This window comes from Pseudomonas graminis, assembly GCF_001705435.1.
Lineage (GTDB): Bacteria > Pseudomonadota > Gammaproteobacteria > Pseudomonadales > Pseudomonadaceae > Aquipseudomonas > Aquipseudomonas graminis_B.
The window spans coordinates 115344-227180 of record NZ_MDEN01000068.1 but is presented as its reverse complement, the minus strand read 5'-3'; the positions used below and the strand labels follow the sequence as shown (position 1 = coordinate 227180).

Sequence of the window (111837 nt, the reverse complement as noted above, 5' to 3'; positions counted from 1 at the left end):
CCGCTCGCCCAGTTCACCGCATTGCCCGAGGAATTCATCCAGTGCCGGTGCGCAGCCCTGCAAGCGGTGTTCATGGGAAATGAGCTTGGGGATTTTCACCGAAAAGCGAAAATCCGCCGGCACCGATTCAGCCCAGCGCGCATAGGTCTGCGGACGATGGGGCCGGTAGAACGAGCTGTTGATTTCAGCGGTATTGAAGTGCCGGGCGTAGCGTTGCAAGTGGGTGCCGTCCCCCGGAAACGCCGGCCCATGCTCGCGGCCCAGACTCCAGCCGGCGCAGCCCACGAAGATTCTGCCAGGCTCCTTCGAAAGAGCGCCGTCCAAAACGGCATTGTTCAAAACAGCATCTCCAAGGCTTCGCCCATGAAGATCTCTGCGGTCTTCGGGCCGATGCCGTCGAACGCCAGCAGGCGCTTTTCGAAGTCGTGACGGTCAGCGCTGGCGGCGGCCATTGCACTGACCGCACCGCCATATTCATCCGTCAGCTTGTTCGCCAGTGCCAGCAGGCGCACGGCGGTGGATTCGTCGTAACGCGCGTAACCGCCCTCGCCCAGCATCCTCACCCGTTCCCGGTGGGTGCAGGTTGCCAGCTTTCGTGGGGTGTCGCACCCGTGCCTGTCGACGATGACGCGGTAAGCCTGCACCGCCGCCTGCGCCCGAATCCGCTTGCCCATCAGGAAACTGGCCAGCAACCATTTGAACAGCGCCAGTTCACCGCCCTGCACAAGGTCGATCCCCAGTTCCTGCGCGGTAATGTGCTTGCCCATGGTCGCTCCTCGATTTCCATTGCTGGAGTGACTTCTCAAGGGGCGGATGAGTTCGATCTTTTGGGCGGTGTCTGGATCGACAGCCCTCAGGCGTTGGATAGCTGGTTGATGCCGATGACTTCACCGCTCCAGATCATTTCGTAATGGGCGCTCTGCACGATGGACGTGACGTGCCGCGGAGTCAGGAGTGCCCAGCAATGATTGCCCGGCGAGCGCACCGATTGGTACCGCAGCCCGGCAATCCCGGCCTGCTTCGCAGCCTTGCCCAGCACACGGGATTGCGCGTAGTCGTCGGGTGCGTAAATGGGGTCGGAGAACGGGATGGCGGTGGCGTCGACGCAGCCCGCCTCGGTGAAACTGCAACTCAGGCAGCGGAACACAAAACGCTCGTACTTCAGCGCCGCAACCCGTGACCAGTACAGCTGTTGATGATGACGCACCTCGGCGATGGCCGTGTCGACCGTGTCGGCCAGGTACAGCGCGCCGAACTCGCCGCTGCTGAAGCGCGAGCCCGCAGGATTGACGTGGGTGAACGGCGCGACCGCGTAGGAACAACCGGGAATGCCGAAAGGGATTTCGGCCAGGGGAATCAGCTCGATGCGGCCGACTTCGTTCTGCAGGCGCGGGTTGGTGAGCGCCTGAATCCGGTACAGGGTCTCGAACTCGGCGGCGTCGGCGACGTCGCTGAACAGATCGATCGGCGGGAATTTGGAATTGACCAGGCGATAGCCCTGCTGCGCCTCACCGGCGAGCGCGGGAAGCAAGTCCGGCGTCACCATTGGGCGCCCCGGAGCGTGTCGATGCGTCGGAAAGTTTCGTACAGCGAGATCATGTCGCCCTGGGCCATGACGTCCAGTGGCTTTCTGCCGTTGAAAAACTCGTTGTGGTTTTCCATCGACGGGAAACCGTAGGCGTTGTCGGGGTTATCGAACAGGGTTCGCAGGGCGGCATGGATGTTCAGCACGAAGCTGACGCGCTGCATCTGGTCCTGATCCAGCGCCACCGACCACTGTGCGTCGTCCTGGCGGGCGCGGGTATAGGTGCTTCGGGAAATGCGCAGAATCTGACAGGCCTGCTCGCTGTTGGCCTTCCATTTGTCCAGAACCCGCAACGCTGCCCGCAAACCCACCACGCACTCGGACTTCGACAGTTGCCGCGCTGGAATGGCGATGGTCATGGAATTACCTCTTGGTCACGGCAGATGTCTTTTCTGTAGACGCAACCTTAATCCATCTGCATCCATGGACGCAATGTCAAGTTGCAGCAGCATGGACTTATCGCGCGATATCCGACGCCTTCCCGGCTAAAGCCGGTCCTACATTTGAGGCCATCACCGCCTCCCCGAATGCACGCGTCCCCAGTAGGACCGGCTTTAGCCGGGAAGAGGCCTGCGCGAGCACCCTCACATTTGCGGTATGACACCTGACGTTTCCCGGCTAAAGCCAGTCCCGCATTTGAGGCCATCTTCATCTCGCTGAATGAACACGATCCCCAGTAGGACCGGCTTTAGCCGGGAAGAGGCCTGCGCGAGCACCCTCACCTCTGCGGTATGACACCTGAGGTATTCAACAGCCACCCTACGGTCGAGGTGATATCCAGCCCACTGAAACACACGCCCCCAAAACGCTCGTCCCAGAGCCTTCAATCGCGTGAAAAAAATGTGAAAATGACATTAGTCACATCTGGTAATGATTCGCATCTTGATTCAGAATCGCGCTCCTCACCGCCCTCTCAGGAACGCCCATTGTGATCCCTCGCCTCCCCGCCTCCTTTCTTCTGGCCGGTGTCGTCACCGCCATGTCTGCCGCTAACGCAGCAGACGACCTCACTTTGCCGGCGATGCAAATCCAGGACACCGTTCCCCAGGACGACGGGCAAAGCGTGGGCTATCAGGGCAAGCCGTCTTCGAGCACCACCAAGCTGGGGCTGACCAACAAGCAGACGCCACAGGCGATCACCACCATCACCCGCGCGCAGATGAACGATTTCAAAATGAACGGCGTGAAGGATGCCCTGCGCTCGGCACCGTCGGTGACGGTCGAGCAAAGCGAAAGCGATCGCACCGAATTCACCTCCCGCGGGTTCGACATCGGCAGTTTCGAGTACGACGGCATGGGCATGCCCTTCGCCCAGACGATCATGATCGGTGATCTGGACATGGCCGAGTTCGAGCAGATCGACGTGCTCCACGGCGCCAACGGGTTGATGAGCGGCACCGGCAATCCGTCGGCCACGGTCAACTTCATCCGCAAACGACCCACCCGGGATTTCCAGGCGCAGATCGACACCAGCGTGGGCTCGTGGGACAACCGACGCATCGACATCGACGTGTCGGGGCCGTTGACCGACAGCGGCAATGTGCGCGGCCGCTTCATCTATGCCCACGACAAGGGCAACTCGTGGATGGACCGCTACAGCCACGAGAAAAACGTCGCCGCCGGCCTGCTGGCATTCGACCTGTCCGACGCCGACACCCTGACCGTAGGTTTCACCCAGCACAACAGCGATTCCAACGGCAGCACCTGGGGCAACCTGCCGCTGGTTGACATCAACAATAAGCCGATCCACTACAGCAGCCGCTCGTCCAATGTGGGCCAACCGTGGACCTACTGGAACATGCACACCCAGCGCGCTTTTGCCGAATGGAAGCATGACTTCGGCAACGGCTGGAATGCCACGGTCACCGGCACCGGTATTACGGAATACCAGGACACCAACATGCTGTACGTGTCGAGCGTCACCGATGACGACGCCTCGGTGTTCGCCGCTGATACCTCCAGCAAGGCGCACCAGTTGCTGGGGGAAGCCAAAGTCTCCGGGCCCTTCAGCCTGTTCGGCCGCGACCATGAGTTGACCTTCGGCGCCGCCTATGGCCGCACGCACCAGAAAGCCCGTGAATACGATGCTGGCGGGGGCACCTACTTCGACACCTCGTTCGCCGGCATTCTCGCCGGCAATACCCCTTCGCCGCAGTTTGACTACACCAGTGACGTCACCAACACGCAGAACTTCGAGGACCGCCAGAAGAGCCTGTTCGCCGGTGCGCGCTTCAGCCTGGCGGATGACCTGCACTGGATCGCCGGTGCGCGCATGCTCAGCGTCGACGGCACGGGGGAGAGCTATGGCACCGATCACTCCCAGCGCGAGCACGGCAAGGTCACGCCCTACACCGGCCTGGTCTACGACCTGACCCCGCAGTGGAGCGTCTACACCAGCTGGACTCAAATCTTCAATCCGCAGTACGGCACGGTCGGCGTTGACGGGAAAGTGCTGGCGCCGCTGGAAGGCAAGAGCCTGGAAGCCGGCGTCAAAGGCAGCGTGATGGACGATCGCCTGAACCTGACGGCTGCGGTGTTCAAGACCAAACAGAGCAACGTCCAGTCGGCGGACTTCATCGAGGTGGGCTCGCAGTTCCGCTATTTCACCGACGATTACAAGAGCCACGGCATCGAGCTGGAAGCGTCGGGTGAAGCGCTGCCGGGCCTCGACCTGCTGGCGGGTTACACCTACGTGCACATCGAAAACGATGACGGCGACAAGGCCCGCCGTTATGTGCCGACCCATGCTTTTCGCGGCATGGCCAGCTACCGGTTGCCAAGCCTGCCCCAAGCCAGGATCGGAACTCGGGTGAGCTGGCAGAGCGGGATTCAGAACGATCACTACAGCGTCATCCGCCAGAACGCCTATGCGCTGGTCGACCTGATGACCAGCTACGACATCGACAGCAACTGGAGCACGGCGCTGAACTTCAACAACGTCACCGACCGCAAATACCTGACCTCGCTGTACAGCGGCACGGCCAGCAACTACGGCGCGCCGCGCAACCTGACGGCATCGCTGACGTGGCGGTACTGACCAACGCGAAATTTTTTATCACGCTCGCTTGACTTCCCTTTTCCAATCAGTAAGATAGCGCGCATTCCGCGATAGCTCAGTTGGTAGAGCAAGTGACTGTTAATCACTGGGTCCCTGGTTCGAGTCCAGGTCGTGGAGCCAGACAGAAGTAAACGAAAAGGCCAGCGCTTAGCTGGCCTTTTTCGTTTCCGATCGTTTTCCCCGGGCTTTCCTTGCCTGAAGCGGGACTGTATTAGCCCCGCTCCGCCGTTGGGTCAGGCGTGGGTGTAGCGCAACCAGACCGCGCCGCCGTCTTGGACCTCCGCCGAGGTCAATGTCAAGTGAGCCGGTTGTTTCCACGCCTCGGTCGGCACCTCGAACGACGCCGGATGCTCGCCTCGCCCGTCGATCAGCGGCAGAATCAGCACACTGACTTCATCGACCAGCCCGGCGTTGACGAACGAGCCACTGACATGGGGGCCGCCCTCGACAATCAGGCGCTTGCAGCCCAGCTCGCTCGACAGGATCTGCACCACCTGCTGCAGGTCGATCTCGGTCTTCCCGGCAAAAATGTAAGAGACCTGAATCGACTGCAGGTACGCCAGGTAGTCATCCGACACCCCTTCAGTCAGGACTTCGACGACATGGGAATCCAGCGCCTGATTCTTTTTCCAGCCCACCTTGCCCTGGGGGTCGATGGACACGGCATAGGCCTTGGCGCTGCGATCAGCGAAGTAATGACTGCGCTCGATGGGGCCTTTGGCGAGGCCCTTTGGATAGCCCTCGTCGTGGGCGATTTCCTGCATCGTCACGCGCCCGCAGATCCAGGCGTCAAACTCGAACGTCTGGGCGAGCTTTTCGTATAAATCTCCGGCGTCTTTCTTGAACGTGCGATCCCAGCCATCGGTAAGGGCGTGGCCGTCGAGGGAGGACATCATGTGGCAAATGACATAAGGCTGCATGGCAGACTCCAGGCTGATAAGTGTGTAGAGCCGACCCGGATCCCGCGGCAATAGTTCACCCCGTCACTCGACTTGGCCTTCACAACCTGCTGCCCATCATTGCCGGTGATGTAGACCATGAAGGCTATTGTCTTCAGCTTCGGCAGGGCTCGCGTAACATCGCGTCATCCCAGACACGACACGGACTTGCCACCATGACCCTGCACATCATCAATGCCCTTGCCCTCACTGCCGTGACCGTTTTCCTGGTCAACCGCGCGTTCGCCTTGTACGACCTGATCAATGCAGCGACGGTGTCAGAGCATCACTGAAGGCCTGACAGCCCGACGCACGACGATTCAAGCAAGGCACCGAAATGCCAGGCCGCAATGGCCTGGCGGTCCCGCGATTATCGGCGGCAGACCTGTTCAATGAGTTAGAAATTGGCCTGTAGCGCTTCAAGCCCACCCACGTAAATCCCCTTGAATAATTCCTCGACGTCCGCATCGGTCACACCGTCGGCGGTGAACACGCCTGACCATTCCACCCACGCCCCCTCATCGCCATCCTCTTTGACTTTGAACGTCGCCAGATAGTCCTTGATCGGAAACGGTCCTTTGTCGATGGAGTAGCTGTACGTGCGAGCCGAATTGTCGTAGGTCTGCAGGCGCTCGGTGATTTCAGCACCGTCGTCGGTGGTCAGGTGACGGACGCGTCCGCCCTCCTTTGCTTCGCTGCTCTTGATGAACGGCAGCCACTCGTGCAGCGAGTGGAAGCCACCGGTGAGTGCCCAGACCTTTTCGGCCGACACCGGGATGCGAATGGATGCAGATGCTTGAGCCATGATGTTCTCCAGAAATGCGGGCAGCGGCCGGGCAGCCAGCGCTGGATCGCGTGGCGGGACCGCGCCCTCTCTATATATGCGGTAACCGCGAGCAATCTTGTCACGATTGCTGCTGTTTCGGGAGGGTTGGCGGTGGCTGGACTTGTTGCGCAGGAAGATCAAAAGAATGAATCAACAGCTTCCCGGCTGAAGCCGGTCCTACAAGTGACCGCGATGCCTTAGTGGGACTGGCTTTAGCCGGGAATAGGTCTCACGCAGAGATGAAGGTGTCAGGCAACGAAACCGTCACCTTCCAGCAGCGAGCGCAGCATCCAGGCGGCTTTTTCGTGGACTTGCATGCGCTGAGTCAGCAGGTCGGCAGTGGGTTCGTCGCTGACCTTCTCCAGCAACGGGAACAGGTCGCGGGCGGTGCGTACCACCGCTTCCTGCCCTTCAACCAGTTGCTGGATCATGTCGGTCGCAGCGGGCACGCCCGGCTCCTCCTTGATCGACGACAGCCGTGCGTAGGTGGAATAGGTGCCCGGTGCCGGGAAGCCCAAGGCTCTGATGCGTTCGGCAATGGAGTCCACTGCGGTCGCCAGTTCGGTGTACTGCTCCTCGAACAGCAGGTGCAGCGTGCGGAACATCGGGCCGGTGACGTTCCAGTGGAAGTTGTGGGTTTTCAGGTACAGCACGTAGGTGTCGGAGAGCAGCCGGGACAGTCCTTCAACGATCTCTGCACGGTCTTGCTCGTTGATTCCGATTTCAATAGCCATGAGTTGCTCCCTAAGGTCTGTTGATTGCTGAGGGGTCGATTCTAGAGAGCACGCCCTGTTAACTGAAATCACCGCTGCCAATCGCTGCCATCGACACGGCCTATGAAACGCCGTCGCCCAACGACAATCGGCGTTGAAACAACAGTAGCCATTCGCGAGCAAGCTCACGCCCACAAAATCGTGGATCGCCCCGGGTTTCGGCCGGTTCGTTGGACTGGTGGGAGTGAGCTTGCTCACGAAGAGGCCAAGACTGCCGGCCACTTTCTCTGGGGAATGACAGTCCGACTTCGTGAGTAAGGTGGAGCGCCACCCCGGTCACTGCCACAGGTCTGCGGCATGTTTTGAAACCGCGGTCTGCTCCGCCAAAACCTCTAGTGAGTGGAAATCAGATCCCGCTCAACGCCAGGTCCATCGCGAAGTACGTGAAGATCAAATCCGCGCCTGCGCGTTTGATCGCGCCGAGGGTTTCACGCACGACGCGGTGTTCGTCGATGGCGCCGGCCTGGGCGCCGAACTTGATCATCGCGTACTCGCCGCTGACCTGATAAGCCGCCAAGGGAAGGTTCGAGGCTTCGCGGATGTCGCGGATGATGTCCAGGTACGCGCCAGCCGGCTTGACCATCAGCGCATCGGCGCCTTCGGCCTCGTCCAGCAGCGATTCGCGCAGGGCTTCACGACGGTTCATCGGGTTCATCTGATAGGTTTTGCGGTCGCCCTTGAGCGCCGAGCCGCCGGCTTCGCGGAACGGGCCGTACAGCGCCGAGGCGAACTTGGTCGAGTACGCCATGATCGGCGTCTGGGTAAAACCGGCGGCGTCGAGGGCGGCACGAATCGCTTTCACCTGACCGTCCATGGCCGCCGAGGGGGCAATCACGTCAGCACCGGCACGCGCCGCCATGACGGCCTGCTTGCCGAGGTTTTCAATGGTCGCGTCGTTATCGACATGGCCGCCATGCATCACGCCGCAGTGGCCGTGGTCGGTGTACTCGCAGAAGCAGGTGTCGGACATCACGATCATTTCCGGCACGGCGGCCTTGATGGTCCGCGAGATCCGCGAGACCAGGCCGTTTTCCTGCCAGGTGTCGCTGCCGGTGGCGTCCAAGTGGTGGGACACGCCGAAAGTCATCACCGACTTGATGCCCGCACGGGCGTAGCGCTCGACTTCCTGCGCCAGCTTCGACTCGGGAATGCGCTGCACCCCAGGCATGCTGTTGATCGGCACGAAGTCGTCGATTTCTTCTTCGACGAAGATCGGCAGCACCAGATCGTTCAGGGTGAATTCGTTCTCCTGAAACAGCGAGCGGAAGCTTTCGTTGCTGCGCAGACGGCGTGGACGGGCAGCGGGAAACAGACTGGACATGGCGGTTCCTGAGCTAAAAATATCCGGAAGATTGCCGGGCCCGAAAGGTCCGGCACTTTCAATGGCGCGAAGCTTATGCCTGCGCCGCCCTTGATTCAAACGCCGTGACAAGAAAGTCCGTTACGTCGGCTGCAACAGTGTTCAGAAACAGCGTGCAGAAACGGCGTGGAGAACCAACGCAACGGCGGCAGGTCATTTAGCAATGCCGCAGCCGTTCCGCCTGCGCATCGCCAGAGTGAGGCCGACCTTGAGCAACCCTTCCGATCAGCGCAACAACCGTTCTCTGGACGGTATTAACTTCTTTCTGGCGGATGTGCGCGATGGGCTCGGGCCCTACCTCGCGATCTACCTGCTGGCGGTGCACAAGTGGGATCCGGCAAGTATCGGACTGGTCATGACCCTCGCCGGCATCGCCGCGCTGGTCACACAAACCCCGGCGGGTGCGCTGATTGACCGCACCCGCAGCAAGCGGATGGTGGTGATCGTGGCGGCCTTGCTGGTGACCGCCGGGTGTCTGGTGCTGCCGTTCATTCACTCGTTCACTTGGGTGGCGATCACCCAGAGCATCAGCGCCATCGCAGGCTCGGTGTTCGCCCCCGCCATCGCCGCCATCTCCCTGGGCATCACCGGGCCGAAAGCCTTCACCCGCCGGACCGGACGCAACGAAACCTGGAACCACGCCGGCAACGCCTGCGCAGCCCTGCTGGCCGGCATTTTTTCATGGATGTTCGGGCCGATTGCGGTGTTTTACCTGATGGCGTTCATGGCGCTGGCGAGCATCGTCGCCGTCTCATTTGTCGATGCCTCGGCGATTGACCACGACGTCGCCCGCGGCTTCGACCCCAACCATGACCAGGGTAAGGACCAGCCCAGCGGCTGGGCGGTATTGCTGCACAACCGACCGTTGCTGGTGTTCGCCATCTGCTGCGGGCTGTTTCACCTGGCCAATGCGGCCATGCTGCCGCTGGTGAGTCAGAAGCTTTCGCAGATCGACGTCAACCTCGCCACGCCGCTGACCTCCGCCTGCATCGTCGCCGCGCAGTTGGTAATGGTGCCAGTGGCCTGGCTGGTGGGGGCGAAGGCCGACGTCTGGGGGCGCAAACCCTTGTTGCTCGCCGGCTTCATTTTTCTGCCGCTGCGGGGCGTGTTGTATGTGATGTCGGATAACCCGTACTGGCTGGTGGGCGTGCAGTTGCTGGACGGCATCGGCGCCGGGGCGTTTGGCGCGCTGCTGCCGCTGGTGGTCAAGGACCTGACACGCGGCACCGGGCGCTTCAACGTCAGCCTGGGGGCGATCTCGACAGTGTTTGGCCTGGGCGCGGCGCTGAGCAACGGCCTGGCCGGGCTGGTCGTCCGCGAGGCGGGCTACAGCGCGGCGTTTCTGACATTGGCGGCGATTGCGGCCGTGGCGTTCGTGCTGGTGTGGCTGGCGGTGCCGGAAACCGGCGAAGCCGCGGCCCATGATCAACCCGAGGGCGCGCCGGCTACCTGATCCACGGAGTTGAGGTCGGGGGAACGACGTTCGACAGCATGGCGCCGTCGTTCGCCGGGAAATGGGTTTAGAATGCCGCCCCTTTCCCACTGCCGACCTGCCGCCCACCGATGAATGCCGACGCCCTCGACCTGCTCGACTCCCACCTCCAGACCGCCCTCGCCGCCCCGCCCGCCGAGACTCGCCGCCTGTTTCACGGCCGTGGCCGACGCTGGCCGGGGCTCGAGCAACTGACCGTCGACTGGATGCAGGGCGTGGTGCTGGTGTCGCTGTTCAAGGCGCCAGGCGCCGATGAGCTGGAAGCCCTGAAGCAGCGGCTGTCCAGGCTGATCGAGTCACCGGCGTGGCAGCAATCCAGCGCCCATACGCTGTTGTTGCAGCACCGCTATCTGCCGGACAGCCACACCGAGGCGCTGCTGGGCGAGGTGCTGGAGGAATGGACGCTGACCGAGGGCGGCCTGCGTTATCTCGTGGATTTCGGCAAAAAACAGAACACCGGGCTGTTCCTCGACATGCGCTACGGCCGCGACTGGGTGCGGGCCAATGCAGCGGGCAAGCGGGTGCTGAATCTGTTTGCCTACACCTGCGGGTTTTCGGTGGCAGCGATCGAGGGTGGCGCGGAGTGTGTGGTCAATCTGGACATGTCCCGGGCTGCGCTGAGTCGCGGCCGCGACAACCATCGCTTGAATGGCCATGACCTGAGCAAGGTCACTTTTCTCGGCCACGAGCTGTTCAAGTCCTGGGGCAAGGTAAAAAGCACGGGGCCCTATGATCTGGTGATCATCGACCCGCCGTCGTTTCAGAAAGGCAGCTTTTTGCTGACCAAGGATTATCAGCGGGTGCTGCGCAAACTGCCGGAACTGTTGACCCCGGACGGCACGGTGCTGGCGTGCATGAACGACCCGCTGCTGGGCGCGGACTTTCTCATCGAAGGCGTGACCCGGGAAGCGCCGGGGTTGCGGTTTGTCGAGCGGTTGGAAAACCCGCCTGAATTCGCCGATGCCGAGGAAGGGGGTGGGTTGAAAGCGTTGGTGTTCCGCCAGGGCTAATCGCAACGCGCGCGGCTTGGTAGGACAGGCTTCAGCCGGGAATGGGCCCTTGAGTACATTATCAATTCTGCGCTGTGACTTCCGACCTCTTCCCGGCTTAAGCCGGTCCTACCAAGTGACCGCGCTGTGTCAGTGGGACCGGCTTTAGCCGGGAAGAGGCCCTTGAGTACACCATCAATTCTGCGGTGTGGCTTCCGACGTCTTCCCGGCTAAAGCCGGTCCGACAAGGACGCGGAGCGTCTAGGTCTGCATGCCCACGCGGAGCGTGGGAACGATCATCACTGAGTGATCGCAGTGCGTCAGTGGGACCGGCTTATGAACATCCGAGTTCTAGGCACTCAACCGCGAGATCACGTCATTCAACCCCACCGACAACACATGCAGATCCTGACTCGCGGTTTGCGTGCGCTGGACGTTGTCCTGGTTGGTGGTGGCAATCGCAGTGATTTCCGTCAGGTTGCGGGAGATGTCTTCGGCCACGGACGTCTGCTCTTCCGCAGCCGTCGCAATCTGGCGGTTCATGTCACGGATGGCTTCCACGGCACTGGTAATGCGTTCCAGCGAGGAGCCTGCCAGCGCCACCTGATCGACGCTTTCCTGGCTGCGGGCCTGCCCGCTTTCAATGGCCTGGGCAGCATCGACGGCGCCGGTCTGCACCGAGCTGATGATCTGGTTGATTTCCGCCGTTGAGGCCGCGGTGCGCTGGGCCAGCGTGCGCACTTCGTCGGCAACCACCGCAAAACCACGCCCGGCATCGCCGGCACGGGCTGCTTCGATGGCCGCGTTCAGCGCCAGCAGGTTGGTCTGCTCGGCGATGCCGCGAATCACTTCCAGCACCTTGCCGATGCGCCCGCTGTCGGTTTCCAGACGGCGAATGACGTTGGCGGTGTTGCTGATCTCGGTGCGCATCTGGGTGATCGCTGTGATGGTCGCGCCCATCACCTTGCTGCCTTCCTGGGAACTGCGATCCGCCTCGTCAGCGGCCTGGGCGGCCTGAGCCGCATGGCGGGCGACTTCCTGGGCGGTGGCGGACATTTCGGTCATCGCCGTCGCGACCTGATCGGTGCGCTCGAACTGCTCGTGGGTGCCCTGGGCCATCAGCGCGGCAATGGCTTTCAGCTCGCCGCCGGCACTGTCCAGGTCGGTGGTGCTGCGCTTGAGGCGGGTAAAGGTGTCGGCCAGGAAATCCCGCAGCGTGTTCGCCGCAACGGCCAGACGTCCCAGCTCATCCTGACGGGTGATGCTGACGCGGTCGCTGAACTTGCCCTGACTCAGTTGCGCGACGTATTCGATCAACATGCGGATCGGGCCGACGATGTTGCGGTTAACCACCCACAGCGTCAGCACGCCCACCAGCAACGCCGAGGCGAGCATGACCAGCGTGCCGATAAGGATGGTCCGGTCGGCGGTGCTGCTGAGGATCGTCGACTGCTGGTCACTTTGCTTGCGCAGGCCAACCACCAGGCCGGTCATCTGCTCACTGGCGGCACGGTCAACGCCTTTGACGGCCATGTCACCGGCAACCGGATCGCCACCGGAGGCAATGTAAGCGTCACGGCCTTTGCGGTAGGCCACGCCGAGGGTGCGGTGCTCGTTGCGCAGCGCGTCGACCTGGGTTTTGGTCGCGGGGTCCAGCCCGTCCATTGCACTCAGGCTGCCGAGGGTGTCCTGCACCTGGCGTTCCTGGTCTTCGAACTGCGCCCAGAACTTGTCGCGGTCGGCCGGCTGTTTGCCGCGCAGCAGCACGTTCTTCCATTCCTGCACCTGAACCTTGAACTGCAGGTTGGCCTGATCGACCAGTTGCGAGGCGTGCAACGGCCCCTCAAGCAGACCGCGATAGGCGTGGACGTTGCTGGACAGGAACTGGAAACACGCCAGGGCAATCAGCACGACCAGCACGAGGCTGCCGCTGAGCAGCGCGAGGATCTGCAATCTCAGGGATTTCGACATAGGAGGATCTCAAAAGGGAGGACAACCTGCTCCGAGGATCACCCGGAGTTTTTGCGGCTTGCCACATCCCTGTGCCATCGCGTCGGAGCGGTCCGAAAACGAGGCGCCTGCACAGAGTGCTTCGACCCTGCGCAGGGCTTCTTGAAGGCCGGCCCGGCAGATCCGACGAACGGCTGAGAAGCCCCAAGAGCAAGGCCTGCAGCCCAATCAAACGGTTATCGAAATGTACTGAAAGGCATTCAGATGAGTGTGTCGGCAGCGGCAGTCATTCTCGCTGACCGAACACCTGAGAGGGGCGGCGCAGCACCGGATCGAAGGGATTGATCTTCTGGCTGATCGCCGTTGCCTCGCGCTTGAGCATGTCCACCACCGTGGGCATGCGGTCTGCACTGAGGCGGTCGCTGAGGGTGGCCACGCTCAACGCCGCCACGGCCCGGCCATCGCGGTCGAGAATCGGCACCGCCAGACCCGCCATGCCTTCCAGCACGCCGGTGTTGCGCGCGGCGTAGCCGGTCCGCCGCACTGTGTCGATTTCCGAGCGCAGCATCACTTCGTCGTACAGGTGGAAATCCCGCAGGCGCGGCAAGTTGTAGCGGATGACGGTCTCGCGTTCTTCTTCCGGCAGAAACGCCAGGATCGCCAGACTGCCCTGCCCCACACCCAGCGCCACGCGACCGCCGATGTCGCCGGTGAAGGTGCGGATCGGGTACGGCCCTTCGCTGCGGTCCAGACACACCGCATCGAAACCACTGCGGGCCAGCAGAAACAACGAGTCCCCCAACGAGGCCGACAGGCGCAGCAAGCTCGGCCGCACCACATCACGCAGGTTGCCGGACTGCCCGGCGCGCGCCGCGAGAGCGAAAAATTCCAGGCTCAGGCGGTAACGCTTGCTGCGCAGGTCCTGCTCGACCATGCCCTCGTCCATCAGGCTGCGCAGCAAACGGTGGGTGGTCGGTTGCGACAGACCCACCTGCTGCGCCAGTTGTGTGACCCGTTCACTGCCATCGGGACAATTGCCCAGCGCCCGAATCACGGCAAACACGCGAGAGACCGCACCAACCCCTGTTTCTTTCTCAGCACTCTTCCGCTCAGTGGAATCCATAGCACCCCAATCCTTGTTTCCTTTCGCTGAATGAATGAATTTGCAAAAACTACTCACTCAATGAAATTGCTCGTTGAGCGCATCCTAGTCTTGGGCCTAGGATCGGTCCACAGGGCGATTTGAATAACAGCGGCAGCCGACACCGATCGAGCGCCAGCGTCCACGGCCACACGCAGCACTTCTCTTCGCATCTGCCCATAAAAAACGCACGCCTTCGGTGTGCACGAAAAAAGGTGGAACGCAGCCATGGCTTTTCTTCAACTCCAGGCACTGTGCAAACGCTACGGCCCCATCGATGCGGTCGTGGCCACTGACCTTTCGGTGGAGCAAGGCGAATTCGTCTCCCTGCTCGGCCCCTCCGGCTGCGGCAAAACCACCACCCTGCAAATGATCGCCGGCTTCGTTGACGTCAGCGCCGGCCGCATCCTGCTGGACGGCCGCGACATCACCCACGCCAAACCGGCCAGTCGCGGCCTGGGCGTGGTGTTCCAGTCCTACGCGCTGTTCCCGCACATGAGCGTGCGCGACAACGTCGCCTTCGGCCTGAAAATGCGCAAAGTCTCCGCCGCCGACATCGAGCGCCGCGTCTCCCGGGTGCTGGAACTGGTGCGCCTCACGCCCCATGCCGAGCGTTACCCTCGCGAGCTGTCCGGCGGCCAGCGTCAGCGTGTCGCCCTGGCCCGTGCGCTGGTGATCGAGCCGCCGGTGCTGCTGCTGGATGAACCGCTGTCCAACCTCGACGCCAATCTGCGCGAGGAGATGCAATTCGAGATCCGCCGCATCCAGCGCGAAGTCGGCATCACCACCCTGATGGTCACCCACGACCAGGCCGAAGCGCTGTCCATCAGCGATCGCGTCGTGGTCATGCAGGCCGGGCGCATCACCCAGATCGACGAGCCCTACCACCTCTACGAACACCCCCGTACGCGTTTCATCTCCGGCTTCGTCGGCAAGGCCAATCTGCTGCGCGGCGATCGCGATGCCAGCGGCGCGGCCCAGGTGCGCCATGAGCCTGGCGACGGCGAGCTGGTGCTGAGCCTGCGCCCGGAGAAGATCGACCTGGTGCCTGCGGGGACCGGTCGCCTGCAAGGCCATGTGGTCATGCGCTACTTCCTCGGCAGCCAGTGGCTGTACCGCATCGAAACGCCCATCGGCGAAATCACTGTGGTGCGCCGCAACGATGGCGACGCGCCGATGAGCGAAGGCTTCGCGGTGGGGCTGGACTGGCCGTCGGACCTGCTGCGGGTGTTGAGCGTCGACGAGGTGCCGGCATGAGTGTGCTGCGCGACACCGGACGCGGGTACCTGCTGTCGGCGCCGGCACTGGCGCTGTTCTTCGGCCTGCTGGTGCTGCCGTTGCTGCTGACACTGGTGCTGTCGTTCAACGTGTTCGACTACGAAGTCGGGGTCAAGGGCGGTGAGTGGACGCTGGCCCAGTACACCAATCTGCTCACCGATTCGTACTTCTACGAGATCTTCCTGCGCACTTTCTGGATCAGCGCGCTGGTGACCCTGCTGTGCGTGGTGATCGGCGTGCCCGAGGCCTACATCCTCAGCCGCATGGGCACCCCGTGGCGGTCGATTTTCCTGATCCTGATCCTCACGCCGCTGCTGATTTCGGTGGTGGTGCGGGCGTTCGGCTGGAGCCTGTTGCTGGGCGCCGACGGCTTGATCAATCAAGCGATCCAGGCCCTTGGCGGGCGTCCGATCAAGATGCTCTACACGCCGTTCGCGGTGATTCTGGCGCTGGTCCACGTGATGCTGCCGTTCATGATCATCCCGGTGTGGACCTCGCTGCAGAAACTCGACGCCTCCGCCGAACAGGCCGCGCTGTCCCTCGGCGCCACCCAGGCGCAAGTGATGAGGATGGTGGTGCTGCCGCAGGTCATGCCCGGCGTGCTGTCGGGGACGTTGATCGTCTTCGGCCTGTCCGCCAGCTCGTTTGCCATCCCCGGACTGCTCGGCGGGAGGCGCCTGAAGATGGTCGCCACCGTCGTCTACGACCAATACCTCTCGGAGCTCAACTGGCCCATGGGCGCGGCGATTGCCGTGGCGCTGCTAGTGATCAACCTGCTGGTCATGCTGTCGTGGAACCGGCTGGTCGAAGGCCGCTATAAAAAATCCCTGGGGGAATGAGCCATGTCCAAGAACGGTCCTCTGGCCCTGTCGTTTCATGCCCTGGTGGTGGTGTTCATGCTGGCGCCGCTGGTGGTGGTGTGTCTGGTGGCCTTCACCCCGGAGAACACGCTCAGCCTGCCGTGGCACGGGTTTTCCCTGCGCTGGTTCAGGGCGGTGTTCGAGCGCGCTGATTTCATCCAGTCCTTCTACAACAGCCTGATCCTGGCGGTGGTCGCGGCCACCCTGGCGACGTTGATCGCCGTGCCGGCGGCACTGGCGATCACCCGCTACCGCTTTCCCGGCCGGGATTTTCTCAACGGCCTGTTCCTGTCGCCGATCATCATTCCCCATCTGGTGCTGGGGGTGGCGATGCTGCGCCTGTTCGCGCTGATGGGCGTGAACGGCAGTTTCGTCTGGCTGATGTTCGCCCACGTGGTGGTGATCACACCGTACGTGCTGCGCCTGGTGATTGCCGCTTCCATCGGCATGGACCGCAGCGCCGAGCAGGCGGCTGAATCCCTGGGTGCCAGCCGCTTCACGCTGTTCCGCCTGATCACCCTGCCGATGATCCTGCCCGGCGTGGCCGGTGGCTGGCTGCTCGCGTTCATCAACAGCTTCGACGAAGTGACGCTGTCGATCTTCGTCACCTCGCCGTCGACCCAGACCCTGCCGGTGCGCATGTACGTGTACGCCACCGAATCCATCGATCCGATGATGGCGGCGGTGTCTGCGCTGGTGATCGCCCTGACGGCGGCGACCATGATCATTCTTGACCGGGTGTATGGGCTGGACCGTGTACTGGTAGGGAGGCATTGATGACTGTTCGGTTTACCCACCTTTGCCCGATGGAGCGCACGACATGGCCTTGCTGAAACGACTGGCCGAACGCGACCGCGCCGTGCTGCCCTTCACCCTCGACGGTCAGCCGGCCAGCGGCTTGCAGGGCGATACCTTGCTCACGGCGGTGCTGACGGCAGAAGACTCATTGCGCGGCAGCGACTTCAGCGGCGAACCCCGGGCCGGTTTCTGCCTGATGGGCGCGTGCCAGGACTGCTGGGTGAAACTGGGCGACGGCCGCCGGGTGCGGGCCTGCTCGACGCTGCTCGAAGCCAATGTCTGCGTGACCCGCGAGCCGGGGCGCAGCCTATGAACGAGGCGAAAAACGGAGCCGTCAGCGAGGCCGTCAACGCGCCAGCGACATCGGTTGCGAGCACGGTCATCGTCGGCGCCGGCCCGGCGGGAATTCGCGCGGCGCAGACGCTGCTTGCCCACGGTCTGCGCCCTTGTCTGCTGGATGAAAGCCTGCGCGGCGGCGGTCAAGTCTATCGTCGCCAGCCAGAGCATTTCAAACGGTCGGCGAAGGCGCTGTACGGTTTCGAAGCGGGCAAGGCCGAGTCGGTTCACACCACCATCGATCAGTTGCAGGCTGAGATCGACTACCGTCCCGAGACGTTGGTGTGGAACGCCGAATCGCGCACCCTCGATACCCTGCACAATGGCCGCGCGGCGCAGGTCCCGTTCAAGCATCTGATCGTGGCCACCGGGGCCACCGACCGCATCCTGCCGGTACCGGGCTGGACATTGCCCGGCGTCTACAGCCTCGGCGCGGCGCAGATCGCGCTGAAGTTTCAGGGCTGCGCCATCGGTCAGCGGGTGGTCTTTGCCGGCAGCGGGCCGCTGTTGTATCTGGTGGCGTATCAATACGCCAAGGCCGGTGCGACGGTGGCGGCGGTGCTCGACAGCTCGCCCTTCTCCGCCCAGACCCGCGCCCTGCCCGCGCTGCTCGGGCAACCGTCGACGCTGGCCAAAGGGCTTTATTACCGCGCCTGGCTGACGGCCCACGGTGTCCCGGTGCATCAGGGCGTTCATCTGCATGACATTCAGGGCGAGCGACGGGTCAGCGGGGTCAGCTGGCAACAGGGGAATCAACGGAAAAACCTCGTCTGTGATGCCCTCGCGTTCGCCCATGCCCTGCGCAGCGAAACCCAGCTGGCCGATCTGCTCGGCTGCGACTTCGCCTGGAGCGCGTTGAACCGTGCCTGGCTGCCGACCCGCGACGCCGCCGGACGCAGCAGCGTCGAGGGCGTGTATCTGGCCGGTGATGGCGCGGGCATCATGGGCGCCGACGCCGCCGAAATGGCCGGCGAACTGGCGGCGCTGACCTTGCTCGGCGACCTCGGCTACCGCATCGACCGCGCCCGCAGCATCGAATTACAGCGCCAACTGGCAGCCATCCAGCGGTTTCGCCAGGGGCTGGAAACCGCATTCCCGTTCCCCGAGGACTGGGCGGCCAAGGCGCCGGACAGCCTGATCGTTTGCCGTTGCGAGGAAGTCAGCGCCGGCGAGATCCGCCAGACCGTGGCCGAGGGTCACTGGGAAATCAACCGGGTCAAGGCCATGTGCCGGGTCGGCATGGGCCGCTGTCAGGGGCGCATGTGTGGGCTGGCCGCGACGGAAATCGTCGCTCACGCGTCGGGCCGCGAGGTTGCCTGCGTTGGTCGATTGCGTGGGCAGGCACCGATCAAGCCGCTGCCATTTGGCGTGGAGGCAGAACAATGAGCCAGCCCGTCGAGGTGGATGCGGTGGTGATTGGCGGCGGGATTGTCGGCGCCTCGGCGGCGCTGTTTCTCGCCCTGAGCGGCAAACGCGTGGCGCTGCTGGAAAGGGACTTTTTCGGCTCTCACTCAAGCGGCGTGAACTACGGGGGCGTGCGCCGTCAGGGCCGTCCGCTGTCGCAACTGCCCCTGTCCCGGCGCGCCCATGAAATCTGGGGTGACCTGCGCGCGTTCATCGGCACCGACGGCGAATACGTACGCTCGGGCCATCTCAAGCTGGCCCGCAGTGACAAGGACATGGCCGCGCTGGTCGCCTATGAAGAGGCGTCCCGGGGATTCGGGATGCAGCTGCAGTTGCTCGATCACGCCCAGTTGCGCGCCCGCTTTCCCTGGGCCGGGGACGTGGCGGTGGGCGCCTCGCTGTGTGCCGACGATGGCCATGCCAATCCGCGCCTCGTTTCTCCGGCGTTTGCCTTTGCTGCGCGCCGCGCCGGTGCGCAGACGTTCGAGCAGGCCCACGTCAGCGAGGTCAGCCATGACGGTCAGGCGTTTGTCGTGCGGACCGCCGATGATCAGTGTTTTCGTGGACCTTGGCTGCTCAATTGCGCCGGCGCCTGGGCGGCTCAACTGGCCCAGCAGTTCGGTGAACCGGTGCCGATGCGCGCGGGTCACCCGGCGATGCTGGTGACCGAACCGCTGCCGATGTTCATGGACGTCAGTACCGGCGTCGAGGGCGGCGGCATCTATGCCCGTCAGGTGGCGCGGGGCAATTGCGTGCTGGGCGGCGGTCAGGGTTTCCCGCTGGACCCGGCCACCGCGCGCCCCGGTCAGGCGGCGATTCTGGAGATCCTGCGCAACGCCGTTGAGCTGTACCCGCCGCTGGCCGGTGCCCAGGCCATTCGCACCTGGAGCGGCACCGAAGGTTATCTGCCCGACCGCGAACCGGTCCTGGGTGCCAGTTCCACGCAACCCGGTTTACTGCACGGCTTCGGCTTTGCCGGATCGGGCTTTCAGATTGGCCCGGCGGCGGGCGAGGCGCTGGCGCAGATGGTCTGTGCCGGGGCGTCGAACATCGACCTGACGCCGTTCTCGATCACACGCTTTCAATCGCAACCGCACACTTCATCGCCTGCCATCGTCGTGCCGTCCGGCACCGATAACGTCATTCCATTGCTCAGAGGAAGGTCGAACCCATGACTCATATGAAACGTGTTGCCCTGACTGGCTTGTCTTGCCTGCCGTTTGCCGTGTTTGTTGCTTCGATGCCCGTACAGGCCGAACCGACGCTGTACCTGGGCATGAACGGCGGCACCATGGAGCGCTTGTACGCCGACCATGTGCTGCCGGCGTTCGAGAAGGCCAACAACGTCAAGGTGGTGATCGTGCCGGGCACGTCCTCGGACATCCTCGCCAAGGTTCAGGCCAGCAAGGACAATCCGCAGATGCACGTGATGTTCCTCGACGACGGCATCATGTACCGCGCCATCTCCATGGGTCTGTGCGGCAAGCTGAATCCGAGCGCGAGCCTGGCGGACATCCCGGCCAAGGGCAAGATCAAGGAAGAAGCGGTGGCCGTGAGCCTTGGCGTCACCGGGCTTGCCTATAACACCAAGATGTTCAAGGACAACGGCTGGAGCGCGCCGACGTCCTGGGCCGACATGGCGGACCCTAAGTACAAGGAGAAGCTGGTGTTCCAGTCGCTGGCCTCTTCTACGTTCGGGCTGCACGGTTTTCTGATGTTCAACCGGTTGCAGGGCGGCAACGAAACCAACGTCGAGCCGGGTTTCAAGGCGTGGCCAAAGACGGTGGGGCCGAACGTGCTGGAGTACATCGCCAGTTCCGCGAAGATTTCGGAGATGGTGCAGACCGGCGAGGCGGCGCTGTTCCCGCTGACGCCGACCCAGGTCACCGCGCTCAAGCTCAAGGGCGTGCCGGTGGAATACGCGCCGCCGAAGGAAGGCGGTGTGGTGTTGAACGTGGCCGAATGCACCATCGCCAACAACGACCAGCCGGAACTGGCGCAGAAACTCGCGGCCTTCCTGCTGACCCCGGAAGCCCAGGCGCCGGCCCTGGAAATGGGCGACCAGATCCCGTCCAACCCGAAAACCCCGACCACCGACAAGACCCGTGGCCAGGTCGAAGCCATGAACAAATACCTGGAAACCGCCGTGACCATCGACTGGGATCAGGTCAACCAGGTCCGCCCGGAATGGAACGCCCGCTGGAGCCGCACGATCGAGCGCTAGATGGTTAAAGCAGGACCGTGATCCAATAGTGGGACCGGCTTCAGCCGGGAAAGCGTCGGTAGGCCATACCGCAAAATGGATGGCGCACACACTGGCCTCTTCCCGGCTAAAGCCAGTCTCACTAACCGACCGCGATCCAACAGTAGGACCGGCTTCAGCCGGGAAAGCGTCGGGAGGCCCTACCGCAAAATGGATGGCGCACATACTGGCCTCTTCCCGGCTGAAGCCAGTCCCACTAATCAACCGCGATCCAATAGTGGGACCGGCTTCAGCCGGGAAGGCGTCGGAGGCCACGCCACAAATTGGATGGCGCACACACTGGCCTCTTCCCGGCTAAAGCCAGTCCCACTAACCGACCGCGATCCAACAGTAGGACCGGCTTCAGCCGGGAAGGCGTCGGAGGCCATACCGCAAACTGGATGGCGCACGCGCTGGCCTCTTCCCGGCTAAAGCCAGTCCCACTAACCGACCGCGATCCAACAGTAGGACCGGCTTCAGCCGGGAAAGCGTCGGAGGCCGCGCCGCAAATTGGATGGCGTACGCACTGGCCTCTTCCCGGCTAAAGCCAATCCCACTAACCGACCGCGATCCAACTGTGGGACCGGCTTCAGCCGATCTCAGACCCGGAACGCCGCAAATCGCACCACATGTGCACCTTCGACACATACTGCTCTCCCACCGCCACCGCATACGGCTCCACCCCAAACGGGACAAAGCCCATCCGTTCGTATAAGCCCTGCGCGCCGCGGTTGCCGTCGGTGACGGTCAACTGGACCAGCAACAGCGGTGGCTGGCTACGGGCGTAGGCCAACACGCTGCTGATCAGGTCGTGGCCAATGCCTTTGCCGCGATGGGCGTGGGGAACGTACATCCCGAACAGCGTGGATTTGTGGCGGGCTTTCATTCTGGTTTCCAGGGACAGGCCGGCAACCCCCAGCAAACTGCCTGATTCAACGGCGCCAAACACCACCTCTTTCGCGTCAGGCCCGACCACAAGCCGCTTTTCCCACCAACTGATCGGCAAGGCTTCGCGCTCGCCGACGTCGGAGGTAAACGCATCAGGATGGAGGGCGTACGCTTCAAGCATCAGGGCTCGATACGCCGAGGCATATTCCGGGGTCAGTCGCTGAATGGTCGTGGTCATCGAGGTCGCACCGCAGGGTCGAGCGCTGATTATGTGGCTCAGCCGGTGTGACGACTACCGCCCGGGCCCGGAATAAACAAACGCCCTCTTCCCTCGCGCCCGTTCAGTCACGCATCGGCGTGCAGCATGCGGCGAAACACCGGGTTTTCACGCCGGCTATTGCAAAAACCCTGCTCATCGCTGCAACCTCCACGGTTTGTGCAGCTCAGACTAATCGCGACAGGTAAAATCGCGCACCGTGGGCGCGTCAGTTCGAGGGAGATTTCCATGCGTTTCAGATCATTCATCCAGTGTCTCGCTGTTGTGCCCCTGGCGCTGCTGATGGCAGGGACAGCCGTGGCCGGCGAAGAAACGCAGCTGATCCAGTCAATCAATACCTACCGCAGCCAGGCCCAGCCTTGCGCCAATGTGGCGTCGACCGAGCTGCCGCCACTCAACAGCGACCCGCGCCTGAACCTGCCGGCCAGTGGCACGGTGGACCTGCAGCCGATGCTGGCCCGGGCGTCGTATCCGATGGTCAGCGTCCAGGCGATCACACTTTCGGGCCCGCGCGACGCGCAAGCGGCGATGGCCGCCATTCAGGAAAGTTTTTGTCAGGTGGTGCTCAATCCGCAGTTCGTCGACATCGGCGTCAGCCGCAACGACCGCGACTGGCGCATCGTGCTGGCACGTCCGCTGCTGGCGGGCGGGTTGGGTAATGCGCAGGCCGAGGGCCAGAAACTGCTGGGGCTGATCAATGAAGCGCGCAAGCGGCCGCAGCAATGTGGCGCCCAGTCGTTTCCTGCGGCCGCGCCGCTGGTGTGGAACGACACTCTGATGAGCGCAGCCGAGAGCCACTCGCGTTCCATGGCCAACAACAATTATTTCGATCACAAGGGTCGCAATGGCGGGACGCCGGGGGATCGTGCGGAGCTGGCCGGGTACATCGGCCAGCAGATCGGCGAGAACATTGCCGCCGGCCAGGACAACGCGCGCAAGGTGGTCGAAGGCTGGCTTGCCAGCCCCGGCCATTGCGCCAACCTCATGAACCCGCAGTTTCATGACCTGGGCGCTGCGTACGCCACCGACCCGAAAAGCGACGCCGGTATTTACTGGACGGCGCTGTTCGGGGTGCAGTAACGCTAGCAGCTACTCAAGCGCCGCTCTCTTCAACCCCACAGCGTGCGGCCGAAGAACGTCAGCGTGCGGTCCATGGCCAGCTGCGCCCACACCGGGTCGTATTGCGTGCCCGGAATCCGGCCAGGTCCTACGGCTTCTTCGTTGGCAAAGGCGTGGTGGGCCAGGTAGCGGTGGAATTCCAGGTCCACGCCGCCTTCGCTGAGTTTGGCTTCGAGCTGATCGACGCCGTCCGCCGGGAAGAATTCATCCTGGGTGCCCCAATGCGCCAGTATCGGCACCTTGATCGCCGCAGGGTCGAGGAATTCCAGCGGCGGCATGCCGTAGAACACCACGCCGGCAGACAGTTCGGGGATGAAGTTCAGCGCCAACAGGGTCAGCGCGCCGCCCATGCAAAAGCCGGTGACGCCGACTTTCAGGCTGTGGCCCTTGAGGTATTGCACGGCGCCGCGGATGTCCTGGGTGGCGGCGTCGGCGAAGTCGAGTTTGTCCATCAGGTGATGGGCTTCTTCTTCCTCGACCGTCATTTCGCCACGGTACAGATCAGGCACCAGCGCCAGATAGCCCGAGGCGGCAAGCCGATCGGCCACGCCACGGATCTGGTCGTTCAGGCCCCACCATTCCTGAATCACCACCACGGCCGGTGCGCCGTCGGTCTTGGCCGGGCTGGCCAGGTAGCCACTCAACTCTTTGCCGTCGGGGCGTTTGAAGGTGACGGTCTTGCCCGTTGCCTGTGTCGATGCTTGAGTCATGGGGTTCTCCGGAGAAGGAATTCGCGTTGATTAACAGCGTGAGACGACTGACCGTCAGTGCTACGACAGCAACACGACGCGAAGCAGCGTGACGCACGTGAAACTAATGACCGGTCCGGCGTGGAGTCCGTTCAGCCGTTCTGCAGATCCGTGCCCATGGCCGCGCCGGCGCTGTCTCGACAACACTCGTCACGGGGGGCAGAACGATGATCGCGCAGCTGGCGTTGCAGCGTCGCCGCCGAGGGCGCGTAAAGGAAGCCGAAGGACACACTGTTGCGTCGGCCTTTCACCGCGTGATGCATCAGATGCGCGTGGTAGAGGCGTTTGAGGTAGCGGCTGCGCGGCCGTGGTCGCGCAGGCCAATGACGATGGACCATGCCATCGTGAATAAACACGTAGAGCAGACCGAACGCCGCGACGCCGGCGCCCACCCACTGCAATGGATCATGGCCGCTGTTGCCGGCAACGATCAGCGCTATCGCCACCAGGGCCAGGGCCAGCAGATAGAGGTCGTTGGTTTCGAACGCGCCGAGCTGTTCTTCGTGGTGGGACTTGTGCAGGAACCAGCCCCAGCCGTGCATCACGTACTTGTGGGCGAGGAAGCCGACCCCTTCCATGGCGACAAGGGTCAGGAGAAAAATGATGAAGTTGAAGATCATAGCGTCGGGAGGGCCGATGGGTCTGGGCGTCGAGGAGCAGCATACCGGGGTCACGGGAAATTTCCAGATTCGCGCTCACAACGTTTGCTTTCCTGACCAACCGATGTAAAAAATGGCCCCATGGGTGAGCGTCTCGAACGCTTACTGTATTCGTGCCCTGCCCCCTCGCGGCGGCCGGCACCGCTTTCAAGGAATCAAGAATGGCTCCAAGACACGTCATCAACGCTTCGGTCAGCCCCAAGGGCAGCCTGGAAACACTGTCCCAACGTGAAGTCCAGCAGCTCAGCGCCGCAGGCTCCGGCAGCATTTACACCCTGTTCCGCCAGTGCGCCCTGGCCATCCTCAACACCGGCGCCCATGTCGATAACGCCAAGACCATCCTGGAGGCTTACCAGGACTTCGAAGTGCGCATCCACCAGCAAGACCGTGGCGTGCGCCTCGAACTGCTGAACGCCCCGGCCGACGCCTTCGTCGACGGCGAGATGATTGCCAGCACCCGGGAAATGCTCTTCAGCGCCCTGCGCGACATCGTCTACACCGAGAGCGAGCTCGACAGCCAGCGCATCGACCTGAGCAGCTCCCAGGGCATCACCGATTACGTATTCCACCTGCTGCGCAATGCCCGCACCCTGCGCCCCGGCGTCGAACCGAAGATGGTGGTGTGCTGGGGCGGCCACTCGATCAACACAGAAGAATACAAATACACCAAGAAAGTCGGCCACGAGCTGGGCCTGCGCAAACTGGACATCTGCACCGGTTGCGGCCCTGGCGTGATGAAAGGCCCGATGAAAGGCGCGACCATTGCCCACGCCAAGCAGCGCATCACCGGCGGCCGTTACCTGGGCCTGACCGAACCGGGCATTATCGCGGCCGAAGCGCCGAACCCGATCGTCAATGAGCTGGTGATCCTGCCGGACATCGAGAAGCGCCTGGAAGCCTTCGTGCGGGTCGGCCACGGCATCATCATTTTCCCGGGGGGCGCAGGCACGGCGGAGGAATTCCTCTACCTGCTCGGCATCCTCATGCACCCGGACAACCAGGACCTGCCGTTCCCGGTCATCCTGACCGGCCCGAAAAGCACCGCGCCGTACCTGGAGCAGCTGCACGCGTTCGTCAGCGCCACCCTGGGCGAAGAAGCGCACAAGCATTACCAGATCATCATCGACAACCCGTCGGAAGTGGCACGGCAGATGACCCTTGGCCTGGCTTCCGTGCGCCAGTTCCGCCGCGACCGTGCCGACGCGTTCCACTTCAACTGGCTGCTGAAGATCGAAGAGAGCTTCCAGCGTCCATTCGACCCGACCCACGCCAACATGGCCAGCCTGCAGCTGCGCCGCGACCTGCCGCCCCACGAACTGGCCGCGAACCTGCGCCGGGCGTTCTCCGGGATCGTGGCGGGCAACGTCAAGGACAAGGGCATTCGCCTGATCGAAGAACACGGCCCGTATGAAATCCACGGTGACGCCGAGGTGATGCAGCCGCTGGACAAGCTGTTGCAGGCCTTCGTCGAGCAGCACCGGATGAAGCTGCCGGGCGGCGCGGCGTATGTGCCGTGTTATCGGGTCGTGTCTTAACGGAGCATGGCCTGAGGTCACCCTTCAGGCATGACACTGCATCTCCCTTGTGGGAGCCCAATTGTGGGAGCGAGCTTGCTCGCGAAGGCGGCATCACTGCCGCCAGAGATGAGCAGGCCGAACGGGCCTCTTCGTGAGCAAGGTGGAGCGCCACCCCGGTCACTCCCACAGGTAAGTCATCACGCGCAAAACCTGCCCCTCCCCGAATTCCGGAACCGACCCATGATCCACATCCGCCCCATGACCACCGATGATTTCGAGGTCTTCTGGCCCACCTTTCAGGCCGTGGTCCGGGCCCAGGAAACCTACGCCTACGCCCCCGACCTGACCTGCGAGCAGGCCCGGCACCTGTGGCTGGAATACCCGATGCACACGCTGATCGCCGAGGAAGACGGCGTGCTGCTCGGCAGCTATTACCTCAAGGCCAACGCGGCAGGCCCCGGCAGCCATGTCAGCAACTGCGGCTACATGGTCACCCCGGCGGCGCGGGGTCGTGGCGTCGCGCGCCTGATGTGCGAGCACTCCCAGCAACTGGCGCTGGACAGCGGCTTCTCGGCCATGCAGTTCAACTCCGTGGTGGCCACCAATGAAGTCGCCGTTGCGCTCTGGCAGAAACTCGGGTTTGAGACCGTCGGCCGTCTGCCTCGCGCTTACCGCCATGCCCGGCTCGGGCTGGTGGATTGCCTGGTGATGTACAAATGGCTGGCCGACATGCCGGCCTCGCGCAAAGCCAAGAGCCCGTTGCTGATCGGCCGCAAGAACATCGAATCGGTCATCTCCCGCCCCCGGCGCAAGCCCTCTGACGGGCCTGCCTGATCTTTTCAGAAAATCGGGAACCACCCTCCGCCCTGACGCCACTCACCCCGCCAAGCACTCACTTGCATGGACGGCGTCAGCATGGCTTTACCTCCAGTGTTCCGTGGTCATACCACCAGTGTCGGCACCACCCACCTGAACCCATCTGCAACACCCGGAACCGGAACCGGCCCCACGCAGCGCAAAAACGTGCTGGCGCGCATGGCCACTGCCAGCCGGTCAACGCTGCAGAAAAGCCGCCACTTCGCAGGCGGTCTGTTCAAGGCCCGACCGGGAGATGCCTCGTCAATTCCCCGCAGCGCAGCCGCTGCAAACACCCCGCAGACCGCGCTCGCCCCCCATGCGGCGCCGGCTTCAACAACGGCAGCTGCATCAGCCACGCCACAAGCGAACGCGCCCGTGCCGCCAACCGGCCCGACACCCAGCGCTCCGACGGCAGCCCAGCCACCAGCCAACGCCCTGACACCCCGGCTGAGCATGGCGCTGCACAATCAACGACTGACCTTTGGCGGCACCGACCAGCCCACCCCCACCGAGCGGTTGCTCGAAGGCATTTTGAGCAAACACGATCAGCGTTATCAGGACCTCGCGCCGCTCAATCAGGACGCGCAGAAAGCCGAGTACCTGATGGTCGACAGCCAGAACCGGCTGCTCCACGCCCATGCCAGCGATATCGCCATTTCACTGTTCAAGAGCAGTGAGAACCGCGTCGCATCCGCCAGCGACGGCAAGAAAATGGCGATGCCCACCGATGCCCATCGCGCGCAGATCACCGGCGTGCACAAGGACGCGAACAACACCGCCTGGCGTATTCACGAAAATAAGTTGTACGCGTTGCATGGGGGCCAATGGCAGGAGAACACCCAGGGAGCAACGCTGAAAACCTTGCACAACATTGGCGGCGGCAACCTGTTCGGGCTCAACGACGGAGGCAAGGTGTACGAGCTGAGTGATCTGACCAAGCCGCTGGATTTCACAGAAAAGGTCACGGCCCTCGGACGCTCCACCGCCGGTGCACTGATGGCGCTTAGCGAAAACGCCTCAGGCAACCAGTTACTCCAACTGCGCAACGGGCTTGGCGCCGACCGCCATGATGCGTTCCCGCTCATTACCCCCACCGGCACGGATAACGATGCGGCCATGAAAGCCAAATCCGTGGCGCTCATCGGTGATCGTCTGCTGGCGACGACAGCCTCGGGCGAACTCCTGGAGGCGCATTTGCCGACCGCTGAAGCGCAACAAAACAACCTCCTCGTGAATGAGCTCACACTGCAGAAAGTGCGCCCCTCGCCCGCCCTGCAGACGGCCTTTGGTCACCACACCGTCAGCGGCTTTTTTCATGACGAAAAAAACCTGCTGCACGCCACCGTCAAGGACCAGCAAGGCGTAGAGCACAGCGCATCGTGGGATCAGGCAAAACAGGACTTCGTGCCTGGCTGGGTCATGGCGCCGCTGGTCATGGATCGTCAGCACGGCTTGCCCGTCCTGACCCCTGACGCCGCCACGCAGATTCAGCTGCCGCGCGGCAAAATCGCCCTCTACGAGCAGAAGCGCTCATCGCGGGTCCAGGCACCGCGCGGCGAATACGTCCGTCCTCTCGACAAGCGGTTAGTGCACAACCCGCCCGTTGAAGAATTGAAAGAAACCATCGAAAAGACGCTGTTGGTGCAAGACCCGCGCACCGACGAATGGAAGAAGACCAGCGAAAAGGACATCAAAGCGCTGCAGGCTGGCCAGGACGGCTTCGCTTACCTCATCGACAAGGATGGCAAGCTCAAACAGCTGAAAGTGGCGCCCCAGGCCGCCGCCCATGAAATGGGGCGCGGCGCCGACCTGGCCCTGCAAGGTCGCGGGACTGAAGCCAAGGGCACCGCCCTGCGCGGTGCCGAGGGTGTGGTCGCCGACAAACTGGCCGTGCAGAACGATCAGAACTTCATGACCCTCAGCGGCGGCAAACTGCGCCTCCACGACCAGAACGGTGAACGCGCGGTGCTGCCACAGCCACCCGGCACGGGCGATATCCAGGCGATCAGCACCGGCGGCAAGCACTGGTTCGCCCTGCGCGGCGGCGCAGTGTTCCAGCTGAGCGGCGACGAGGCCAACGCTCGAAGGCTCAATCCTCAGCGGACCTGGCAAGCGGTTCAGGGCCCGACCACCCCACCGGGGACCGTTCTTCAGGACCTGCGCCCCAATCACGATGGACGTTTGCTGGCCACCACCAGCGCCGGAGAATTCGTCAAAACCGCAACCGGGTGGGAAGCCGCCACACCCGCACCGGCGCGCCCGAGCAATGACCACGCGGCCTTCAATCGGCTGGCGGCGGCCGAGCCGGAAACCCTGCGCAGAGGCTCGGCCAAGGTCACCGTCAACGTGATGGGCAGTAACAACATCGAGAGCATGAAGGCCAAGCAGTACGCCCCTGCCTCCCTCCGGCAGAATTACCTTACCTCCCATCTTTCGCTGACCGGCGCGGTAAAAGTGCCTGCCGACAGCCTCCAGCACGCCTGGAAAGGCCGCGAAGGCCTGAAGCCGATCTACACCGAAGAAACCGCGCTGCTGCGCGAGCTGAGCACCCGCGCGGCTGCGGCGACTGGCGCGGCGACCGGCACACCGCCGCGACCCATGGCTGCGCGTATCAATGAGCTGGCGCCTCGCCTGTCACCTGAATCGAGCGAGCTGGCGGAGCTGTTCAACTGGTTCCAGACCAGCGTCACCGAAGACCTGCAGAAGACGCTGCGCGAACTGGCCCAGGACGAAGGCGCGTTGCTGAAAAATGGCGCGATCAATCCGGCCTTCCAGGGCAAGCCGCGCAACAATGACATGCTGCCGCAAGTGGCCAGCGTCCTTCGTGACAGCGGCATCGACAACGCTCACGAACTGGGGAAACTGCTCACCAAGCTGAAGAACGCGCATTTCACGCTGGAGCGGCGCAACACCCAATCGCCGCTGGATGGCTCTCGCACCCAAGGCGATAACCAGGCCCTGCTGCGCGCTCGCCTGGCGCTGGACGTCAAGGTGCTCAACGACATCAGCGCCGCCCTCGACGGGTTCGCCAATGAAGTGAAGAAACCGGGGGCGAAGGATTTCGACACCATCGCCACAGCGCTGGCCACCTTGCACAACGACGCCTACGAAGGCAGCCCGGTGAAGCGCTACACCGATGCCGGCTTCCGTGACCATGCCTCCCTCGAAGCCAGTTACGACGCCACCAAGAACCTGCTCAAGCACTTGCGCAAGGACAACCACCCGCTCAAGCGCAACGTGCTGCAAGGGCTGCAGACCCCTGCCGGCCCGAATAACGCCGCTGTCATGCTCGCCCTGACCGAGGCGCTCCAGAATCTGGAGCCTCGAGAAAGCCTCAAGCTGAACCGCAATTACGGCGGCGGCGTCACCGGCGGCGTCGCGGGGCCGGCCGAGCCCGCGTTCCTGGGTTTTCGCGGCAATATCGATCCAGAGCGGACCTACGGCCTGACCTTCACCCGATTCGACCGCGGCCTGAAGGTGTCGATGAGTCGCGAAGGCGCGATCAGCGGCACAGGAAGCTTCGGTTTTGGTGGCGGCAAAAGTGACACCAAAACCACGCCCGGCGACAGCCACGCCAACCTCCAGACCAACGGCGGCTGGTTCGGCGGCAGCCTGGACGCCAAGTACAAGTATGCCAACAGCACGGCGCTGAGCTTTTTCATTCGCGACGACGAAATCGATGATTTCATGATTGACCTGATGCAGACGCAACTGGCCAGCAGCAAGCGTCCGGCGCAGGGAGGCCTCAAACCCATGGCGTTGATGGATCGCGGCGTCGAGAAGGAAGTGCGCACCACGGGCAAGCACGCGTTCGACCTGGATGCCGGGGTCAACCTTGAATCCCGGACCAACAAGGGCCGCACCGATGCCGAACCCGTTGCCGGCTTCATGCGCTTCGGCGCCGGCCTGCTGGGAACCGTGTCATTGCTCAGCGCCGAACGGGAACGCACTGAGGGCCACGGCAGCGACGGCCTGCACGCCGACGTCTATAGCAGCAACCGCGCGCGCTTCCTCGAAAAAGGCTCGGTGACCGGCTACGCGCGGATGTTCAGCACTGTCTTTACGTCGCGCCCCAGCAACCTGTTCGTGGCCGGCGGCGCACCCTTGGGGGTCAGCGCGACACTGGCGTTCGACAACAAGACCGGCAAGAGCTACGACGTGCGCTTCAAGCACGCCCTGCCGCTGCGAACCGCCGACGTCAAAACCCTGGGTGACACACTGGAGAAGGCCTTCCCCGGCATGAGCAAGAATCCGTCGCCCGCCGGCAAGGCTCCTGAGAAGGTGCTGCAGGACCTCAAGAACAAATACCTGAAGGCCACGTCAGACGAGAACGACGCGCAATACGCCGCGCGCCAGAGCCTGCGCCAGCTCGACCGGCAGAACACCGCTGCCAGCCAGGGCTCCAGCCTGATGTCGCTGATGGACATGGTGGTCAAACACAACAACGTCAACCGGCTGGATCAGGCCGCGCCCTCCAAGCGGCAGATCGACCGCGTCAAACAGATGCTCGGCCGTGACTGCAACCCGGGCAACGCCGAGCGGATTCACGAAATGATGAGCGCCGACCCGCAGCTCAAAGGCCTGCTCGATGCGATGAAGGACAGCAAGGGCACCACTCGCGCCGAAATCAAGCTTGAGGTCCGTGACGACGTCAAAGAACGCATCGAGGATGGCGCATTGAGTGGACGGCTGACCGACGCGATGCTCAAGGACATACTCGGCGACAAGAACAATCTGCGCATCAAGAGCATCGCGGTCTTCAGGACCGCCGCGAAAGAAGACGCGTTCGGCACGCCGTTCCCCTTTGTCAGCTTCAAGAGCGGCAGCGCGCTGAGCATCGAACGCCTCATGGGCGAAGTCACCTTCGACTACGGCCCTGACCAGAGGAACCCGAAAAAGGCCACCGCCGACGGCGCCATCGCCGACCGTGGCGACTCGCAGCCCGCCCACGAGCTGGGCCAGGCCGGCAATGGCGCTTTCCGGCCGCGCTAGGCCGCCGCGCCCGCCCCTCTATTGATCGAATCGAAACCCCGGACAGGACACCGCAAATGATGAACACAACGACACACGCAGACGCCTGCATTCAGGCACTGGGCAAACGACTGGGCACCGCCTTGCAACTCGAAAACGGCGTGTGCGCGCTGTTCGATGAGGGCCGCGAAGTGGTGATCATCGAGGTACCGACGGCGGGCGACGTCGCGATTCTGCATTGCAAACTGTCGCTGCGCCCCGACCCGAGCCTGTATGAGCGGCTGATGCGGCTCAACTTCGACAGCGGCGCCATGAGTGGCTGCTGGCTGGCCCTGGATGAGCAACAGGCGGTTCGCCTGTGCACGCAACTGCCGCTCAAGGCACTGGACGAGATGACCTTCGTGGACTGGGTGCAAGGGTTCGTGCTGCAGACCCGTGACGTTGCCGGTCTGCTGCAGCAGCGCGCGGCATCACCGGCAAAAGCACCGATGCACGCGCAGGGACAGGGCGGCCTGTCGCGGCGGATCGGCTGACCTCGCGCCAGCCCACCGACGCGGCCACGGGAAATCGGGGCGGTGACGCTTTCAGGGCCGGGCATGGCGCTTTCAAACTTGCCGGAATGCCATCTCTCGACGATTCTCTATGCACGGCCGAATTGGCCGTGCTCACAAGAAACGCGCCGGAGAGGCCAGCATGACGACCGTAGCCGAACTACTGAAGTTGAAAGACCCGCACCACGCTGACGTCCACACCGTCGGGCCCGGGGAGATGGTCCTCGAGGCGATCAAGCTGATGTCCGAAAAGAACATCGGTGCTGTCCCGGTGGTGCGCGACGGCAAGGTGGTCGGCATCGTCAGCGAGCGGGATTACGCCCGCAAGATGGAGCTCAAGGGCCGCGCTTCGGCCGGGACCCCGGTCAGCGACATCATGACCCACGACGTACAGACCGTGGGCTCGCAGCACACGGTCGAGCACTGCATGAACATCATGACCGACCGCCGGCTGCGCCATTTGCCGGTGGTGGACGAAGGCCGACTGATCGGTTTGCTGTCCATCGGCGACCTGGTCAAGGCGGCCATTGCCGAACAGGCCAGGCTGATCGAGAAAATGCAGGAATACATTCGCGGCGAAAGTTACTGAGCCCAGACACCTTCTGCGCCCCACAAAAAAGCCGGCGCTTCTTGGGCTCCGGCTTTGCTTTGCGCGAGTGAATGGATCGCCGGTTAGCGAACCTGGAAGCGATCGATCATCGCCACCAGCCGCTCGTTGGACGCCATCAGCGCCTCGACGCTGGTGTCGGTCTGCTGACCACAGCCCACCAGTTCACCGACCATGTGCCGAATGGCGATCATGTTCTGGTTGATCTCCTCGGTCACCGCGCTCTGCTCCTCTGCCGCCGTTGCAATGTGCGCGCTCAGGTCATGGATGCGCAGCACCGAACCGGCCATCCCGTCCAGGCCTTCGTTGACGCGGGACGTACGGTCGGCCGTCGACTGGCAACTGACCTTGGTTTTCTCCATCGCGCCCACCGCAGTGCTCACGCCCTGTTCCAGCCGCGCGAGCATCTCGTTGATCTCCGATGTGCTCTGCTGGGTACGACCGGCCAGCGCCCGCACTTCGTCGGCCACCACCGCAAAGCCTCGGCCCTGCTCACCCGCCCGCGCCGCTTCGATGGCCGCGTTCAGCGCCAGCAGGTTGGTTTGCTGGGCGATGCCGCCGATGACACCGAGCACATCGGTGATGCGTTTGGCATCGACCTGCATTTCCTGAACGTACTTCGTCGCTTCTTCGACCTCGGCCACCAGCGCCCGCACGCTGACCGACGCTTCGTCGACGACGTCCCGGGAGCGCTGCGCGGCATCGTTCGCCGATTGAGTAAAGCTCGCCGTCTGCGTAGCGTTCTCGGCGACGCTGTCGGCGGTGGCGCTCATCTCGTTGATCGCGGTCACCGCCTGGTCGGTTTCCGAGGCGTGGCGGTTGAGGATCTGGTTGATGTTGCGCGACTGATCCTGCAATTGCACCAGCCCGGCAGAGATCTGCTCGGTGCCGCTGCGCACCTCGACAATCATCGCTTGCTGGAAGGCGATGAACTTGTTGACCGAGTGGCCGACAGCGTCCAGTTCATCCTCGCCCTTGATCGGAATGCGACGGGTCAGGTCGGCCTCACCCGAAGACAGCGCGTCGATGTTGGTGCGCAGAACGGTCAGCCGTGCCAGCAAGCGATGGAAGGCAAAGCCCAGCACCACCAGCAACAGAATGACCAGGGGAATCTGCAGCCAGCCCAGGGTCTTCAGCACTTCGGTGCTGCTGGCGGTGAGCATGGCGGTTGGCAACGAGGTGGCGATCATCCAAGGCGTGCCCACCACAGGGCGCAGGAAGAAGGTCAGGTCACCCAGTTGCGGGTCGATGTATTCCCGGGAATACACAGCGTCGCCAGAGACCTTGCCCAGACCGTCCTGAATGGCCTTGGCGAACATCGACTGGCCGCTGAAGCCTGCGACGTTCTTGAGGATGATTTCGCCGGGAATGCGGCTCTGGTTGGTCAGGATCTTGCCGTCGCGCTCGACGATCATCACCTGACCCTGAATGTCTTTTTCCTTGTCCTGGATCAGGCCGTTGAAGAAGCCCAGGGTGACGTCGATGGTCGAAACGCCGTAGAGCGCGCCATCTTTGTAGATGCCCATCGCGCAGTTGGTGCGCGGTTGCGGGCTGGCTTCGTCCTGATAGGCCGCCGCCCAGGCGCATTTGCCCTTGGGTGCGTTCTGCCCGGCGCGGTGCCATGGCTGTTCCCAGTAGTTGGGCGCAGGGTCGGAGTTCCAGAACGTGCTCACCACCAGCTGGCCACTGCCGTCACGGTGGAAAAACGAGCTGTGTTTGTTGCGCCCCGGGGTGCGCTTGTCCGGCATCGGCCAGACGCCGCCGCCGAAGACTTTCTGATCGCCGTACTGATCGACCAGGCCTGGCAGCACAGTGTCGATGCCATCGCTGTCCAGCAGCGGAACCGCCTGGGTGATCGCCCGGGACTGAGCCTCTACGCGCGCCAGGTCCGACAGAATTCGCGTGCCGATCTGGTCCACCTGGCTCAGCACCACTTTTTCCTGGGTCTCTCGCACCTTGGGCGTGACGAAATGTACGATGCCCTGCTCGGTGATCACTGCGATGACCACAATCAAGGTCACAAATATGACCGTATAGCGCGCCTGCACTGTTTTAAACATCGTCGACCCCATGCCATGAATTTTATAGTTGTTTTTTGCAGACTCCTGAGGAGCTATCGACCGCAAGCCGACAAGGATGAGGGATAGCGCAAAGGTTTTTTCCGGCACAGCGGGGCGTCATTGCACCGGAAGGAAATTCAGGAACAGCAGGCTCTGGGCGTAATTCAAACCGATGCGTCTATATCGCTCGTCGAGCATCTGGGTGAGCAGGTCCAGGCGCGCCACAATCTTGCCGAACTCGGTGGCGAAACTGAGGTTGCTGCCCTCCTCCGAAATCTCGTTGGAGAACAACAGCAGCTCGCCATTGGCGTTCTGCCGCTGGCTCAGCAGCCAGGTGGCCTTTTCGATATTGCGCGCAGCATTGTTGACGAACGTCGGGTTGATCTGGTCGGTCATGAAGAATTCGAGGCGCCCGCCGTGGGCCGTGACCAGCATGCTGCCGATGGCATAAATGAATGCGCCGACGCGATCGCCAAGGAATTCAGGGCTCAGGGCGTAGCTCAGCGCTGCCAGGTCACGTCGCGTGCCCAACTGCGGCAACGGCTTCTTCTGCTCGATGGCCTGCCGCACGTTGCTTTCGGCCGCCGCGGCATCGACGAAGCCGGACTTGCGCCACTCCCCAGGGTTGCGCAGGTAGAGTTTGTTCATCAGCAGGTAAAGGCTGTCGAGGTTGTCGGCCATCGCCAGCGTCGCCATACGGTCTACGCTGGTCTGGAAGAACTCCTGGGGCCGCGTCTCGCTGAACTGCGTGGCGACATCCTGGCCGTCCTGGCGCGTACACCCGGCAGAACCGAGCCCAAGCATGCACAGGGCAAACAGCGGGCGCAGGCGTCGGCAAACGGATAAAACAGAAAACACGGCGAGCATCAATCCCAAGCTTTAACCAACGGGACGCCGCGTCTATCGCCGCGTCCTGGCCATGGTCAGAACGGCCCACGGCGAAAAAGTGCAATATCGGCGGCAAATTCGCAGCGCGTCCAGGGCGATTGGGCCGCCATGTGAGCTTTCATGCAAATGATTCCCTCATCCATTTGACGCAGCCCTTCGCTTTCACCAAGCTAGCCGCCTTCGCATGATTTTCAGGAAACACCCCGCGTGATGACCACAAGCCTGCACTGGCGCCGTTTCGTATTCTGCCTCGCCCCACTGATCGCCCTGCTCGCTGCCTGCGACGGCGGCGCGCCGAAGACCAAGCCCTCCGAAGCGACGACCTACGTCAGCGTCGAGTGGGACAAACTGCCGGCGGTGAACGACACCGACCTGATGGCGGGTTACAACAGTTGGTTTTCGGCGTGCAAACGCCTGGCCAAGGACCCGGTCTGGGGCGGCACATGCGCCCTCGCCGCCCAAGTGCCGCAGAATCCTGCGGCGGTGCGCGACTTTCTCAAGAATCAGCTGCAGGTCTACAGCCTGCGCTCCTCCGAGCACGGCGCCAACGGGCTGATCACCGGCTATTACGAGCCGATCTATAAAGGCAGCGAGCAGCGCAATGACGCGCACCCGGTGGCGGTGTATGGCGTGCCCGATGACCTGATCATCGTCAATCTCGACAGTATCTATCCCGAGCTCAAGGGCAAGCGCCTGCGCGGGCGCCTGGATGGCCGAGTGCTGCGTCCCTATGACGACGCCGCCACCATTGGCACCAAAGGCGCCAGTGCCCCCGTGCTGGCCTGGCTGGAAAACCCCATCGACCTGCAGTTCCTGCAGATCCAGGGATCGGGTCGGGTTCAGCTGGAAAGCGGCCGTCAGCTGCGCATCGCCTACGCCGATCAGAATGGCTACCCGTACAAGCCGATTGGCCGCTGGCTGGTGGAGCAAGGCCAATTGACCAAGGACGAAGTGTCCATGGGCCGCATCCGCGACTGGGCGATTGCGCACCCCGAACGCGTCAATGAACTGCTGGGCAGCAACCCGAGCTACGTGTTCTTCACCCTGCGCCCGGACAGCACCGAAGGCCCGCGCGGTTCGCTGAATGTGCCGCTGACCGCCGGCTACAGCGTGGCGATCGATCGCAAGGTGATCCCCCTCGGCAGCCTGTTGTGGCTGTCCTCGACCCGCCCCGACGGCACGCCGCTGGTGCGCCCGGTGGCGGCGCAGGACACCGGCGGCGCCATTGCCGGCGAAGTCCGCGCCGACATGTTCTGGGGTACCGGTGACGCGGCGGGCGAACTGGCCGGCAACATGAAGCAGCAAGGCCAGATCTGGATGCTGTGGCCCAAGGGCGCCGCCCTGCCCGATGCCAAACCCAAGGACTGATCGAACTGAACCGCCGACTGATGCGCCAACCGCGTCAGCCGGCGTCACTTCAGGGTTGAGTCATTCCCGGGTTGAACTGAAATCGGTTTCAAGTATCACAGCATGCTTCTTCCCGGAAACCCTTCTCGATCCCCCATGAATACCTCCCACACCCCGCATGATTTCAACATGGGCTGGCTGCTGTTCGCCCTCGCCATGGGCGCCTTCGCCATCGGCACGACCGAATTCGCCTCAATGACCCTGCTGCCGTTCATTGCCGGTGACTTTCAGGTCACCCAGCCGCTGGCCGGGCATGCAATCAGTGCTTACGCCCTGGGCGTGGTCATCGGCTCGCCAGTGACCATGGTCCTGGGCGTCAGACTGCCCCGCCGGGCCTTGCTGGTGGCCCTCGCCGCTTTCATCGGAATCGCCAACGCGTTGAGCGCCGTCGCCCCTTCGCTGCCATGGCTGGTGTTTTTCCGCTTTCTCAGCGGTTTCCCCCATGGCGCCTACTTTGGCGTGGCGATGCTGCTGGCCGCGTCCCTGGTGCCGAAGAATCGCCGTGCTCAAGCGGTCTCCCGCGTGTTCATGGGGCTGACCATCGCCACCATCATCGGCGTGCCGTTCGCCACCTGGATCGGCCAGACCATCGGCTGGCGCTGGGGCATGGCCATCGTCGCCGGCCTCGCCGCGATCACCGCGGTGCTGATTCGCTGCCTTGCGCCCGCTTCCCCTGCGGATACCGACGCCAGCCCGTTGCGTGAACTTAACGCACTGCGCTCGCGGCAGGTGTGGCTGACACTGGGCATCGCCGGCATCGGCTTCGGCGGGATCTTCTGCGTGTACACCTATCTGGCGGCCACGCTGATCGAGGTCACCCACGCTTCGGCTTTCATGATTCCGGTGGTGATGGCGGTGTTCGGCCTGGGCACCACGGTGGGCAACCTGATCTGTGGCTGGGCCGCCGACCGCGCCACGATGCTCGCCGCTGGCGTCTCGCTGGGCTTCACTGCGCTGGTGCTGGCGTTGTACCCCTCGGCCACCGACAACCTCTGGCTGCTCATTCCGCTGGTGTTTTTCATCGGTTGCGGCGTCGGCCTGGCGGCGATCCTGCAAACACGCCTGATGGACGTTGCGCCCCATGCGCAATCCCTGGCGGGTGCGCTGGTGCAAAGCGCGTTCAACGTCGCCAACGCCATCGGCCCGTTGGTGGGCGGCGTGGTCATTGCGGCGGGCTACGGTCTGCCGGCCACGGGCTATGCCGCAGCGGCATTGACGCTGGGCGGTCTGGGCATGTGGTATTGGGCGCTCATGGATGCGCGGCAGGCGGATCGCCGTTTTGCACGGCAAGCCTCAGGGTCGGTCTGAAACGGGTAGCTGTTTGATACGAGGTTGATCCGAGCTTCGCCCCGGCACTGCACCTGGGCGAGCTCTCGACCTGTCACGCGTTGGGGTCAGCCTCATCGGGCGACGGGAACAACGTATCGACCTTGTGCTTGCTTGAAGTGCGGACCGGCGCCATGGCAGCGGACTCCGCCAGGCGTGTGGCCATTTCCCAATGACGGGACTCCTGCCCTTCAGGCTTGCCTTCGGTCTCCCAGATCAACTGGGCCAACTGACGAACAGTTTCTTCGTCGACATTCATGCGTATCCCCCATTTATGCTTTCGCAAGACATTGGCCGGCGCCAGAGCGGTGCCGAATCCATCGTCAGCTACGGTACCCGCCATGAACAGTACCAGCCGATAACGAGGGTAAATGACGGGCGTGCACGCGCCGGCGAACGCAAGCCGGCCGCTGGTCGGACTTAACGGATCCACCGGAAATCGACGGCGAACCACGATGGCCCCCTCAATCCCTGTTGCGTTTGAGCAACAGGCTGGCCGCCAGGCCCAGGCCCGCTGCAACACCGACGGCCGCCCACGGATGGGTGGTGACGTAGGATTTCGCGTTACCCACCGCACGGGTCAGCGCAGGCTGGGCGTCCATTTCGATTTCCGTGACCGCGCTGGTGCCTCGGGCCAGAAAATCCTTCAGCCGCTCACGGGCCTGAGTAGTGCGGTCCTCATTCAAGGCATCCCCTGCCGCCAGCAAGGCATTGGTCTCGTCGAGAAAAGTGTTCAGCTCGGAACGGGTTTTCTGATAAAGATCGTCACGCAGTTTTTCGGTGATATCGCTTGCCATAATATTTTGCCTCCTGGGTGTGAGAAAGGTTGACTGAAACGCCAATCGATTCGTTCCAGCCAGTTTGAAAAAACCCCTCCATGCGGCGCGGCACGTGATCAAGCACCGCTGGCCGCGCAGACCGGACAGGGACTCAACAGCCGTATGACGCGTTCAAAAGGGAATCCATGAAAGTAGTGCCGATCCTTGAGCTGCCCGTCGAGCAGCAAGCCCGTGTGCGGCAACTGCGCAATCAGCCCGACGTGCGCAAGTTCATGTACACGGACCATGAAATCAGCGAAGCCGAGCACCTGAACTGGCTTGAGGCACTGCGCTCAAGCTCCCGGCAGCAGGTCTTTGTCGTTGTACTTGAAGCCGCACCGGTGGGGGTTGTGTCGCTGAGTGCCATCAACCGCACCCACGGCACGGCAGAGTGGGCCTTCTACCTCGACACCACGCTGCAGGGCAAAGGCCTTGGCAGTCAGGTGGAGTTATGGCTGCTCGATCACGCGTTCGGTGCCGCAGGGCTGGAGAAACTCAACTGCGAAGTGCTCGAGATCAACCCGGCGGTGATCAAGATGCATCAGAAATTCGGCTTCGTGGTTGAGGGAGTAAGGCGGGAGCACATCGTGCGCGATGGCAAGCGGATCGGCGCGGTGCTGCTGGGTATCACCAAACGTGAGTGGCAGGCGCAGCGGCCCAGGGTGCTGGCCGCGGTGGAACGAATTGCGGGGCGTCGTTAGCGCAGCGTGCAGAGGTGCGCGCCCATGCTGAGCCTGATGCGGGCGGTACTGTTCGCAGATCAGGCGATGTTCAACAGCCGAACCGCCGGGCGTTCATCGGCTTTGCAGTACAAATAATCGCGCCATTTTCTAAAGGCGCTCTGCTGCCGGACGAAAGCCTCTTCCCATTGCACGCCGCCGATGTGCTCGACGGGGATAGACATCATCTGCTCGGTCGCCTGATCCAGCTCGCTGATCAGGTCGAGTGCGTTGGGAATGTCGTGGATCTGAGGTCTCATCCGGGGCACCTTATTTTTTGATTAATGAATGGAGTGCCCAACCCCTTGATAGTGCGCGCGTTCCGACGAGTGGCTATTTTGTGTAATAAACAGTTCGAGCTGTAAGAAAAACCCCACACAATGGTGGGGTCTGATGAAACCGGACAGGTTTAGCGGTTGCCCGAAGAGGACGCTTCGTCTTCATCGACCGGAGGATTGTCAGGAATCTCCATGTCATCCAGCCCCTTGTTTCGGGCTTCGGTTGCCGCGTCTTCACCCTGCCGGGCTGACTCGGTATCCGCGTGGGTGTCGGGATAAATCTCTTCTTCGCTGCCCGGCTCGGCAGGACCCTGATACGCGTTATCCGGCCCGTTGTCTTCGATACCCATGATGACCTCCAGTACGAGTCGCAGGAAATCTGCGCTTACAGGACAGAGGTGCATCAGGAAGGATTAGTGCCCGGTGGAAGATGAATGGCGCGTGGACACTGAGCGACGCACTGAATGCTGCGCACAAAAAAACCGCCGAAGCGGTTTCTTTTGTACAGCCGACACCGGTGGTGTCAGACCTTGAAGCGAGCCACCATGTTCTGCAGGGTGTTGCCCAGGCGTGCCAGTTCCAATGTCGAGGCAGCGCTCTGCTCCGTCGCGGTGGCGGACTGGTCGGCGACGTCACGCACACTGATGACGCTGCGATTGATTTCGTCGGTCACCGCGCTCTGCTCCTCAGCCGCGGCCGAGATTTGCTGGCTCATCTGCTCAATCGTGCCAATGGAATGCGTAATCTCTACGAGCGCTTGCTCGGCCTGACGCGCCAGCTCGACGGTGCCCTCTGTCCGCCGCATGCTGGCGTCCATCAAGCTCGACGCCTCCACGGTGCCGTGCTGGAGGGCCTGGATCAGCGCTTCGATTTCAGTGGTCGAGCTCTGTGTGCGCTGGGCCAGTGACCGGACCTCGTCGGCCACCACCGCAAAACCGCGACCCTGTTCGCCGGCACGTGCAGCTTCGATGGCGGCGTTGAGTGCGAGCAGATTGGTCTGCTCGGCAACGGCTTTGATCACGTCGATGACACTGCCGATCTTGTCGCTGTCATGGGTCAGGCGCTGCATCGCCACGCCCAACTGCCCGACTTCTCCAGACAGCTGACTGATTTCCCTCGTTGCATGCTGCACGACGGTGCTGCCATGGACCGCGCGCTCGGTGGCTTGCCGGGCTGCACGCGAAGCGTCCTCGGTGTTTTGCGCAACCTCCTGCACGGTCGAAGCCATTTCATTCATGGCCGTTGCCACCTGATCCACTTCCAGTTTCTGCTGGGTGACGCCAGCGCTGGTCTGTTCGGTCGCGGCCGACAATTCTTCGGCAGCGGTTGCGATCTGGGTAACACCCTTTCCGATACCGCCAATCAGTTCACGCAAGGAAGACGTCATGTGCTGCATGGTGTTTTGCAGCAGGCCCAGTTCGTCCTTCCGGTTTGTGCCAATGTCGTAGGTCAGGTCGCCATCGGCGATGCGACGGGCAGCGATGACGCTGTCATTCAGTGGACGAGTGATCTGGCGAGTGATCAGTGCCGCGGCGAGAACACCCAGTAACAGCACCACTAACGCGACACTGAACAACTGGATGATCGCATTGCTCTTTTCATTGTTTGCTGCAACCACCTGGGAGGCCATCAAGTCATCGACCCTCTTAAGGGTGTCGGTTGTCAGCTTTTGTAACGCGTCGCGTATCTGGTCATTTTGTTGCAGCATCTGCGAGATGGTCGCCATGTTCTCTTTGTACTGGCGAAGCGCAACAAGCGAGGTATCGACTGCTGCATTTGACTGCGCGGGGAGCTGGCTTCGGGCCGCAGCCACCTGGCTAAGCAGCGCGTCGGCTGTCGCGAAAGTGGCCTGGCGATTGTCTGCGGTAGGAATGCTCAAGTAACGACGGAATACCAGGCGGAAGTTGGTCATACCATTGCGCAGGTCGCCTGCAATTTTTACATGGTCGATACCGGCCTGGTCTGGCGAGTTCGAAGCATCGTCCAGCGTCTTCTGCAGCAAGCTCTCGAAGGTCGCGCTCACTTCATCGGAGACCTTGATCAACGGCTTCATCGCCTCATCGATCTTCTGGTTGTTACTGACCAGCTGATCGAAGGTTTTCTTGAGTTCTGCTGCCTGATTATCGATCGCCTTGAGCATCTCCACGTTTTTGGCGACGGTCAGGATCTGCAAGCCTTTATCGATGGTGCCGTTCAATGACGCAAGGGCTGCGCTATAAGCCTCTGCAGCGCTGGCACTGGGGCTGGCGGCATAAGCTTGCGACGCCACTTTAACGTCGAGCATATCGGCTTTCACTTCGGCGACCCTGGCTGCTTTCTCCAGTCGCTTGATCAGCAGGTCCGCGCTGCCATAACCAATCCCGGTCACCACCAGAACGCCCAGCAGAATGGCACCGAAGCCCAAGCCGAGCTTCTTGCCTACTTTCAAATTATCCAACCAGTTGGATTTCATCGCCTTTAACCTTTGATTTTTTCGTAATGCTCTGTTATCGACTCCTTAGTTGAAAAGTTAATCAAAAGGATCATCGTTAAAACTGATGATTGAGTTCGAATTTATCTATCGATCGAGCTCGGTCGGCCTTGGCCCCAGCGATGCGCCAGCGTCCAAGCTCTGAGTTCGCACGATTTGAAGGGCGTGCTCAACCTCATTCGAATGGTTGATTTTGGCCATACCGGCTCGGGCACCCCGGTGAACATTAGGAGAGATCACACGCACCGCTCGTGTTTTACAGCGATGGACACTAATTGCACCTCACGATCCACAGCTGGCCGATTTTCGTCGTGAAGCTCTGACTCATCAGATCCCGCCGCATGGCCCACTCAGGGGCAGATGGCACACTTGCCGCGCGTAACGTTCCCCGCCCCCACTTGGCATTGATCTCGTCCAGCACGTTCATCACCTTCTCGGCTTCCACGGGCTGCGAATGGGCAAACAGGTCGTCGGTAAATTCGCCGGGCTTGCGCAGATCCATCAGAAGGACTTCGGCCTTGCTGTATTTGAAGCCTGCCCGGAATAGCCGGTTGACCGCCTCTGTCGCAGCCTTCGTCATCAGGCGCACGTCATTGGTGGGATACGGCAATTCGACCATGGCCCCGTTGGCGTATTTGGCCTCCTCGGGATTGAACATCCCCGTACGAATGCTGACCCGGATTCTCTTGCACAGCGAGTTCTGTGCCCGGAGCTTTTCCGCAGCGCGCTGGGTGTAGGTGGCGACGGCTTCTCTGATGGGCTCAATCGTTGTCAAACGGCTGCCAAACATTCGGCTGCAGCAGATCTCCTGCTTCGGCGGATCGGCCTCCCCCAACTCCAGGCATGGAGTGCCGGACAACTCGCGCGCAGTCTTCTCGATCACAACGCTGAATTTCTGTCGCAGCGTCCAGGGATCGGCCTTCGCCAGATCCATCGCGGTCTTGATCCCCATGACGTCAAGATGGGCCTTCATACGCTTGCCCACGCCCCACACCTCGCCGACGTCGGTGTTGCGCAACGTCCAGTCACGGTTGAACGGATCGCAGATATCGACTACCCCGCCGGTCTTCGCCAGCAAGCGTTTTGCCGTGTGATTGGCGAGCTTTGCCAGTGTTTTGGTGCGGGCTATGCCCACGCCCACCGGAATGCCGGTACGCTTGTAGATCGTCGCCCGAATCTGCCTGCCGAACGCCGTCAGGTCGCCGGGGATGCCAGACAGGTCAGCGAAGGCCTCGTCGATGCTGTACACCTCCAGCGCGGGAACCATCGATTCGATGATGCTCATGACCCGCTCGCTCATGTCGCCATACAGCGCGTAATTGCTGCTAAACGCGATCACACCGTCTCGGCGCAACTGGTCCTTGATCTGAAAGTAAGGCGCACCCATTTTCACGAAGGGCTTCGCGTCATAGCTTCGGGCAATCACGCAGCCGTCGTTATTCGACAGCACCACGATGGGCGTTTTGGCGAGGTCAGGCCGAAAGACACGCTCGCAACTGGCATAAAAGCTGTTGCAGTCGATCAGCGCAAAGACGGGCTCAGGCTTGGTCATGATCGCGAACGCTGTATTTCGCCACGGTCCAGATCACCCGCTCGGCCGGTACGTGATACGCGTTGAAAACCAGCTTTTCGCCGCAGGCCGAGAGTGGGCCGAGAATAGTGACGCTCATGATGCAAGCCTTGCCGTAAGAAACTGTATGTATATACAGTTAACGTTTTAGCCCGCCGGAGGTCAATGTTCTGCGCAGGAAATTTCGACGGGTGACCGCAGGCGCGGACGCTACTCGATCGACGAGATGATGGATCACTACCCCGAGGAGCTTGCGGCAGAGCAGTTTGTCGTTAATGGACACGAGTTTTGGCTGATCAAGCTTACGACGTTGCGCCGGCGGCTCGTGTTGAGGGTATGACGATGTGCGGCACGCCGGCGGAACAGTTCGCTGGGTTCGAAGTGTGACGGAAGTGGAAAATGTGAGGAATCAGGGGTTGCAAATGCAAGTCAAACTTACACGTATAGGGAGAACACGATGAAATCTGGGATGCTGGCTTTACTGGTCATTGCAGTCGCTACGCTGTCGGGGTGTAACCACTTTAGCCAGGGCGATTATCGGGGCATACACAGAGCCGGAACCATTCCTTGCAATGGCACACCGCCGAATCAGCCAGGATGTTATTGAAGGCATACGTGGTGCCTTCATTCACAGCAAGATGAATGCATTCAACCGGCTCATGCAACTCATGTCGACGAGCTCTTCGAGGTTTTACTGCAATATCGTTTCGACGAGCCTCGGCGCTTTCATCGGGGAGGCTATACCCAGCTCGGCAGAACAAATAGCCTGCCGCTGGGAAAGGATAAGGCAATTTCGTCCACGATGAGTACCGAGCCTGAAGTTCAGCTCATCACAGCAGACTCTCCCCCTGTTCAGGATGATTAGTACAGATTGTCGACTTTTCGCTTTTCCAGGGTGTAGGTTTTCAGATCAATCTCGTTAGCTGAAAGCTTGGCGTCAAGACGATCCATGTCCCGGCGCTTCAAGCTGGCTACATGAGCTTTTGATGCCTGATAGTTGATGGACTCAGCTGCGTCATAGCCACTGACAGGATCCCAGATAATGGACAACGGCCACAGCAACAGGTTGACAACACCGTAGCCGTAGGCGCGCCCGTAGAACGATCCACCGCCAGGCAGGAGGCCCAGCCCTGCGGCCAAGCCTGGACTTTTTTCTTGAACGTCGAGATGGTTGGCACGATAGCCAGCCAGTTCAGCTTCTTGTGTGCGATCCAAACCGGAGGCGCAGCCAGCAGTCAAAACTAACAAAGCGGCGGCTGACAAGTTGCGAAGAGCGTACATCTGAATTCCCTATATAAATAATGCTCAGCCAGAGCTGGAACTGAGCGCCGCGCATTGTACACACTTAAATCGCCCGTAGATGGCCTAATGCTACATTTCTCTTACTGCTCATCTAAGGTGCGATCCCCCCTGCCCGTCCGCGCATCGAAAAGGGGGTGTCCGTTAAGTGCCAACCCTCTGTACGGGGTACATCGCCCTCTGAACCATTGCAAGCAGTCGGGGCAACAGACTGGTCCCAGTTTCCAACTTGCTGGCGGTTCAGGTGCACTGCGCGGGTCATGAAGCAGAAGAGAAGCGGCCTGGCCCTGACTGGCCATGACGATAAAGTTCTTGTGTACCTCGCCGATAGGTACACATTCCCCCGTAAGCCATGGAGCATTGGATGTTTAATCCACGTGAGGCAGAAATAGACCATCTGTACAACCGGGTCGTCCTGCTAACTATCACATGCTGTGTTTTATTGGCATTTGCCGCGATGGCGAGACATGAAGGTTTTACCTATGCAGCCCTTCAGTGGAATGGGGCCCAAGTGACCGGCACGGTGACGCAGCTGGAGGAAATCCCGAGAAACCGACTTGCTAACATCGTCCACTACCGTTACGTGGACCAAGATAACCGACCTCACGAAGGGCAATACCTGGACACTGGATGCGGCGAGAGGGAAAACTGCGGCGTAGACGAAGACATCACCCTGATCTATTCGCGTTGGTTTCCGGAGTACAGCGCCGTCGCAGCCAACGTCCATAGCTTTCGGCCGGGTTTTTACATCATGGGCGGCGGCGTACTGATTTCGCTGCTCTTCTTCGGAATTTCCTTCTGGACGCTCGGTCGCATCAGCGCCATGAAGCGAGATCACGCACAGCACCTCCATACGAAATACTGAGCGTCAGCCTCGAATACTGAGCAATGATACCGGTGGTATGCGGGTACGCTGCGGTGGAACCGACTATTTCGAGCCGTAATTCTTGCACATGTCTTTGGCGACATACGCCCCCATTGGGGAGTGCATCAAGTTGTCAGCCATGCTGCTAACCTTGAATTTATAGGCAGGGTCAGATTTGATTTTTCTCACTTCCGCCTTGGTTGCCTCATCAATGGTGGAATCCGACGCCATGACGTTCTCAACATCGCTCTTCATGCCAGGATTCGCGTTATCGCAGACCTGCTCCATTGCAACCAGCACCACAAGGCCTTGCTGCTTTTCATCTTTCGGACTCGCGAAAGAGTTGCCGGCATAGCCCAACAGAGCCAGACAAAGCGGCAGAGCAGACATTCTGATCGACACCATTCAAAAACTCCCTATTGATAGAAACTTCAGCCCGCACGTTAGCAGCCAAAGCGACTCGCACCTTATCGCGCACCAAAACCCATCACACGTCAAGCTATTCGCCACCGTCGGAAACAATCATCGGCTACCTACTCAGGCTTGGCGTCCGGTATCCACAATGAGCACGCTGATGCAGATTGCGCTATCAACCAGTCATGATCCCGTTTTCCGAATGGCCGCGGCATCCCCGCAGATATCCGAAGCGCGATATTGTAGGAGCCCGACACCTCAGTGGGTGTAGGGGTCGCATCACCCAACTTCGAATTGGATCTAAGTCCTTTTATCGCACCTTGAAGGGCGAGCGCTTGCTTGAACGTATCGGAGGTTTCTTCGATTATCGAAACGACGACGGACGCCGCGTTTGAGCAGCGATCCATTTTTGCCCATTGTTTCATCTGTGCTTCATCAGCCCATGCAGCGGCAGAGGCCGCGAGCAACATACAACCAATCCAGTAGCGCATAGCTCGAATCCTTTCAGTAAGTAGGCCGTTTACTACCTTAATCCAGCCCGTATCGCCACCGGCCCTTCGGAAGCAAATCGTCGAGGCCTCCGGGAAGATGCTGCCTGGTGAGCCTGAAACCTGCGCATCAGAAAATCATGGCCGGGGCTGCAAAAACGCCTCGCCGAGCATCGACTGAATTGCCAGTTCCATGAGCTCAGAGATGGACGTGTCTGCAACAATGAAGTCAGGATGAGCCCCGAAAATATCCAGACATGAAAAAGCCCAACCTGAAAAGATTGGGCTAAGTCATTGGAAAATATGGTCGGGACGGAGTGATTCGAACACTCGACCCCTAGCACCCCATGCTAGTGCGCTACCGGACTGCGCTACGCCCCGACTAGGCGTTACTCACTGCTGCTTCTGTGTTGCGGGTTCTTGCGAAAGCGTCGAGGAATATACCCTAAGCTTTTGAATGATGGAAGTATTTCGGCTCACCGCGCGAAATTGCTAACGCAGCACGACCAAGACATCCTCCAGCTCGACAATCATCTGTTTGATCAGCTGCTTGTACTGCAGTGAATCATCCTTGACCTCATCGCTGGACATGCGCAAACGCGCGCCGCCAATGGTGAAGCCCTGATCGTAAAGCAACGCACGGATCTGACGGATCATCAGCACGTCCTGTCGCTGATAATACCGGCGGTTTCCGCGACGCTTGACCGGGTTGAGTTGAGGAAACTCCTGCTCCCAATAACGCAGAACGTGCGGTTTGACCGCGCAGAGCTCGCTGACTTCACCAATGGTGAAGTAGCGTTTGCCGGGGATAGGCGGTAGCTCGTCGTTATGACTTGGTTCCAGCATAAGCCTCAACTCGGGCCTTCAGTTTCTGCCCTGGGCGAAAGGTGACCACACGGCGAGCGGTAATCGGGATTTCTTCCCCTGTCTTGGGGTTCCGGCCCGGTCGCTGGCGTTTATCGCGCAGATCAAAATTGCCGAATCCGGACAATTTGACCTGCTCGTTATCTTCCAGAGCGTGCCTGATTTCCTCAAAGAACAGCTCGACCAGTTCCTTGGCTTCTCGTTTGTTCAGGCCTAGCTCTTCGTACAGACGTTCGGCCATCTCAGCTTTCGTCAGAGCCCCCATACGCTACATCCTTAACGTGGCGTTTAACCTTGCCTCTAGCGAGGTGAGAATTTGCTGCGTCGAAGCGTTTACCTCATCGTCGGTAAGAGTGCGCGATGGATGTTGCCAGGTCAAGCCGACTGCAAGGCTTTTTCTAAGCGGATCAATGCCTTTACCCTGGTAAACATCAAACAGCCTGAGGTCTGTGAGCCATTCCCCTGCATTTTCACGAATAACGTCCAGCACGGCAGTCGCCGAAACTTCACGATCGGCCAGCAGCGCCAGGTCGCGACGCACTTCCGGGAAGCGTGAAAGCTCGTGGAATTTTGGCAGGCGGCCAACGGCAACCTCAGCCAGCACCAGTTCGAAAACGAATACCGGACGATCAAGCCCCAGGGTCTTCGACAGTTCCGGGTGCAGTGCGCCGATGTAGCCGACTTCACGGCCATCGCGCTCGATACGCGCGGTCTGACCCGGGTGCAACGCGGGATGGCTTCCGGGCACGAAACGGAAATCATCCTGCGCACCGGCGAAGCCCAGTACTGCCTCGACGTCAGCCTTGACGTCGAAGAAGTCGACGACATCGCGGCCCTGCGCCCAGCCTTCCGGAAGACGGCTGCCACAGATCACACCGGCCAGCATGGGCTCTTGCTTCAGGCCGTCCAGTTGACCGACGAATCTCAGGCCGCTCTCGAATAGGCGCACGCGATCCTGCTGGCGATTGAGGTTATGTTGCAGCGACTTCACCAGACCCGGCCACAGGGACGAACGCATCGCCGACATGTCAGCCGAGATCGGATTGGCCAGCAACAGCGGCTCAACACCCGGGCTGAACAGCTCGAACCATTTCTGATCGATGAAGCTGTAGGTGATTGCTTCCTGATAACCGCGCGCCACCAGCAGACGACGCAAGGCCGGCAGATCACTCTGGGCTTCGGCACGCGGTTGCGGGGCCAGACGGGCCTGCGGGTAACGAACCGGCAAACGGTTGTAACCGTGAAGGCGGGCCAGTTCCTCGATCAGATCGACTTCGAGGGTGATATCAAAGCGATGACTTGGCACTTCGACGCGCCATTGCTCGCTGGCGTGAGGCGCGACGGTGAGACCGAGCGCGGTCAGCAAGCGCTCGATTTCCGCGGCGTCCATCTTCATGCCCAGCATCTGCTCGATACGCTCGGCACGCAGTATGATCGGCTCAACCGAAGGCAAGTGCTGATCACTGACGTTCTCGATGACCGGACCGGCTTCACCGCCCGTGATTTCCAGGAGCAGGCCAGTGGCACGCTCCATGGCTTCGCGGGCCAGTTGCCAGTCAACGCCGCGTTCATAGCGATGGGACGCGTCGGTGTGCAGACCATACGAACGCGCCTTGCCGGCAACGGCAATCTGATCGAAAAAGGCGCTTTCAAGGAAGATATCGCGGGTCGTCGCCGACACGCCGCTGTGCTCGCCACCCATGACACCGGCGATGGCCAGGGCACGCTGGTGGTCGGCAATGACCAGGGTATCAGCGCGCAGGCTGACTTCCTGACCATCCAGAAGCACGAGCTTCTCGCCCTCCTCCGCCATGCGCACGCGAATGCCGCCATTGATTTCGGCAAGGTCGAACGCATGCAGTGGCTGGCCCAGCTCAAGCATCACATAGTTGGTGATGTCGACTACTGCGTCGATGCTGCGGACATCCGAGCGACGCAGGCGCTCAACCATCCACAACGGCGTAGGCCGTGACAGGTCGACATTACGAATCACACGGCCCAGGTAACGTGGGCATGCCGCAGACGCGATCACGTCCACCGGACGCACTTCATCGTGCACGGCGGGAACCACTGCAACCTGCGGACGCGTCACGACTGCGTCATAGAGCGCACCCACTTCACGGGCAAGACCCGCGACCGACAGGCAGTCGCCACGGTTGGGCGTCAGATCGACTTCGATGCTCGCGTCGTCCAGCTCCAGATAAACGCGCACATCCTGGCCCACTGGCGCATCGGCCGGCAGCTCCATGAGGCCGTCATTGCCCTCGCCCACTTGCAACTCGGCTTGTGAGCACAACATGCCGTTGGACTCGACGCCCCGCAGCTTGGCTTTCTTGATTTTGAAGTCGCCCGGCAATGCGGCGCCGATCATGGCAAACGGGATCTTCAGACCGGGGCGCACGTTTGGCGCGCCACACACAACCTGAAAAGTCTCGGCACCATTGCTCACCTGGCAAACGCGCAGCTTGTCCGCGTCCGGGTGCTGCTCGGTGCTCAGCACCTCGCCCACCACAACACCGCTGAAAACGCCCGCTGCCGGGGTGACGCTGTCTACTTCAAGGCCGGCCATCGACAGACGAGCAACCAGCTCGTCGCGGGATACTTGCGGGCTAACCCAGCCGCGCAGCCATTGTTCACTGAATTTCATCCTGCTCTCCTAAAGAATTCGTTACGGGCGACCTAGCGAAATTGCGCGAGGAACCGCAAGTCGTTGTCGAAGAACAGGCGCAAGTCGTTGACGCCATAACGCAGCATCGCCAGACGCTCTACGCCCATGCCGAAGGCGAAGCCCTGGAATTCTTCCGGATCGATGCCCGACATGCGCAGCACGTTCGGGTGGACCATGCCGCAGCCCATGACTTCAAGCCAGCCGGTCTGTTTGCAGACGCGGCAGCCTTTGCCGCTGCACATCACGCATTCCATGTCGACCTCAGCCGAAGGCTCAGTGAACGGGAAATACGAGGGACGGAAACGCACTGCCAGCTCTTTTTCAAAGAACACGCGCAGGAATTCCTCGATGGTGCCTTTCAGGTCGGCGAAGTTGATATCGCGGTCGACCAGCAGGCCTTCGACCTGATGGAACATCGGGGAATGGGTGATATCGGAGTCACTGCGATACACACGGCCGGGGCAGACGATGCGGATCGGAGGCTTCTGCGATTCCATGGTGCGGACCTGAACCGGCGAGGTATGGGTGCGCAGCAGCATGTTCGCATTGAAATAGAAGGTGTCGTGCATCGACCGGGCCGGGTGATGGCCTGGGATGTTGAGCGCTTCGAAGTTGTGATAATCGTCTTCGACCTCAGGGCCTTCGGCAATGCCGTAGCCAATGTGGGTGAAGAACTGCTCGATTCGTTCCAGAGTGCGGGTAACCGGATGCAGACCGCCAGTGGTCTGGCCACGGCCAGGCAGGGTCACGTCAATGGATTCGGCCGCGAGCTTGGCCGCAAGATCAGCCTCCTCGAACGACGCCTTGCGCGCATTGAGAACCTCTGTGACACGCTCTTTGGCTTCGTTGATCAGCGCGCCGACTTTTGGACGCTCATCAGCAGGCAGATTCCCCAGGGTCTTCATCACCTGAGTCAATTCGCCCTTCTTGCCAAGGTACAGAACCCGGATTTGCTCCAGGGCATTGATATCTTCAGCGCTTTGCACGGCCTCAAGTGCTTGAGAGACCAGCGCGTCCAGGTTTTCCATGTACAGACTCCAGATACAAAATAGGGGAAGAGCTTACAAGGCTCTTCCCCTATTTATGACGTTTAACACCGAACCCCGAACGGGGCCCGGTGATTGCCGGGGACTTAGGCCAAAGTGGCTTTAGCTTTCTCGACAATCGCAGCAAACGCCGCTTTTTCGTTCACTGCCAGATCAGCCAGAACCTTGCGGTCGATCTCGATCGACGCTTTTTTCAGGCCAGCGATGAAACGGCTGTAGGACAGACCGTTGATACGCGCACCAGCGTTGATACGAGCGATCCACAGAGCGCGGAACTGACGTTTTTTCTGACGACGGTCACGGTAGGCGTATTGGCCAGCCTTGATTACCGCTTGCTTGGCAACACGGAATACGCGTGAACGCGCGCCGTAGTAGCCTTTAGCAAGTTTCAGAATTTTTTTGTGACGCTTACGGGCAATGACGCCACGCTTTACACGAGCCATGAGTTAATTCCTCTGTTCTTGATCAAAATTAGCAAAGGCGCAGCATGCGCTTGACTTTTGCCACGTCGGACGGATGCAGCAAGCTGCTTCCACGCAATTGACGCTTACGCTTTGTCGACATTTTGGTCAGGATGTGGCTCTTGAAAGCGTGCTTGTGCTTGATGCCATTCGCGGTTTTCAAAAACCGTTTAGCTGCACCACTTTTAGTCTTCATCTTTGGCATGTTCGGATACTCCGCATTCAGTTGATAAACATAACCGCAAGGCCTGCCGTGCCCTGGTGGTTATTTCTTCTTTTTCGGGGCGATGACCATGATCAGCTGGCGTCCTTCCATCTTAGGATGCTGTTCGACCGAGCCGTATTCGAGCAGGTCAGCTTCAACCCGCTTCAACAGCTCCATCCCCAGCTCCTGGTGGGCCATCTCACGACCGCGAAATCTCAAGGAAATCTTGGCCCTGTCCCCGTCACTCAGGAAACGTACCAGGTTGCGTAGTTTTACCTGGTAATCCCCTTCCTCCGTCCCTGGACGAAACTTGATTTCTTTAACCTGGATCTGCTTCTGATTCTTCTTGGCGGCAGCAACCTGCTTCTTCTTCTCGAAGATCGATTTGCCGTAGTCCATCAGTTTGCAAACAGGGGGTACTGCATCGGCGGAAATTTCCACCAGATCCAGCTTGGCCTCTTCAGCCTTAAGAAGCGCGTCTTCAATTGACACAATCCCAAGCTGCTCACCCTCAGCCCCAATTAAACGAACCTCACGTGCCGAGATATTCTCGTTGATCGGGGCTTTCGGTGCAGCTCGTTTATCTTGTCTCATTTCACGCTTAATAATAATTACTCCGAATCTTGGCGACCACGCCGGGAAACCGCTTGTGCAAGGAACTCCGAGAACTGGGCGACCGGCATCGAGCCAAGGTCTGCGCCTTCACGTGTACGCACAGCGACAGTTTGTGTTTCAACCTCCCGATCCCCAATCACCAGGAGATACGGAATTTTGAGCAACGTATGCTCGCGGATTTTAAAGCCGATCTTTTCATTTCTCAAGTCGGACTTGGCACGGAATCCGCTTTGCGCCAATGTTTTTTCCACCTCAAGGGCAAAATCAGCCTGTTTATCAGTGATATTCATGATCACTGCTTGAGTTGGAGCAAGCCACGCCGGGAAGGCGCCTTCGTAATGCTCGATCAGAATTCCGATGAAGCGCTCGAAGGAGCCAAGGATTGCGCGGTGCAACATGACCGGGTGCTTGCGACCGTTGTCTTCCGACACGAATTCGGCGCCCAGACGGATCGGCAGGTTGAAATCGAGCTGCAGAGTACCGCATTGCCAGACGCGACCCAAGCAATCCTTGAGAGAAAATTCAATCTTCGGACCGTAGAACGCGCCCTCGCCCGGCTGCAGATCGTACGGCAGACCAGCGCTGTCAAGCGCTGCAGCCAGTGCGGACTCGGCGCGATCCCACAATTCATCGGAGCCGACACGCTTCTCCGGACGGGTCGAGAGCTTCATTTCGATGTCTTTGAAACCGAAATCGGCGTAAACGGCCATGGTCAGCTTGATGAACGAGGCGGATTCAGCCTGCATCTGCTCTTCGGTGCAGAAGATGTGCGCGTCGTCCTGAGTGAACGCCCGCACGCGCATGATGCCGTGCAGCGCACCCGAGGGCTCGTTGCGGTGGCAAGCGCCGAATTCGGCCAGACGCAGCGGCAACTCGCGGTAGCTTTTCAGGCCCTGATTGAATACCTGTACGTGGCACGGGCAGTTCATCGGCTTGATGGCGTAGTCGCGGTTTTCCGACTCGGTGGTGAACATGTTCTCGGCGTAGTTGGCCCAGTGGCCGGACTTCTCCCACAGCGAGCGGTCGACAACCTGAGGCGTCTTGATCTCGAGGTAGCCGTTCTCGCGCTGGGTCTTGCGCATGTACTGCTCGAGAACCTGGTAGAGCGTCCAGCCGTTCGGGTGCCAGAAGACCATGCCCGGCGCTTCTTCCTGGGTATGGAACAGGCCCAGACGCTTGCCGATCTTGCGATGATCGCGTTTTTCGGCTTCTTCGATGCGCTGAATGTAAGCAGCCAGCTGCTTCTTGTCGGCCCACGCCGTGCCATAAACGCGCTGCAACTGCTCGTTCTTGGCATCGCCGCGCCAGTAGGCGCCGGACAATTTGGTCAACTTGAATGACTTCAGAAAACGCGTGTTCGGCACGTGCGGGCCGCGGCACATGTCGACGTATTCTTCGTGGTAATACAGGCCCATCGCCTGCTCGTTCGGCATGTCTTCGACCAGACGCAGCTTGTAGTCTTCGCCGCGGGACGTGAACACCTCGATCACTTCCGCGCGCGGCGTGACCTTCTTGATGACGTCGTAGTCCTTCTCGATGAGCTGCTGCATGCGCTGCTCGATCGCCGCCATGTCGTCCGGGGTAAAAGGACGCTCGTAGGCAATGTCGTAATAGAAGCCATCATCGATGACCGGGCCGATGACCATCCTGGCAGTCGGATAGAGCTGCTTGACGGCATGGCCCACGAGGTGCGCGCAGGAGTGACGAATGATCTCCAGGCCTTCCTGATCTTTGGGGGTGATGATTTGCAGGCTCGCATCGGTATCGATGATGTCGCTGGCATCCACCAGTTGACCATTGACCTTGCCGGCCACGGTGGCTTTGGCCAGGCCTGCGCCAATGGAGGCTGCGACCTCGGCAACGGATACCGGGTGATCGAAAGAACGTTGACTGCCGTCGGGAAGAGTAATAGTTGGCATGGCGCCTCCTCTCCTAGTGGTGACCCCTACCAAAGGTCACGTGGGTGGGATAGAGCCAGTACGCGATTCGGTGGTATGCCTGCCTCACAGTGGCAGGAGCCCGAAGGCCAACCTGAAGACCGAACCAGAGTGACTGGAACTTACGAAATCGACAGACTTGCAGCAGGGCAACGGGGCCCCGCGAGACGCGAGCTAATCTGCAGGCGCGCATGCTATCACAGGGTGACGGCAGGGTCAGCTAAACGGTAGAGGGCGGCTTATGCCTGACGGCAACCGCATCGGGCGTTGCCAGGTCCACGGAACTGGTGCGCATTGAAAGCCTCAGATTATCGGTAGTACACGTTCAAGGCCTGATATCTCAACGGCCCAACGACAAAACCGACATAAAGGAATCCACCATGAAGCTTCTACGCGTTGCCGCCCTCCTCGCCCCGCTGGCCCTGACCCTGCCCCTCAGCGCTCATGCCGCGATGGACGCGAAGACCAAGACCAGCTACATGAATGAATGCACCACCGCAGCCACCCAGAGCAATCCGTCGATGGACGCCAGTGCAGTCAAAGCGCACTGCGAGTGCGGCGCTCAGCAGATCAACCAGAACTTCTCGGACAAAGAGATCGCGTCGCTGAATGACAAAACGACGCCTCCCAGTACCGATATGACCTCTCGCCTGCAGGCTGCAGTGAGTAAAAACTGCCTGAGCGGCAAAAAATAAAAAATTTACATTTCCTTGATGCCCCCGACCGGGGCGTAAAGGAACGCCCATGGGGCGATGACCTGAAGGCCGCGAATTCAGCGGGTTCCAGGGCCAATGGAAGGGTTGACGGCCACACGTGCCAATGGGGCTGAAAAGGCCCGAAGTGCCCATTTGGGGCGTTATATCGAAGATGTTGACGCAAAGTTCTAATTGAAAAAGTCCAGCATTCACACAATTCGACTATGATAGCGCTCGTGTGCCCAGTTGGCCTGAGCAACACAGCACTACTGAAAATTATGTTCCTGGAGATACACCATGTCTAATCGCCAATCCGGCACCGTAAAATGGTTCAACGATGAAAAAGGCTTCGGCTTCATCACCCCACAGGGTGGCGGCGACGACCTTTTTGTACATTTCAAAGCCATTGAATCCGACGGTTTCAAAAGCTTGAAAGAAGGCCAGACTGTTTCCTTCGTGGCTGAGAAAGGCCAAAAGGGCATGCAAGCTGCTCAGGTTCGCGCGGAGTAATCCCAGCGATCTGAAAAAACCCCGTCACTGACGGGGTTTTTTTATGCCTGCGATTTCATCTTGCGGTGACGTTACCCGCAATTGACGCGGTTGACCTTCCCGGAATCATCGGTGTTCAGGTTCAGACGGTCCGAGCGGTATTCCAGTGTCACGATGTCGTTGGGCCCGAGCACTCTGGCTGTCTGCGCGCCAGCCTTGGCCTTCGCCTGATCCAGCAATGCCGCTGAAGCTGGCTTGCCGACGGCGAACTGCACCGCTGCCGCATCACAACGGGCATAGCCACCAGCGGAACTGACCGGGGAACTGGCAGCGCTGTCCTCAGGCTGGCTCGAAGACTCCGACGTGCTGCTGCAACCGGCCAGCAGCGCTGCAGCGAGCACCAGACCTGATGATGCGTATTTCCAGGGCATACAACCTCCTAACATTTATTCAAAGCTGAACCTCTGCGACAGCGGTCGAGCGGCTTCGTTTCGCCGCGTCCGGGCCAGGCCATACAAGCGCGCCCCGTCGCAGGCAGCGCAGGAGTCTGCCCCAGGCAACGTCTGCCGGGCGCAATCAATCGTGACAAAACGTTAAAGCCGTGCCCGCAGGACGCGCTGCACAGGACGCGCGCGACTCAATAGACGTCGACGTAGTCCGTGGTGGGGTTGGCCCAGTTATCGCGAAGGGCGTTGTAGATCTGCGTCACCCAGACTGCATCGCTGGCCGCTACCGGGCCGACGCACCCTGACCCGGCAGCCCAGGTTTCCAGGCGAAACAGCAGTCCGCCGATGTCCACGCCGCCCACCGCGTCGCTGGAGATCCAGGCATGGCCGTCGCGACTGACGCGCAACTGATTGTGCACGCCATCCCGCGCCGCCGCGATCATTTGCCGGACCGCGTCGTGGGTAAAGGAAACGGGGTTATTGAGATCGATAGACACGGTGTGCACTCTCGTTGCTCTGCGCCACGCAGCGGGATGCCACGCGGCGCAGCACGGCTGATTTACTTCAAAAGGCCGAGGCGCTGGGTCAGCAGGTCAAAAAAGCCCTGGGCATCGCCATTTTCCACCCAGAACACATTTTTGTTCTGCGCGAGGGTGTCGTACCAGTCGGCAATGGTCTGGCCGTGGGTGACGCCTTCACGGTTGTCGATCACCAGATTGACTTGCCGGCCGCTGAACAGCTCCGGCTTGATCAGCCAGGCGATCACGCTCGCATCATGTACCGGCCCGCCGGGCAGGCCGTAATGGACCATGTCAGCCTTGACGTACTCGTTGAGAATGTCGCTGACCAGCTTGCCGGCCTTATTGTTCAGGCCATCGATCTGCTTAAGCCGCGCTTCGCTGGTAAGGATCTTGTGGGTGACGTCCAGCGGTACGTAAGTCAGCTTCACACCGCTGGCCAGCACCACTTTCGCCGCATCGGGGTCGGCGTAGATATTGAACTCGGCCACCGGGGTGATGTTGCCGCCGTTGAAATGGGCGCCGCCCATGACCACGGCTTCCTTGATGCCCTGTGTAATCTCCGGCGCCTGAATCAGTGCAAGCGCCAGGTTGGTCTGTGGCCCGAGCATGGCGATGGTGATGCTGTGGGGCGCAGCTTTCTTCAGGGTGTCGACCAGGTATTGCACGGCATTGCCTTCAGCCAGCGGCTGCTTCGGCTCATGCACTTCTACGCCCGGCAGGCCTTCCTTGCCGTGGATGTTCTCGGCGTAGATCGGCGTGCGCACCAGCGGCCGACCTGCACCGGCGTACACCGGCACCTCTTCGCGACCGGCCCATTCCCGTGCCAGCCGGGCATTGCGCGAGGTCTTGTCGATGCGCACGTTGCCCGCCACGGTGGTGATCGCCATGACATTGAGTTCTTGCGGCGACGCCAGCGCGAGCAGCAAGGCGACAACGTCGTCAGCGCCCGGGTCAGTGTCGATGATCACGTCGCGCTTTTCGGCAGCATGCACCGACGTGGCAGATAAAATGGCCAACAGCGCGGCACTCCTGATCAGTCCGGTGAAAAAATGATGATGCGTCTTCATGGGAACTCCTTGTTCCTGACTGCTCAATCGGAAAGATGAGCGTTAAAAAACCACACCCGCTACCAGCGCGATGTTGGTATACGGCTGGCATTCGCCGGTGCGGATGATAGCCCGCGCGCCACGGCTGAGGTGTTTCAGCGCGTCATGACTCATCAAGCGTCGCTCGCCCAGCTCGCCCGAGGCGTGCAACGCAGTGACGGTGGCCAAGGCGGGCGGCTGTTTCGACAGCATCTCTTCGGCAAGGACATGACTCTCGACCTGCATTTCAGTCAGCACCACGTTCAGCACGCTGACGAAGTCAGGCACACCGTGGGTCAGCGCCAGATCAATAAGTTCGACGCCCGCGGGCACAGGCATCCCCGCATCGACGATCATCAGAATGTCGCCGTGCCCGAGAGACGCAATGGCGCGGGACAAGGCGATGTTAAGCAGTGGCGTTTTTTTCATGATGAATGCCCTTGTGCTGCAGAGGCCTGAACCTCGGCAAACGTAGGAATGGAAGGCTGCGCGCCGGACCGGGTCACAGACAGCGCCGCCGCGACCTGACCGAAGCGAATGGCTTCAGATTCAGACTTGCCATCGGCCAGCGCCGCTGCAAAACCGCCGACAAAGGTATCGCCTGCCGCCGTGGTGTCAACGGGCTGGACCTTGGGCGCCGGGAAGTGCTCGGAGCGCGATTTGCCGGCAAACAAGGCGCCCTGCTCGCCCAGCGTGACGATGACTTTGCTGACGCCCGCCGCGAGCAACGCCGAGGCGGCGGCGTCTGCGCTGGCGGTGCTGTCCACGGGCAGACCGGTCAATGCGCTGGCTTCGCTTTCATTGGGGATCAGGTAGTCGATCCAGGCGAACCATTCGGCCGGCAGCGGACCCGTGGCCGGTGCGGGGTTGAGGATGACGGTCTTGCCCAGTTCGTGGCCGCGCTTGAGGACGTGGCCGACGGTGTCCAGCGGCACTTCAAGCTGGCAGATGATGACTTCGGCCTGGGACAGCAAGGCATCGAAGCTGTCCACCACGGAGGCGGTAACGTGGCCATTGCCGCCGGCCACGATGACGATGGCGTTCTGGCTGCTGTCATCGACGACGATCAACGCGACGCCGGTGGACTCCCCGGCGATGCGGGTCACTGCCTGACAGTCGATGCCTTCGGCCAGCAGCGCAGCGCGAAGTTGTTCGCCGTAAGCGTCATCGCCGACGCAGCCGACCATGGCGACACTGGCGCCCAGTCGCGCCGCCGCCACGGCCTGATTGGCACCCTTGCCGCCCGGCACGGTAACGAACGACTGCCCCGCCAGGGTTTCTCCGGCGCGCGGCAAACGCGGCGCGCGCGTCACCAGGTCCATGTTCAGGCTGCCCACTATCACTACTTTTGCTTGCATGACGTTTACTCTTCAGAACGCTTTCAGAACACTGTTTTGGACCGGGCAACGCGCCCGGCTCAACGAAGCTGGGTGAATGCCCGGGGTGGAGGCGCGGTGGATTCGCGCAGCACAATGCTCGGTGCAACGATCAGGTGTTCGACAGGGGTTTCGCCCCGCGCCGAGATCCGCCGCAGCAGCACTTCGGCCGCGCGCTCGCCCAGTTGCAGAATGGATTGGCCCACGGTGGTGAGGGCCGGGTAAACGTATTGGCTCATCTGGATGTCGTCGAAGCCAATGACCGACAGATCCACCGGGACCCGTACGTTACGTTCGGCAGCGGCGCGCAACACACCGATGCCGACCATGTCGTTGGCCGCAAAAATCGCCGTCGGCGGATCCTGCTCCAGCAGTTTGACCGCTGCGCAATAGCCACTGTGGCCGGTGAAATCGCTTTCCACCACCCAGCTTTCCGGGACGTCGACCGCGGCTTCCTGCAATGCACGGTAATACCCCGCCAGCCGCATCTTCGCCACGCTGGTCTGGACCGGGCCGCAAATACAGGCGATGTGCCGGTGGCCGAGGGACAGCAAATGGGACGTCGCCAGATAAGCGCCGAGCTCGTGATCGATGCGCACCAGATCAGCCGTGACGCCGTCCAGATCGCGGTCGACGATGACCAGCGGTGTGCGCACCGCCGACAAACCCTCAAGGACGCTGTCACCGCCGCCCACCGACGACACGATCAGGCCGTCGACACGTTTCTCCAGGAGCACGCGCAGGTAGCTGCGCTGCTTGTCGGGGTTGTCATCGGAATTGCAGAGGATCACGCAGAAGCCGTTACGCTCGCAGTAATCCTCAATGCCCCGAGCCAGCTCGGCGAAATACGGGTTGATGCCGTTGGGAATCAACAGACCGATGGTCGCCGTGGCCTTGGCCTTCAGCGACCGCGCAACGGCGCTGGGCACGTAGTCGAGCTGCACGATGGCGGCCTCGACCTTCTTGCGCACGGCTTCGCTGACCGGTCGGGTGCGGTTAAGGACATGGGACACCGTGGTGTAGGAAATCCCGGCAATCGCCGCTACGTCCTTGATGGTTGCCATGTCAGCCGCGCCGCCGCGCGCGATTGCTGCGGTAGGTGTCGAGGACCACGGCGACGACGATGACCGCGCCGGTGATGATGCGTTTGGTTGGCTCGGTCGCGCCGATCTGCGCCAGCCCTGCCGCCAGTACCGAAATGATCAGCACGCCGAAGAAGGTGCTGATCACCGAGCCGCGCCCACCCATCAGGCTGGTACCGCCGATGACCACCGCCGCAATCACTTGCAGCTCAAGGCCTGAGCCGGCGTTGGGGTCGGCGGCTTCCAGGCGTGAAATCTGGAACAGCGCGGCGACGCCCGCCAGCAGCCCCATCAGCGAGAACACCAGGATCTTGTACGGCTTGGGGTTGATGCCCGCCAGACGCACAGCTTCTTCGTTGGTGCCGATGCCGATCAGGTAGCGGCCGAACACGGTGCGCGTCAGCACGGCCTGGGCCGCGAAGATGACGATCAGGGCGATGACGAACGACGGCGAAATGCCGAAGGCGAACGGGTTCGAGAGCCATGCAAATGAATCACCGATGTACGCAGTGCGTGAATCGGTCAGCTGATACGCGACGCCCCGTGCCATTTCCAGCACGCCGAGGGAAACGATGAAGGAGGGTATGCGCCACGCCACGGTGATCGAGCCGGTCAGCGTACCGGCCGCCGTTGCACAGGCGATGCCCAGCAACGCCGATGGAAACACGCCCCAGCCCCAGCCGAGCATGGCGACACTGACCGCCGACGCCGCCAGCGCCAGCACCGAACCCACCGACAGGTCGATGCCGCCGATGATCAGGATGAACGTCATGCCGACTGCCAGCACCATCAGGTCGGGAATCTGGTTGGCCAGGGTGCTGAAGGTTTCGTACGACAGGAAATGATCGCTGAGCAGCGAGAACAATACGATCATCGCCAGCAAGGCGCCTGCCAGCCCCAGGTAAGTGCCCAGGCCGAAGTAGTTGCCGCTGCGCTTGCCCGGAGACGGCAGCGCGGCAGGAGTAGTAGAAGTTTTCATCAGTCGATCCTGGGCGCGGCTTCAGACAGCAGCGCATCACGTTTTTGATAGCCCGCGAAGGCAGCGGCAAGCAGTTCGTCCTGGGTCCAGGTGTCGCGCTCGAAAGTGTCGATCAGGCGCCCGGCGGACAGCACGCCGATGCGGTCGCAGATCAGCATCAGCTCGCGCAGATCACTGGAAACCACCACCAGCGCCCTGCCCTGACGGGTCAGTTCGCCCAGCAGCGCGTAGATGTCGAACTTGGCACCGACGTCGATGCCGCGGGTGGGCTCGTCGAACAACATCACCTGGCAATCGCGCTCCAGCCAGCGGCCGATCACGACCTTCTGCTGATTGCCCCCCGACAACTCCGACACCAGTTGCGTGGGGCTGGAACTGCGGATGCGCATGGCTCCCACCTGGCGCTGAGCCAGAGCGATCTCCGAATTACCGTTGACCACGCCGGCACTGGAAATGGCGTCCATGTTGCCCAGCGCGATGTTGGCGCTGATCGATTGCGACAGCAGCAGGCCCTCGCCTTTGCGGTCTTCGGTGATCAAGGCAATGCCATGACCCACGGCGTCCACTGGCGATTTGATCTGCACGCTGCGCAGCGGACTGCCCACTTCGATGCTGCCGCTGTCCGCCACGTCGGCGCCATAAATCAGCCGCAGCAACTCGGTACGCCCGGCGCCGATCAGACCGGAGATCCCGAAGATCTCCCCAGCCCGGACATCAAAGGACACGTCGCGGACCTTGTCGGAGCGATTCAAGCCTTTGACCGACAGCGCCACCGCGCCGATTTTTCGCTCGCCCAGGTCAATGTGCTCGCCCAGTTCGCGGCCGACCATCAGCGTGACCAACTGCTCGCTGTTGTAATTGGCCATGGCATCGACGCACACCAGCTTGCCGTCACGCAGCACAGCGATGCGCTGGGCGACGCGGGCCAGTTCTTCAAGGCGATGGGAGATGTAGATGATGGAAACGCCACGGTCCTGCAGGCGGGTGATCTGCTCGAAGAGCATTTCCACCTCGCGGGCCGTGAGCATCGCCGTCGGCTCGTCGAGGATCAGCACGTGGCAGTCGCCGATCAGGTTGCGGGCGATTTCGACCATCTGCTGATGGCCGATCCCCAGTTCGCTGACCAGTGTGTCCGGGTCGATGGCCTCGAGGCCGACCTGGGCCATGGCCTTGATCGCGTCCTCGCGCAGCTTGCGGCGATTGATGAATCCTGCGCGGCTGGGCAGATTGTCGAGAAACAGGTTTTCCGCCACCGACAGCGTCGGCAACAGATTGAGTTCTTGCATGACCATGCGCACGCCAAGCTTTTCGGCCTGGGTGCGACTGGCAGGCTGGTAGGGCTGCCCCTGAAATTGCATCTGGCCGGTGGTCGGGGTGACCAGACCGCCGATGATTTTCGACAGGGTGCTTTTGCCGGCGCCGTTTTCGCCGGTCAAGGCCAGCACTTCCCCGCGCATCAACGTCAGGTCGATGTCGCCGAGTACGGGTTGGGCGTAGGTTTTGCCAATACCACTGACAGATAGAACAGCGGCCTGAGCAGACGCTGACATAACGATCTCCACGCGCCTGCCCTCACGGGCAGGCGGTACATATTTGAAAAACTGCTGAGGTGAACAGTGCCGGGTGAAAACCAGAGCGGCTTATTGCGGCTTGGTGACCAGCTCGACCGGGGTTTCGATCACGCCGTTGGTGATCTCGAGCTTCTCGCCCTTGACCATCTTCAGGGCGGTATCGATACCGAACACGGCCTGACGCGCAGCGAACTGGTCAGCGGTGGCCAGAATGCGGCCGTCCTTCAGCATCGGCTTGATGGCGTTGATGTTGTCGTAGCCGACGACTTGAACCTTGCCCGCCTTGCCCGCCGCACGAACGGCGGAGACAGCGCCCAGCGCCATGCTGTCGTTACCGGCCAGCAGCGCTTTCAGATTCGGGTATTCGTTGAGCATGGCGGACGCGACGGCGTTGCCCTTGTCGATTTCCCAGTTACCGGACTGCGTGGAGACGATCTTCATCTGCGCAGCGTCCATCGCGTCCTTGAAGCCCGCGGTGCGTTGCTGCGCATTGGTGGTGGTCGGCACGCCTTCGATGATGCCGACTTCATCACCCGCTGCCAGCTGCTTGGCCAGGTAGTCACCCACCAGCTTGGCGCCCTTGCGGTTGTTCGGGCCTACGAAAGGCACTTCCATGCCCTTGCTTTTCAGCACATCAGCGTCGAGCTGGTTGTCGATGTTGACGACTTTGATGCCCGCATCCATGGCCTTTTTCAGGACCGACGCCAAAGCCTTGGAATCGGCCGGGGCGATGACCAACGCGTCGACTTTCTTGACGATCATCTGGTTGACGATGTCGATCTGCGCCGCCGTGTCGGACTCGTTCTTGATCCCGTTGGAAATCAGGTCGAAGTCAGCGGAATGCTCTTTCTGATAGACCTTGGCGCCGTCTTCCATGGTCAGGAAGAATTCGTTGGCGAGGGATTTCATCACCAGCGCGACGGTGGGCTTTTTCGCGTCGTCGGCAAAGGCGGAAGAGAGAGGCAGGGTTGCAGCGCAAGCAGTAAGCATGGCAACAGCAAGAAGGCGTGCAGCGAATGGCAGCTTCATGGAATCACTCCGACATTATGATTGTTGTTATCGGCAGCGTTTACGCGTCAAGGGAAGGATCGACGGAATCGCAAACGTTTGCGTGAGCGAAACTATGGGAATCGTTTAGGGTTTTGTCAACTCTGCAAAGCAAGGGAATCTGGGGATGGACCGGCATGGCACCGCTCCTCCGATCACCGTTGCAGTGCTGATGGCCTGCACCCGAATCGGAGGATAGAAAGGAAATTGAATAGCTACGCGCGTTCCTGATAGACGGTTGCGCGGCGGCCGGCCGAATGCAGTTTCAGGTCATCCTTCAACCTGGCAATCAGGTTGGCAATGGCACGGCTGGAGTTGAGCGAACTGACCGGGATACCCGCCGCGAGCAAATCTGCGTGGCCCCTTTCCCGATCAAAGATTTGCACCATTATTTGATCCTGGGCATCGATGGTGCATTTGCATTTGGCAGGCAGAAAGCCTGATTCGACAATATGGCAGAGTTCAAGTGTGGACATCATGGCAAATTTCCTTATTTGGTTATGCACGGTGGATATCGCACAGGGGCAGCAATTCCAAGAGTTTCTCAAGAATGGGACGAACGGGCATGACCCAGATCAAAAGGTCTTCGTCCATGGAGGGTTCGACGAGGTTGACGCTGTGACCCCGATCAGACCGGCACTGCACATACGGCCTGTTGGATGGCGTAAATGGCGCGGGTTTGAGGAGGTGATCGATGCCACAAGCCAGTAAGCTGGGCGCCTTCAAAATGGCCATTCGCCAATCTCCTTCAGCGGCAGTGAACTAATCACGCCCGCGGCGGCCAGAGGGGCTCGCGCTGCAATATGGCAGTCGATGCAGAAGAAAGATTTCTACCGTATTTGGAGCACATGATGGGTCGGGCAAACAACGAGTTTGAGTTCTGGTGGGGCACTTCGGGGCCTTGGGTCGAGCCGCCGAATGTGCGCCGCAACGGCACCAGCGGTGTGCAGCGCGTGGTGCACGATGGCAAGACGCTTTACGTCAAACGCCAGACCGGCCACCTGTTTCGCAGCCTGCGCTACCCCACCGGCCGCCCCACTGCACTGCGTGAAGGCATCGCGCTGACCAAGCTTGAGGAACTGGGCGTTAACGCGCCCCGACCTGTGTTCTACGGCGCACGCAAAGTTGCCGGTGTATGGCAGGGCGTCCTGGTGACCAAGGACCTGGGCGGCTTCATCGACCTCGACACCTGGTATGCCCAGGGCGGCGCGAGCAGCCTGAGCGTCGAGCAACATCAGCGTCTCTTCAAGCGTCTCGCTGAAACGCTGGCGAAGATGCACCTGGGCAAATGGCAGCACGGCTGCATGCGCTCCAAACACATCTTCATCAAGGCGACCGTCACCGACACGCGCTTTGACTTCGAGCTGGCGCTGCTGGATCTGGAAAAATCCCACGGCCGGATCACTGCCCTGGGCGCCGCGCGTCACGACATCCCCCAGCTCAGAAGGCATTCGTTCTGGGACGAGTCCCAGTGGCAGTACTTCCTGTCGTGCTACGAGCAAGCCATCGGCCGAGCCATTTAAGCGCGGCAGCAAAGGCAGGCAGGCCCCTTCACGCGCAGCAGCACCCGGCGTGAGGAGCCTGGCCCGTCAAGGGACGTAACCCGCCTGCTCGCTGATCCATGCCGGGGCTGTGCGCTCGTTGATCACCTGCGCCACTTTCGACGCGATGTCAGCGCGGGTGAACGGCTTGGCCAGCACGTCGAAACCGGCAATCTGCGTTGCCGATTCGCGGGTGTAACCCGTGACCACGAGCACCGGCAGCGCAGGCAAGACCTCGCGCAGGCTCACGGCGAGCTGTGTGCCGCTTTTTTCGGCCATCAGCTGATCAGTGATGAGAACGTCCGGCCGCAAGCCGGCGCTGACCATGTGCTCGGCGGCGGACGGCGACGCCGCTTCGGTCACCTGATAGCCCAGGTCACGCAGTTGCAGCGCAACGGTGTAGCGGACCAGTTCCTCATCGTCCACCACCAGCACGTGAAAAGGGTGGTCCGCGCCAGGCGCTGAGTCGCCCTCGCCTTCTGCCGGTGTCAGCACCTGCGCACTGGAAACCGGCAGCCAGATGTCAACCCGCGTGCCGAGACCCGGCGCGGACTGAACATCAAAACCACCGCCGGATTGCAGGGCCAGCCCCTGCACCATCGACAATCCGAGGCCGGTGCCCTTGCCGACGCCCTTGGTTGAGTAGAAAGGCTCAACGCAGCGTTGCAGGACTTCCTCGCTCATGCCGCTGCCGTTATCCGACACCGTCAGCCTGACGTAGCAACCCTGCGCGGGCGCCGGACCCAGCCCCGGACTGTCGGCCACCACTTCAGGTCGCGCACTGATTTTCAGGTAGCCGCGTTCGGCAATCGCGTCACGGGCGTTGACCGCGAGGTTGAGCACCCCCAGTTCAAGCTGATGGGGGTCAATGAGAATGTTGGGCAGATCTGCAGGAATCTCGACAATCACTTCGATGGTCGGGCCGAGCGAGCGCTGGATAAGGTCACGCATGTCGTTGACCAGACTGTCCAGGGCCACGACTTGGGGTTTGAGCGTCTGCCGGCGGGCAAAGGTCAGCAGACGGCCCACCAGAATCCGCGCGCGATCCGCCGCCTGCAGCGCCGCGTCGATCAGCCGATGGGAGCGATCATTGCTGACCGGCTGGCGCCTCAGCAACTCCAGCGACGTCATGATAGGCGTCAGCAGGTTATTGAAGTCGTGGGCGATGCCGCCGCCCAACTGGCCGACCATCTCGATCTTGCGCGACTCGTGCAGCAGCGCAATGGCCGCTTCGCGCTCGGACACCATGGTAGCGACGCGCTGTTCAAGGCTTTCGTTGAGTTCGATCAGTTGATGTTCCGCGCCGACCCGCGCCGAGATGTCCACGCACACGAACAGCAGCCCGCTGACCTGCTGCTGGGCATCGAGCAGCGGCGTGACGTGGGTCTGCACCCAGACCACAGAGCCGTTCGCCCGCACATGGTGCTGGGTCAGTTCGAAGGGCGCTTCGGCGGTCAGAAAGTTCTCGTAGAACATCGGCTGCGCGCCGGCTGCCAGATCCTTCTGCAATTCAAGGATCGAACGGCCGGCGATCGCCCGGCGCTGCAGCCCCATGATGTCGCAGTAGCGATCATTGACCTGCTGAAACACGCCTCGGTGATCACACAAGGCAATCCCGGCACCCGCCTGCTCGAACATCCCGGCCAGTTGCGCGGAACTGGCGTGCAGCGCCGCTTCAGCCCGCGTGTGGTTGATCCACTGCCAGCCCAGCTTGGCTGTTTCCTCGATGAGGTGGATGTCGTGGGGACTACAGACCCGCTGCCCTTCGAACTCAACGGTAAACACGCCGGCCAATGTGTCATGGCGCATCAACGGGACGTGCACGGCCAGACTCGTTGTGACGGTCGATTGAGAGGCAGGGGCGTCAGGGTTGGCGCGAACGGCGTCGCCCTTCACCAGCGCTTGCACGGTAATGCCTTGGTGCAACGCAGAACAGGTGTCATGACTCACGGAGATCAGCCCTGATCGGGCCGCCACCTCACCCTCACGGTATTCACGGAGAATGACGAAATCGCCCCTCTCCTCGTCCGTTTCCGCAATATGGACGCGGGCGGCGCCCAGCTCTTGACCGATACGCCGGATCACGTCTGCCTTGATCTGCTCGGGGTCGCGAATGGAGGGCAGCGCCTGGCCCAGTTCAAGCAGCAGCGCCTGACGACGCTCGAAATGCACACGCTCGGTGGTTTCGGTGACAACGCAGAGCACACCGCCGACGGATCCGTCGTTCTGGTGCACCGCAGAGTAGGAGACGTCGAAGTAGACGGTCTCGCCGTAGCCATGCCGTTCGATGTAGAACGCACGGTCCTTGGCAGCAAACGTTTGCCCGGTTTCCCGCACACCGCGCAACAGTGGCTCAAGGTCGTCCCACAGTTCGCGCCAGTTCTCGATCGCAGGCCGACCAAGGGCGCGGGGATGCTTCGAACCGATGCTCGGTGCATAGGCATCGTTGTAGAGCGCGACAAATTCGGGCCCCCAGAAAAGCACGATCTGCGCCTGCACGGGAAGGATCGTGCCCATGAGGTTTTTTAGACCGTCAGGCCAGTCGGCGGGCACGCCAAGGGGCGAGCCATTCATCAAGGGGGACTGAAGCAGATCACCGACCGCACCGCCGTTGGCTAGAAAGCGCAGGGGGGCTGCGCTGAACCCGGTGTTGGGTGGGCTATCCATAATTAGGGCCTGACAGGAAATATCATGAGCAGATTGCATCGCTTAGAGCGACGGCGATGCAATGGCGTTCCATTCAGATCGGGATGAGTTTGCACACACATGGCCCGGTAGCCGTAGCAGCCGGGCCATGACGCGACTCAATCCTCTTCTTTGACGGTAGCCACCTCGTCAGCGCGCACGCGGATGGTTTTACCGGAGATGTCTTCGAACTCATAAAAACCGTCTTTGCTCTTGGTTTTCGGCGCGTCCTTGGTCACGTACTGCGTGCCGTTCTGCAGAGTAACGACAGTCGACGTAGAGCAGCCGGTCAACGCTGCACAGCAGGCGAACGCGACGGGCATCAGCAATGATTGGATTTTCATAAAGTCTCCTGAGGGGTGTGGCTCGGGCGTGGTGCGCGCAAGCGATCAATCGTCATCTAGCAGATCAGATCAACGTGATCGAGTTTGGTTCGCCATCTGCACAATCAGCCGAAAAATCAGCAACTTGGGTGAAAGCAGGTTTTTGTCCGATCCGCTGTTGCGAAACGTCTGACACTCAAATACTGTATGCGCATACAGCAAGCAGGAGGGTCGCTTCGTGTCTGACACCGACGTATCAACGGCAGCATCGCCAGGGCACTACGAGCGCATGGCCGTGCGGGTCCAGAAGATCATCAACTCGCAGAGTGCGCAGAAAGCCCGCGCGGCGCTGATTTTCAGGCTCCCGGACGAACTCGAAGACGACTGGAAACAGTTGCTGGAAGAGATCGACGAGAACGACAACGTGACCCTGGCCTGGCGGGACGACGGCGGCGTGCAGATTTTCTGGACGGTGCCCAAGGAAGATTGACCTGCAACCCGAACCCACCTCGATGAACGACCCAGTTGGATAACATGCTCAGATTTTGTGCTGCTCTGCTTTTGGCTTTTACCTTCCTGCAAACCGCTTACGCTGACGTCAATATTGGCACCTGGAACCTGGAGCACTTGAGCGTGCGCCCGAACAAGGACTTCGAGGGCATTGCCAAGGTCGCCCGGAAGGTCGACTTTCTCGCCGTTCAGGAATTGATGAGTGAAGACGCGCTGGACGCGCTGGCCAAGGAGCTGACCCGGCAGACCGGCAAGCACTGGAGTTCGATGGCCTCCCATGCCGTGGGCCGCTCGTCCTACAAGGAAATGTACGGATTCGTGTGGCGGGACGATGCCGTTGCGTACGAAGACGGTGCGGTGAGCTACCTGGACCGCAGCGACACCTTCGAGCGCGAACCCTACTCCGCACAATTCCGCTCGCTCAAGGACGGCAAGACCTTTGTCGTGGCCACCGTGCACATCCTCTACGGCAAGAACCAGGCGGACCGCGCTTCGGAAATCGTCGCGCTGTCCAACTACTGGACCTGGTTGCAGGGAACCTACCCCGGCAACAACCAGATCATGCTGATGGGCGACTTCAACACCCCGCCCAACTCGCCCGCGTGGGACAAACTCGACACCAGCGCCAGGCCGCTGGTACTGGAAGGCGCCAGCACGCTGTCGACCAAGGACGGCAAATTCGCCAACCTCTACGACAACATCTTCATCAGCAAGCAGTCGGCGATCCGGGTGAATAAAGTCGAAGTGTTCGATTACCCGAAATTCCTCGGCCTGACCCACGCCAAGGGCCGTGACAGCGTCTCCGACCACGCGCCGATTTTCCTCAGCGCCAACCTGAGCGGCGGCAACGGCGCAGCCAGCGCGTCTGCCGTCACCGCGCAAGCCCGACCCCCTGCGGGCAATCCGATGAAACCCGCTGCGAGTGCCGGTGGCAGCCCGGCCAACCTGACGCTGGCGATTCGCGGCAACAGGAAGACCATGGTTTACCACCGCCCGGACTGCCCTTCGTACAACGCGATCGCCGAGAAGAACAGGGTGGAGTTCAACAGCCCGGCGGCGGCAGAAGCGCAGCATTATCACTTGGCAGGCAATTGCCATTGATCCACAACGGCGCACGCTGATCCCCACTCAACTCGCCTGCTACAAAGTGGCAGGCGCGACTGGCCAGAACGGGCTGACTTCCCCACTCATTTACGCGCCAGGTCGTGCTGAATGCAGCCCTCGTAGTAGGTCTGCTTCACAGCGGCGGGCTTCAGCTTCGAGGGGCTTTTGTAAGTCTGCTCCGTGATGCCCAACGCCATCTTGCTCATCCACGGTTTGGCGAACTTGCGGCTCTGCAGCTTTTTGCGCGCGCTGTAGAGGGTTGTCCCAGAGAGTTTGGACTGCTGCGCCGCCCCCGCGACCCCCGCTCCCCATTTGCAGACCTGCAGGTCGTTCTTGCTGAGGTCCTTGGCGTGCGCGGTGACGGACACCGCTGCCAGAAAAGCCGCCACCACGGCCAAGCCCACACTGCGCATACACATTTCATCCCGGAATTAATTGATAAAAAAGGATTTTTCCAGAAATGGCAGCCGGGGCGGGCCATCAATATGCCTTTTTCGCACAAAACATTTCCGGCGCTGCCAGCGGTCACTGTATCGGGCTGATTCGATCCCCGGCAGCCCCCTCGAAAACGCCCTTTTCATCCGTTCAATTCGTCTGGATATAGGGGCAATATCCATATCGATATGGCACATGGCCGCCCATCGGCGAGGGATTTTAAACGCTCAGGGAGGTGTGCAATTCTGCGTCGGCTGGTCGCCTCGCAACCCGATTGCGGACGGCCCGTCTCGGGTGGAGATGCATGACGGTCCGAGGCCCATTGAGAGTTGATCAGCCTGTATCGATCTCGAAATGAAATGACAGCAATGCCGATGCAGTCGACGCGCAGGCTGTCCAGTACATCAAGGAAGCCCTTATTCACCCGGCGTCACTGCACGCCCCCTACAGGCCAGGACAATGAATGACTACAAGGATTTTGTAATTCATTACCGCTTTCAAGGTGAGCCGCGGCACTTCAATCATCACGGCAACCCTCTCTGCGAAAGTGAGGCGCTGCATTTTGCGACCTTGCACGCCGGGGTGGGCGCAGTCGAGGGGCACATTTGCGCAGGCCCGGTGAAACTGGCGCTGCTCTGCGCGGAAGGTCTGGGCGTCACGCAGGTGCGATGGAAACGCACCTGATCGAGGAAAACTGCAAACAAACCCTGATTCACGCGGTCGGAATTTACAAGCAGCGCTCATCACACCAGCAAAGCGAGGTAAACATGACCATCGACAACGCATTGAAGCAGGAAGTACTGACCCGATTGCTGCACGCCCACCCGGCAGGCCTGGGCAAAGAAGTACTGGACAACTACAGGGGGGAGAACGCAGTCGCGGACACTCTGGAGCATTTGCAGACGGCGGGCTTGATCCACGACGGCTGCGTCAATCGCGTCAGTGAGGGGGATCGGTCTCTTAAGTACCCCATCAAACTCAGTTCTTCGGGTGTCGAAGCGGCCAAGCAACTGGAGGTGGAGCAGTCCCGGCACTAAGCGCGTGCGCGTGCAATAAAAAAACCGGCCAAGGCCGGTTTTTTCAGGGAATCGATAAAGTGGTGTTCTCCCCTGGTGCTGCCTGCACTGAACATCGTAAGCCTGTCAGGACGCAGCACCACAGGGGAACGAGAAGGAGCCTACAAGCTGAGTCTCGTTTTCGTCACGCCCCGTATTGTGACTTCATGCGTCCAGCCCTCTCCCAGCCTCTGGCTTAACGCCTGCGCTCAGACCGCCGGGTAGTCACCGGTGCCATCTGGCCAAGGGGTCAGCAGCTCGAACCCCGTCTCGGTCACCGCCACCATGTGTTCCCACTGCGCCGACAACGACTGGTCGCGGGTGAGCACGGTCCAGCCATCCTCCAGCACGTAGGTGCCCGGCTTGCCGGCATTGATCATGGGCTCAATGGTGAAGACCATGCCGGTCTTGAGTTTCAGCCCCTTGCCCGCCGCGCCGTAGTGCAACACTTGAGGTTCTTCGTGGTACTTGCGACCGATGCCATGTCCGCAGTATTCGCGCACCACGCTGAAGCCTTCGCGGTAGGCCACAGTCTGGATGGCATTGCCGATGTCGCCCAATGTCGCGCCGGGCTTCACCGCGTGTATCCCCGCCAGTGTCGCTTCGTAGGTGGTTTCGACCAGACGGCGGGCGAGCGGGCTGACCTCGCCGACGTAGTACATACGGCTGGTATCGCCGTGCCAGCCATCTTTGATGACGGCGACGTCGATGTTGACGATGTCGCCGTCTTTGAGCACATCTTCCGCCGAAGGAATACCGTGGCAGACGACCGTGTTGGGCGAGATGCAGGTGGTTTTGGTGAACCCGTGATAGCCGACGTTGGCGGGGATCACTTTCAGCTCGTTGACGATGTACGCGTTACAGATGTCATCCAGCGCTTCAGTGCTGATGCCCGGCTTGACGTGCTCTGCGATCATCGCCAGTACGTCTGCCGCCAGACGCCCCGCCACACGTAGCCCGACCAGGTCGGCTTCGGTCTTGATGCTGATGCTCACTGGGACACCGCCCTGGCCGGTGCCAGATCCGGTACAAGGTCGCTGGCCTGAAGGCTCAACACGGCGCCGCCGGACGTTTCAGCGCGAATCAGCAATTGGCAGATCTCGCTGTAATTCAGACCGGGGTGCAGCTCGGCGAGCATGCCTACCCGCATCCAGTGCTCGGCCTGAGCATTGATCGAGCGACTCAAGGCCGCGCTGGCGCAACGAATGTTGGCGTGCATCTGTTCGGAAATTTTGACCAGTCCCATAGCGACCTCTCGAAGAATATACGGAGCATATACGTTCCATATATTTCATCGCAACCGGCCTTGGTCATCTGCTGCGCAGAACGCGACCCTATGCAGAGCACGACCTTTTACGCAGAGCCGGAAAACTCGGTCGCGCACTCGGAGAGGGACGTGGCCAGCTGCGAAATCGCCTCCCGGTCGTCTTCGCTGAGCGCCCGGTAATGAGTAATGACCGCCCGCTCCGCTTCGTTCAGTGTGTCGGTGGCAATGGGGGTACGCTCGCCCGACAGCACGTACATGACGTCGATGCCTTTTTTGCCCAGGGCCGCGAGGTAATCCGAGCGTGGGATGCGTTCACCGCTCTCGTATTTACCTTGTGCGTTGGCCTCTACGCCTCCGATGGAGCCGAAGTCCTGTTGCGACAGCCCGAGCCGTTTGCGTTCTTCTTTCAGACGTGAGCCGAGATCTTTCATAAACGAGGGTCCTGAAGTTGACTATGTTCAAAGAGCAAGACCCCATTGGTCCGAGGGAGTTGCGCCCTTGGGCTCATTTGGTCAATCTTCCGAATTGACGGCTCAAGGAATCCCCTTCGTGGCCGATAGGTTCTGATGTACCGCTATTCCTTTTGAATGGCCGCCCGATTTCTGTAGTTCGGAGAACCAGACAATGATTTCTTTCTTACTGGGTTGGTTGGCGCTGTCCGCCGTAGGCACATTGATTGCTCTGGCGGTGATTCGCACCGGGAAAATGCGCCAGCCTGACGCAGATGAAACGGTGTCCGGTCAAATACCCGTCCCGGTCCTGGTACGATTCAAACCCTGAATCAGCCCCGGTCGTCTTGCCGGGAGCAACCCCTTACATCACTCCCCTGCGAGCTGAGCCTGTTCAGCCGCGTAGCCGCTGGCATTGCCCGTGGCATATCCCGATGCGAAGCCACTGCTGGCTGGCACAAACGCAAGGTCGGCCTGATTGGCGCTGAACTGGCGAAGTCCGGATGCCAGGGCTAGAAAATCCTCACGCTGCATCTCGTTGCCCCATACGCTGCTGAACGAGGATTCGTTTTTCCGGGCGGTGAAGTCCTGACGGGTATTGGCTTGATTGGTTTGCATGGCTGCTCTCTTCTTCTTGATACTGTTTAAACATACAGTATTTTCAACGCCCCTCGAACGCAAGTCCTGTCGCGACGAATGGTCACTCGGATAACCCCCGGGCAGTGTGGACGTCCGAGCGACTTGCCGCCCTCTCAGGCACTGGATTCGTAACCAGGCGCTTAAACCCGGGCGAGCGCTTCCAGCCGATCAAGATCTTCTGCGGACAACACAATCCCGTCTTTCAACGAACGCTCCCGCTGGCGATAGCGGCGATCACCCGGCATCCGCTGCTGGCCAACGTCGTGCATCTGCCGGACCAGCTCTTCGCTGCGCTCGGCAAATGCCTGACCGCTGCCCTTGTCCGGATCGATAACGATGATCACCTGACCGGTCCAGGGGGTTTGCGCCCCGGGAGACTTCGACATATCGAACTCGAAGGAGAAATGGCCGCCGGTGAGCGCGGCGGACAACAGCTCCACCATCATCGACAGCGCCGATCCCTTGTAACCGCCGAAGGGAAGCAACGCGCCGCCGTCGAGAATGGCTTTCGGGTCTTCGGTCGGCTGACCATTGCGATCGACGCCCATCCCGGGCGGGAGCATGCGTCCCTCTCTGGCGGCAATCTGCACGTCACCATGGGCGATGGCACTGGTCGCCATATCAAAAACGATGGGCTGACCGTCGGCGCGGGGCGCGGCGAAGGCAATAGGATTGGTGCCAAACAAAGGCTTTTGCCCATCGTGGGGCACCACACAGGTCATGCTGTTGACCACGCTCAACGCCACCAGCCCCTCCCGGGCGAACGGCTCGACGTCCGGCCACAGCGCGGCAAAGTGATGAGAGTTGCGAATGGCCAGAATGGCGATCCCTGCGCTTCGTGCCTTGTCCTTGACCAAGGCCTTGGCCGCCTGCATCGCCGGCTGGGCAAAACCGCCCATGGCATCGACGCGCACAAACGCTGCGCCGACGTCCTCGACCTTCGGTTCCGCCCGGCCGTCGACCCAACCCGCAGCCAGCGACGACAGATATCCCTTGATGCGGAAGACGCCATGGCTGTGGGAGCCATCGCGCTCGGCGGCCGCGCAGTTGGCGGCCAGCACGTGCGCCACCTCGGGCGAGGTGCCATGGCGCACGAAGATCTGGCGCAGCAGCTCGGTCAGATCGGCAAAGGAAATCGTCCGGGTGGTCTGGCTGTCGTGGGTTGAAGGCATCTGAAGCTCCGTTGTGATTATTGGACGTGGAAGCGAAACAGAGAAGGCAGGCGCCTGGAGACGCTCGTTCTGCAGAGTACTGCGCGGCCACAAGCGGGTAAACTGCGTGCCTCGCGCAATGGCCGCCCTGACCTCAACCGAACGAGGACCGCTCGATGGATTCGCTGACCGCTGATAGCCAGATCGTGAATTGCCACACCGTCGTTCTCGGCGCCGGCATTGTGTGCTGGCGCCCATGGCGCGCGGGATTCGCCTCACCACCGGCGTCGAGTTCGCCGCGCCGGACGCGCCCATCAACGAGATCCAGCTGCGCCGCTGCGAAGCCATCGCCCGAAGGCTCTATCCGTTAGGCGAGCGGCTGGACGATGAACCCTGGCTGGGGCGCCGGCCGTGTTTGCCGGACATGCGCCCGGTCATCGGGCCGGCGGCGTCGCACAAGGGGCTGTGGTTCAACTTCGGGCATGCCCACCATGGTCTGACCCTCGGCCCGGTCACAGGCCGACTGCTGGCGGAAATGATGACCGGCGCCACGCCGTTTACCGATCCGGCGCCTTACAGCCCCAAGCGGTTCGCGTAAACCGCCGCGCGCTGCACAGCGCTGATTACTCCGCCTGCAAGCGCTTCTGGAAGAACAGCCGCTGGTGCCCGGGCGGATAATCATCCAGCTGGCCAAACTGCTCATAGCCGTGCTTGCGATAGAACTCGGGTGCCTGGAAATCGAAGGTGTCGAGCCACACGCCGACGCAGCCCCGTTCGCGGGCGAGGTCCTCGGCCATCGCCATCAACTGGCTGCCCATGCGCTGGCCCCTCGCCTGTTCAGGCACCACGAGCAGTTCAATGAACAGCCAGCTATAGAGGATTCGGCCATGCAGACCACCGAGCACGGCATCGGTCTGTTCGTCGCGGACAAACAGGGCAAATTTCTCGGATTTGCCGTCGCCCGCCATGGCAGCGTTATAGGCCCTCAGGGGCTCGAGGATCTGCAGGCGTTCTTCTTCGGAGGGATTGGACTTGAATTCGATCCGGACACTCATGCATCGCTTCCTGCTGACGTAAAGGGGGAAGTGCAAGGTTGTCGGATATGCGAGCGGGAGTAAAGCTACGAGGGGTTAAAGCGAAGAAGTGGCAACAGATTCAGTGAGGATGGATGTGGAAGCCCGGGGGCTCCCACACGCGCTCAGGCGCAGAGTCGATCAGTCTTTCTGATCGCGCAGGACATTACCGGAGGTGCCGTCGATGCGGAATTCGTACGTCAGGCTGTCCGCTTTGCGGCCTTCGCCTTCCCAGTAGCCTTTGTCGTCGGCTTCGATGCTGTAGATCTCTGTGTAGCCTGCCGACTTGGCTTTTTCGATCGCTTTTTCGATGGTGATCCAGCCAGCGCCCGGCTTGTCCGCCAGAGCGAACTGTGCGGTGGTCAGGGCAGCGGTGGCGAGAACGGCAGCGGTAAGTTTCTTGATCATGATTGAACTCCATTTCCCTTTGCGGGCTTTTTGAATGCGAATTTTTGGAGTTCCTGACCCGAAAAATAGTTCATCCGGGGTTTTGTAACCGCTTGATGCTGCCGGATAAATGCCGCCATGAAGGCCGCGTCAGCGAGGCACCGATCAGATCCGATCAGCGCTTGACCTTGCGCCGCAGCACGCCGTTGAGCACCACCACGACGACGGCGACAAAGATCGCGATGTATTGAAAGGTCTTTTCGCTGAGCACGCCGGTGTTCTGCAGATGGGAAAGGCCAAGCATGATGGCCAGAACGCTGAGGGCGATGATGATTGAGTAAATCAGACGCTGTTTGTTGGTCATTGCGGGATTCCTAAAACCGGTCGAGATGTGGGGCGCAGTACACATGTGCGGACATGGTACCTGCTCGCATCGATGCTGACACGCCCGCATCAGGACCGCGTCGAGGCTGCGACGAAGCGTCTCGGCCGCTGATGCCCGTCACTTTCACGTGGTTTAATGCGCGCACTTTCAGTCGCTTAAGCGTTTAAGGGCGGTAGGACGGGTCTGCCAACGACGCAGAGTTCTCCCTCCGCACTCATTCAACAAGGAGTTCCCAATGCCCCATGAAGGCAGCCTGTTGCAGGCCGCAGTCGTGTTCCTGCTCGCCGCCGTTCTCACGGTTCCTCTGGCCAAACGCCTGCAACTGGGCGCCGTGATTGGCTACCTGATCGCGGGTGTGATCATCGGCCCGTCTTGCCTCGGCCTGATCGGCGATCCGCAAAGCGTCGCCCACATCTCCGAGCTGGGCGTGGTGCTGCTGTTGTTCATCATCGGCCTGGAGCTGTCGCCGCGACGCCTGTGGACCATGCGCAAATCGGTATTCGGTGTCGGCATGGCACAGGTGCTGCTCACGGGGGTGGTCATTGGCGCGGTCGCCTTGCTGGGCTTCAATCAGCCGCTCAACAGCGCCGTGGTGCTCGGCCTGGGGCTGGCGCTGTCGTCGACCGCCTTTGGCTTGCAGAGCCTGGCCGAACGCAAGGAGCTCAATGCGCCCCACGGTCGCCTGGCCTTCGCCATTCTGCTGTTCCAGGACATCGCGGCCATTCCATTGATCGCGCTGGTGCCGATGCTGGCAGGCGGTTCACACGATGCCGGTTCCGGCGATTCCCTGCGTCACGGCCTGCAAGTGCTCGGCGGTATCGCCATTGTCGTGGTCGGCGGTCGTTACCTGTTGCGTCCGGTGTTCCGCATCGTCGCCAAAACCAAACTGCAGGAAGTCTCCACCGCGACCGCATTGCTGGTGGTGATCGGCACGGCGTGGCTGATGGATCTGGTGGGCGTGTCCATGGCGCTGGGGGCATTTCTTGCTGGCCTGCTGCTGGCTGATTCCGAATACCGCCATGAGCTGGAAGCGCAGATCGAGCCGTTCAAGGGTCTGTTGCTGGGACTGTTCTTCATCAGCGTCGGCATGGGCGCCAACATCGGCCTGCTGATCAATTCGCCGTTCACCGTGCTGGGCCTGACGCTGCTGCTGATCGGCCTGAAATTGCCGCTGCTGTTTTTCGTCGGTCGTTTGGCGGGCGGCCTGGGCAAGCAAAGCGCGCTGCGCCTCGGGCTGGTCCTGGCCGCGGGCGGTGAGTTCGCTTTCGTGGTGTTCAAGATCGGCCGCGATCAGGGCCTGTTCGATGCCGCGCTGTACGACACCCTGGTGCTGACGATCACCTTGTCGATGGCGCTGACGCCGCTGTTGCTGCTGGTCCTGTCGCGCTGGCTCAAGCCCAAGCCGGTGGTCAGGGAAGTGCCGGCAGAATATAAGGAAATCGAATCCGACAACCCGCGCGTGGTCATTGCTGGTGTGGGCCGGATGGGGCAGATCGTTGCGCGTATCCTGCGCGCCCAGAATATCCCGTTCATCGCGCTGGACACGTCGGTGGAAACCATCGAGTTCACCCGCAGTTTCGGTAATGTACCGGTGTTCTACGGCGACCCCCTGCGCCCGGAAATCCTCCGCGCCGCGAAAGTGGATCAGGCCGAATACTTCGTCATCGCCACCGACGACCCGGACACCAACATCAAGACCGCCGAACTGGTGCGCAGGTTGTATCCACACATGAAGATCATTGCCCGGGCCCGTAACCGTCAGCACGTTCACCGCCTGCTGGATCTGGACGCCGAGGCGGTGCGGGAGACGTTCTATTCAAGCCTGGAGATGACCCGCCGCACCCTGATCGGGCTGGGCCTGAGTGAAGCCCAGGCGGCTGCGCGGATTGATCGATTCAAGCGTCACGACGAACAAGTGCTGAATCGCCAGCACCTGATCTACGACGATGCCGCGAAGGTCATGCAAAGCGCGCTGGAAGCCCGGACTGAACTGTCCGAGCTGTTTGAGTCCGACCGGATGGACGAGGAAGCGAGTGATGCGCAGCCTGCGTTGAAGGCTAAAAAACAGTAGCTCCACGGGTGAGCCTTCTGAAGAAGGCTCACCTCTTCAGCCCATGACTTCGCTCAGCGGAATGAAGTTGAGCAAGTCACCCTCCGCCACCGTTGTGCCTTCCACAATCTCGATCAGCCCGTCGGCCCAGGCGGCGCTGCGCAGCACACCCGAACTCTGATTGCGGTAGGCAACCAGCCGGCCCTGTTCGAGGCGTCCGCGCAGGTACTCGCGCCGGTTGCCCGGTTTGGTCCAGGTGAATGCAGCCGGCACCTGAAACTGCAGCGGCTTGACGGCCTGCACGCCGAGGCGTCTGAGCAGGTAAGGACGGGCAAGCAGCGCGAAAGTCACCAGCGTCGAGGCGGGATTGCCCGGAAGGCCGATCACCGGCACCCCACGGAAGTGGCCGAAGGTCAGCGGCTTGCCGGGTTTTATGGCCAGTTTCCACAGGGCGATCTCGCCTTCTTCACGCAGCGCGTGGCCAAGGAAATCGGCTTCGCCGACGGACACGCCGCCCGTGGAGAGGATCAGGTCGACGTTGTTCAGGCTGCCCAGCGCCGCGCGGGTTTTCTCGAGGTTATCGGGAAGGATGCCCGCGTCGACCACCTCGCAGCCCAGCCGCGTCAGCCAGCTGCACAGCAGCACGCGATTGCTGTTGTAGATCTGCCCTGGTCCCAAAGGCTGCCCCGGCTCGATCAACTCATCGCCCGTGGACAGCACAGCGACCCGGGCGCGGCGCATGACCTGCACGTGGCCGAAACCCATGCTCGCCGCCAGACCCAGTTCAATCGGGTTCATGACGGTGCCGGCATCCAGCACCTTGTCGCCGACCGTGGTCTCCTGCCCTTTGGGGCGAATGTTCTGACCGGCGCTCAAGGGTTCGAGAAAGCGCACCGTCTCATCCGCCTGGACTTCGGCGTTCTCCTGCATCTCGACGCAATCAGCCCCTTCAGGAACCGGAGCGCCCGTGAAGATCCGCGCACAGGTCCCGGGTTGCAGTGGCTCGGGCGCGTGCCCGGCGAAGATCCGCTGGCTCACCGGCAACGGCTCGCCGGTCCAGTCCGCGACGCGCATGGCGTAACCGTCCATGGCGCTGTTGGGCCAGGGCGGCAAATCCAGCGTCGAGACCAGATCCTCGGCCAGCACGCGTCCCAGGGCATCGGCCAGCGCCACGCTTTCACGCTCGGTGATCGGCGCGGCGGCGGCGAGGTCCATCAATCGCTGCATGGCCTCTTCGACCGGCATCAGGCGACTCTTTTCAGGTGCGCTCATAAAGGCTCACCCGCGGGTCGCGCAGGGTTCGGCCTTTTTCAGGTGCGGCACGAAATTGCACGGACGGAAGCTGTTGTTCAACTGGTCGGCGAGGATGCCGTCCCAGCCCGTGCGCACAGCATTAGTCGAGCCCGGCAGGCAGCAGACCAGCGTGCCGTTGGCCAGCCCGGCAAGGGCGCGGGACTGGATGGTCGAAGTGCCGATGTCGGGCAGGGAAATCTGGCGGAACAGCTCGCCAAAACCGTCCACTTGCTTGTCCAGTAGGCAAGCCACGGCTTCCGGGGTGCTGTCGCGGCCGGTGAACCCGGTGCCGCCGGTGATCAGCACGACTTGCACTTCATCATCGGCGATCCAGGTCGCCACCTGGGCGCGGATCTTGTACAGGTCATCCTTGAGCAGCACGCGCTCGATCAGGCCGTGACCAGCGGTGGTCAGGCGATCGACGAACATCTGGCCGGAGGTATCGGTTTCAAAAGTACGGGTGTCACTGACCGTCAGAACAGCAATGTTCAGGGGTACGAAAGGCGAGTCTGCCTTGGCTTTCATGGCGAGGTCCGGTTGTAGAGGAAACAGGGCGGTGTTATATCACAGCACCTGTTTTTTTCCGCGCCGACCGAGCTGAACATGACCCCTTCCGATGCCCTCCCGCCCTGCTCTATCCTGCTGCTCGCCGGCGGCCAGGGTCGCCGCATGGGCGGACGAGACAAAGGCCTGATCGCCTGGCGCGACAAGCCTTTTATCGAACATTTGCACGATGTGGTGCGCCCCCTCACGGACGATGTGATCGTATCGTGCAACCGCAACCGCGAGCACTACGCGCGCTACGCCGACCAACTGGTGGAGGACGAGCAACAGGACTTTCCCGGCCCTTATGCGGGCATTCGCGGCGGCCTTGCCGTGGCAAAACATGACTACCTGTTGGTCATCCCCTGTGACATGCCGCTGCTGGATCGCGCGCTTCTCGAGGGCCTGCGCCAGACCGCAGCCGATAACCCCGGCGTGCCGGTGATGGTCCGCCAGGGCGAGCAGTGGGAGCCGCTGTTATGCTGCATCCCCTGCCAACACGCGAACGTGTTCGAGCAGCATTGGCGACAGGGCCAGCGCAGCCCACGCCGGACCCTGGCAGAATTGCACGCCGTCGCCTTGCAGTGCGAAGCCGACGACCCGCGTCTGGCCAACCTCAACACGCCGGATCTATTGACCGAGATCACGCACTGAACGCAGCGGGCAGGTTTCATGGAACTTTGCCGTTACACTCTGCGTCAGACACATCACTAAACAAAATACCCCGGAGACACAGCAATGAAACAACGGACTCTTCCTGCCGCCTTCCTGCTTGCACTGAGCCTCGCCTCCCTGGCCGGTTGCTCTTCGCCAACCGTGATCACGCTGAACGACGGCCGTGAAATCCAGGCAACCGACGAGCCGAAGTACGACGAAGATTCGGGCTTCTATGAGTTCAAGCAGCTGGACGGTAAAGAAACCCGCATCAACAAAGATCAGGTTCGTACCGTTAAAGAACTGTGATCCCGGCTTGATCGCGAGGGGCTAATAGCCCGTCGCTGAAAGCAAAAGACCCGCCAATCGAGCGGGTCTTTTTTTGTCTGGCGTATAGGGGTGGGACGGCGAAAAACCCGTGCCTCACCAGTCCAGGGTGATCCGGCTTTCGAACACCCGCTCCTGCCCGGTCACCGGGTCAACAAAGCGCAAGCCTTGAGCGAGCAGCTTCAGCGGGTGGGCGTAGTCGTCCACGGCATCCTTGAGCACGTCGGGATAGAACGGGTCGTTGCAGATGCCGGCACCCAGGGCCGCCATGTGCACGCGCAGTTGATGTTTTTTGCCGGTCACCGGAGACAGCGCGTACCGCCAGAGCCCGCCATTCTTCTCGCTGACTTCCACGCGCGTCTCGGTGTTGCTCGGCCCGTCGCCCTCCTGCATGCGAAAGAACGGTTCGCCATCGACCAGACGGCTTTTGTGCACGCGAGGAAATGCCATGTCCGGGAGCGCCGGGGCAATCGCTTCGTAGCGTTTTTCAATCTGCCGGGTTGGAAACAGCGCCTGATACGCCGAGCGCGTCTGCCTGTTGGCCGAGAACAGCACCAACCCCGCCGTGTGCCGGTCAATGCGATGCAAAGGCACCAGATCAGGATTGTCAAGGGTACGGATCAGTCGCCGCAGCAGGGTCTGCTCGACGTACTCGCCGGCGGGGGTGACGGGCAGGAAATGTGGCTTGTCGGCGACCACCAGATGCCCGTCGGCGTATAGGATCGACTCGTGTACCGGGATCGGCGTCTCGTTGGGCACCTCGCGAAAGTAATGGATGCGCAGGCCTTCGCGGTACGCAAGGTCCACGGCGATCGGCCGGCCGTCAGCGTCCAGCACCTTGCCCCGCGCGATCCGGTCGAGCCACTGCTCGCGGCTGATGGCACTGAAGCGCTCGCACAGGCAGTCGAGCACCGTCAACCAGGGTCCGGGCGGCAGATACAACGTGCTGGCTTGACGGTGGGCGGCGGTGAACACAGGTGCGGACATAAATGACTCAGGCTGAAATAACGAAGGCGACAGGGTCGGCATTATCAATGCCGGCGACGCTTTACGCGACAGGGCAAATGACGGTTTCGCGAGAGGGCTCTATTCCGAGCCCCACAGCGGCGCGCGACGTTATGTCGCACGGAAAACCGGCGCCAGTTGTCTGACAACCACAGTGCGGTGCTGGATGCGCAAATTGATTTGTCCTAAAATGTTTCGAAATCGGCACGCAGGCGCGAATCCGAGCGGACACGAACACCCACGTGACTGAAATCGAAAACGCCTGCCAGACCTGAACCCATAAAAAGAAAGCCCGTCATCGACGGGCTTTTTTCGTTTTCAGCGTTTGTATCGCGCGTCGGGCGCCACTGCACGACGTGCTGCCACCACAGATTTCTTTTCGCAACTTTTGAGGTTACGCCCATGCTGGTTCAATTCTTCCAATGGATCAAACGTCTCTCCACCGGTACGTCATCGCAGAACGATGACAACTACTCCCAGTCCTTTTCCAACGAAGACCACGACGTGGGTCGCTGGACGTTCATGTCGGTGTTCATCGTGCTCACCCTGAGCCTGTACATCGTCGCCGGCCTTGGCTACTACGCCAAAGTCCACGTCTGGGACGGCATGACCGACGAGCAGAAAGCCGCTGTCGCTCAAGCCATGGTGGTCGACACGCAATACCTCTGATACGCGACATTTCTGAAGCCAGCGATAACGCGCAGTCCTGTGCCCTGATCGCGTGGGCGTCAGTCGCTCAGAAACAGCACGACCTGATCGGTGTCGAACGGCCAGTCCAGTTCGGCACCGGTGTCCGCCCGCCTCAGCACGGGAATTCGCAGGCTGTAGGTTTCGTGGTCCGCCTCGCTGTCGGCAATGTCGACCAGCTCCACCATCAAGCCGTGCTCAACCAGCGGCATCAGTTCCGCTTCGGCCACCTCGCACAGATGACACCCCAACGTTCCAAATAGCTGACATTCCGATGGCATGGCTCGGCCCCTCTGTGGCTGCGATTGCAAGGGTTTTGATGAGTCAGTCTAGAACTCCCCGGAAACACCGTCGAGCCTGCCCATGCGCCCAGACCTCCCTCCACGCGCCTGCCCACACTGGCGCGCAACCCTCGGCGGGCGCACCGGAACGGCGCAGAAAACGCCTTGGCCGAAACGGCAGTGCTGTTCACGCGATTGGAATGAACCTTCAGGAATGCGCCATACTCGAAACCCCATATCGTCATCCCCTAAGGAGAAAACCATGGCTCGACCTACAGCAGAAAAAGCCCAGGACATATTGATGTCTGACTTCCAGACGCTGGTTGCCGATACGGAAAAACTGCTGGCGCACACGGCCTCCCTGGCCGGTGAACAGGCCGATGAACTGCGTGAGCAGATTCGCGAAAGCCTGCTCCGTGCACGCGAAACCCTCAAGCTGACCGAAGAAACCCTGCGCGCACGCGGCAAGGAAGCGGTCATCGTCACTGAGGACTATGTTCAGAACAATCCATGGCAATCGGTAGGCATCGCAGCTGGCGTCGGCTTCCTGCTGGGCCTGCTGGCCACCCGGCGCTAACGGCCATGACGCAGCCGACAGGTCCAACCGGGACCGATCAATCCTCTTCGCCACGACGGCTGGGTGCGGCCTTTCTAGGGCTGCTGCACACCCATGTCGAGCTCTTCGGCATCGAGCTTCAGGAACAGAAAGCCCGTACGGTCAGGCTGTTGCTGTTCGCAGGCCTGGCGCTGGTTTTCGCGTTGCTGCTGCTCATCGGCCTGTCCGCGCTGTTGCTGGTTCTCGTCTGGGACAGCTATCGCCTTTACGGGATCGTCGGCCTGTGCGGGCTATACACCCTGGCAGCATTGTTCTGCGCCATGCGGCTGAAGGCGGCTGTGTTCGATGAGTCTTCACCCTTCCATTCGACCCTGGAAGAACTGGCCAACGACCGCGAGCGACTGATGCCATGAGCGCACCTCAATTGCCCCAGACCCATAACCGTCGCGAGCTGCGCAAGGCGCTGATCCGCCTGCGCATGGAAATGCACCGTCAGGAGATCCGTCAGGAATCCTCGCGATTGATGCACCCTTTGCAACGCATGCGCGGCATGGCCTCCGACCTCCCCGGCTCCCTCGGCATCAAGCATGGGCCGCTGTGGGGCGTCGGTGCCGTCACCCTGCTCGGGTTCCTCACCGGCAAGGGCACGCGCAGCAAAAAGACCGGCAGTGTCACCCGCCTGATCAAGTTCAGCGCAACCGTGTTGCCATTGATCAAGATGGCCCTGCAGAACTCGTCCCGCCGTCGCTAAAAGCCTTCTGGCTGCATTCTTGCTAAGCAACCCCGCCTTGCCCGATACGCGTATCGGGTGAGGTGACGGTGCTTGTCAGACGAGAACACTCAGCCAATCCGTCGCCAACACCACTCCGATCAACCGCCACTAAGGAGGCCCCGTGTTCGATGGGCAACCGCTCGCCTGTTTCCAGCCGTTCATCGACACCGCGACCGGGCGCATCGCCGGCGTAGAAGCCCTGGGCCGTCTGCGCCAGGCAGACGGCAGCCTGCAATCGGTCGGCCCGCTGTTCACGGACCCACGGCGCCCGGCGGTGCAATTGCGTCGGCTGGACCGGCAGGTCCGCGACAATGCCCTGAGCCGATTTCACGACGCGCCGAGCGACTGGTTCCTGAGCCTGAACATCTCCCCGCGCTGGATCAGCCGCCTGCGCGCCGACGAATCGCCGCCCAGCCTGAAGCAGCTGCAGACCTACGGCATTCCCGCGGAACGGATCGTTTTCGAAATCACCGAATTGAGCGGCGATGGCCAGCGCCTGAACGAGGTGGTCGCCCGCTACCGCGACGCCGGCGCGCGCATTGCCATCGATGATTTCGGCGCCGGCTATTCGCAGCTGGACCGGGTACTGGCGTTGCAGCCCGACATCCTCAAGCTCGACATGCGCCTGTTTCAGGCCGCAGCGCGGGGCGGCCCGAGCAGCGATGTGGTCAAGGCCCTCGCGCAGATGGCGGAGAAAACCGGGTGCTGGATCATCGCCGAAGGGGTCGAGACCGAAGCCGAGCTGGACTTCGCCCTCGAATGCGGCTCGCGCTACGTCCAAGGCTATCTGTTCGCCCCGGCGCAGCTGGATTTCTTTAATGCCAATGCATTTGTCGACCGCTTCGCCGCCCTGCGTGATCGTTACGTGATGAAGAAAGTCGGTGAGCGCGAACGGCTGATGACCCTGCGCCGCCAACTCACGCAGTTGATGTCCCGCCTGCAGAGCTGGGCCGAGGGCAACGCGCCGCTGAGTGATTTGCCCCAGGTCACTGACTTCCCGTGGCTGCTGCGCTTTTACCAGTGCGACCGCCATGGCACGCAGCTCACGCCGAATCTGGAATGGCGCAACGGCGCGTGGACCGCCGACGCCCGGTATCTGGGCCATAACTGGTCGTGGCGACCCTATTTCTATCACCTGCTCGCCGAGGGCTGGCACGAGCGGCGCCTGACACTGTCGAGCACCTACCGGGACGCCACCAGCAATCAGTATTGCCTGACGGCCGGACAATTCTTCGACAACGGCGAGCGCCTGTTGCTGATCGATGTCGACGCAGCAGGGTTTTGATGACGCTTCTTGACGCCGCATCGGCGATCTTGTGCTTGCAGCGTGCGGGGCGAACCGGGAAGCTAGCGCGGTAATCACCCGACGGAGTACCGGCCTTGGATTGGCAAACCCTGCTCACCCGCGAGCGCCTTGGCAAAACCCTGCACAGCCCTGAGGAACTGGGCCGCAGTCCGTTCCACAAGGATCACGACCGCATTATTTTCTCCGGTGCCTTTCGCCGTCTAGGCCGCAAGACCCAGGTTCACCCGGTCACCAGCAACGACCACATTCACACGCGCCTGACCCATTCGCTGGAGGTCAGCTGCGTCGGCCGCTCGCTGGGCATGCGCGTCGGCGAAACCCTGCGCAGCGCCCTGCCCGACTGGTGTGACCCCAGCGATCTAGGCATGGTCGTGCAATCGGCCTGTCTGGCGCACGACATCGGTAACCCGCCGTTCGGCCACTCTGGCGAAGACGCCATTCGCAACTGGTTCAAACAGGCCGCCGGCCGCGGCTGGCTCGACGCGATGAGCGAAGTCGAGCGCAATGACTTTCTCAATTTCGAAGGCAATGCCCAGGGTTTTCGCGTCCTGACTCAGCTGGAGTACCACCAGTTCGAGGGCGGCACGCGGCTGACCTACGCGACCCTCGGCACCTACCTGAAATACCCGTGGACGGCGCGTCACGCCGACTCGCTGGGCTACAAGAAACACAAATTCGGCTGCTACCAGAGCGAGCTGCCGATCCTCGAGCAAATCGCCGGCAAGCTCGGTCTGCCGCAGATCGAGGATCAACGCTGGGCCCGGCATCCGCTGGTGTACCTGATGGAGGCCGCCGACGACATCTGCTACGCGCTGATCGATCTCGAAGACGGCCTGGAAATGGAGTTGCTCACCTACGACGAAGTGGAGTCGCTGTTGTTGGGCCTGGTGGGCGATGACCTGCCGGAAACCTACCGCCAGTTGGGCCCCAAGGACTCCCGTCGTCGCAAGCTGGCGATTCTGCGCGGCAAGGCCATCGAGCACCTGACCAACGCCGCCGCCCGCGCGTTCGTCGAACAGCAGGACGCACTGCTGGCCGGCACGCTGCAGGGTGATCTGGTCGAACACATGCACGGGCCGGCCAAGCGCTGCGTGCTCAACGCCAAGGACATGGCGCGCAAGAAGATCTTCCAGGACAAGCGCAAGACGCTGCACGAAATCGGCGCCTACACCACGCTGGAGATCCTGCTGAACGCCTTCTGCGGCGCGGCGCTGGAACAGTTCGGCGGGCATGAGCCGTCGTTCAAGAGCCGGCGCATTCTCGATCTGCTGGGCAATAATGCGCCCGACCCGAGCTGGCCGTTGCACACGTCGTTTCTCAGGGTCATCGACTTCATCGCCGGCATGACCGACAGCTACGCCAGCGAAATGGCCCGTGAGATGACCGGCCACTCCAACCCCGCCTAGGGCTGCCCGCCAGCCGTGGCGCCCTTCCGAGGACGCTTGCCAAAGCCCGAATACGAACCGGTATTCGGGCTTTTCTCGTTGGTGCTTCAGTCAATCCAACAGCAACTTCGGACATTTCCTACGCAACCGTCGGAATGCCCTTATCGCTGGTCATACATCGCTGCCGAATAATCCGCGCCATTCCGAGCCTTGGGACAACCCGACCCATTACCTCCCGAAGACACCGCCCGCCCTGCGAGCGCGCCGCCGGCCCGCCTTCAAACGGCGGCGCTCATTTCCCCTACGTCTGGAACCGCCGATGTTCACGAAAGATTTCCGAATCCTGTTGGTTGAGGATCATCCGTTTCAGTTGATTGCCTTGCAGATTCTGCTGAACAACCACGGCCTGTACCGTGTCACGCCAGCGCTCAATGCCAGCGAAGCACTCGGCGCCATGGAGCGCAGCGCCGAGCCCTATGACCTGCTGCTCTGTGACCAGCGTCTGCCAGGCATGTGTGGCCTGGAGCTGATTCAGACGGCGAACCAGCGCGGGTTGGTCCAGCGCGCCGTGCTGCTCAGCGGCCTGGACGCGGATCCGCTGGCGAACCTTGAGTCCGAGGCCAGGGCGCTGGGCCTGCCACTGCTGGGGTGCCTGAGTAAGCCGCTTAACACCCTCGAGCTGATCAGCCTGCTGTCCGCACCCGCTTAAGGTTGCCTGCATGGCAGCCTTTTTTGGATATATCGGGCAAGAATGCAGACCGCTGCCCAGCGCCTATTGCCAAAGCGCCGTTGATATCGTTGAACCGACATGTTTAAGCAGGTAGGCAAAGTTTCGGGATTATGTAGGGTTATTCCGATTCGCAATAAACGCGCGCACTTAAATGCATATCGATTGATGGTAAATGCTGTTACGTATTAAACATTCATGACCGCTGCGTGTATCCACGTACGCACATACGCTTATTTCTGTAGGAACATTCCTATATAGCGCTTCGGGCATGATCTCTTCGTGTGCGCCTCTGAACATCTGGGATAAGGTGCGCGCTTTCTTGCCACCCGTTATGGATTGATCATGAACTCTATTTTTATTATCGACGACCACCCGGTCATACGAATGGCCATACGTATGCTTCTGGAAAACGAGAATTACGAGGTGGTCGGAGAGACCGACAACGGTGTCGACGCCATGCAGATGGTCCGTGAATGCATGCCCGATCTCATCATCCTGGACATCAGCATCCCCAAGCTGGACGGGCTCGAAGTCCTCGCCCGCTTCAACGCCATGAACCTGCCCTCGAAAATTCTCGTACTCACTGCTCAGGCGCCGAGCCTGTTCGCCATCCGGTGCATGCAGTCGGGCGCTTCGGGATATGTCTGCAAGCAGGAAGACCTCAGCGAACTTGTCAGTTCGGTCAAAGCGGTATTATCCGGCTACAATTACTTTCCCAGTCAGGCCCTTGCCGCATCAATCAAAAAAGAGGGTGACCCCAACGAGCTTGAGCGCTTCAAACTCGTCAATGACCGTGAACTGATGGTGTTGCAACTGTTTGCCCAAGGGCGGACAAACAAGGAAATCGCCAAAGGCATGTTCCTCAGCAACAAAACGGTCAGCACTTACAAAACCCGATTGATGCAAAAACTCAAGGCCAAGACTCTGGTAGAACTTATCGAGATGGCAAAACGTAATTCGCTAGTGTGAGAGACAGGATGCCAAAGGCGTTAAAGGACTATTGGATAGCAGCCGTGATTGTCTGCCTGAGCTTCGATAGCCAGGCAGAACCCCTGGCGCCGGAACGCTACACGCTGCTGAGCCGCTCCAACCCTGCGCACATGGACGTGACGCTGGAGCGCGCCCAGTGGCAATGGGTGCGCAACAAGCGCGAGCTCGTGGTCGGCACCTCCGCGCCGGACTATCCGCCTTTCGACATGACCCTGACCGGGCACGACTACGAAGGCTTTACCGCCGACTACATCGGCATTCTCGGACGCGTGCTCGACCTGCCGGTCAAGGTCCTGCGTTTCGCCAGCCGCGACGAGGCGGTTCAGGCGCTGAGCAAGGGCGAAATCGATCTGCTGGGCAGCGCCAATGGCTACGAAGCGGCGTCGCGCGGGATCGTACTGTCTACGCCCTACGCCGTGGATCAGCCCGTCCTGGTGACCCGCGCCGGCGAGGCCCGGCCCCTGAGCGGCGACCTCAACGGTTTGCGCCTGAGCATGGTTTATCACTACCTGCCGCCCGACGAAATCGCCGCGCTGTATCCCAAGGCGCGCCTGCAGACCTTCCCCTCCTTCCAGAGCGCGATCAACGCCGTGGCCTTCAATCAGGCCGACGTGTTTCTGGGCGACACCATCTCCACCCACTACGTGATCAACAAGGGCTATCTGAACAACGTGCAGATGGCCAATTTCGGCAAGCACGAGGCAAACGGTTTCAGCTTCGCCGTGCAGGCTTCAAACCCGATACTGCTGGACATCGTCAATCGGATCATCAAAGGCATTCCGGTGGAAGAGCGCATCGCCATTTCCAAACGCTGGGGCGCAGGCAGCGATCTGATGCTCACCGACCAGAAGCTGCAGCTCAATCAACGGGAAGAACGCTGGATCGCTCAGCATCCGACCGTTCGCGTGGTGTTCAACGAGGCTTACGCGCCGCTGACGTTTTTTGATGCAGCCGGCAATTTCAGCGGCGTCACCGCCGACTTGCTCGAACTCATCCGCCTGCGCACCGGGCTCACCTTCAAGGTCAGCCATGCCGCCAGCATGAACGACATGACCAACCAGTTGAGCCAGGGCCAGGCCGACCTGATTGGCGCGATGATTCCCAGCGAAGAGCGCCAGAACCGCTTCAATTTCAGCCGGCCGTACATGGATAACGTGTTCGTGCTGGTCACCCGCAAGGAAACCTCGGCGCCCTCCAATCTCGATCAACTGGACGGCAAGCGGGTGGCGCTGGCCCTCAGCAGCCCGATCCTGCCTTTCCTGCGCGACCAGCACCCGGGCATTTATCCGGTGGAGGTCGACAACCCGGCGCAAGCCCTGGACCTGCTGGCCCACGGCCGTACCGAGGGCGCCATCACGTCGCTGTTCAGCGCCAGTTATTTCCTCTCCTCCCGGGCGTTGAACGACACGTTGCAGATGCGCGTGACCGTCGGGCAGGAACCGGCGCGCATTGCCATGGCCACGTCACGCAATGCGACCGAACTGACCTCGATTCTCGACAAGGCGCTGTCGAGCATCGCCCCGGAAGACCTGGCCGCGATCAACAATCGCTGGCGCACGTATACGCCGCCGAGCAGCGGCGCGTGGCACGACTATGAGCTGTTGATCTATCAGATCATCGGCGGCGCCAGCCTGTTGCTGCTCGGCTCGCTGGCCTGGAATGCCTGGATGCGCCGGCAGATAAAACAGCGCGAACGCGCCGAGCGGGCGCTCAACGATCAGTTCGAATTCATGAGCGCGCTGCTCAACGGCACGCCTCATCCCATCTATGTCCGCGACCGCGACGGCCTGCTGAAAATGTGCAACGAAAGCTACCTCGCCGCCTTTGCCGAGCGGCGCGAGGACGTGATCGGCAAAAGCATCCTGGACGGTGTACTGAGCAACACCGAAGAGGCCCAGGGTTACGTCGAGGATTACAAGCGCGTCATGGCCGACAACGAGCCCTTGATTCTCGACCGCTCGCTGCACATCGGCGGCCGCGAGCTGACGATCTACCACTGGATCCTGCCGTTCCGCGATTCCCTCGGCAAAGTGCAAGGCATCATCGGCGGCTGGATCGACATCAGCGAACGGCGGCAACTGATCGAGCAACTGCAGACGGCCAAGGACCTGGCGGACGATGCCAACCGCGCCAAAAGCACCTTCCTGGCAACCATGAGCCATGAGATCCGCACGCCCATGAACGCCGTCATCGGCATGCTCGAGCTGGCCCTGAAGCGTGCCGACCACGGCCATCTCGACCGACCGGCCATCGAAGTGGCCTACAGCTCGGCGAAGGATTTGCTCGAACTGATCGGCGATATCCTCGACATCGCGCGCATCGAGTCGGGGCGACTGAGCCTGAGCCCCGAGCGCGCCAACCTGCGCCAGCTGGTCGAATCCGTGGTGCGGGTGTTCGACGGTCTGGCCCGGCAGAAAAGCCTCACCCTGGCCCTGGATCTGGACGCGCGGACCAACACCGATGTGCTGATCGACCCGCTGCGCTTCAAGCAGATCCTCTCCAATCTCATCAGCAACGCCATCAAGTTCACCGAAATGGGTCAGGTCAAGATCACCCTGCAGACCGAAGCCGGCCGCAGCCCCCAGCAAATGCGCGTGCAAGTGGTGATTCACGACAGCGGCATCGGCATCACCGAGCAGGACCAGCAGCGGCTGTTTGCGCCCTTCTCTCAGGTCGATCAATCCGGGCAACTGGCGCGCACCGGCGCCGGCCTGGGTCTGGTGATCTGTCGCAGCCTGTGCGAAATGATGGGCGGGAAGCTGACGCTGAGCAGCCGCCCCGGGGATGGCACGCGCATCGAAATGACCTTCGAGTTCACCACCCTGGAGCCGCTGGAGGCGAAAAGCATCGCCCGTGAAGCGGTCACCCATGCCTCGGGACAGCTGCATGTTCTGATCGTCGACGACCACCCGGCGAACCGTCTGTTGCTGTTCGAGCAACTGTGCTTCCTCGGGCACCGCTGCGACATGGCGCTTCAGGGTGCCGAAGCGCTGGAACGCTGGCGTGCAGAACGTTTTGATCTGGTGATCGCCGACTGCAACATGCCGGTCATGAACGGCTACGACCTCACCCGGGCCATCCGTCAGCTGGAGCAAACCGAGGCGCGTCCGCGCTGCACCGTGCTGGGCTACACCGCCAATGCGCAGCCTGAGGAAAAGCAACGCTGCCGTGATGCCGGGATGGATGACTGCCTGTTCAAACCCATCAGCCTGACCGCGCTGAACGACCGCCTGCGCAAGGTCATGCCGCTGCGGCCTTCGTCTGCGCCGGGCACGCTCCCGGCCCTGCCCGCTCAGCCGCCCCAAGCTGTGTTCGACCCGCACACCATCGAAGCGTTGACCGGTGGCAGGGTCGACATGAATGAGCGACTACTGGATCAGCTCATCGCCAGCATGCGTCAGGACCGCGCCGAGCTGAACGCGACCACGCTGCCGAACCAGCTGAAAGACATCGGCCACAAGGTGCGCGGCGCCGCGAACATCATTTCGGCAACCGCGGTCATTCAAGGCTGCGAAGCGCTGGAAGCGGCCTGCGAGGCCGACGCGCCGGAGGCCATTGTCGGCGAGCGGCAGTCTGCACTCAATGCGGCGATGGGCGCGCTGGAGCAGGCGCTGGTGGCTTATCGCGGGAAAGCGCCCGCGTCACAGGCAGGGCCGCAGGTATGAAGCTGATCGCGATGAACGCGGCTGATTTTCAGGGGTTTGCTGCCCGTTCGGTCGCCGGGTACGCCCGGGACATTGCGCGGACCTACGGGCTGCGTGATGCGCTGGCCTGCACAAGCGCAAACGCTGACTTCAATGAACTGTTGGAGGACGGTCTGGACACCGAGGGGCATTACTTCTACCGCGTGTGCAACGCCGATGGCACTGAGGTAGGCAGCCTCTGGATAGGGATTGTGGAGAACCCGCCGTTGCCCACCCGACTGTTCGTCTACGACCTGGAAATTGATCAGGCCTTCAGAGGTCAGGGTCTGGGCAGGCAGGCACTGATCGCCGTCGAAGCCTGGGCCCTCGAGCGCGGCATTCGGCGTCTGGAGTTGAACGTGTTTTCGGACAACGTTGCCGCGCGGACGCTCTACGAGACCTCGGGGATGGCGGTCTGCGAGATGACCATGGGCAAGGATTTATAGCCCGCCACTGTGTGCGCCCGGATCAGGCCGGCCCGGCAGCAGAATCGACGCTGCCGTACGGCGCCAGATGCTCGCTGAGGTACTTGAGCAGAATGCTGACCTTCGGCAGCGCCTCTCGGGCTTTCAGCCAGACCAGGTTCATCGGCAGTCCATCGGTCGCAAGCTCCGGGAGCACTTCCACCAGCCGACCTTCGTTGAGGTGGGTCTGCACCAGCCAGGTCGGCAACTGAGCGATGCCATGGCCTTCCAGCGTGGCCGACACCTCCCCCTCCCCGTCGCCCACGGCAATGCGCGGATGAATGACCCGACGCTCCTGATCTCCCGGCACGCGCCCGCGGAAATACCAGGGTCCGACCTGCCCGTCGGACTGGCCGTAGGCGATGCAGTGATGATGCTCGAGATCGGCGTCGGTCTGCGGCCGACCGTGCTCGGCGATATAACTCGGCGCGGCACAGAAGACCAGTCGCTGGGCGCCGATGAACCGATGCCCCAGCCCCGCCGCCCAGGCGTCGCGCCCACCGATCCTGACCACAATATCGATGCCTTCATGCACCGGATCGACAAACCGGTCGGAGAACGAAATATGCGGTTGCAGCAGCGGGTACTCTTTGACGAAATTGAGAATCAGCGGCAACACATGGAGGCGCCCGTAGGACGCGGGCAAATCAATCCGCACCCGGCCATGGGGTTCATGCCGCTCCGAGGCGAGGGCCAGTTCGGCTTCTTCGAGGTCTGCCAGCACGCCGCTGCAGGTGGCGTAGAACTTCACACCGGCTTCGGTGAGGGACAACCGGCGAGTGGTGCGGTTGAACAAACGCTGGCCCAACCGCTGTTCCAGGCGGGCGATGCCTTTGCTGACCGCCGAGGCTGTCAGGTTCAGCTTGAGTGCGGCATTGGCGAAGCTGCCGAAATCGGCCACTGCCACAAATACGTCAATGCCTTTGAGACGCTCGGAGGAGAACAACGCGAACACCATTACTGAATTGGATTCGCGATAGTAAGTCATTTATGTCGCGGATGAGAACACAGATCTCCAATAGGCTATGGCATTGTCTTTTGGAGCTTCACCTATGCAACCCTCACACTCCGCAACGGCGTCAGCGCCGGATGCCACGTCTCGGTCAGGGATACAGATCCTGATCATGGCGATCGCCGCTTTTATCATCGTCACCACTGAGTTCCTGATCGTCGGACTGCTTCCGGCGATGGCACACGACCTCGGTGTCTCCATCGCCGTGGCTGGCCAGGTGGTGACGCTGTTCGCCTTTACCGTGATGCTGTTCGGGCCGTTCCTCACGGCAAAACTGGCCGGCGTGGAACGCAAAAAGCTGTTCACCATCATCCTGCTGGTGTTCGCCGCCTCCAACGTGCTGGCGGCGCTGTCCACCAACATTTGGGTCATGGCCCTCGCGCGCTTTATTCCGGCGCTGGGCCTGCCCGTGTTCTGGGGCACGGCCAGCGAAACCGCCGGGCAACTGGCAGCACCCGGCAAGTCGGGTCAGGCGGTGTCGCGGGTTTACCTGGGCATTTCCGCCGCCCTGGTGTTCGGCGTACCGCTGGGCACCGTCGCCGCCGATACCCTCGGCTGGCGCGGCAGCTTCTGGGTGCTGGCCGTTATCTCCCTGGTCATCGCCATCTTGATGCAGCTGTGCATGCCGACCTTGCCCTCCTCGCCGGCCAAGCACGGCGAGAAGCAGACCGACATTCTGAAACAGCCGCGCTTTCTCGCCCACGTGTTGCTGTCCGTGCTGGCGTTCACCGCGATGTTCACGGCCTACACCTACCTGGCCGATATCCTCCAGACCCTGGCCGGCGTGCCGACCAATCAAGTGGGCTGGTGGCTGATGGGCTTCGGCGCGGTCGGCATGATCGGCAACCAATGGGGCGGAAAGTTGGTCGACCGCAGCCCGCTGGGCGCGATGGTGCTGTTTCTGGTGATTCTGAGTGTCGGCATGGCCGCCGCCATTCCACTGGCCACTGATCATATCTGGCTGATCGCCGCGCTGGTGCTGTGGGGCGTTGCGTACACCGCACTGTTCCCGGTGTGCCAGGTGCGTGTGATGCAGGCCGGCTCCAAGGCTCAGGCGTTGGCGGCGACCATGAATATCTCGGCGGCTAACGCCGGTATCGGTTTGGGTGCGATCTTTGGTGGCCTGGGCATTGGCCACTTCGGACTTGGGTCGCTCGGCTGGATCGCGACCGGGATCGCCGCCCTGGCGATTGTGGTTGCGCTGTTGATGATGCGTAAGCGTTAAGCGTCTGGTCGGTCTGTAGACCGACTGCACGTTGGTTTGGCTGGCAGTGAAGCGAGGGTGGGCTGCTGCCTGGCCAGGCAAAACGCGCAGAGTCGGGATGCCGCTTTTTGAGCGCCGCATCCGCCTCTGCAACGACAAGCACCGCTCACTCCAGCGCCGGTGCTTTTCCATCCCGCGCCGCCAGAATGCGCGACAGATTTTCCTCGATCCAGGACGTTAACCCGTCCATCTGCAAGGCGACCTCCTCGCCCATCGCGGTCAAACGGTATTCGACGTGGGGCGGCACCACCGGCAGCGCTTTGCGATCGACAAACCCATCCTGTTCCAGGCTCTGCAGCGTCTGCGACAGCATCTTTTCGCTGACCCCGCCGATCTTGCGCCGCAGCTCGCTAAACCGGTGCATGCCGTCCAGCAACACCACCAGCACCAACACCCCCCAGCGGCTGCACACATGATTGAGAATTTCCCGCGACGGGCAATCCCGGGCCAGCACCTCACCGGTACGGATTCGCTCGAGCAACGAGACGTTGCCGGCAGAGGAGGGAGACATATCGTTCATCACACTTACCTTTTCGTACGTACTTACGAAAGGTTAGCACGGTGACTATGCTGATCGCTCAATCACTTCTCTCGGGAATCATCATGATCGTCATCACCGGTGCCTCAGGCCAGCTTGGCCGCCTCGTCATCGCTCAACTGCTCGAAACCGTGCCTGCCTCGCAGATCGTCGCGGCCGTCCGTGACCCGGAAAAAGTGGCCGACCTTGCTGCCCAGGGCGTGCAGGTTCGCCAGGCCGATTATTCGCAGCCAGACACGCTCGACCGCGCCTTCGAAGGCGCCGAGAAAGCCCTGCTGATCTCGTCCAGTGAAGTAGGCCAGCGCGTGGCTCAGCATCGCGCGGTGATCGATGCCGCCCAACGCGCCGGTGTCAAACTGCTGGGCTACACCAGCGTGCTGCATGCCGACTCCTCGGCGCTGGGCCTGGCTGAAGAACATCAGCAGACCGAGGCGGCGCTGGCGCAGTCCGGCGTTCCGGCGGTGGTGTTGCGCAACGGCTGGTACCACGAAAATTACACGGCCGGCGTCGCCCACGCGGTGGCGAACGGCGCGCATTACGGCAGCGCGGGCGAAGGCCGGATCAGCTCTGCTGCGCGGGCGGACTATGCCGCGGCGGCGGCCGTTGTACTGACATCGACTGACGATCAGGCCGGCAAGGTGTATGAACTGGCCGGCGACGAGTCTTACACGCTGAAGGAATTCGCCGCTGACATCGCGCAGCAATCCGGCAAGCCTGTCGTCTACACCGATCTTCCAGAGGCCGATTACAAGGCTGCGCTGCTGCACGCCGGGCTGCCGGCATTCGTCGCCGAGTTGCTCGCCAACTCCGATGCCGCCGCGGCCAAAGGTGCGCTGTTCGACAACGGTCGGCAGTTGAGCCGTCTGATTGGCCGGCCGACCACACCGCTGTCGGCCAGCATTGCCGATGCGCTGCCCCGCTGATATTCGTGAGCCCCGCCCGCCAGAACGGGCGGCGCGCCAGCACCTGCACTGAATGATTTGCGCGGCCCACGGTCGGAACTAATGACAGCGCACCACGCGCTGGCCAAGGAGTTTCGAATGAACAGCAAATCGCTCATTGCCGGTCTGGCGATTCTGGGTAGCATTTCCGTTGCGAGTTTCACGGTGCAGGCCGCCAATGCAACGGAGCCGACCATTCAACCTTCCAGAGACAACATGCGGGAGCTCGAAGTCGGCAGCCGATCGCCGCAGGAATTTCAGCGCCCGGATGCAGCGCTGAAGGACTGGAAAGCCAAGGGCCTGGAAGAGCCGGCAAAGATGAGCCAATGGGTGCGCATCAACAACAAATACGTTGAAGTGCAGACCACCAATGGCCAGATCACCAAGATTGTCCCGATCGAGAAATAAGTCGGGGAAGCGACCCAGCGCGCCGGGTTTGCGTGGCGCGCACCATCTCTTGAAGAACTTATAAGAACGACCAGAGGAATTCCCATGAACATGAAGAAACTGATGGCCTGCGCGGCCGTGTTTACTTGTTTGGGCGGGGCCAGCTTCGCCGCGGCGGCACAGACCCCTGCGACGAAAAGCGTGCAGGCAGAACACACCAATGAGCAGTACAAGGTGGGCGACACCACCCATGACCTGTACAAAGACGAGCGCGTCGGCGTCAAGGACTGGGAAGGCAAGGGCCTGCACGCACCAAAGGAAGGTACCCAATGGGTGTTGATCAGCGACAAATACGCGCTGATCAACATGGAAGACGGCAAGGTCCTCGACATCGCGCCGGGCAACCTGAAACCGCTGAAAAAGTAACGACCGCAACGCCCGTCACCGTGCCCGACACCCGTCGGGCATCGCTTTGCCAGCACCCTGTCCAAAGGCCCGCCCCCGCTGCTTTTCGCTGACAAGAAAGGTTGCACCCTGGCGATGGCGCCCTCTACTCTGCGCCTCTCGTTTGTTGCGCCATAGGCCCGGGTTCGATGTCTTCCGTTTTGAATGTCTTGCTGCCGATCTTCGCGCTCATCCTGGTGGGCTACCTTTGTCGCCGCACCAACCGCCTCGGACCGACCGCCGCGTCTGAAATCAATCGAATGGTGGTCTGGCTGTGCTTGCCGGCGCTGCTGTTCACCGCCACAGCCCACGCCACCTGGGCACAGATCTGGCACCCGGGCTTCGTGCTGACCTTCACCCTGTCGACCCTCGCGATGTTCGTCATGACCTTACTGCTGCGGCGCCGCAAGGCCGGCCATTTCGCCGATGCCAGCATTGATGCCCTCAGCGCGTCCTATGCCAACACCGGCTACATCGGCATTCCGTTGTGCGTCATGGTGCTGGGGCAGGAAGGCCTGGAACCGGCCCTTATCGCCTCGTTGCTGGTGGTCTGCGTGGTCTTCGGCATCGCCCTGGTGTGCATCGAAATCGGCCTGCAAAGCGAGGCCCGGGTGCACCGCATCGTCCTCAAAGTGCTGTTGGCGCTGGCGAAAAACCCGCTGGTGGTGTCGCCGATCCTCGGCGCCTGCTGGGCATCGACCGGCGTGGCATTGCCCGGCGCGCTGGATACATTCCTCAGCCTGCTGGGGGCTGCGACGACACCCTGCGCGCTGATTTCCCTGGGCCTGTTTCTCGCCCAAAAGCAGCAAGGCCCGCGCGAGGGCACGACGTTGCTGGTGCTGATCAAACTGATCGCTCACCCCCTGCTCACCTGGTTTCTGGCGTATCGGGTGTTCCACCTGCCGCCGCTGTGGGCCAACTCTGCCCTGCTGTTGAGCGCCCTGCCCACCGGCACCGGGCCGTTCATGCTGGCCGAGTACTACAAGCGCGAGGCGTCGGTGGTGTCGAGCACGATCCTGATCTCGACGCTGGGCTCGCTGGTCACGCTGTCGCTGTGCATTTATTACATCAACGGATGAGGTGCCCATGCCCGCCTCTTGGCAGGCAAACGCGCGCCTGCAGGTCAGGCGTGCGCGGTGGGGCCAGCGATGCATACAAGGTCACTTCAACGCCGCGACCACCGCATCGAAGAAGGCCATCGGGTCGATGGGCTCTTTGTCCACCGGCTTGGGCTGTGCGCCGAAGGTGACGATCACGACGTTATTGGCCGGGTTGACGTAGATGTTCTGGCCCTGGATGCCGACCGCCGAATAGGCGCCGTCTTTGACGGAGGGCGCGGTCCAGGCGGTCCACCACATGTAGCCGTAATCCAGGCTTTTGCCGCCCATGAGGGTGGTCGGCAGCGTCGCTTCCCTGACCCAGCCGTCGGGCAGAATCGAGGTGCCGTTGATCTTGCCGTCGTTCATGAAGAACAGCCCAAAGCGCCCGTAATCCCGTAGCGTGGCGCTGATGCCGCTGCCGCCGATCTCCACACCGTCAGGCGAGTCCAGCCACCAGGTGGCGTCGCTTTCCATGCCGAACGGCTGCCAGATCTTCTTCGACAGGTACTCGGCCAGCGGCATCTTCACCGCACCCCGCACAATCTCGCCGAGAACCTGGGTTTCACCGGTGCTGTAGTTGTTCACCGTGCCGGGCTCGGCAGCGCGCGGCAGGCTTGCCATCAGCGCCATGGCCGAGTGAGGCTGCTGGGAAATTTGCGCCTTGAGCAACGCCCGCCGGTCCGACGCCGGATCGGTGTAGGTCTCGTTCCACTTCACCCCCGACGACATCATCAGCACGTTGCGCACGGTCACCCCGTCGTAGGCGCTGCCTTTGAGGGCCGGCACGTAGTCGACCACCTGGGCGTCAAGGCCCTTGATCAGGCCATCCCTGATCGCCGCCGCCGTCAGGGTCGAGGTGATGGACTTGGCCATCGACATCGACATCCAGCGGGTCTTTTCAGTGTTGCCGCGCTGGTAGGTTTCGAAGACGATCTTGCCGTCCTTGATCACCAGCATCGCGGTAATACTGTCCAGCGCCACGAAGTCATAGAGGTCGTACTTTTTGCCCTCGACGGTGAAGCGCACGTTGGGCAGTTGCCGATCCGACTTCGGGAGCGCATAGGGGTGATCGCCGGCCTTGATCGTGTGGGTGGGGAACAGTCGGCCGATATTGCGATAGGTGCTGACCGCCAGGTCCGGGAGCATGGCGCCGTCGTAGATCTGCTCGACCGTGCCAATGGGTTCCTGGGCGTGGGGATAGTCGTCTGCCCACGCACTGGACACCAGGGTGGCGGCGAGCAGGCCGAGGGACAGGGTCAGCGGCCGCTTGAAAGCGCCGGGACGGAACGAGACGGGTGGGTGCATGAGGTATCCTTTTTTGTCGTCGGTGACGGACGTCGGTCAATTCCCGGCAGGTGTATTGGGTAAATCACCCGCCAAAGCCGGGCCCACTGAAAGAACGCGCGTGCTTGAACCCTAGCTCACCCACCGGCGTCGCACCGGGTGATCAGTTCAGTGGCTTCATACCCTGACGTCTGCGATGACGTACCTGACCAAATCGAAGGCAAAAAAAACCACCGCGCAAGGCGGTGGTTTTCGGACGTGCAAGACGCGTCGGATCAGACTTTGACGATCCAGCCCGCCGGGCCTTCGATGTCCCCGGACTGAATGCCGGTCAGCTCTTTGTACAGGCGCTGGGTCACGGGACCGACCTCGGTTTCGCTGTGGAACACATGCAGTTTGTCTTTGTAGCTGATGCCGCCGATCGGGGTGATCACCGCCGCGGTGCCGCACGCGCCGGCTTCCTTGAACAGGTCGAGCTTGTCGATGAACACCTCGCCCTCGGTGACCTTCAGGCCCAGACGGCTCTGCGCCAGTTCGATCAACGACAGGCGAGTGATGCCTGGCAGCACGGACGGCGATTTCGGGGTGATGAACTGGTCGTCGTGGGTGATCCCGAAGAAGTTGGCAGAGCCGACTTCTTCGATCTTGGTGTGGGTCAACGGATCGAGGTAGATGGCGTCGGCGAAGTTGGCTTTCTTGGCCTCGGCGCCGGGCATCATGCTCGCGGCATAGTTACCGCCGACTTTCGCCGCGCCGGTGCCTTGTGGTGCGGCGCGGTCGTAGCTGGAGATGACGAAGTTGTGGGGCTTCATGCCGCCCTTGAAGTACGGGCCCACCGGGATGCAAAACACCGAGAAGATGAACTCGGGCGCAGCGCGCACGCCAATGTTGTCACCGACGCCGATCACGAACGGGCGCAGGTACAACGCGCCGCCGGTGCCGTACGGCGGGATGAAACGCTCGTTGGCGCGGACCACTTGCTTGCACGCTTCGATGAACTGCTCGGTCGGCACATGGGGCATCAACAGGCGGCTGCAACTGCGCTGCATGCGCGCGGCGTTCTGGTCGGGGCGGAAGAGGTTGATCGAGCCGTCTTTGGCGCGATAGGCCTTGAGGCCTTCGAAGCATTGCTGACCGTAATGCAGCGCGGTCGAGCCTTCGCTGATGTGCAGCACGTTGTCTTCGGTCAGGGTGCCTTGGTCCCACTCGCCATCGCGCCAGTGAGCCAGGTAGCGTTTGTCGGTCTTGATGTAGTCGAAGCCGAGCTTGTCCCAGTTAATGCTGTCGTTACCCATGACACCCTCTATGTCCAGGCCAGCGCGGCCGGGAGTGTCCGGCGTCTGGCGTTTCATCGATAAGGCCCGGAGCAGGACGCGACCCGTTCCGGTGTGCCGCCATATTACTGATTTTTCTCCCCGCAAACCGCCTCCGCGGCAGATGAGCTGAAAAAGATCCTGGGCGGCCCGACTCAAGCATCGGGGTTTGTGCCGTCTGTAGCAAAACCGCCGGCCGACCCGTGCAGTTTCGCCAATGTTGCCTATGGTGTGTAAATCGTCCGAGACAGGAGCAGCACCCATGGGTATCGATCAATTGTTCGCCGATTTGAGCAGTCTTCCCAGCATTCCCAAGGTGGCGCAGGACCTGATCAAACAGTTCGACAGCCCGTCGTCGGACCTGGGCAGCATTGCCGGCAACATCGAAAAGGACCCGGTGATCGCGGCGAAGATTCTGCGGCTGGCCAACTCCGCGCGCTTTCGCGGGGCGCGGGAGTCGTCGAGCATCGAGGACGCGGCCATGCGCCTGGGCTTCAACACTCTGCGCACGCTGGTGCTGGCGTCGGCGGTGACCGGCGCGTTCAAGGCAGGCCCGAGTTTTGATCTGAAGGGCTTCTGGCTGAAGAGTTTTCAGGTGGCGGGGATCTGCCGTTTGCTGGCGAAACAGTCCGGCGCCGATGCGGAAATCGCCTTCACCTGCGGGGTCATGCACGACATCGGCGAACTGCTGATCCAGACCGGCGCGCCCGCCGTTGCCGAGCGCATCAACAGCGTGACCAAGACCGGGACGACCGGCCGCGCGGCGATTGAAACGTTGCAGCTGGGTTTTGGTTACCCGGAAGTCGGCGCGGAACTGGCCCGGCGCTGGGGATTGCCGGAGGTCATCCAGAACGCCATCGCCTATCAGGCGCGGCCCATGCAGGCGCCGGGGGATGCGACCCAGCCCCGGATCGTGGCTCAGGCATTGACCCTTTCTGCCGCGCTGGAGAATCACGGCGGCGCCACCGCGCAGGCCAGGCAGGAAGTCGACGGGCCGTTGCTGGACGGGATTGACCTGGATGCCCTGTTCGCCGCCCTGCCGAAGGTGCTGGAGGATGACAAGGCGTTTGCGGAGTTGTTGAGTTAGGTACGGTCAGGGCCGGGTTCGAGATTGATAGTGCTCGCACCGGCCCCTTCCCGGCTGAAGCCGGTCCTACAAATTGACCGCGGCGCCACCGGAGATTTGCAGTGGTCCGACTGACACAACGCGGTCAACCTGTAGGACTGGCTTCAGCCGGGAAGACGTCAGGCGTCACGCTGCAGAATTGAAGGTGCTCACTGGGGCCCCTTCCCGCACGGAGCCGGTCCTACTAGTATCAGCGCACAGCCGATCAAGAGGACCTGTGCATGCCTGATGGACCTGACACCCACGTCGATACCCTGCTGCACTGGATGCACGACCGCTCGTTCGTCGTCCTGACCGGCGCCGGGATCAGCACCTCCTCCGGAATCCCGGATTACCGCGACAGCGAAGGCGTGCGCCGGGGTCGGCAGCCGATGATGTTTCAGGAATTCCTCAATGCACCCGAGGCCCGGCGGCGTTACTGGGCCCGGGCGATGCTCGGCTGGCCCCGCGTTCGCGCCGCGCAACCCAACGCCGCCCACGAAGCGATTGCGCGCTTGCAGCAGCACGACCTCATCAGCGGCGTGATCACTCAGAACGTCGACACCTTGCACGATCAGGCCGGCAGCCATGATGGGGTGGAGTTGCACGGCAGCCTGCATTGGGTGCTGTGCCTGGACTGCCGCCAGCGCACCGAGCGCGACATCATTCAGTTGACCCTCGTTGAACAAAATCCCTACCTGGCGGGCGTCGATGCGGTGCAGGCGCCCGATGGCGATACCCTGCTCGACCCGGCGTTCGAAGAGCGCTTCCAGGTGCCCCACTGCCCCCATTGCGGCGGCGAGCGAATGAAACCTGACGTGGTGTTTTTCGGTGAAAACGTCGCGCCGCCTACTGCAGCCAAGGCCATGCAGCGGGTGGAAGAAGCCCAGGGCCTGCTGGTCGTGGGCTCATCCTTAATGGCGTTTTCGGCGTTTCGCCTGTGCCGCGCCATCAGCGATCAGGGCAAACCGCTGATCGCCATCAACCTGGGCAAAACCCGGGCGGATGATCTGCTGGATCTCAAGATAGAAGCGTCGTGCGAGGTGCTGTTGCCAGCGCTGGCGCAGCGGCTGCTGGTGGGTTAACGGACACTGTTCGCTGCGAGATAGCGCGTTCTCTGGAAAACCGGAGTCCTCCCTCCGCGCTCGATCCATTATCGGGTTGCACGAATCGCCGGCAACGCCGCCAGCGCCCGGTCCCATACCTGCCGCGTCCTGACCCAAGCCACTTCCTGCCAGTCCGGGTCCGCCGGATAGAACTGCTCCAGCAGCCCTTGCTTGATCCGCCGCCCGGTTTCGTCCAGCGGGTCGCCGTGCAGGTGCAGCCAGTGATCATCACGCAAATGCCCATGCACTGCCGCCCCCGGGTACGTGCCGCATTCAATGACAAACGGCATCAGGTGCACCCCCGGCAGCGCGTCGAGGAGCATCTGCGAGGTGTAGCCGGTGGAGGTCGCCGCCACGCCGGTGTCGCTGACCCGATGCGCGCCGGTGATCAGCGTGAACAGCCACGGCCCGAATAACGCTTTCGCGTCCTCCAGCGCCGGGTAGGCTGATTCAACGATACTCATCAGCATCGGATGACCGTAAGCACCGGCGCCGGTGTGCAGGTCAAAACAGGTCACCACCTCGGCGTCCTGCAAATACTGCCCGACGATGCTGCGCAGCGTGCGATTGGACCAGCTCGGCTCGCGGCCGCCGAAGAACAGGCCATCGGGGAATGCGTATTGCCCCGCCTCCACCACCGACATCAGCCCTGCCCAACCCCGCACGTCGATTGCTGCCTGAAACAACGCGTCAGCCTGATCCCGCCGGGGCCCGCGCAACTGATCGCAGGCATAGATAGCGTGGACGTCGGCGTAGTCGCGGTTGTCCGGTAATGACCGGCTGAAGTCGAGGTAGTTGCGGTTCTGATCGAGGTTGTCCTCATTGACCCGGCGCATCCACGCCGTGCCCCAGGGGTTGATCAGGTGAATCATCAGGATCGCCACGCCCTCGGGCAACGAGCGTGGGTCAACAGCCTCGAGCCAGCGGCTCTGGCAATCGGAACCGTAATAGCCCTCGACGCCATGGGTGCCACTCAACGCCACCAACACCCGCTGCGCACCCGGGTCGCCGAGCCAGGCGACATCCGTGGCCAGCGTCTCGCCAAACGGCCCCGTCAGCGGGTGGACGTATTCGCTCAATCGTGCGCCAGCGGCCGTGGCTGCCGCCATGAAGCGTTCGCGAAGCAGGCGATAACCCGGACGATCAGGAAAAAGGTGGCTCATTGATGCGCTCCAAAGGTAGTGGCACCGGGTACAGGCGCATACCAGAAAGGCCGAACGCCACGGAAAAACGACACTGCGTCAAAAATGTTACAACCGGACACGTTTTGGCACACTTCTTTCTAGTGTTTCTCTTGTGGAACGTCAGTACCACGAAACGCTTCGCGTCCAGCCCCGGCTGCCGCGAGTCTACGCTGCCAAACGGTGCGCACCCCGCACCCACGGGCAGAAACCGGACATTACCCCGTCCGAAACAGTGCAGGACGCCGACCAGAAGTCTGGCGTCCGTCGATAAGGAATTCGATTCGTGCCAGACATGCGCCCCTCACACCCGATCCGCCCACGCCGCGCCTCGCCTTATCCGCTGCACGCCTCCGTCAGCGAGCCTGCCATCCGCCCCATCTCCCTTCAGCGCTCCGGCTGAAACCCAGCGCCAGTGCGCTGCAGTGCCTCACCTTTATTTCGTTTCAACGGCTGCCGCTCTTATAGCGATTCAGTAGCCACTTTTTATTGTTCCAATTCGGGACAGGCGCGCCTGCTCCCATAACGTTTTGAATTACCCGCTCGATTGCTCGCTGTTGATCTGCACACACTAAAAGGCATCACTGATCATTTTTAGTCAGTGCACGACAACGATAACGACTCTCCACCCCCTGACCGATAAGTCACACTTTCAGGAAACACCCAATGATCACTTGAACACTCACGCACCAACTTGCACCTACTTAATCACGTTTGGTGCATTGCACTTCTGATTCAACCGGAACAGGTCAACGCGCAACCACGCGGTGAACCTGAATGAATAGGTTCGCCCCCTATTCAGGTAACTGTCCCTGCCTCCATAACGTGAACGGAGCCCGATCAAATGAAATTCGCTAAAAAGTTACAGGAATGCGACATCGCCCCGCCCCGGGCCATAAATGCCGCGCTAGAGCCCTGCGCTGGCATAGCGGTTGCAATAGCGATGATCGTTAGGTAGTCATTCTGAAATAAAGACGTACGTCTTCGTACTCAACAAGAAATCAGGGAAACTCAATGTCTTCTCCATAGCCCACGCTGCAACAGTACTTATAAAAGCAGTGTTCTTAAAGACCTGCTTTCCCAGGCCTCGTGCATCCGACAGCACGGACGTCAACTTCAAACACGGCAACTTGTTTGAACGGACCCTTATTGCCCTTCAACAACCCGAGGGAGCTTTAATGAATGACGCGGTAAAAACGAAAGCCATACCTGACCCGGCACCGGACGAACTGTCCATGGCCTGGCCGCGTATTCCTTTCAAGGAAAACACATCGCGCCCGGGTGAACTAAGCCGCACGCACGTGTTGATATTGATTGCCGCCTCGGTCCTTATTCACGGCGCCCTCTGGTGGTATATGCAGACCGCTAAAGCCGACGTCCCGGAAGTTGCGCCGCAAGTGCCCGAGATGACCGTCGAATTGACCAGCCCGACACCGCCAACGCCCCAAACGCCACCTGAGCCACCCCCGCCGCCTCCGCCCGAGCCGCCACCGCCTCCGCCGCCTCCCGAACCGGAGCAACCGGTCGAGGACCCCGACGCGGTCAAGCCGCCGCCGAAACCGGTGGAGAAGCCCGTCGAGAAACCGAAGGTCGAGAAGCCCAAGCCGGTGAAGAAACCCGAACCGGTGAAAAAGCCAACGCCGCCCGCACCGCCAGCACCCGCTGCGCCGAGCCCGCCTGCGCCGGCCGCCCCGTCACCTTCGCCTGCCCCCCCTGCCCCGGCGCCTGCACCGGCGGCACCGGTCAAGGAATCGGCCGCGATTTCCGGGCTCGCCAGCCTGGGCAACCCGCCACCGGAATACCCCGGTGCGGCGCTGCGCAAAGGCATGGAAGGCCGCGTGATCCTGCGCATCAAGGTGCTGCCCAACGGCCGCGCCGGCACGGTGGAGGTGACCAAATCCAGCGGCAAGCAGGTGCTGGACGATGCGGCGGTGGAAACGGTGCGCAACTGGAAGTTTATTCCGGCCAAGCGCGGCGACACCCCGATCGAAGGCTTCGCGACGCAAACCATCGACTTCAAGCTGCCCGAATGAACCCGGTCAGCCCATCAACAACAACTCTTTATATAGCGGGTGAGGTGTAACCATGAACGAATCGATCTCTTCGATGATTGTCCCCGGCGTGCTCTGGGCGCTGGTGGTGTTTTCGGTGCTGAGCTGGGGACTGTTGCTGATCAAATCCGCACAGTACGTACGCTTGAAGACCCAAAACAAACAGTTCGCCAAAGCGTTCTGGGCAGCGCCGGATCTGCTCACCGCCGCCGAGCACTCCAGTCAATACCCGGGCTCACTGGCGCGGATCGCCAACAGCGGTTTCGAAGCCATGGCGGTGGACGACACGCCGCGCAACACCCAGCAGCTCGCCCACACCATCAACCGCTCCGACCGGCTGGAGCGCAACCTGCGCCAGCAGATCCAGAAAGAACGCCGGGCCCTGGAAGCCGGTCAGGCCATCCTCGCCAGTATCGGCAGCACGGCGCCGTTCATCGGCCTGTTCGGTACGGTCTGGGGCATCATGGAAGCGCTGCAAAGCATCGGCGCCAGCGGTTCGGCGAGCCTGGAAACCGTGGCCGGCCCCATCGGTCACGCCCTGATTGCCACCGGTGTCGGCATCGCCGTCGCGGTCCCGGCAGTGCTGATCTACAACTTCTTCCTGCGCCGTCTCAAGCTCGCCGTCGCCGACATGGATGACTTCGCCCACGACTTCGACGCCCTCGCCCAGCGCAGCGCCTTCGCCATCAACCGTCAGGCCATCGCCAGCAAGCACAGCCAGACTGTGCGGGAGGCGAGCTGATGTCGTTCTCCACCCAAGACAGCGATGAAGTGCTCAGCGAAATGAACGTCACGCCCCTGGTGGACGTGATGCTCGTGCTGCTGGTGGTGTTCATCGTCACCGCGCCGCTGATGACCAACGCGATCAAGGTCAACCTGCCGAAAACCGACGCAGTCGCCGCCGCCGACAAGAAAGACCCGGTGGTGGTCAGCGTCGATCAGGACGGCAAGTTCTACCTGGCCAAATCCGAAGTCGCGCCGGAATCCCTGGAGCTCAGCCTCAAGGACGTCAAGGCCAAGGACCCGGAGGTGCGCGTGCAATTGCAGGCCGACACCAACGTCAACTACGGCCAGGTGGCCAAGGCGATGGCGTCGATCGAGCGCTCGGGCATCACCAGGATTTCAGTGATGACGTCCAAATGATCGACACAGGACCCGCACCTGATCTGCACCTGAAGCAGGCGCCGCACCCCGCTGCGGCCCTGCGCACCCTACTCCCGATTCACCGCCGTCCGGGTTTTTGCCCCGGAGGGGAGCGGCTTGTTTGAAATAAGGAAATTCCCGACCGCCATCACCGTGTCGGAGCAACGAGGGCTCACAAGGCCATTTCAATAACATCTGGAATAAGTCGGAAACTACCATGCTGATGAGCTTTCCCGGTTTTACCCTCAAGCCCCTTGTTGTTGCCGTACAACGCCACCCCCGTGCGCTGATCTGCGCACTGGCGGTCGGCATGAGCCCGGCCTATGGCGCCGACAGCACGGACAGCGCCGCCGATGCCGCACCTGGCAGTGAAGCCGCTGTCCCCGCGGCGGCGGTGGCTGCTGCGCCGGCGACCACCCAGCTCAAACGGGTGGAAGTGACCGGTTCGGCCGTGCGCCGGGCCGACGCGGAAACCGCCGTGCCGGTGACCATCCTGCGTGCCGACGAGCTGAAGAAACAGGGCGTGACCACCACCGAACAGATGGTCCAGCGCATCACCGGCAGCCAGTCGATGATGAACAGCGCAGGCTCGGTTGGCGCCTCCACCGGCGGCGCTTCCTATGCCGACATGCGCGGCATCGGCGCCAACAAAACGCTCATCCTGCTCAACGGGCGTCGTCTGGCCAACAACGCCTTGTCCGGCGTTGGCACTCCCAACGGCAGCGCCATCGACCTGAACATGATTCCGTTCGCCGCCATCGACCGCATCGAAGTGCTGCGCGACGGTGCCTCGGCGCTGTACGGCACCGACGCCATCGGCGGCGTGATCAACTTCATCACCAAGAAATCCCTGACCGACGGCACCCTGAGCCTCGGCGGCGACACCCCGACCGCCAGCGGTGGCGGCGCCAGCAAAGACGTCAGCGCCAGCTGGGGTTTCGGCGATCTGGACGAAGACCGCTTCAACGTCATGGGCGTGTTCAACTACAACAAGCAGCAGAACCTCGACGCCAACGACCGTTCGTTCGACAAGGATTACGTCCCGGGCCGCGGCCTCAACCAGACCTCCGGCACCGCTTATCCCGGCAACTACTACCAAGGCAACAACAGCACCAACCCCCTCGCGCCCAACTGCGCCGGACCGGGCCTGGTCAGCGTGAACGGGCTGTGCCGGTTCAGCACCCGCGATTACATCGACCTGGTGCCGCAGACCGAGAAGACCTCGTTCTTCGGTCGCGCCACCGGCAAGCTGGCCGAAGACCACAACGTCAGCCTCGAATACTTCTTTGCCCGCAACAACAACGCCACCAGCATCGGCCCGGCGCCGTTGACCGGCCTGAGCATCGACCCGTCTTCGCCCTACTACCCGGGCAACGGCATCACCCCCGGCCCGAACAACTTCGCCCTCGACCCGACCCAACCGGTGGACACCGCCTGGCGTGAGACCGCCGCGGGCCCCCGTGGCAGCAAGGACCAGAACACCAACCAGCGCCTGTTGCTGACCTTCGACGGCACCGTCGGCGGCTGGGATTACAACCTGGGCGCCAACTACAACCAGAGCAAGGTCGTGTCCAGCGTGACATCGGGTTACGCCAGCGACGCCGCCCTCAAAGCGGGCCTGGCCAGCGGCCTGCTCAACCCGTTCGGCGCGCAATCGGCGGCAGGACAGCAGTACATCGACGACGCGGCGTACCACGGCGAATACTCCACCGCCGTTGGCCGCGTTTATGGCGTGGACGGACGTATCAGTCGCGAGATCGGTAACTGGTTCGGCGCCGGGGAATCCGGTCTGGCGCTGGGCGGCGAATACCGCAAGGAAAAGCTGCATCAGAACTACGAGGACTTCGTCGACGACATCGACAGCCTGGGCCTGGACTCGGCCGGTTCGGTGTCCGGCGATCGCAGCGTCAAGGCCGAATACGCCGAGCTGAACGTCCCCGTCATCGACAGCCTCGAACTGACCGCTGCCGTGCGCCACGACAAATACAGCGACTTCGGCAGCACCACCAACCCGAAATACTCGTTCCGCTTCCAGCCGTTCAAAGAGCTGGTCATGCGCGGCGCGTACAGTGAAGGCTTCCGTGCGCCGTCGTTGTATGAGCTGTATGCCCCGCAAAGCCTTGCCTACAGCCAGGGCTACTACGATGATCCGACCCTTTGCGCCGGCGGTACCGTGCAACCGGGCGGTCAGGCCGGGCGTGACTGTAATCAGCAGTTCCTCAACCGCAGCGGCGGCAACGCGAGCCTGTCCCCGGAGAAAGCCCGCAACGTGACGTTGGGCTTCGTTTATCAGCCGATGAACAACCTCTCCATGGGCCTGGAT

General features: G+C 61.5%; 117 protein-coding genes, 2 tRNA genes and 2 pseudogenes (2 of these 121 running past the window's edge). 53 read left to right on the top strand and 68 right to left on the bottom strand.

Translation table 11 applies throughout. The features are described 5' to 3' along the window. The 4 genes from BBI10_RS21165 to BBI10_RS21150 all read right to left on the bottom strand — a co-directional run. A protein-coding gene (locus BBI10_RS21165) for a DUF72 domain-containing protein (RefSeq protein WP_244160405.1) crosses the window boundary here: on the bottom strand, positions 1-339 show its 5' portion. Its footprint begins 429 nt before the window's first position; only the first 339 of its 768 coding nucleotides appear in the window; the start codon lies at positions 337-339; the stop codon falls past the left edge of the window. Next, positions 336-767 (bottom strand): DNA methylase, encoded by a 432-nt coding sequence (locus tag BBI10_RS21160; protein WP_065991571.1) that lies wholly within the window; start codon positions 765-767, stop codon positions 336-338. Before BBI10_RS21160 ends, BBI10_RS21165 begins: the two co-directional genes overlap by 4 nt. Positions 768-853: 86 nt before the next feature. After that, positions 854-1546: an RES family NAD+ phosphorylase gene (locus BBI10_RS21155; protein ID WP_065991570.1), complete on the bottom strand. Its 693-nt coding sequence runs from the start codon at positions 1544-1546 to the stop codon at positions 854-856. Then, entirely contained in the window at positions 1540-1944 is a 405-nt protein-coding gene (locus BBI10_RS21150; RefSeq protein ID WP_065991569.1) for an antitoxin Xre-like helix-turn-helix domain-containing protein, read from the bottom strand. The genes BBI10_RS21155 and BBI10_RS21150 overlap by 7 nt, the downstream gene beginning before the upstream one ends. Positions 1945-2564: 620 nt before the next feature. On the opposite strand from BBI10_RS21150, the gene BBI10_RS21145 reads away from it, so the two are divergent. Both BBI10_RS21145 and BBI10_RS21140 read left to right on the top strand, forming a co-directional pair. Then, the gene (locus tag BBI10_RS21145; protein ID WP_065991743.1) at positions 2565-4622 is read left to right on the top strand and encodes a TonB-dependent siderophore receptor; all 2058 of its coding nucleotides are present in this window, start codon (positions 2565-2567) and stop codon (positions 4620-4622) included. Positions 4623-4687: 65 nt separating this feature from the next. Next, positions 4688-4763: transfer RNA gene (locus tag BBI10_RS21140), tRNA-Asn, on the top strand. 113 nt (positions 4764-4876) lie between these two features. Here the strand turns inward: BBI10_RS21140 and BBI10_RS21135 are convergent. The 4 genes from BBI10_RS21135 to hemB all read right to left on the bottom strand — a co-directional run bounded on the left by BBI10_RS21135 (position 4877) and on the right by hemB (position 8501). Further along, positions 4877-5563: a RibD family protein gene (locus BBI10_RS21135; protein WP_065991568.1), complete on the bottom strand. Its 687-nt coding sequence runs from the start codon at positions 5561-5563 to the stop codon at positions 4877-4879. A gap of 415 nt (positions 5564-5978) precedes the next feature. Continuing rightward, positions 5979-6386: an SRPBCC family protein gene (locus BBI10_RS21130; protein WP_065991567.1), complete on the bottom strand. Its 408-nt coding sequence runs from the start codon at positions 6384-6386 to the stop codon at positions 5979-5981. Between the two features lie 269 nt (positions 6387-6655). Further along, a complete protein-coding gene (locus BBI10_RS21125) occupies positions 6656-7141 on the bottom strand; it encodes a Dps family protein (protein WP_065991566.1) in 486 nt (161 codons plus the stop codon). 385 nt (positions 7142-7526) lie between these two features. Further along, entirely contained in the window at positions 7527-8501 is a 975-nt protein-coding gene (gene hemB / locus BBI10_RS21120) for a porphobilinogen synthase (RefSeq protein ID WP_065991565.1), read from the bottom strand. 202 nt (positions 8502-8703) lie between these two features. Between hemB and BBI10_RS21115 the strand changes: the two genes are divergently transcribed. Further along, positions 8704-9993: an MFS transporter gene (locus tag BBI10_RS21115; protein WP_141695232.1), complete on the top strand. Its 1290-nt coding sequence runs from the start codon at positions 8704-8706 to the stop codon at positions 9991-9993. 110 nt (positions 9994-10103) lie between these two features. After that, on the top strand, positions 10104-11042 hold the full coding sequence (locus BBI10_RS21110; protein ID WP_065991564.1) for a class I SAM-dependent methyltransferase: 939 nt from the start codon (positions 10104-10106) through the stop codon (positions 11040-11042). Positions 11043-11372: 330 nt separating this feature from the next. Here the strand turns inward: BBI10_RS21110 and BBI10_RS21105 are convergent, their stop codons facing one another. Together BBI10_RS21105 and BBI10_RS21100 are read right to left on the bottom strand one after the other, a co-directional pair. After that, the gene (locus tag BBI10_RS21105; protein ID WP_065991563.1) at positions 11373-12992 is read right to left on the bottom strand and encodes a methyl-accepting chemotaxis protein; all 1620 of its coding nucleotides are present in this window, start codon (positions 12990-12992) and stop codon (positions 11373-11375) included. Positions 12993-13257: 265 nt separating this feature from the next. Next, positions 13258-14094: an IclR family transcriptional regulator gene (locus tag BBI10_RS21100; protein ID WP_065991562.1), complete on the bottom strand. Its 837-nt coding sequence runs from the start codon at positions 14092-14094 to the stop codon at positions 13258-13260. A gap of 246 nt (positions 14095-14340) precedes the next feature. Between BBI10_RS21100 and BBI10_RS21095 the strand changes: the two genes are divergently transcribed. From BBI10_RS21095 to BBI10_RS21065, 7 genes are read left to right on the top strand one after another with little or no spacing between them, the layout of a single operon-like run. After that, the gene (locus tag BBI10_RS21095; RefSeq protein WP_065991561.1) at positions 14341-15369 is read left to right on the top strand and encodes an ABC transporter ATP-binding protein; all 1029 of its coding nucleotides are present in this window, start codon (positions 14341-14343) and stop codon (positions 15367-15369) included. After that, entirely contained in the window at positions 15366-16229 is an 864-nt protein-coding gene (locus tag BBI10_RS21090; protein ID WP_065991560.1) for an ABC transporter permease, read from the top strand. Before BBI10_RS21095 ends, BBI10_RS21090 begins: the two co-directional genes overlap by 4 nt. A 3-nt stretch (positions 16230-16232) precedes the next feature. Then, the gene (locus tag BBI10_RS21085) at positions 16233-17027 is read left to right on the top strand and encodes an ABC transporter permease (protein ID WP_037010374.1); all 795 of its coding nucleotides are present in this window, start codon (positions 16233-16235) and stop codon (positions 17025-17027) included. Positions 17028-17070: 43 nt separating this feature from the next. After that, positions 17071-17361, top strand: a complete 291-nt coding sequence (locus BBI10_RS21080; RefSeq protein ID WP_065991559.1) for a (2Fe-2S)-binding protein — start codon at positions 17071-17073, stop codon at positions 17359-17361. After that, complete coding sequence (locus BBI10_RS21075; protein WP_083233204.1) at positions 17358-18770, top strand: NAD(P)/FAD-dependent oxidoreductase; 1413 nt, start codon at positions 17358-17360, stop codon at positions 18768-18770. The genes BBI10_RS21080 and BBI10_RS21075 overlap by 4 nt, the downstream gene beginning before the upstream one ends. Continuing rightward, positions 18767-19963, top strand: coding sequence for an NAD(P)/FAD-dependent oxidoreductase (locus tag BBI10_RS21070; protein WP_065991558.1), 1197 nt, complete (start codon positions 18767-18769; stop codon positions 19961-19963). The genes BBI10_RS21075 and BBI10_RS21070 overlap by 4 nt, the downstream gene beginning before the upstream one ends. After that, positions 19960-21012: an ABC transporter substrate-binding protein gene (locus BBI10_RS21065; RefSeq protein ID WP_065991557.1), complete on the top strand. Its 1053-nt coding sequence runs from the start codon at positions 19960-19962 to the stop codon at positions 21010-21012. The genes BBI10_RS21070 and BBI10_RS21065 overlap by 4 nt, the downstream gene beginning before the upstream one ends. 607 nt (positions 21013-21619) lie before the next feature. On the opposite strand, the gene BBI10_RS21060 is transcribed toward BBI10_RS21065, so the two are convergent. Further along, the gene (locus BBI10_RS21060; protein ID WP_065991556.1) at positions 21620-22156 is read right to left on the bottom strand and encodes a GNAT family N-acetyltransferase; all 537 of its coding nucleotides are present in this window, start codon (positions 22154-22156) and stop codon (positions 21620-21622) included. Between the two features lie 267 nt (positions 22157-22423). On the opposite strand from BBI10_RS21060, the gene BBI10_RS21055 reads away from it, so the two are divergent. Beyond that, complete coding sequence (locus tag BBI10_RS21055) at positions 22424-23275, top strand: CAP domain-containing protein (RefSeq protein WP_065991555.1); 852 nt, start codon at positions 22424-22426, stop codon at positions 23273-23275. A gap of 29 nt (positions 23276-23304) precedes the next feature. On the opposite strand, the gene BBI10_RS21050 is transcribed toward BBI10_RS21055, so the two are convergent. Together BBI10_RS21050 and BBI10_RS21045 are read right to left on the bottom strand one after the other, a co-directional pair. Further along, positions 23305-24024 carry a dienelactone hydrolase family protein gene (locus BBI10_RS21050; protein WP_065991554.1) on the bottom strand — a complete coding sequence of 240 codons (720 nt, stop codon included), beginning with the start codon at positions 24022-24024 and terminating at the stop codon, positions 23305-23307. A 131-nt stretch (positions 24025-24155) separates the two neighbouring features. After that, positions 24156-24683 carry a sterol desaturase family protein gene (locus tag BBI10_RS21045; RefSeq protein ID WP_065991553.1) on the bottom strand — a complete coding sequence of 176 codons (528 nt, stop codon included), beginning with the start codon at positions 24681-24683 and terminating at the stop codon, positions 24156-24158. A 200-nt stretch (positions 24684-24883) separates the two neighbouring features. Here BBI10_RS21045 and ppnN point away from each other — a divergent pair, with 200 nt between their 5' ends. The 5 genes from ppnN (at position 24884) to BBI10_RS21015 (ending at position 33208) form a co-directional block, all read left to right on the top strand. Then, positions 24884-26257 carry a nucleotide 5'-monophosphate nucleosidase PpnN gene (gene ppnN / locus BBI10_RS21040; protein WP_065991552.1) on the top strand — a complete coding sequence of 458 codons (1374 nt, stop codon included), beginning with the start codon at positions 24884-24886 and terminating at the stop codon, positions 26255-26257. 222 nt (positions 26258-26479) lie between these two features. Then, positions 26480-27073, top strand: coding sequence for a GNAT family N-acetyltransferase (locus BBI10_RS21035; RefSeq protein ID WP_065991551.1), 594 nt, complete (start codon positions 26480-26482; stop codon positions 27071-27073). Positions 27074-27154: 81 nt separating this feature from the next. Further along, positions 27155-32089, top strand: coding sequence for an AvrE-family type 3 secretion system effector (locus BBI10_RS21025; protein WP_167355822.1), 4935 nt, complete (start codon positions 27155-27157; stop codon positions 32087-32089). 59 nt (positions 32090-32148) lie between these two features. Beyond that, complete coding sequence (locus BBI10_RS21020; RefSeq protein ID WP_065991740.1) at positions 32149-32601, top strand: type III secretion system chaperone; 453 nt, start codon at positions 32149-32151, stop codon at positions 32599-32601. Between the two features lie 160 nt (positions 32602-32761). Then, a complete protein-coding gene (locus tag BBI10_RS21015) occupies positions 32762-33208 on the top strand; it encodes a CBS domain-containing protein (protein ID WP_065991548.1) in 447 nt (148 codons plus the stop codon). 83 nt (positions 33209-33291) lie between these two features. Here BBI10_RS21015 and BBI10_RS28720 read toward each other — a convergent pair whose 3' ends face one another. The 3 genes and pseudogenes from BBI10_RS28720 to BBI10_RS21005 form a co-directional block, all read right to left on the bottom strand. After that, complete coding sequence (locus tag BBI10_RS28720) at positions 33292-34137, bottom strand: methyl-accepting chemotaxis protein (RefSeq protein ID WP_432213764.1); 846 nt, start codon at positions 34135-34137, stop codon at positions 33292-33294. Positions 34138-34164: 27 nt separating this feature from the next. Continuing rightward, positions 34165-34974 (bottom strand): annotated as a pseudogene (locus BBI10_RS28715) (HAMP domain-containing protein); the annotation flags it as partial. Positions 34975-35403: 429 nt separating this feature from the next. Continuing rightward, on the bottom strand, positions 35404-36090 hold the full coding sequence (locus BBI10_RS21005; RefSeq protein WP_244160417.1) for a hypothetical protein: 687 nt from the start codon (positions 36088-36090) through the stop codon (positions 35404-35406). Between the two features lie 294 nt (positions 36091-36384). On the opposite strand from BBI10_RS21005, the gene mltA reads away from it, so the two are divergent. Both mltA and BBI10_RS20995 read left to right on the top strand, forming a co-directional pair. Then, on the top strand, positions 36385-37542 hold the full coding sequence (gene mltA / locus BBI10_RS21000) for a murein transglycosylase A (RefSeq protein ID WP_065991546.1): 1158 nt from the start codon (positions 36385-36387) through the stop codon (positions 37540-37542). 135 nt (positions 37543-37677) lie between these two features. Further along, positions 37678-38889 (top strand): MFS transporter, encoded by a 1212-nt coding sequence (locus BBI10_RS20995; protein WP_065991545.1) that lies wholly within the window; start codon positions 37678-37680, stop codon positions 38887-38889. A 73-nt stretch (positions 38890-38962) separates the two neighbouring features. On the opposite strand, the gene BBI10_RS20990 is transcribed toward BBI10_RS20995, so the two are convergent. After that, positions 38963-39166 (bottom strand): DUF2934 domain-containing protein, encoded by a 204-nt coding sequence (locus BBI10_RS20990; RefSeq protein ID WP_065991738.1) that lies wholly within the window; start codon positions 39164-39166, stop codon positions 38963-38965. 205 nt (positions 39167-39371) lie between these two features. Beyond that, positions 39372-39704: a glycine zipper domain-containing protein gene (locus tag BBI10_RS20985; protein ID WP_065991544.1), complete on the bottom strand. Its 333-nt coding sequence runs from the start codon at positions 39702-39704 to the stop codon at positions 39372-39374. 167 nt (positions 39705-39871) lie between these two features. On the opposite strand from BBI10_RS20985, the gene pseH reads away from it, so the two are divergent. Continuing rightward, positions 39872-40426: a UDP-4-amino-4,6-dideoxy-N-acetyl-beta-L-altrosamine N-acetyltransferase gene (gene pseH / locus BBI10_RS20980; protein WP_065991543.1), complete on the top strand. Its 555-nt coding sequence runs from the start codon at positions 39872-39874 to the stop codon at positions 40424-40426. 59 nt (positions 40427-40485) lie between these two features. On the opposite strand, the gene BBI10_RS20975 is transcribed toward pseH, so the two are convergent. From BBI10_RS20975 to BBI10_RS20955, 7 genes and pseudogenes are all read right to left on the bottom strand, one after another. Then, entirely contained in the window at positions 40486-40704 is a 219-nt protein-coding gene (locus BBI10_RS20975; protein WP_065991542.1) for a hypothetical protein, read from the bottom strand. Positions 40705-40853: 149 nt separating this feature from the next. Next, complete coding sequence (locus BBI10_RS20970) at positions 40854-41072, bottom strand: hypothetical protein (RefSeq protein ID WP_065991541.1); 219 nt, start codon at positions 41070-41072, stop codon at positions 40854-40856. A 173-nt stretch (positions 41073-41245) separates the two neighbouring features. Continuing rightward, the gene (locus BBI10_RS28710; RefSeq protein WP_432213763.1) at positions 41246-42109 is read right to left on the bottom strand and encodes a methyl-accepting chemotaxis protein; all 864 of its coding nucleotides are present in this window, start codon (positions 42107-42109) and stop codon (positions 41246-41248) included. Next, positions 42101-43174: pseudogene (locus BBI10_RS28705) on the bottom strand (methyl-accepting chemotaxis protein); the annotation flags it as partial. The gene BBI10_RS28710 and the pseudogene BBI10_RS28705, both read right to left, overlap by 9 nt. 289 nt (positions 43175-43463) lie before the next feature. Beyond that, positions 43464-44744: a translesion error-prone DNA polymerase V subunit UmuC gene (umuC, locus tag BBI10_RS20960; protein WP_065991539.1), complete on the bottom strand. Its 1281-nt coding sequence runs from the start codon at positions 44742-44744 to the stop codon at positions 43464-43466. Continuing rightward, positions 44731-44862, bottom strand: a complete 132-nt coding sequence (locus BBI10_RS28265; RefSeq protein ID WP_279615267.1) for a hypothetical protein — start codon at positions 44860-44862, stop codon at positions 44731-44733. Before BBI10_RS28265 ends, umuC begins: the two co-directional genes overlap by 14 nt. A 761-nt stretch (positions 44863-45623) precedes the next feature. Next, positions 45624-46043 (bottom strand): hypothetical protein, encoded by a 420-nt coding sequence (locus BBI10_RS20955; protein ID WP_065991538.1) that lies wholly within the window; start codon positions 46041-46043, stop codon positions 45624-45626. A 382-nt stretch (positions 46044-46425) separates the two neighbouring features. Between BBI10_RS20955 and BBI10_RS20950 the strand changes: the two genes are divergently transcribed. After that, positions 46426-46926 carry a hypothetical protein gene (locus tag BBI10_RS20950; RefSeq protein WP_065991537.1) on the top strand — a complete coding sequence of 167 codons (501 nt, stop codon included), beginning with the start codon at positions 46426-46428 and terminating at the stop codon, positions 46924-46926. 63 nt (positions 46927-46989) lie between these two features. Here BBI10_RS20950 and BBI10_RS20945 read toward each other — a convergent pair whose 3' ends face one another. The 11 genes from BBI10_RS20945 to thrS all read right to left on the bottom strand — a co-directional run bounded on the left by BBI10_RS20945 (position 46990) and on the right by thrS (position 55606). Continuing rightward, positions 46990-47316: a hypothetical protein gene (locus tag BBI10_RS20945; protein WP_141695230.1), complete on the bottom strand. Its 327-nt coding sequence runs from the start codon at positions 47314-47316 to the stop codon at positions 46990-46992. 143 nt (positions 47317-47459) lie between these two features. After that, positions 47460-47831, bottom strand: a complete 372-nt coding sequence (locus tag BBI10_RS20940; protein ID WP_065991535.1) for a hypothetical protein — start codon at positions 47829-47831, stop codon at positions 47460-47462. 301 nt (positions 47832-48132) lie between these two features. Further along, a tRNA-Pro gene (locus BBI10_RS20935) sits at positions 48133-48209 on the bottom strand. Positions 48210-48320: 111 nt separating this feature from the next. Further along, positions 48321-48674 carry a MerR family transcriptional regulator gene (locus BBI10_RS20930; RefSeq protein WP_065991534.1) on the bottom strand — a complete coding sequence of 118 codons (354 nt, stop codon included), beginning with the start codon at positions 48672-48674 and terminating at the stop codon, positions 48321-48323. Continuing rightward, positions 48655-48957 (bottom strand): integration host factor subunit alpha, encoded by a 303-nt coding sequence (ihfA, locus tag BBI10_RS20925; RefSeq protein ID WP_002553164.1) that lies wholly within the window; start codon positions 48955-48957, stop codon positions 48655-48657. Before ihfA ends, BBI10_RS20930 begins: the two co-directional genes overlap by 20 nt. Before the next feature lie 3 nt (positions 48958-48960). After that, on the bottom strand, positions 48961-51339 hold the full coding sequence (gene pheT, locus BBI10_RS20920; protein ID WP_065991533.1) for a phenylalanine--tRNA ligase subunit beta: 2379 nt from the start codon (positions 51337-51339) through the stop codon (positions 48961-48963). 32 nt (positions 51340-51371) lie between these two features. Beyond that, positions 51372-52388 (bottom strand): phenylalanine--tRNA ligase subunit alpha, encoded by a 1017-nt coding sequence (gene pheS, locus BBI10_RS20915; RefSeq protein WP_065991532.1) that lies wholly within the window; start codon positions 52386-52388, stop codon positions 51372-51374. Between the two features lie 104 nt (positions 52389-52492). Beyond that, positions 52493-52849: a 50S ribosomal protein L20 gene (gene rplT, locus BBI10_RS20910; protein ID WP_007905879.1), complete on the bottom strand. Its 357-nt coding sequence runs from the start codon at positions 52847-52849 to the stop codon at positions 52493-52495. A 28-nt stretch (positions 52850-52877) separates the two neighbouring features. Further along, complete coding sequence (gene rpmI / locus BBI10_RS20905) at positions 52878-53072, bottom strand: 50S ribosomal protein L35 (RefSeq protein WP_003442181.1); 195 nt, start codon at positions 53070-53072, stop codon at positions 52878-52880. A gap of 60 nt (positions 53073-53132) precedes the next feature. Further along, positions 53133-53684 (bottom strand): translation initiation factor IF-3, encoded by a 552-nt coding sequence (gene infC, locus BBI10_RS20900; protein WP_172613086.1) that lies wholly within the window; start codon positions 53682-53684, stop codon positions 53133-53135. Beyond that, positions 53684-55606, bottom strand: a complete 1923-nt coding sequence (gene thrS / locus BBI10_RS20895) for a threonine--tRNA ligase (RefSeq protein WP_065991531.1) — start codon at positions 55604-55606, stop codon at positions 53684-53686. The genes infC and thrS overlap by 1 nt, the downstream gene beginning before the upstream one ends. 398 nt (positions 55607-56004) lie before the next feature. On the opposite strand from thrS, the gene BBI10_RS20890 reads away from it, so the two are divergent. Both BBI10_RS20890 and BBI10_RS20885 read left to right on the top strand, forming a co-directional pair. After that, positions 56005-56319 carry a hypothetical protein gene (locus BBI10_RS20890; RefSeq protein ID WP_065991530.1) on the top strand — a complete coding sequence of 105 codons (315 nt, stop codon included), beginning with the start codon at positions 56005-56007 and terminating at the stop codon, positions 56317-56319. A gap of 297 nt (positions 56320-56616) precedes the next feature. Beyond that, a complete protein-coding gene (locus BBI10_RS20885; protein WP_065991529.1) occupies positions 56617-56829 on the top strand; it encodes a cold-shock protein in 213 nt (70 codons plus the stop codon). A 71-nt stretch (positions 56830-56900) separates the two neighbouring features. Here the strand turns inward: BBI10_RS20885 and BBI10_RS20880 are convergent, their stop codons facing one another. From BBI10_RS20880 to BBI10_RS20830, 11 genes are all read right to left on the bottom strand, one after another. Then, a complete protein-coding gene (locus tag BBI10_RS20880) occupies positions 56901-57239 on the bottom strand; it encodes an I78 family peptidase inhibitor (protein ID WP_065991528.1) in 339 nt (112 codons plus the stop codon). 206 nt (positions 57240-57445) lie between these two features. Then, positions 57446-57751 carry a hypothetical protein gene (locus BBI10_RS20875; RefSeq protein ID WP_065991527.1) on the bottom strand — a complete coding sequence of 102 codons (306 nt, stop codon included), beginning with the start codon at positions 57749-57751 and terminating at the stop codon, positions 57446-57448. A 62-nt stretch (positions 57752-57813) separates the two neighbouring features. Next, entirely contained in the window at positions 57814-58842 is a 1029-nt protein-coding gene (locus BBI10_RS20870) for a nucleoside hydrolase (RefSeq protein ID WP_065991526.1), read from the bottom strand. A 42-nt stretch (positions 58843-58884) separates the two neighbouring features. Continuing rightward, a complete protein-coding gene (gene rbsD / locus BBI10_RS20865) occupies positions 58885-59289 on the bottom strand; it encodes a D-ribose pyranase (protein ID WP_065991525.1) in 405 nt (134 codons plus the stop codon). Further along, complete coding sequence (rbsK, locus tag BBI10_RS20860; protein ID WP_065991524.1) at positions 59286-60218, bottom strand: ribokinase; 933 nt, start codon at positions 60216-60218, stop codon at positions 59286-59288. Before rbsK ends, rbsD begins: the two co-directional genes overlap by 4 nt. Positions 60219-60277: 59 nt before the next feature. Continuing rightward, positions 60278-61300 (bottom strand): LacI family DNA-binding transcriptional regulator, encoded by a 1023-nt coding sequence (locus tag BBI10_RS20855; protein WP_065991523.1) that lies wholly within the window; start codon positions 61298-61300, stop codon positions 60278-60280. Between the two features lies 1 nt (position 61301). Then, positions 61302-62297 (bottom strand): ABC transporter permease, encoded by a 996-nt coding sequence (locus BBI10_RS20850; RefSeq protein WP_065991522.1) that lies wholly within the window; start codon positions 62295-62297, stop codon positions 61302-61304. Beyond that, positions 62297-63847: a sugar ABC transporter ATP-binding protein gene (locus BBI10_RS20845; protein ID WP_065991521.1), complete on the bottom strand. Its 1551-nt coding sequence runs from the start codon at positions 63845-63847 to the stop codon at positions 62297-62299. The genes BBI10_RS20850 and BBI10_RS20845 overlap by 1 nt, the downstream gene beginning before the upstream one ends. A 90-nt stretch (positions 63848-63937) precedes the next feature. Beyond that, complete coding sequence (locus tag BBI10_RS20840) at positions 63938-64897, bottom strand: sugar ABC transporter substrate-binding protein (RefSeq protein WP_065991520.1); 960 nt, start codon at positions 64895-64897, stop codon at positions 63938-63940. A gap of 233 nt (positions 64898-65130) precedes the next feature. After that, on the bottom strand, positions 65131-65394 hold the full coding sequence (locus BBI10_RS20835; protein ID WP_065991519.1) for a DUF1652 domain-containing protein: 264 nt from the start codon (positions 65392-65394) through the stop codon (positions 65131-65133). A gap of 19 nt (positions 65395-65413) precedes the next feature. Next, complete coding sequence (locus BBI10_RS20830) at positions 65414-65650, bottom strand: hypothetical protein (RefSeq protein ID WP_065991518.1); 237 nt, start codon at positions 65648-65650, stop codon at positions 65414-65416. 116 nt (positions 65651-65766) lie between these two features. Here BBI10_RS20830 and BBI10_RS20825 point away from each other — a divergent pair, with 116 nt between their 5' ends. Then, positions 65767-66438, top strand: coding sequence for a lipopolysaccharide kinase InaA family protein (locus tag BBI10_RS20825; RefSeq protein ID WP_065991517.1), 672 nt, complete (start codon positions 65767-65769; stop codon positions 66436-66438). 66 nt (positions 66439-66504) lie between these two features. Here BBI10_RS20825 and BBI10_RS20820 read toward each other — a convergent pair whose 3' ends face one another. Further along, positions 66505-69123, bottom strand: a complete 2619-nt coding sequence (locus BBI10_RS20820) for a PAS domain-containing protein (RefSeq protein ID WP_065991516.1) — start codon at positions 69121-69123, stop codon at positions 66505-66507. A gap of 137 nt (positions 69124-69260) precedes the next feature. After that, positions 69261-69485, bottom strand: a complete 225-nt coding sequence (locus BBI10_RS20815) for a YgdI/YgdR family lipoprotein (protein WP_065991515.1) — start codon at positions 69483-69485, stop codon at positions 69261-69263. 268 nt (positions 69486-69753) lie between these two features. On the opposite strand from BBI10_RS20815, the gene BBI10_RS20810 reads away from it, so the two are divergent. Further along, entirely contained in the window at positions 69754-69954 is a 201-nt protein-coding gene (locus BBI10_RS20810; protein ID WP_065991514.1) for a DUF1654 domain-containing protein, read from the top strand. Between the two features lie 44 nt (positions 69955-69998). Continuing rightward, entirely contained in the window at positions 69999-71075 is a 1077-nt protein-coding gene (locus BBI10_RS20805) for an endonuclease/exonuclease/phosphatase family protein (RefSeq protein WP_065991513.1), read from the top strand. Between the two features lie 86 nt (positions 71076-71161). Here BBI10_RS20805 and BBI10_RS20800 read toward each other — a convergent pair whose 3' ends face one another. Then, positions 71162-71491: a hypothetical protein gene (locus BBI10_RS20800; RefSeq protein WP_065991512.1), complete on the bottom strand. Its 330-nt coding sequence runs from the start codon at positions 71489-71491 to the stop codon at positions 71162-71164. A gap of 481 nt (positions 71492-71972) precedes the next feature. Between BBI10_RS20800 and BBI10_RS20795 the strand changes: the two genes are divergently transcribed. Both BBI10_RS20795 and BBI10_RS20790 read left to right on the top strand, forming a co-directional pair. After that, on the top strand, positions 71973-72197 hold the full coding sequence (locus BBI10_RS20795) for a DUF6555 family protein (RefSeq protein WP_065991511.1): 225 nt from the start codon (positions 71973-71975) through the stop codon (positions 72195-72197). 83 nt (positions 72198-72280) lie between these two features. Next, the gene (locus BBI10_RS20790; RefSeq protein WP_065991737.1) at positions 72281-72550 is read left to right on the top strand and encodes a hypothetical protein; all 270 of its coding nucleotides are present in this window, start codon (positions 72281-72283) and stop codon (positions 72548-72550) included. Positions 72551-72777: 227 nt separating this feature from the next. Here BBI10_RS20790 and map read toward each other — a convergent pair whose 3' ends face one another. The 5 genes from map to BBI10_RS20765 form a co-directional block, all read right to left on the bottom strand. After that, on the bottom strand, positions 72778-73563 hold the full coding sequence (gene map / locus BBI10_RS20785; RefSeq protein WP_065991510.1) for a type I methionyl aminopeptidase: 786 nt from the start codon (positions 73561-73563) through the stop codon (positions 72778-72780). Continuing rightward, the gene (locus BBI10_RS20780; RefSeq protein WP_065991509.1) at positions 73560-73814 is read right to left on the bottom strand and encodes a ParD-like family protein; all 255 of its coding nucleotides are present in this window, start codon (positions 73812-73814) and stop codon (positions 73560-73562) included. The genes map and BBI10_RS20780 overlap by 4 nt, the downstream gene beginning before the upstream one ends. Before the next feature lie 107 nt (positions 73815-73921). Beyond that, positions 73922-74266, bottom strand: coding sequence for a helix-turn-helix domain-containing protein (locus tag BBI10_RS20775; RefSeq protein WP_065991508.1), 345 nt, complete (start codon positions 74264-74266; stop codon positions 73922-73924). Positions 74267-74653: 387 nt separating this feature from the next. Next, entirely contained in the window at positions 74654-74902 is a 249-nt protein-coding gene (locus BBI10_RS20770; RefSeq protein ID WP_065991507.1) for a hypothetical protein, read from the bottom strand. Between the two features lie 161 nt (positions 74903-75063). Then, entirely contained in the window at positions 75064-76095 is a 1032-nt protein-coding gene (locus tag BBI10_RS20765) for an Ldh family oxidoreductase (RefSeq protein WP_065991506.1), read from the bottom strand. A gap of 190 nt (positions 76096-76285) precedes the next feature. Here BBI10_RS20765 and BBI10_RS20760 point away from each other — a divergent pair, with 190 nt between their 5' ends. Beyond that, complete coding sequence (locus tag BBI10_RS20760) at positions 76286-76672, top strand: NAD(P)/FAD-dependent oxidoreductase (RefSeq protein WP_279615266.1); 387 nt, start codon at positions 76286-76288, stop codon at positions 76670-76672. 25 nt (positions 76673-76697) lie between these two features. Here BBI10_RS20760 and BBI10_RS20755 read toward each other — a convergent pair whose 3' ends face one another. From BBI10_RS20755 to BBI10_RS20745, 3 genes are all read right to left on the bottom strand, one after another. Further along, positions 76698-77129, bottom strand: a complete 432-nt coding sequence (locus tag BBI10_RS20755) for a GNAT family N-acetyltransferase (protein WP_065991504.1) — start codon at positions 77127-77129, stop codon at positions 76698-76700. A gap of 159 nt (positions 77130-77288) precedes the next feature. Further along, the gene (locus BBI10_RS20750; RefSeq protein ID WP_065991503.1) at positions 77289-77555 is read right to left on the bottom strand and encodes a PepSY domain-containing protein; all 267 of its coding nucleotides are present in this window, start codon (positions 77553-77555) and stop codon (positions 77289-77291) included. Positions 77556-77709: 154 nt separating this feature from the next. Next, positions 77710-77898, bottom strand: a complete 189-nt coding sequence (locus tag BBI10_RS20745) for a hypothetical protein (protein WP_065991502.1) — start codon at positions 77896-77898, stop codon at positions 77710-77712. A 256-nt stretch (positions 77899-78154) separates the two neighbouring features. Between BBI10_RS20745 and BBI10_RS20740 the strand changes: the two genes are divergently transcribed. Continuing rightward, complete coding sequence (locus BBI10_RS20740) at positions 78155-79990, top strand: monovalent cation:proton antiporter-2 (CPA2) family protein (RefSeq protein ID WP_065991501.1); 1836 nt, start codon at positions 78155-78157, stop codon at positions 79988-79990. A gap of 36 nt (positions 79991-80026) precedes the next feature. On the opposite strand, the gene BBI10_RS20735 is transcribed toward BBI10_RS20740, so the two are convergent. Together BBI10_RS20735 and moaB are read right to left on the bottom strand one after the other, a co-directional pair. Continuing rightward, the gene (locus BBI10_RS20735) at positions 80027-81241 is read right to left on the bottom strand and encodes a molybdopterin molybdotransferase MoeA (protein WP_065991500.1); all 1215 of its coding nucleotides are present in this window, start codon (positions 81239-81241) and stop codon (positions 80027-80029) included. Positions 81242-81247: 6 nt separating this feature from the next. Further along, positions 81248-81787 carry a molybdenum cofactor biosynthesis protein B gene (moaB, locus tag BBI10_RS20730; protein WP_065991499.1) on the bottom strand — a complete coding sequence of 180 codons (540 nt, stop codon included), beginning with the start codon at positions 81785-81787 and terminating at the stop codon, positions 81248-81250. 78 nt (positions 81788-81865) lie between these two features. Here moaB and mobA point away from each other — a divergent pair, with 78 nt between their 5' ends. Together mobA and BBI10_RS20720 are read left to right on the top strand one after the other, a co-directional pair. Further along, positions 81866-82459, top strand: a complete 594-nt coding sequence (gene mobA, locus BBI10_RS20725; RefSeq protein ID WP_065991498.1) for a molybdenum cofactor guanylyltransferase MobA — start codon at positions 81866-81868, stop codon at positions 82457-82459. An 84-nt stretch (positions 82460-82543) separates the two neighbouring features. Next, on the top strand, positions 82544-82768 hold the full coding sequence (locus BBI10_RS20720) for a YgdI/YgdR family lipoprotein (protein ID WP_065991497.1): 225 nt from the start codon (positions 82544-82546) through the stop codon (positions 82766-82768). A 114-nt stretch (positions 82769-82882) separates the two neighbouring features. Here the strand turns inward: BBI10_RS20720 and BBI10_RS20715 are convergent, their stop codons facing one another. Beyond that, positions 82883-83773: an RluA family pseudouridine synthase gene (locus BBI10_RS20715; RefSeq protein WP_065991496.1), complete on the bottom strand. Its 891-nt coding sequence runs from the start codon at positions 83771-83773 to the stop codon at positions 82883-82885. Between the two features lie 203 nt (positions 83774-83976). Continuing rightward, entirely contained in the window at positions 83977-84195 is a 219-nt protein-coding gene (locus BBI10_RS20710; RefSeq protein WP_065991495.1) for a hypothetical protein, read from the bottom strand. Here BBI10_RS20710 and BBI10_RS20705 point away from each other — a divergent pair. Continuing rightward, positions 84194-84460 carry a hypothetical protein gene (locus tag BBI10_RS20705; protein ID WP_065991494.1) on the top strand — a complete coding sequence of 89 codons (267 nt, stop codon included), beginning with the start codon at positions 84194-84196 and terminating at the stop codon, positions 84458-84460. The two genes, BBI10_RS20710 and BBI10_RS20705, sit on opposite strands and share 2 nt — an antisense overlap. A 59-nt stretch (positions 84461-84519) precedes the next feature. On the opposite strand, the gene BBI10_RS20700 is transcribed toward BBI10_RS20705, so the two are convergent. Then, positions 84520-84759, bottom strand: a complete 240-nt coding sequence (locus BBI10_RS20700; RefSeq protein ID WP_065991493.1) for a glutaredoxin family protein — start codon at positions 84757-84759, stop codon at positions 84520-84522. Between the two features lie 262 nt (positions 84760-85021). Here BBI10_RS20700 and BBI10_RS20695 point away from each other — a divergent pair, with 262 nt between their 5' ends. The 9 genes from BBI10_RS20695 (at position 85022) to BBI10_RS20655 (ending at position 94627) form a co-directional block, all read left to right on the top strand. After that, positions 85022-85336 carry a DUF883 family protein gene (locus BBI10_RS20695; protein WP_065991492.1) on the top strand — a complete coding sequence of 105 codons (315 nt, stop codon included), beginning with the start codon at positions 85022-85024 and terminating at the stop codon, positions 85334-85336. A gap of 5 nt (positions 85337-85341) precedes the next feature. Continuing rightward, complete coding sequence (locus tag BBI10_RS20690) at positions 85342-85728, top strand: phage holin family protein (protein ID WP_065991491.1); 387 nt, start codon at positions 85342-85344, stop codon at positions 85726-85728. After that, positions 85725-86066: a hypothetical protein gene (locus BBI10_RS20685; RefSeq protein WP_065991490.1), complete on the top strand. Its 342-nt coding sequence runs from the start codon at positions 85725-85727 to the stop codon at positions 86064-86066. The genes BBI10_RS20690 and BBI10_RS20685 overlap by 4 nt, the downstream gene beginning before the upstream one ends. 142 nt (positions 86067-86208) lie before the next feature. Beyond that, entirely contained in the window at positions 86209-87372 is a 1164-nt protein-coding gene (locus BBI10_RS20680; protein WP_065991489.1) for an EAL domain-containing protein, read from the top strand. Positions 87373-87467: 95 nt separating this feature from the next. Then, positions 87468-88799 carry a deoxyguanosinetriphosphate triphosphohydrolase gene (locus BBI10_RS20675; RefSeq protein ID WP_065991488.1) on the top strand — a complete coding sequence of 444 codons (1332 nt, stop codon included), beginning with the start codon at positions 87468-87470 and terminating at the stop codon, positions 88797-88799. Positions 88800-89097: 298 nt separating this feature from the next. Then, the gene (locus BBI10_RS20670; RefSeq protein ID WP_065991487.1) at positions 89098-89487 is read left to right on the top strand and encodes a response regulator; all 390 of its coding nucleotides are present in this window, start codon (positions 89098-89100) and stop codon (positions 89485-89487) included. Between the two features lie 363 nt (positions 89488-89850). Next, positions 89851-90477: a response regulator transcription factor gene (locus BBI10_RS20665; RefSeq protein WP_065991486.1), complete on the top strand. Its 627-nt coding sequence runs from the start codon at positions 89851-89853 to the stop codon at positions 90475-90477. Between the two features lie 8 nt (positions 90478-90485). Then, positions 90486-94163 (top strand): transporter substrate-binding domain-containing protein, encoded by a 3678-nt coding sequence (locus BBI10_RS20660; RefSeq protein ID WP_065991485.1) that lies wholly within the window; start codon positions 90486-90488, stop codon positions 94161-94163. After that, entirely contained in the window at positions 94160-94627 is a 468-nt protein-coding gene (locus BBI10_RS20655; RefSeq protein ID WP_065991484.1) for a GNAT family N-acetyltransferase, read from the top strand. Before BBI10_RS20660 ends, BBI10_RS20655 begins: the two co-directional genes overlap by 4 nt. Before the next feature lie 22 nt (positions 94628-94649). Here the strand turns inward: BBI10_RS20655 and BBI10_RS20650 are convergent, their stop codons facing one another. Next, positions 94650-95591 carry a LysR family transcriptional regulator gene (locus tag BBI10_RS20650; RefSeq protein ID WP_065991736.1) on the bottom strand — a complete coding sequence of 314 codons (942 nt, stop codon included), beginning with the start codon at positions 95589-95591 and terminating at the stop codon, positions 94650-94652. A gap of 106 nt (positions 95592-95697) precedes the next feature. On the opposite strand from BBI10_RS20650, the gene BBI10_RS20645 reads away from it, so the two are divergent. After that, positions 95698-96882 carry an MFS transporter gene (locus BBI10_RS20645; RefSeq protein ID WP_065991483.1) on the top strand — a complete coding sequence of 395 codons (1185 nt, stop codon included), beginning with the start codon at positions 95698-95700 and terminating at the stop codon, positions 96880-96882. Between the two features lie 145 nt (positions 96883-97027). Here the strand turns inward: BBI10_RS20645 and BBI10_RS20640 are convergent, their stop codons facing one another. Further along, positions 97028-97441 carry a winged helix-turn-helix transcriptional regulator gene (locus BBI10_RS20640; protein ID WP_065991482.1) on the bottom strand — a complete coding sequence of 138 codons (414 nt, stop codon included), beginning with the start codon at positions 97439-97441 and terminating at the stop codon, positions 97028-97030. Between the two features lie 83 nt (positions 97442-97524). Here BBI10_RS20640 and BBI10_RS20635 point away from each other — a divergent pair, with 83 nt between their 5' ends. From BBI10_RS20635 to BBI10_RS20620, 4 genes are all read left to right on the top strand, one after another. Next, the gene (locus tag BBI10_RS20635) at positions 97525-98382 is read left to right on the top strand and encodes an SDR family oxidoreductase (protein WP_065991481.1); all 858 of its coding nucleotides are present in this window, start codon (positions 97525-97527) and stop codon (positions 98380-98382) included. 117 nt (positions 98383-98499) lie between these two features. Continuing rightward, the gene (locus BBI10_RS20630) at positions 98500-98808 is read left to right on the top strand and encodes an RcnB family protein (RefSeq protein ID WP_065991480.1); all 309 of its coding nucleotides are present in this window, start codon (positions 98500-98502) and stop codon (positions 98806-98808) included. A gap of 84 nt (positions 98809-98892) precedes the next feature. After that, entirely contained in the window at positions 98893-99213 is a 321-nt protein-coding gene (locus BBI10_RS20625) for an RcnB family protein (RefSeq protein ID WP_065991479.1), read from the top strand. A 167-nt stretch (positions 99214-99380) separates the two neighbouring features. Then, positions 99381-100310 (top strand): AEC family transporter, encoded by a 930-nt coding sequence (locus BBI10_RS20620; RefSeq protein WP_065991478.1) that lies wholly within the window; start codon positions 99381-99383, stop codon positions 100308-100310. Positions 100311-100391: 81 nt separating this feature from the next. Here BBI10_RS20620 and BBI10_RS20615 read toward each other — a convergent pair whose 3' ends face one another. Together BBI10_RS20615 and BBI10_RS20610 are read right to left on the bottom strand one after the other, a co-directional pair. Further along, complete coding sequence (locus BBI10_RS20615) at positions 100392-101636, bottom strand: serine hydrolase domain-containing protein (protein ID WP_065991477.1); 1245 nt, start codon at positions 101634-101636, stop codon at positions 100392-100394. A 254-nt stretch (positions 101637-101890) separates the two neighbouring features. Beyond that, positions 101891-102910, bottom strand: coding sequence for a branched-chain amino acid aminotransferase (locus tag BBI10_RS20610; RefSeq protein WP_065991476.1), 1020 nt, complete (start codon positions 102908-102910; stop codon positions 101891-101893). Between the two features lie 280 nt (positions 102911-103190). On the opposite strand from BBI10_RS20610, the gene BBI10_RS20605 reads away from it, so the two are divergent. After that, positions 103191-104015, top strand: coding sequence for an HDOD domain-containing protein (locus tag BBI10_RS20605; RefSeq protein WP_244160404.1), 825 nt, complete (start codon positions 103191-103193; stop codon positions 104013-104015). 260 nt (positions 104016-104275) lie between these two features. Next, positions 104276-105118, top strand: coding sequence for an NAD-dependent protein deacetylase (locus tag BBI10_RS20600; protein ID WP_065991474.1), 843 nt, complete (start codon positions 104276-104278; stop codon positions 105116-105118). A gap of 68 nt (positions 105119-105186) precedes the next feature. Here BBI10_RS20600 and BBI10_RS20595 read toward each other — a convergent pair whose 3' ends face one another. Next, positions 105187-106302: a DUF2817 domain-containing protein gene (locus BBI10_RS20595; RefSeq protein ID WP_065991473.1), complete on the bottom strand. Its 1116-nt coding sequence runs from the start codon at positions 106300-106302 to the stop codon at positions 105187-105189. Positions 106303-107498: 1196 nt separating this feature from the next. Between BBI10_RS20595 and BBI10_RS20590 the strand changes: the two genes are divergently transcribed. From BBI10_RS20590 to BBI10_RS20575, 4 genes are all read left to right on the top strand, one after another. Then, complete coding sequence (locus BBI10_RS20590) at positions 107499-108353, top strand: energy transducer TonB (RefSeq protein WP_065991472.1); 855 nt, start codon at positions 107499-107501, stop codon at positions 108351-108353. A 52-nt stretch (positions 108354-108405) separates the two neighbouring features. Further along, positions 108406-109113 carry a MotA/TolQ/ExbB proton channel family protein gene (locus BBI10_RS20585; RefSeq protein ID WP_141695229.1) on the top strand — a complete coding sequence of 236 codons (708 nt, stop codon included), beginning with the start codon at positions 108406-108408 and terminating at the stop codon, positions 109111-109113. Then, positions 109113-109514 (top strand): ExbD/TolR family protein, encoded by a 402-nt coding sequence (locus BBI10_RS20580; protein ID WP_065991471.1) that lies wholly within the window; start codon positions 109113-109115, stop codon positions 109512-109514. Before BBI10_RS20585 ends, BBI10_RS20580 begins: the two co-directional genes overlap by 1 nt. A gap of 217 nt (positions 109515-109731) precedes the next feature. After that, positions 109732-111837, top strand: the 5' portion of a protein-coding gene (locus BBI10_RS20575) for a TonB-dependent receptor (protein ID WP_065991470.1). The gene runs 633 nt beyond the window's last position; only the first 2106 of its 2739 coding nucleotides appear in the window; it begins with the start codon at positions 109732-109734; the stop codon falls past the right edge of the window.

Coding starts and splice junctions, on each gene's coding strand:
- BBI10_RS20840 (WP_065991520.1), bottom strand. CDS start 64,897: ATGAAGCTGCCATTCGCTGCACGCCTTCTTGCTGTTGCCATGCTTACT.
- BBI10_RS20830 (WP_065991518.1), bottom strand. CDS start 65,650: ATGGCCATTTTGAAGGCGCCCAGCTTACTGGCTTGTGGCATCGATCAC.
- pheS (WP_065991532.1), bottom strand. CDS start 52,388: ATGGAAAACCTGGACGCGCTGGTCTCTCAAGCACTTGAGGCCGTGCAA.
- BBI10_RS21160 (WP_065991571.1), bottom strand. CDS start 767: ATGGGCAAGCACATTACCGCGCAGGAACTGGGGATCGACCTTGTGCAG.
- BBI10_RS20610 (WP_065991476.1), bottom strand. CDS start 102,910: ATGGGTAACGACAGCATTAACTGGGACAAGCTCGGCTTCGACTACATC.
- BBI10_RS21080 (WP_065991559.1), top strand. CDS start 17,071: ATGGCCTTGCTGAAACGACTGGCCGAACGCGACCGCGCCGTGCTGCCC.
- umuC (WP_065991539.1), bottom strand. CDS start 44,744: ATGACCAAGCCTGAGCCCGTCTTTGCGCTGATCGACTGCAACAGCTTT.
- mltA (WP_065991546.1), top strand. CDS start 36,385: ATGACCACAAGCCTGCACTGGCGCCGTTTCGTATTCTGCCTCGCCCCA.
- BBI10_RS20755 (WP_065991504.1), bottom strand. CDS start 77,129: ATGAGTGTCCGGATCGAATTCAAGTCCAATCCCTCCGAAGAAGAACGC.
- BBI10_RS21155 (WP_065991570.1), bottom strand. CDS start 1,546: ATGGTGACGCCGGACTTGCTTCCCGCGCTCGCCGGTGAGGCGCAGCAG.
- BBI10_RS20940 (WP_065991535.1), bottom strand. CDS start 47,831: ATGCGCTACTGGATTGGTTGTATGTTGCTCGCGGCCTCTGCCGCTGCA.
- BBI10_RS21145 (WP_065991743.1), top strand. CDS start 2,565: ATGTCTGCCGCTAACGCAGCAGACGACCTCACTTTGCCGGCGATGCAA.
- BBI10_RS20995 (WP_065991545.1), top strand. CDS start 37,678: ATGAATACCTCCCACACCCCGCATGATTTCAACATGGGCTGGCTGCTG.
- BBI10_RS20815 (WP_065991515.1), bottom strand. CDS start 69,485: ATGAAAATCCAATCATTGCTGATGCCCGTCGCGTTCGCCTGCTGTGCA.
- thrS (WP_065991531.1), bottom strand. CDS start 55,606: ATGCCAACTATTACTCTTCCCGACGGCAGTCAACGTTCTTTCGATCAC.
- BBI10_RS20950 (WP_065991537.1), top strand. CDS start 46,426: ATGTTTAATCCACGTGAGGCAGAAATAGACCATCTGTACAACCGGGTC.
- BBI10_RS28265 (WP_279615267.1), bottom strand. CDS start 44,862: ATGAGCGTCACTATTCTCGGCCCACTCTCGGCCTGCGGCGAAAAGCTG.
- BBI10_RS20620 (WP_065991478.1), top strand. CDS start 99,381: ATGTCTTCCGTTTTGAATGTCTTGCTGCCGATCTTCGCGCTCATCCTG.
- BBI10_RS20665 (WP_065991486.1), top strand. CDS start 89,851: ATGAACTCTATTTTTATTATCGACGACCACCCGGTCATACGAATGGCC.
- BBI10_RS21045 (WP_065991553.1), bottom strand. CDS start 24,683: ATGATCTTCAACTTCATCATTTTTCTCCTGACCCTTGTCGCCATGGAA.
- BBI10_RS21130 (WP_065991567.1), bottom strand. CDS start 6,386: ATGGCTCAAGCATCTGCATCCATTCGCATCCCGGTGTCGGCCGAAAAG.
- BBI10_RS21025 (WP_167355822.1), top strand. CDS start 27,155: ATGGCTTTACCTCCAGTGTTCCGTGGTCATACCACCAGTGTCGGCACC.
- BBI10_RS20890 (WP_065991530.1), top strand. CDS start 56,005: ATGAAGCTTCTACGCGTTGCCGCCCTCCTCGCCCCGCTGGCCCTGACC.
- BBI10_RS20970 (WP_065991541.1), bottom strand. CDS start 41,072: ATGGGTATCGAAGACAACGGGCCGGATAACGCGTATCAGGGTCCTGCC.
- pseH (WP_065991543.1), top strand. CDS start 39,872: ATGAAAGTAGTGCCGATCCTTGAGCTGCCCGTCGAGCAGCAAGCCCGT.
- BBI10_RS20855 (WP_065991523.1), bottom strand. CDS start 61,300: ATGGCAACCATCAAGGACGTAGCGGCGATTGCCGGGATTTCCTACACC.
- BBI10_RS21035 (WP_065991551.1), top strand. CDS start 26,480: ATGATCCACATCCGCCCCATGACCACCGATGATTTCGAGGTCTTCTGG.
- BBI10_RS20735 (WP_065991500.1), bottom strand. CDS start 81,241: ATGAGCGCACCTGAAAAGAGTCGCCTGATGCCGGTCGAAGAGGCCATG.
- BBI10_RS20790 (WP_065991737.1), top strand. CDS start 72,281: ATGACCATCGACAACGCATTGAAGCAGGAAGTACTGACCCGATTGCTG.
- BBI10_RS21005 (WP_244160417.1), bottom strand. CDS start 36,090: ATGCTTGGGCTCGGTTCTGCCGGGTGTACGCGCCAGGACGGCCAGGAT.
- BBI10_RS20600 (WP_065991474.1), top strand. CDS start 104,276: ATGCCTGATGGACCTGACACCCACGTCGATACCCTGCTGCACTGGATG.
- BBI10_RS20585 (WP_141695229.1), top strand. CDS start 108,406: ATGAACGAATCGATCTCTTCGATGATTGTCCCCGGCGTGCTCTGGGCG.
- BBI10_RS20710 (WP_065991495.1), bottom strand. CDS start 84,195: ATGGGCGTAACCTCAAAAGTTGCGAAAAGAAATCTGTGGTGGCAGCAC.
- BBI10_RS20930 (WP_065991534.1), bottom strand. CDS start 48,674: ATGCTGGAACCAAGTCATAACGACGAGCTACCGCCTATCCCCGGCAAA.
- BBI10_RS20880 (WP_065991528.1), bottom strand. CDS start 57,239: ATGCCCTGGAAATACGCATCATCAGGTCTGGTGCTCGCTGCAGCGCTG.
- BBI10_RS20885 (WP_065991529.1), top strand. CDS start 56,617: ATGTCTAATCGCCAATCCGGCACCGTAAAATGGTTCAACGATGAAAAA.
- BBI10_RS20605 (WP_244160404.1), top strand. CDS start 103,191: ATGGGTATCGATCAATTGTTCGCCGATTTGAGCAGTCTTCCCAGCATT.
- BBI10_RS20695 (WP_065991492.1), top strand. CDS start 85,022: ATGGCTCGACCTACAGCAGAAAAAGCCCAGGACATATTGATGTCTGAC.
- moaB (WP_065991499.1), bottom strand. CDS start 81,787: ATGAAAGCCAAGGCAGACTCGCCTTTCGTACCCCTGAACATTGCTGTT.
- BBI10_RS20990 (WP_065991738.1), bottom strand. CDS start 39,166: ATGAATGTCGACGAAGAAACTGTTCGTCAGTTGGCCCAGTTGATCTGG.
- BBI10_RS20670 (WP_065991487.1), top strand. CDS start 89,098: ATGTTCACGAAAGATTTCCGAATCCTGTTGGTTGAGGATCATCCGTTT.
- BBI10_RS20690 (WP_065991491.1), top strand. CDS start 85,342: ATGACGCAGCCGACAGGTCCAACCGGGACCGATCAATCCTCTTCGCCA.
- BBI10_RS20595 (WP_065991473.1), bottom strand. CDS start 106,302: ATGAGCCACCTTTTTCCTGATCGTCCGGGTTATCGCCTGCTTCGCGAA.
- BBI10_RS20795 (WP_065991511.1), top strand. CDS start 71,973: ATGAATGACTACAAGGATTTTGTAATTCATTACCGCTTTCAAGGTGAG.
- BBI10_RS20775 (WP_065991508.1), bottom strand. CDS start 74,266: ATGAAAGATCTCGGCTCACGTCTGAAAGAAGAACGCAAACGGCTCGGG.
- BBI10_RS21020 (WP_065991740.1), top strand. CDS start 32,149: ATGAACACAACGACACACGCAGACGCCTGCATTCAGGCACTGGGCAAA.
- mobA (WP_065991498.1), top strand. CDS start 81,866: ATGACCCCTTCCGATGCCCTCCCGCCCTGCTCTATCCTGCTGCTCGCC.
- BBI10_RS20870 (WP_065991526.1), bottom strand. CDS start 58,842: ATGAAGACGCATCATCATTTTTTCACCGGACTGATCAGGAGTGCCGCG.
- BBI10_RS20820 (WP_065991516.1), bottom strand. CDS start 69,123: ATGGATAGCCCACCCAACACCGGGTTCAGCGCAGCCCCCCTGCGCTTT.
- BBI10_RS28720 (WP_432213764.1), bottom strand. CDS start 34,137: ATGATTGTCGAGGTGCGCAGCGGCACCGAGCAGATCTCTGCCGGGCTG.
- BBI10_RS20835 (WP_065991519.1), bottom strand. CDS start 65,394: ATGATGTCCACACTTGAACTCTGCCATATTGTCGAATCAGGCTTTCTG.
- BBI10_RS21060 (WP_065991556.1), bottom strand. CDS start 22,156: ATGACCACGACCATTCAGCGACTGACCCCGGAATATGCCTCGGCGTAT.
- BBI10_RS20770 (WP_065991507.1), bottom strand. CDS start 74,902: ATGCAAACCAATCAAGCCAATACCCGTCAGGACTTCACCGCCCGGAAA.
- BBI10_RS20715 (WP_065991496.1), bottom strand. CDS start 83,773: ATGTCCGCACCTGTGTTCACCGCCGCCCACCGTCAAGCCAGCACGTTG.
- BBI10_RS20625 (WP_065991479.1), top strand. CDS start 98,893: ATGAACATGAAGAAACTGATGGCCTGCGCGGCCGTGTTTACTTGTTTG.
- BBI10_RS20590 (WP_065991472.1), top strand. CDS start 107,499: ATGAATGACGCGGTAAAAACGAAAGCCATACCTGACCCGGCACCGGAC.
- BBI10_RS21100 (WP_065991562.1), bottom strand. CDS start 14,094: ATGGATTCCACTGAGCGGAAGAGTGCTGAGAAAGAAACAGGGGTTGGT.
- BBI10_RS21015 (WP_065991548.1), top strand. CDS start 32,762: ATGACGACCGTAGCCGAACTACTGAAGTTGAAAGACCCGCACCACGCT.
- BBI10_RS20800 (WP_065991512.1), bottom strand. CDS start 71,491: ATGCGCAGTGTGGGCTTGGCCGTGGTGGCGGCTTTTCTGGCAGCGGTG.
- rbsD (WP_065991525.1), bottom strand. CDS start 59,289: ATGAAAAAAACGCCACTGCTTAACATCGCCTTGTCCCGCGCCATTGCG.
- BBI10_RS20765 (WP_065991506.1), bottom strand. CDS start 76,095: ATGCCTTCAACCCACGACAGCCAGACCACCCGGACGATTTCCTTTGCC.
- BBI10_RS21135 (WP_065991568.1), bottom strand. CDS start 5,563: ATGCAGCCTTATGTCATTTGCCACATGATGTCCTCCCTCGACGGCCAC.
- rplT (WP_007905879.1), bottom strand. CDS start 52,849: ATGGCTCGTGTAAAGCGTGGCGTCATTGCCCGTAAGCGTCACAAAAAA.
- BBI10_RS20850 (WP_065991522.1), bottom strand. CDS start 62,297: ATGAAAACTTCTACTACTCCTGCCGCGCTGCCGTCTCCGGGCAAGCGC.
- BBI10_RS20955 (WP_065991538.1), bottom strand. CDS start 46,043: ATGTACGCTCTTCGCAACTTGTCAGCCGCCGCTTTGTTAGTTTTGACT.
- BBI10_RS20780 (WP_065991509.1), bottom strand. CDS start 73,814: ATGGGACTGGTCAAAATTTCCGAACAGATGCACGCCAACATTCGTTGC.
- rbsK (WP_065991524.1), bottom strand. CDS start 60,218: ATGCAAGCAAAAGTAGTGATAGTGGGCAGCCTGAACATGGACCTGGTG.
- BBI10_RS20945 (WP_141695230.1), bottom strand. CDS start 47,316: ATGTCTGCTCTGCCGCTTTGTCTGGCTCTGTTGGGCTATGCCGGCAAC.
- BBI10_RS20635 (WP_065991481.1), top strand. CDS start 97,525: ATGATCGTCATCACCGGTGCCTCAGGCCAGCTTGGCCGCCTCGTCATC.
- BBI10_RS20985 (WP_065991544.1), bottom strand. CDS start 39,704: ATGGCAAGCGATATCACCGAAAAACTGCGTGACGATCTTTATCAGAAA.
- hemB (WP_065991565.1), bottom strand. CDS start 8,501: ATGTCCAGTCTGTTTCCCGCTGCCCGTCCACGCCGTCTGCGCAGCAAC.
- BBI10_RS21150 (WP_065991569.1), bottom strand. CDS start 1,944: ATGACCATCGCCATTCCAGCGCGGCAACTGTCGAAGTCCGAGTGCGTG.
- BBI10_RS20720 (WP_065991497.1), top strand. CDS start 82,544: ATGAAACAACGGACTCTTCCTGCCGCCTTCCTGCTTGCACTGAGCCTC.
- BBI10_RS20845 (WP_065991521.1), bottom strand. CDS start 63,847: ATGTCAGCGTCTGCTCAGGCCGCTGTTCTATCTGTCAGTGGTATTGGC.
- BBI10_RS21125 (WP_065991566.1), bottom strand. CDS start 7,141: ATGGCTATTGAAATCGGAATCAACGAGCAAGACCGTGCAGAGATCGTT.
- BBI10_RS20655 (WP_065991484.1), top strand. CDS start 94,160: ATGAAGCTGATCGCGATGAACGCGGCTGATTTTCAGGGGTTTGCTGCC.
- BBI10_RS21050 (WP_065991554.1), bottom strand. CDS start 24,024: ATGACTCAAGCATCGACACAGGCAACGGGCAAGACCGTCACCTTCAAA.
- rpmI (WP_003442181.1), bottom strand. CDS start 53,072: ATGCCAAAGATGAAGACTAAAAGTGGTGCAGCTAAACGGTTTTTGAAA.
- BBI10_RS21085 (WP_037010374.1), top strand. CDS start 16,233: ATGTCCAAGAACGGTCCTCTGGCCCTGTCGTTTCATGCCCTGGTGGTG.
- BBI10_RS21075 (WP_083233204.1), top strand. CDS start 17,358: ATGAACGAGGCGAAAAACGGAGCCGTCAGCGAGGCCGTCAACGCGCCA.
- BBI10_RS21070 (WP_065991558.1), top strand. CDS start 18,767: ATGAGCCAGCCCGTCGAGGTGGATGCGGTGGTGATTGGCGGCGGGATT.
- BBI10_RS20705 (WP_065991494.1), top strand. CDS start 84,194: ATGCTGGTTCAATTCTTCCAATGGATCAAACGTCTCTCCACCGGTACG.
- BBI10_RS20580 (WP_065991471.1), top strand. CDS start 109,113: ATGTCGTTCTCCACCCAAGACAGCGATGAAGTGCTCAGCGAAATGAAC.
- BBI10_RS20810 (WP_065991514.1), top strand. CDS start 69,754: ATGGCCGTGCGGGTCCAGAAGATCATCAACTCGCAGAGTGCGCAGAAA.
- ihfA (WP_002553164.1), bottom strand. CDS start 48,957: ATGGGGGCTCTGACGAAAGCTGAGATGGCCGAACGTCTGTACGAAGAG.
- BBI10_RS20615 (WP_065991477.1), bottom strand. CDS start 101,636: ATGCACCCACCCGTCTCGTTCCGTCCCGGCGCTTTCAAGCGGCCGCTG.
- BBI10_RS20750 (WP_065991503.1), bottom strand. CDS start 77,555: ATGATCAAGAAACTTACCGCTGCCGTTCTCGCCACCGCTGCCCTGACC.
- BBI10_RS21095 (WP_065991561.1), top strand. CDS start 14,341: ATGGCTTTTCTTCAACTCCAGGCACTGTGCAAACGCTACGGCCCCATC.
- pheT (WP_065991533.1), bottom strand. CDS start 51,339: ATGAAATTCAGTGAACAATGGCTGCGCGGCTGGGTTAGCCCGCAAGTA.
- BBI10_RS20975 (WP_065991542.1), bottom strand. CDS start 40,704: ATGAGACCTCAGATCCACGACATTCCCAACGCACTCGACCTGATCAGC.
- BBI10_RS20805 (WP_065991513.1), top strand. CDS start 69,999: ATGCTCAGATTTTGTGCTGCTCTGCTTTTGGCTTTTACCTTCCTGCAA.
- BBI10_RS20825 (WP_065991517.1), top strand. CDS start 65,767: ATGGGTCGGGCAAACAACGAGTTTGAGTTCTGGTGGGGCACTTCGGGG.
- BBI10_RS20630 (WP_065991480.1), top strand. CDS start 98,500: ATGAACAGCAAATCGCTCATTGCCGGTCTGGCGATTCTGGGTAGCATT.
- BBI10_RS20700 (WP_065991493.1), bottom strand. CDS start 84,759: ATGCCATCGGAATGTCAGCTATTTGGAACGTTGGGGTGTCATCTGTGC.
- BBI10_RS21105 (WP_065991563.1), bottom strand. CDS start 12,992: ATGTCGAAATCCCTGAGATTGCAGATCCTCGCGCTGCTCAGCGGCAGC.
- BBI10_RS21110 (WP_065991564.1), top strand. CDS start 10,104: ATGAATGCCGACGCCCTCGACCTGCTCGACTCCCACCTCCAGACCGCC.
- BBI10_RS20685 (WP_065991490.1), top strand. CDS start 85,725: ATGAGCGCACCTCAATTGCCCCAGACCCATAACCGTCGCGAGCTGCGC.
- BBI10_RS28710 (WP_432213763.1), bottom strand. CDS start 42,109: ATGACGTCTTCCTTGCGTGAACTGATTGGCGGTATCGGAAAGGGTGTT.
- BBI10_RS21115 (WP_141695232.1), top strand. CDS start 8,704: ATGCCGCAGCCGTTCCGCCTGCGCATCGCCAGAGTGAGGCCGACCTTG.
- ppnN (WP_065991552.1), top strand. CDS start 24,884: ATGGCTCCAAGACACGTCATCAACGCTTCGGTCAGCCCCAAGGGCAGC.
- BBI10_RS20640 (WP_065991482.1), bottom strand. CDS start 97,441: ATGAACGATATGTCTCCCTCCTCTGCCGGCAACGTCTCGTTGCTCGAG.
- BBI10_RS20745 (WP_065991502.1), bottom strand. CDS start 77,898: ATGACCAACAAACAGCGTCTGATTTACTCAATCATCATCGCCCTCAGC.
- BBI10_RS21090 (WP_065991560.1), top strand. CDS start 15,366: ATGAGTGTGCTGCGCGACACCGGACGCGGGTACCTGCTGTCGGCGCCG.
- BBI10_RS21055 (WP_065991555.1), top strand. CDS start 22,424: ATGCGTTTCAGATCATTCATCCAGTGTCTCGCTGTTGTGCCCCTGGCG.
- BBI10_RS20660 (WP_065991485.1), top strand. CDS start 90,486: ATGCCAAAGGCGTTAAAGGACTATTGGATAGCAGCCGTGATTGTCTGC.
- BBI10_RS20740 (WP_065991501.1), top strand. CDS start 78,155: ATGCCCCATGAAGGCAGCCTGTTGCAGGCCGCAGTCGTGTTCCTGCTC.
- BBI10_RS21065 (WP_065991557.1), top strand. CDS start 19,960: ATGACTCATATGAAACGTGTTGCCCTGACTGGCTTGTCTTGCCTGCCG.
- BBI10_RS20645 (WP_065991483.1), top strand. CDS start 95,698: ATGCAACCCTCACACTCCGCAACGGCGTCAGCGCCGGATGCCACGTCT.